The following is a 113,540-nucleotide window of genomic DNA, read 5'->3' on the forward strand; positions in this document are numbered from 1 at the left end:
TGCGGCGCGCGCGCGCTGGCGCGATCGCTCACGCCTCGTTGGGCATCAGCAGCCACAGCAGCAGATAGACCAGGATGCCCGGGAACGCCGCGGACGCCAGCGAGACGATGACGAACACCACGCGTACCAGCGTGGCGTTCCAGCCGAAGCGCCGGGCGATGCCGCCCATGACGCCGGCGATCATGCGGTCGTCCAGCGAGCGGGCCAGCGGACGGGGAGCGGTGGGCGTGTTCATGGCGGCACTTCGCGGACAGCGGTGGTGGTGGTGGGGAGTCTAGCGTTGTGGGGGGAAGGAGGGGGTGGGATTCGGGATTCGGGATTCGGGATTCGGGATTCGGGATTCGGGATTCGGGATTGGGGATTGGGGATTGGGGATTGGGGATGAGGATGGGCGCGGTGCGGGCTTGGGATGCTTCAACCGCGATGGTCTGCCCCCCTCCCTTGCGCGCAGCGCGCGGGAGGGTTGGGGGTTATCTGTTGCCCTTCGCTGCGGCTGTCAGCGCTTGCCGTTGCGGCTGGCTTTTCGACTCTTTTCGCTGGCCACGAGAGGCCCCTCCCCTGCGCGCAAGGGAGGAGGCAGATCATGGGGCGCCCGCGATCTCGGCGGGACGGGGGGGGGCGCCTGGTCAGCGTTGCCGGACAGCCGGTCCCGCGATCCTTCAGCGCGCCGCCAGCCAGCCCGCGATGGCGCTGGGGACCTCGCGCTGGGCGCGGCTGGAGACGTAGATGCCGATGTGGCCGCCGCGGAAGCTCAGTTCGGAATAGTCCTGGCTGCCGACCAGCCCGCGCAGCGCCTTGGAAGCATCTGGAGGCACCAGGTGATCCTGCTCGGCGTAGATGTTGAGGATCGGCATCCGCAGGCGCGACAGGTCTACCGCCTCGCCATCCAGCGCGATGCCGCCTTCGACGAAGCCGTTGGCCTGGTAGAACTGCTTGGCGAACTGGCGGAAGGCTTCGCCCACCTGGTCGGGCGAGTCGAAAATCCACTTCTCCATGCGCAGGAAGTCCTGCACCGCGCGGCGGTCGTCGAGGATGTCGAGCAGGCCGACATACTTCTGCACGTTCAGCCGGAACGGCTTGAGCATCAGGTAGCTCAGGTTCATCAGGTCCGCCGGCACGTTGCCCAGCGTATCCACCAGCAGGTCGACATCGACCATCCGCACCCAGTTGGACAGCATGTTGTCCGGGGTGTGGAAATCCACCGGCGTGACCATGGTGATCAGGTTGCGCAGCTTCTCCGGATGCAGCGCGGCATGGCACAGCGACAGCGCGCCGCCCTGGCAGATGCCGAGCACGTTGATCGCGTCCTCGCCGCTGGCCTGGCGCAGGTGATCGATGGCGCCGTCGATGTAGCGGTTGACGTAGTCGTCCAGCAGCGCGAACCGGTCCGAACGATCGGGATAACCCCAATCGATCAGGTAGACGTCCTGGCCCTGCGCCAGCAGGCCCCGGACCAGCGACCGGTCCTCCTGCAGGTCGACCATGTAGGGCCGGTTGACCAGCGCATAGGTGATGAGCAGCGGCACCCTGGCCGTGGGCGCGGCGTCGCCGACGAAGCGGTACAGCACCACCTTGCCGTCGCGCCAGACCTCCTCGCGCGGGGTCACGCCGTAATGCACGTCGCCGACCTCGGGCAGCGTGCGCAGGCCGGCACCGAGCTTCTCCTGCAGGGCGATCGCCTCGGCGGCCAGCGCGTCGGCGGTGGCGCGGAACGGACTGCTCATGCGGTGGCCTTGCCGCGCTTGGCGCGTTTGGCGGAGGACTTCGCGGTGGACTTGCCGGGCGCTGTGGTGCGTCCGGCTTGCTTGGCCGCGTTCTGTTTCGCCGCCGCCGTGCCGGGATTCTTCTTCGCTGCGGCCCTGGCCGCCTTCTTGGCCGGCGCCTTAGACGCCGCGGAAGGCTTCGCAGCGGAGGACCTCTTGGCCGCCTTCGCCGGACGCGCGGGCGCCGGGCCCTGGGGCTGCGCCTCAGGCGCGGGCGAAGGGCCCGGCGCGGGTCGTTCCGCCGCCTGACCGCGCTGCATGCGCCGCAGGATGCGCTCGAGCTCGGCGATCTTGCGATGCGCGGCATCCACCTCGGTGCGCGTGGGCAGGCCGAGCAGGCTGCCGAGCTGCTCAACCTCGCGCTGCACGCCGGCGCGCATGCGCATCTGCGCATTGGCCAGCGCGCCGTAGACCTCGCTGAATTCCTCGGACAGCGCCATGCGCGCGTAGGCGTCCTCGGCCGCGTCGATCCACTCGTCGAACAGGGCCCGCGCGCTGTCCAGCGCGCTGCCCTCGCCCGCGCGCAGGTTCAACTTCTCCTCGAACAGCGCATAGGCCTGGCGCGAGGCGTCCTCCAGCAAGGTGCGATAGGCCTCGGCCGCCTCGCGCAGCGCATGCTGGGCCTGCAGCAGGCCCTTCCAGCGCTGCTGGTGTTCACGCGCCGGGCCGAAGGCCGGCGTCCTGGACCATTCCTCCAGCGGCCCGCGCAGCGATTCCAGCCACGGCAGCCACTGCTCGCCCAGATCGTCCAGCCCGGTGGCCTGGCCGAACAGGCTGCCGAACAGGTCCGGATACGGCTTGGCCTCGGTCGCGCCCAGCGCCTGGCGCCAGGCGGCGACGATGTCGGCCGGGGTGTTGTCGCGGTCGGCGAACTGGGCGGCCACGTGCTGCATGCGCCCGAACCAATGGCGGGCCAGCCCGTCGAAGCGCTCCATCACATCGCCCGGCGCGCCGCCCTTGGGCGGCGTCCAGCCCGGCCAGCCGCCGGGAACCTGCTGCCAGGCCGGCGCGGCGGTCTCCAGCGGCACCGAGGCGAACTTGCGCAGCGCCTCGCCCCAGGTCTCCCAGACCTGGCGCGCCATCGCGTCCGCCCCTTCGCCCCAACCGCCCTGTGCACCTGCCATCGCGCCCTCCCGACCTGCCTGGATGATAGCAATCCCCCGGCGATCACCCGCGCGCGCGCTCACGCCATCGCCATGGGCCTCAGGGCTTGGGGATGCGCAGGGTCTTGCTGATCATCAGCGAGCCGGACAGCGCGAACAGCAGCACCAGCGGATGCAGCTGCCACGGCCCCAGCTGCCACTGGCCCCACCACACCTGCGCGCCGAGGCGGCCCTGCACCGCCGCCACCGCCAGCAGCACCACCAGCGCCAGGCTGGTGGGGATGGGCGTGCCCTCGAAGTAGGTCACCTTGCCCTCATCGCCCGAGAGCGCCTCGGCGGTGACGTTGTAGCGCGCCAGCCGGCTGACGCCGCAGCACACGAAGTAGCTCAGGATCAGCCAGTCCCAGCCGCCCTGCAGGCCGCAGGCGTAGGCCAGCGCCGCCGGCGCCACGCCGAAGGAGATCACATCGGCCAGCGAATCCAGTTCGCGTCCCAGGGTGGAGGCCGACTTGCGCCAGCGCGCCACCCGGCCATCGAGCGCATCGAAGATGAAGGCCAGCGGGATCAGCGCCATGCCGGCCAGCAGCACCCCCACCCGGCCCTGCTGCATGTAGTGCAGCGCGGCGAACACGGCACCGCTGCCGCAGAAGGCGTTGCCCAGCGTGAACCAGTCGGCCAGCTGGAAATCGCGCAGCATCGAGAAATGGCGGGGTCGTGACATGGCGCGCGTGCTCGCGACGGAAGACGGGCCGCCAGCCTGCCAAGGGCGGCGTCGCGCGGCGATCAAGACCGCTCGACGGCGCGCACGGCCGCTGGGGATGCGCGCATGGCCCGCCACGCATCACGCTGCGGTTTCCACGCGGATACGCCGCGGCTTTCCCCGGTCCTTCCCCGCTCGCAGGCGCCAGCGGGGGCGTACCGCCAGCTGAAGGGCCGCCGACGCGGTGGTTGGACGAAAGGCACCTGGAAGATTGGGCGTCTAGCGTGAGGGGTGGATGCAGCGGCCAAGGCCGCAGCGTGCGCTCCACCGACGGCGGGAGCCGTGTGGTGGCCTTCCCTTCCGCGGAGCACTGCCATGACGCCGTCCATCGAATCGCAGATTCACAGCATTGTCGCCAAGGGGGCCGGGATCGACCCGGCGCGCCTGACCCCGGACACCAGACTGCAGGACCTGGGCGTGGATTCGCTCGAGGCCATCGAAATCCTGTTCGACATCGAGGAGCACTTCGACATCACCTTCCCCCAGGGCGATCGGGGCGTGGACGACGGCGCGCTCGGCAAGCTGGTGCAGGCGGTCGAAGAGGCCCTGGCGGCCAAGGCGACGGCCACGGCCCAGCCGGCGCATTGAGGGGCGCATGGACGCCTCTGCGCAGGCACGGCGCGTGGTGGTCACCGGCATGGGCGCGGTCAGCGCGCTGGGCCTGGGCGCGCCGGCGCTGTGGCGCGCGATGCGCGAGGGCCGCAGTGGCATCGCCGCCCTGCCCTCGCCCGATCCGCACAGCCGCCTGAAGATGCGGGTCGCCGCGACCCTGCCGGGCTTCGCCCCGAAGGCGGCGCAGCTGGGCGGTATCGCCCCCGGCCAGCTCGACCGCATGACCCAGATGGCCCTGGTCGCCGCCCAGGAAGCGGTGACCCAGGCCGGCCTTGGGCCCGATACCGCGCGCCGCGCGCGTTGCGCGGTGGTGGTCGGCACCGGCGTCGGTGCCGAGCTCAGCCGCGACGAGCAGTCGCGCCGGCTCTATCGCGAACAGGCCGAACGCCTGCATCCGCTGACCATCGTGCGCAGCATGAACAACGCCGCGGCCAGCCAGATCAGCATCGCCTTCGGCCTGCGCGGTCCGGCCTTCGCCGTGTCCAGCGCCTGCGCCTCGGCCAACCATGCTCTGGCCCAGGCCGCGCTGCTGGTCCGCCACGGCCTGGCTGACGTGGCCATCGCCGGCGGCAGCGAGGCCTGCCTGAGCCTGGCCCTGATCCGCGCCTGGGAGGCGATGCGCGTGGTCAGCGACGACACCTGCCGGCCGTTCTGCGCGCAGCGCAGCGGCCTGGTGCTGGGCGAAGGCGCCGGCATGTTCGTGCTGGAAAGCGCGGCCCACGCCGCGGCACGCGGCGCGCGGCCGCTGGCCGGGCTGGCGGGATTCGGCATGAGCGCCGATGCCGGCGACATCGTCGCGCCCAGCGTCGACGGCATGGCGGCGGCCATGCGCCTGGCGCTGGAGGATGCCGGCCTGGCGCCGGACCGGATCGACTACGTCAACGCCCACGGCACCGGCACCCAGGCCAACGACCGCTGCGAGACCCGCGCGCTGCGGCAGGTGTTCGGCGCGCACGCGCAGGCGCTGGCGGTCAGCTCGACCAAGGCGGTGCACGGCCACGCGCTCGGCGCCGCCGGCGCGCTGGAGCTGGTGGCGGCGATCGGCGCGCTGCGCGAACAGGTGGTGCCGCCCACCGCCAACTTCCTCGATGCCGACCCGGATTGCGACCTGGACTACGTGCCCAACCGGGCGCGCGCCCGCCCGGTGCGCGCGGTGCTGAGCAATTCCTTCGCCTTTGGCGGGCTCAACGCGGTGATCGCGCTGCGCGCGGTGGACTGAAGCGCTCGCCGCCGCGGTCGCCGGCGAGCGGACGGTGCGAACCGCGCAGCCTCGCTCGGCAGGCGGGCATCGGCCGCAAGGTTCCACGGCGCTGCGCGACGACGTGCGATCCGCCTGGTCATTTTTGTGCCAATCCGCTTGACACGCCTGCCCTGCAAGGCGCTCCTGCGCTTATCCACATGTTTGTCCGGAGACCATCCACAGCCCCTGTGGATGAACCGTCGCGCGCTGGTCATTTTTTCGCCATGTCCGGCGGGGGCCGCGCCGCGTCTGGGCGTGCGCGGGTTATCCACACGCTTGCCCCAGCACTCATCCACACCGGCTGTGGAGAAGCACACGGGGCCGCATCAACGCGTCGAAAGCCGGTTCCACGGCCTTGCGGGCGGCGGAGCGCATCAGGGCGAGCCGCCGCCGCGGACGCTGTCCATGAATCGCGCGCTGATGCACTGCGGAGACCCGCGCCCGCATCGCCGTCCGGAATCACGACGCCGCCAGGACGCGCAGCGGAGGCATCCACCATCCCGGCGCGGCATGGAAGCGCGACCGCCGCGCCATCGGACGGCAGTCGGCCCGTTGCCTTGCCACGCGCGGATCAGAAGCGGCTGAAGCTCCAGGACACCATGCGTCCGTTGCGATACGGCATCACGCCATGGAACGGGCGCGGGTCGCCATCGAACACCAGCGGCAGGAAGTGACGATCGCCTTCCCACATGGGCAGCTCGCCGAGGCGCTCGATCGGCGCCCACTCCAGCGTGCCCTCCGGGTTGGAGGTCAGCGGCGTGCCGGTCCAGGCGGTGATGAGGAAGATGAAGCACAGCCAGTCCTCGCCGTTGCGGCCGAAGCCGGGCCAGCTGATGGTGCCGCGCAGCTCCATCGCGGTGCATGCGATACCGGCCTCCTCGGCGATCTCGCGCACCATGCCGGCGGCGATGTCCTCGTCGTTCTCCAGCTTGCCGCCCAGCCCGTTGTACTTGCCCAGGTGTTCGTCCTCGGGGCGCGCGTTGCGGTGGATCATCAGCACCTGCGTGCCGTCGGGCGAGAGCACGTAGCCGAGCGTGCCGGTGATCGGGGTGTAGGGCATGGCGGAAGCGAGGCGGTCAAACGCGCATTGTAGTCGCGCCCGCGCCGGCATCATGCGCAGCGCGCGCGGCCGTGGCCGAGCGCTTCTTCGCCGCCACGCGAGCCGCGAGGCGGTGTTCGTTGGCGATCCCCGCGCATGCCCTCACCGGTTGGGCGACGCCGGGGCCTGGCGTTCGGCCTCGGATCGACGACGCACGACGCCGTCGGCCAGCTCCCAGCCCGCCGCCAGCGCCAGCGTCCATCCGGCGCCCTGGTAACGGCCGTCCACGGCGCTGGCAGGCCCGGCGACCGTCGCGGTCTTCCAGTCGCCCGCGAGCAGCACGCCGCGCTCGACCGTCAGCGTGCCCCAGTCGTCGCGGATGATCGCGTGCGGGTAGACCGTGCCGTGCGGCGGCAGCGGAAACACGGTGCGCGGGTCGAACTCGATGGTCATGTGCACCAGCGCCAGCCGCAGCAGCGGGCCGTCCACCAGCTGCGCGCGCCACTGCGCGGCCTGCTGGTCGTGCGCCTCGCGGATCGTGGTTTCCTCGCGGCGGATCGCCTCCTCGCCGTAGCGCTGGCCGGCCACGGCGGGATCGGGCAGCGGCGGGTCGCCGGCGGCGTGCCGCAGCAGCGTCCCCAGATCGCTGTCCGGCCGCAGGCCGCGGCGCCAGCCCGGCGCCAGCGCGTCCAGCAGCAGGCCATAGGCCGGCCCGGACGCATAGGCGAAGCTGCGCACATAGCCGCGCCTGTGGTCGTAGTCCTCCAGCGTGGCGATGGCCGACACGGCGGGATCGCCCGCGTCGCCGAGGCGCCGGCCGGTGTATTCGGCCAGCCCCTCGTTGATCTCCAGCGCGTTCTCGCGCACGGCCGCGTCCTCGAAGCGCTGCCGCCGCCAGGCGCGGAACGCCAGCGCATCGGCGATGGCCGCCTGGCGCTGCGCGCCGCTGCTGCGCAGCGCCTGCGCGAGCGCCCGCCATTCCAGCCGCAACCCGACACGCCCGTCGAACTGGTCCAGGTGCTCGGGCAGCGGCGCGACGGGCGCTGGCAGGCGCTCCGGCTGGATGCGGTGGAAGGCCTCGTGCATCAGCAGCTCGGCACGCGCCTGCCGCTCCCGCGGCAACGGCAGCTGCAGCATCGTCCAGCGCAGCCCGGCCCACTCGGTGGCGGTGTTGGCGATGCCGATGTCCGCAGGCAGCTGGCCCACGAACACGCCGTGTCGCCGCTGCAGGCCCTGCCCGGGCACATCGCGGTCCACGAACAGCGCGCGCGTGTCGCGCTCGACCAGCAGGATCGGGCCGCACAGACTCTGGCCCCACAGCCGCGCATGGTCGCGCTCGCACAGCACCCGGTACTCGGCGATGGCCGCCGCGGCAATCGATGCCGCGTCGTCCTGGCCGTCCGCCGTCATCGATAGCGCTTGCGCAGGGAGGACGGCAGCACCGCCGCCAAGTCCGAGCCAGCAAAGGGAACGGAACATCGCACGCAGGCGCATGGGTGACTCCAGGAAGTGGACGAGGCCGCCATTCCAGCGCCGCACCGTATCGCCTCGATGCCCGGCCTGTATCGCCACCGGCGATGGCGACACAATCCCGATACGTCTCCGTTCTATCAAAGGCCCATGGCAGGCAAGGACAACCGGATCGTCGTGGTCGAGGACGACGAGAGCGTGCGCGAGGCCATCGTGGCCTACCTGCGCCGGCACGGCTTCGACGTGCGCGCCACCGCGGACGCCGCGGGCCTGGATACGCTGTTGCTGCAGCAGCCGGCCGACCTGGTCATCCTCGACATCATGCTGCCGGGCGAGGACGGGCTGTCGATCTGCCGGCGCCTGAGCCAGGACGGCCCGCCGGTCCTGCTGCTCAGCGCGCTGGTGGAAGTGACCGACCGCGTGGTCGGCCTGGAGGTCGGCGCGTTCGACTACCTGGGCAAGCCGTTCGACCCGCGCGAACTGCTGGCCCGGGTGCGCGCCATCCTGCGCCGGCAGGCGCCGCGCGTACCGGCGCAGACGCGGCCCTACCTGTTCTCGGGCTGGGTGTTCGACGCGGACGCCCATCGCCTGACCGCGCCCGATGGCGCGACGGTTCCGCTCACCGCCGGGGAGGCTCGGATGCTGCTCGCCTTCGTCCGCCACCCCGCCCGCGTGCTCAGCCGCGAGCGGCTGCTGGACCTGACCCATGAGGCGGCGGAAGGGCCGTTCGACCGCGCGATCGACCTGGCGGTCAGCCGCCTGCGCCGGCGCCTGGCCGCGGCGGGGGACGCTGCGCTGATCGAGACCGTGCGCAGCCTCGGCTACCGCTTCCAGGCGTCGGTGACGCGCGGATGAGGCCGCCGCCCATCCTGGTCCAGGTGGCGGCGCTGGCGCTGGTCACCCTGGTGCTCGCCTTCGCCCTGTGCTTCAGCATCGTGCTGGCCACGCCCACGCCCGCGCCCATCCGCATGAGCGTGCGCGAGGCCGTGGCGGCGCTCGCCGGGCAGCACGGCGGCCGCTTCAGGATCGAGCCGCGCGCCGCCCCGCCCGGCTGTCCCGGCGTCGCCCCGGTGGAGGCCACGCTGGCGCAGGCCACACACACCCCGCCGGGGCGCGTACGGGCGTGCTGGCTGGACGCGGCGGGCACGGGCAAGGCCAGCGGCAACGGGCAGAGTGTGGTCCTGGTCGGCGACCGCACCCTGCTGGTGGACAGCGACGCGCGCGGCTTCCAGATGCGCTACGACGCCGATGCGCGGGTCGGCATGGACACCTCGCTGCCCGCCTTCACCGCGGCGCTCCAGGGCAGCGACGGACGCTGGCGCACGCTGACGCCGATCGACCAGCGACTGGCGGGCTGGCGGCTGCGGATGACGGCGGCGTTCGGCGTGGCGATGGTCCTGCTGGCGCTGCCGGTATGGTTCGCCGCCAGGCGGCTGTCCCGGCCGATCCAGCGCCTGGCGCGGGCGGCGGCGGCAAGCGACCTGGACAGCGGCGCCGGCTTCCCGCTCGACGGCCCCCCGGAACTGCGCGCGGTCGGCGAGGCGATGAACGCCATGCACGCCCGCCTGGCCCGGCATGCCGGCGAACGCCTGCAGGCCTTCGCCGCCATCGCCCACGACCTGCGCACGCCGCTGACCGGCCTGCGCATCCGCGCCGAGCTCGTCCCCGGCGAGGACCGCCAGCGCATGATCGGCGACCTCGACCGCATGGCCGCCATGATCGAGCAGATGCTCGCCTACGCGCGCGCGCAGGCGCAGCCGGCGCGGCCGGAACCGGTCGACCTCGAGGCGCTGGTCGCCGCGATCGCGACGGACCGGCAGTCGCTGGGCCAGGACGTGGCCTTCCTGCCAGCAGGTTCGGACGCGCGCGTCCAGGCCGATGCCACCGCGCTGCACCGCGCGATCGACAACCTGCTCGACAACGCGCTGCGCTTCGCCGGCAGCGCGCGCCTGGGCATCGAAGCGCACGCGGACCGGATCGACCTGCACGTCGACGACGAGGGTCCCGGCATCCCGGAGGACCAGCTCGCCGGCATTACCACGCCGTTCAAGCGCCTGGAAACCTCACGCAGCCGCGCGACCGGCGGCGCCGGCCTGGGCCTGGCCATCGCCGAGCGCATCGCCGAAGCGCACGGCGGCCGGCTGCTCCTGGCCAACCGCACGCCACAGGGATTGCGGGCGACGATCCGCCTGCCCGTGCGCTGACACGACGCGGCCACCGCCCGTCGCGGGTCCAGCGCCAAGACAGCAAGCCGAGCGCCCGAATCAGGGCAGGATGCCCTGATTGAGGGAAAAGCGGCCCCAGTTCACCGGAGCGCTGCCCCTCCGAAGCCCACGATCGCCCGCGCGCCGCGATCCCTCGATCAAGCGGGAAAAATCTCAAAAGAAGAAGGCGGGCCAAAGCCCGCCTTCTTCTACTCAAGCGCTGGCCAACCGATTACTCGGTCACGCCCTCGCCTTCTTCCACGGCCTTCATGGACAGGCGGATGCGGCCCTGCTTGTCCACTTCCAGCACCTTGACCTTGACCACGTCGCCTTCCTTGAGCTTGTCGGAGACCTTCTCCACGCGCTCGGAGGAAATCTGCGACACGTGCACCAGACCGTCCTTGCCCGGGGCGATGGTCACGAACGCGCCGAAGTCCATCAGCTTGGCGACCTTGCCCTCGTAGATGCGGCCCGGCTCGATGTCCGAGGTGATCTGCTCGATGCGCGACTTGGCGGCCTGGCCGGCAGCGCCGTTGACCGAGGCGATGGTGATCGTGCCGTCGTCCTGGATGTCGATCTGGGTGCCGGTCTCCTTGGTGATCGCCTGGATGACCGAGCCGCCCTTGCCGATCACTTCGCGGATCTTGTCGGGGTGGATCTTGATGGTGATCAGGCGCGGCGCGTAGTCGGACAGCTCGGCGCGCGGGCTGGTCAGCGCCTTGGACATCTCGCCGAGGATGTGCAGACGGCCGGCCTTGGCCTGCTCCAGCGCCTGCTTCATGATCTCTTCGGTGATGCCTTCGATCTTGATGTCCATCTGCAGCGCGGACACGCCCTCGGAGGTACCGGCGACCTTGAAGTCCATGTCGCCCAGGTGATCCTCGTCACCCAGGATGTCGGACAGCACCACGAAGCGGTCGTCCTCCTTCACCAGGCCCATCGCGATACCCGCCACCGGCGCCTTGACCGGCACGCCGGCGTCCATCAGCGCCAGCGACGAACCGCACACCGAGGCCATCGACGAGGAGCCGTTGGACTCGGTGATCTCCGAGACCACGCGGATGGTGTACGGGAACTCTTCCAGGGTCGGCATCACGGCCAGCACGCCGCGCTTGGCCAGACGGCCGTGGCCGATCTCGCGACGCTTCGGCGCGCCGAAGCGGCCGCACTCGCCCACCGAGTACGGCGGGAAGTTGTAGTGGAACAGGAAGTTGTCCTTGTACTCGCCGCTGACCGCGTCGATCACCTGGCCATCGCGGGCGGTGCCCAGCGTGGTGACCACGATCGCCTGGGTCTCGCCGCGGGTGAACAGCGCCGAGCCGTGGGTGCGCGGCAGCACGCCGGCCTGCACGGAGATCGGGCGCACGGTGTCCAGCGCACGGCCGTCGATGCGGATCTTGGTGTCCAGCACCGAGTCGCGCATGGTGCGGTATTCCAGTTCACCGAACTCCTTGGACAGCTCGGCCTTGTCCCAGCCCTCGGCTTCCAGGCGGCCGGCCAGGGCCTCGGTGACGTCCTTCTTGATCGCGGCGATGGCGTCGCGGCGCTGCAGCTTGTCGCGCACCTGGAAGGCCTCGGCCAGCTTGCCGCCGACGGCTTCCTTCAGCGCCGAGATCAGCGCCTCGTTCTTGGCCGGGGCGACCCAGCTGGAGGGCTTGGTGCCGGCTTCGACGGTCAGCTCGTTGATCGCGTTGATGACCTTCTGCATCTCGCGATGGCCAAAAGTCACCGCGCCCAGCATCACTTCCTCGGACAGCAGCGCGGCTTCGGACTCGACCATCAGCACCGCATTGGCGGTACCGGCCACGACCAGCTCCAGCTGCGAGTCCTTCAGCTCCGACACGGTCGGGTTGAGGATGTATTCGCCGTTCTTGTAGCCGACCTTGGCGGCGCCGATCGGGCCCTTGAACGGGGTGCCGGCCAGCGACAGGGCGGCCGAGGCGCCGATCAGGGCGGCGATGTCGCCGTCGATCTCCGGGTTCAGCGACATCACCGTGGCGATGATCTGGACTTCGTTCTTGTAGTCCTCGGGGAACAGCGGACGGATCGGACGGTCGATCAGGCGCGAGATCAGCGTCTCCTTCTCCGTGGCGCGGCCTTCGCGCTTGAAGAAGCCACCGGGGATGCGGCCGCCGGCGTAGAACTTCTCCTGGTAGTCCACCGTCAGCGGGAAGAAGTCCTGGCCCTCGCGCGCGCTCTTGGCGGCGACGGCGCTGACCAGCAGTACGGTGTCGTCCATCTTGACGATGACGGCACCGCTGGCCTGACGGGCGATCTCGCCGGTCTCGAGGGTGACGGTGTGTTTGCCGTACTGGAAGGTCTTGGTGATTTTTGCCACGTGGGTTTCCTAAGGGTCTCGAATCTGGTTGTCCCGGCCGACGGCCCCTGCCGTGCCCGGGCGGCCACCGTATGCGGCCACTTTGTTGCAGTGCGTCTTTTCCTGGCGCCGGAAAAAACGAACCGCGGCGCATCACTGCGCCGCGGTCGGTCATCTGGTTTTAGCGACGCAGGCCCAGCTTCTCGATCAGGGCCTTGTAACGCGGGGCATCCTTGCGGTGCAGGTAGTCGAGCAGGCTGCGGCGGCGGTTGACCAGCTGCAGCAGGCCGCGACGGCTGTGGTGATCCTTCTTGTGGGTCTTGAAGTGCTCGGTCAGCATCTCGATGCGGGCGGTCAGCAGGGCGACCTGGACTTCCGGCGAGCCGGTGTCGTTGGCGCCGCGCTTGTTGTCTTCAATGACTTTCTGGGTGTCGATGGACATGTCGATTTCTCTTGGTTGATGCGCGACCTGCAGGAACGCGGGCTGTCCTCCGCGCGCACCGCCTGGTCCGCCGCTTGCGATGATGGTGAAGGCCGTGATCGGCCCGGGGCCTGAAAAGGCCGCAGCATTGTAGGGGCCAGCACCCGGTGGCACAAGGTTTCAGGGCGATGACGCCGCGCCGTCGGTCGGCCAGTTGAACAGCCGCTGGGGCGAAAGCAGCCCATCCCTGGACAGCTGTCCCAGTCCCAGGACCTGGCCGGACCCGGCGAACACGGCCACGGTCCCGGCCGGCCCGGGCACGCCGGACAGGCGCTGGCCCTGCTGCAGGCGCGCGGCGGCCTCGTCGGTCAGGTCGATGCGCGGCAGGCCGACCATCCCGGCCTCGACCGGCAGCAGGCAGGCGCGCAGGCTGCGCGGGTCGCGCTCGGCCAGGGCCTCGAGCTGCTCCAGGGTCCACATGCGCGGCTCGCGAAACGGGTCGACCCACAGCCGGCGCAGCTGCGCCACGTGCGCGCCGCAGCCCAGCGCCTCGCCCAGGTCGCGCACCAGGCTGCGCACGTAGGTGCCCGAGCCGCATTCGACATGCAGGCGCAGCAGCGGCTCGCCCCCGTCGAGCAGGTCGGCGGCCGACTGCAGCTCGAAGGCGCGCACGTAGACGGGGCGGGATTCGACCTCCACCACCTCGCCGCGCCGGGCCTTGGCGTACAGCGGCTCGCCGCCGCGCTTGAGCGCCGAATAGATCGGCGGGCGCTGCTGCAGATGCCCGGTCAGCGCGCGCAGGGCCGCATCCAGCCGGTCGATCGGATAGGCCTGGACCGGCCGCTCGCGCAGCACCTGGCCCTCGGCATCGTCGGTGTCGGTGACCTGGCCCAGCCGGGCCACGGTGTCGTAGGCCTTGGCAGAGCCCAGCAGGCTGCCAGCGATCTTGGTCGCCTCGCCGAAGCACAGCGGCAGCAGGCCGGTGGCCAGCGGGTCGAGCGCGCCGGTGTGGCCGCCCTTCTCCGCGCCGAACAGATGCCGGGCCCGCTGCAGGGCCTGGTTGGAGCTCATCCCGCCAGGCTTGTCCAGCAGCAGGATGCCGTCGACGCGTCTGAACTTGGTGCGCGGGCGCTGCGGACGCTTGCCGCGCGGCTGGTCGGCGCGCGCCGAACCGCCGCGTCCGGCACCGTCGGCGTCCGGCATCGCGGCGGCGTCGGTGGCGGTCATCAGTCCTGGTCGGACCCGGAATCGGACGGCAGCGGATTCTCGCGCAGCAGCGTCTCGATGCGCTCGCCGCGGTCGACCGAATCGTCGTAGTGGAAATGCAGTTCAGGCACGTGGCGCATCTTCACCGCACGCGCCAGGGCGTAACGGATCTGCGGCGCCAGTTCCTTCAGGCCCTTGACCGCTTCGGTGGAGCGCTCGGCCATCAGGGCGGTGACGAACACCTTGGCGTGGGCCAGGTCGCGGGTGACTTCGACGTCGGACACGCTGACCGACGGCAGGCCGTGCTCGCGCACGGCTTCGTGCACCAGCGTGCCCAGCTCACGACGGAGCTGGGCGGCGACACGGTCGGTGCGATGGAAGGATTTGGTCGGCATGGCAATGGGGCGATGCGGCGATCACGGCGCCTGCGCCGGCGGCGATTCCCTCGGGGAACCGCCGCGGCGCGGGCGGGCGCGATCACAGCGTGCGCTGCACCTCGATGCGCTCGAAGCACTCGATCTGGTCGCCGGCCTTGACGTCGTTGTAGGCCTTCACGCCGATGCCGCACTCGGTGCCGTTGCGAACTTCGTCCACGTTCTCCTTGAAGCGGCGCAGCGATTCCAGCTCGCCCTCGAAGATGACCGTGTTGTCGCGCAGCACGCGGATCGGCTTGGAGCGCTTGACCACGCCCTCGATGACCATGCAGCCGGCCACCGCGCCGAACTTGGAGCTGCGGAACACGTCGCGCACCTGGGCGATACCGATGATCTCCTCGCGGATCTCCACGCCCAGCAGACCAGACGCCACCTGCTTCACCTGGTCGATCACGTCGTAGATGATCGAGAAGTAGCGCATGTCCACGCCATTGGCTTCGACGATGCGGCGGGCCGAGGCGTCGGCACGCACGTTGAAGCCGATGATCGTGGCCTTGGAGGCGACCGCCGAGTTGGCGTCCGACTCGGTGATGCCGCCCACGCCGGAGCTGATGATGTTGATGCGGATGTCCTCGTTGGACAGCGCCACCAGCGAATGGCGCAGCGCTTCCACCGAGCCCTGCACGTCGGCCTTGACGATCAGGTTGAGGCTCAGCTGGCCCTCGCCCTTGCCCAGCTGGGCCATGATGTCTTCCATGCGGCTGCCGGCCGAGGCCACCAGGCGCGACTCGCGGCGCTTGGCGTCGCGCTGCTGGGCCACTTCCTTGGCCAGGCGCTCGTCGTCGACGACCACGAAGTCGTCGCCCGCGTCGGGCACGCCGGACAGGCCCAGGACCTGGACCGGGATCGACGGACCGGCCGAGGCCGGCTGGCCGCCGGTCTCGTCGAACAGCGCGCGCACGCGGCCGTACTGGATGCCGCAGACCAGGTAGTCGCCCTTCTTGAGCAGGCCCTGCTGGACCAGCACGGTGGCGACCGGGCCACGGCCCTTGTCCAGCGAGGACTCGATGACCGTGCCGGTGGCACGGCCCTCGGGCACGGCGCGCAGTTCCAGCACCTCGGCCTGCAGGCTGATCGCGTCCAGCAGCGCATCCACGCCCTGGCCGGTCTTGGCCGACAGCTCGATGAACTGGGTGTCGCCGCCGAACTCCTCGGCGACCACGTCGTGGGCCAGCAACTCGTTCTTCACGCGCAGCGGGTCGGCGTCGGACTTGTCCATCTTGTTGATCGCCACGATCAGAGGCACGCCGGCCGCCTTGGCCTGCTGCACCGACTCGATCGTCTGCGGCATGACGCCGTCGTCGGCGGCCACCACCAGGACCACGATGTCGGTCAGCTTGGCGCCGCGCGCACGCATGGCGGTGAACGCCGCGTGGCCCGGGGTGTCCAGGAAGCTGATGACGCCGTTGGCGGTTTCCACGTGGTAAGCGCCGATGTGCTGGGTGATGCCGCCGGCCTCGCCGGTGGCGACCTTGGTGCGGCGGATGTAGTCCAGCAGCGAGGTCTTGCCGTGGTCGACGTGGCCCATGATGGTGACCACCGGCGGACGCGGGGCCTGATCGCCCTGCACTTCCTCGGCGTGGGCCAGCAGCGCGTCCTCGGCCGAATCGGTATTGGCCTTGACCACCTTGTGGCCCAGCTCCTCGGTGACCAGCGCGGCGGTGTCGTGGTCGATGGTCTGGGTGATGGTGGCCATCACGCCCATCTTGAACAGCGCCTTGACCACGTCGCCGCCCTTGAGCGCGAGCTTCTGCGCCAGGTCGCCGACGGTGATCGCATCGCCGATGGCCACTTCGCGCACGACCGGGGCGGTCGGACGCTCGAACTGGTGGCTGCCCGAACCGCCGCGGCTCTGCTCGAGCTGGCGGCGGGGCTTGGGCTTGCCGCGCGCGGCGCCGCGACGGGCGCGGTCGGCGGCCGACAGGTGCAGCTGACCGGCGAAGCGCTGGGTGCTGTCGTCGTCCTCGACGCCGGCGACCATCGCGTGCGAGCCGCGGGTCTTGTGCTTGGCCGCGGCCGCGCCGGCGCCACGCTCGGGCTCCTTGCGGGCCGGGGCCGGCGTGCTGCGCGGAGCGGTGGGCTTGGCCGGGACGCGGATGGAGGACATGCCGGCGATCGGGCCGTTGCGCTCGTCGATGGGCGTGCGCGCCGGCGGGGCCGACGGCGCCGCCGGCTCCTCGGCGACCGCCTCGTCGTCCACGGACTGCGCTTCGGCACGGGCCTCGGCCTCGGCGGCGGCGCGCGCGGCGAGCTCTTCCTGGCGCTTGCGCTCGAGTTCCTCGGCGCGCGCACGGTCGACCTCAGCCAGGCGCTGCTGTTCGGCCAGGTTGCGCTGGCGCGACTCTTCCAGCTTGCGCAGGATCTCGGCGCGCTCGTCGCCGCCGTTGGCGGCCGCGGCGCTGCCGGCGCGGCGCGCCTCGCTGGCCTGGGCCTCGGTCGGCTTGACGTAGGTGCGCTTCTGGCGCACTTCCACCGCCACGGTGGAATTGCTGCGGCCGGACTTGACGGTCACTTCCTGCACCTTGCGACGGGCCAGGGTGATCTTCCGCGAGGCGGCGGCCTCCTCGGTCTCACCGTCGGCCTTGCCGTGGGTGCGACGCAGGAAGCCGAGCAGCTTCATCTTTTCGGTGCTGGACACTTCCTGGTCGGGGCCACTGAACTTCATGCCGGCCTCGGCCAGCTGTTCGATCAGTTTGTCGACCGGCGTGTTGACCAGTTCGGCGAGCTTGCGGATGGTGGTTTGCTGCGACATTCGGATCCTATGATCTGGTTGGCGCCCCCTCGCCCAGAGCAAGGGAAACGCGAATTCTAAACCCTGAAGGATTCAGGGCGATGTTCATGGCCGGCTCATTCGCCACGCTCCAGGCGGGCGATCTCCTCGGCGCGGGCGGCCAGGATCAGGGCGGCGGCGTGGGCCTCGTCCATGCCCTCGATGCCGAACTCCATCACCTCGTCGGCCGCCAGGTCCGACAGGTCCTCGCTGGTACGCACCCCGTGCGAGGCCAGGGCGTAGGCGGTGGCCTCGTCCATGCCGTCCAGGGCCAGCAGGTCCTCGGCCGGGCCGTCGCCACCGGCGCTCTCCTCGGCGGCCAGCGCCTCGTTGAGCAGCGCGTCGCGTGCGCGGGCGCGCAGTTCCTCGACGATGTCCTCGTCGAAGCCCTCCACCGCCAGCAGCTCGCCGACCGGAACGTAGGCGATTTCCTCGACCGTGCTGAAGCCTTCGGCGACCAGGATCTGCGCGATCTCCTCGTCCACTTCCAGCTTGTCCATGAACAGCTGGCGGGCCACGCCCTGCTCGGCCTCGGACTTGGCCGCGACCTGGTCCTGGGTCATCACGTTGAGCTGCCAGCCGGTCAGGCGGCTGGCCAGGCGCACGTTCTGGCCGCCCTTGCCGATGGCCTGGGCCAGGCGGTCCTCGGCCACGGCCAGGTCCATCGAATGGCGGTCCTCGTCGACGATGATCGACTGCACCTCGGCCGGCGCCATCGCGTTGATGACGAAGTTGGCCGGGTTGTCGTTCCACAGCACGATGTCCACGCGCTCGCCGTTGAGCTCGTTGCTCACCGCCTGCACGCGCGAACCGCGCATGCCGATGCAGGCGCCGATCGGATCGGTGCGGGTGTCGTGGGCCAGCACGGCGATCTTGGCGCGGTCGCCCGGATCGCGCGCGCAGGCCTTGATCTCGACCAGGCCCTGGCCCACTTCCGGCACTTCCAGCTTGAACAGCTCCATCATGAATTCCGGCGCGGCGCGGCTGATGAACAGCTGCGGGCCACGCGGCTCGGAACGCACGTCGAACAGGTAGCCGCGCACGCGGTCGCCGGCGCGCAGCACGTCGCGCGGGATGCCCTTGTCCTTGGCGATGAAGGCCTCGGCGTTGCCGCCCAGGTCCACGTAGATGTTGCCGCGCTCGGCGCGCTTGACGATGCCGGTGACCAGCTCGCCGACGCGATCCTTCCACGCATCGACCACCTGCGCGCGCTCGGCCTCGCGCACGCGCTGCACGATGACCTGCTTGGCGGCCTGGGCGGCGATGCGGCCGAAGTCGGGGTTCTCGATCTGCTCCTCGATGTAGTCGCCCACCTCGACGCCTTCGGCCTCGTCGACCGCGTCCATCAGGCGGATCTGGCGATCGGGCGACTCCATGACCACGTCGTCGGCCACCACTTCCCAGCGGCGGAAGGTCTCGTAGGTGCCGTCCTTCTGGTCGATGGACACGCGCGCCAGCACGTCCTGGTCGGGGTAGCGCTTCTTGGCGGCGGATGCCAGCGCGGCCTCGATGGCCTCGAAGATCACCTCGCGCGGCACGCCCTTCTCGTTGGCGACCGCATCCACCACCAGCAACAATTCCTTACTCATCTTTCACTCCGAGCGCGACCGCGTGGGTCGTCGTTGGGTTGGGTTGGTATCAATGCGCTTGCTTGGGCGCGGCAGGCTTCTTCTTGGCCTTGCCGGCACCCACGTCTTTCTTCTTCGGCTGCGGCGCCAGGCCCAGCGCGACCCAGTCGGGCATCAGCCGCGCCTTGTCCAGGTTGTCGCCGGCGATGGTCAGCTGCTGGTTGTCGAAGGCCAGCGTGATCGCCTCGCCCTCGATCGACACGATGCGGCCCTGCAGCCGACGGCGTCCGTCCTGCGGCAGCTTCAGCACGACCTTGGCGTCCTCGCCGATGAAGCGCGCGAACTGCGCCGCGGTGAACAGCGGGCGATCCACGCCGGGTGAGGACACTTCCAGCGTGTAGTTGCCGCTGATCGGGTCCTCCACGTCCAGCTGGGCCGAGACCTCGCGGCTGACGGCCTCGCAGTCGTCGATGTTGATCACGCGCGCCTCGCGCTCGGCCTCGACGACGTCGATGTAGAGGCGCAGCGTGGCGTTGCCGGCGGCCGGCAGGTATTCCACGCCCAGCAGTTCAAGGCCCAAGGCCTCGACGGTGGGCTGCAGCAGCTGTGCGATCTCGGTGGCCTTGTCGCTCACGTGGCGGAAGTCTCGTCGTAATGCGTTTTTCAGAAACGGAAAAGGGCCCAATGGGCCCTTTTCCGATGACGCTGGATGTAGAAACGGGAACAAGCGTTTCTACGAGCCCAGGCTCCTGGCGATCGAAGCGGACTTCGATGCCGGAAACTTGGTAGCGGGGGCAGGATTTGAACCTGCGACCTTCGGGTTATGAGCCCGACGAGCTGCCAGACTGCTCCACCCCGCAGCAGAAGCGGAATTATGAAGAATCAGCGGGATTTATGCAAGCCCTGAAACTTCTTTTGTATCAAATGCCGAAGGCGGCCTTGCACCAGGTCAGCACCGGATTCCAGGCGATGCCCAGGACCAGCAGGCCCAGTGCATTGACACCAAACACCACGGGCACCAGTTTACCTGAACGCGGGGCCGGAAGGGAACCCACCGGCTCGTCGAAGTACATCACCTTGATCACCCGCAGGTAGTAGAACGCGCCGATCACCGCGCACACCACGCCCACCAGCGCCAGCCACATCAGGTTGCCGTTGACCGCCGCGCGCAGCACCACCAGCTTGGCCCAGAAGCCCAGGAACGGCGGCACGCCGGCCAGCGAGGCCATCACGCACAGCACCATGCCCGCCATCCACGGACTGCGCGCGCTCAGGCCCTTGAAGTCGTCGATCGTGTCGGCCTCGAAACCCGCGCGCGAGAGCACCAGGATCGCCCCGAACGAGGCCGCCGACATCAGCGCATAGGCGATGCCGTAGAACAGCGCCGCCGCGTAGCCTTCCGCGCCGCCGCCGGCCAGGCCCAGGATCAGGAAGCCCACGTGCGACACGGTCGAATACGCCAGCATGCGCTTGAGGTTGGTCTGGGCAATGGCGACCACGTTGCCGATCACCAGCGACAGCGTCGCCAGGGCGGCCATCAGCAGATGCCACTGCGGCTGGGTGGGACCGACGCCCTGCTCCAGCACGCGGTAGGCCATCGCGAAGGCCGCCAGCTTGGGACCGGAGCTGATGAACAGCGTGATCGGAGTCGGCGCGCCCTGGTAGACGTCCGGCAGCCACATGTGGAACGGCGCGGCACCCAGCTTGAAGGCGATGCCGCAGACCATGAACACCATGCCGGTCAGCAGCATCGGGCGATCGGTGATGCCGGCGATCGCGCCGTTGATCTGGGCCAGGTCCAGCGAACCGGTGGCGCCGTACACCAGCGACATGCCGTACAGCAGCAGACCCGAGGCGATCGAGCCAAGAACGATGTACTTCATCGCCGCTTCGGTGGACAGGCCGTTGTCGCGGTTCATGCCGACCATCGCGTACGAGCACAGCGACAGCAGCTCCAGGCCCAGGTAGACCATCACCAGGCTGCCGGCCGAGACCAGCATCATCATGCCGGCCGTGGCGAACAGCACCAGCACCGGCAGCTCGCCCGGATAGAGATTGCGCTCGCGCAGGTAAGGCCAGCCGTAGATCAGCGACAGGCCCGAGACCAGCACGATCGCGGCCTTGGTCACATCGGCCAGGGCATCGCGCACGAACATGCCGTGGAAGACGTGGGCGGGACCCTGAGAAAGGTCCACGCCGGCGTGGCTGACCAGCAGCACGAAGGTCACCGCCAGCACCAGCAGGGTCAGGCCATGGGTGATGGCGCGGCGGCGCGCGTCCAGGAACACGTCCAGGATCAGCAGCGCGAAGGCGCCGGCGACGACGACCAGTTCCGGAATGATCGGCAACAGGTCGGTGACGGGGGCGGAGGGAAGCATTGGAGCGGCCATGGCGTGAAGTCCTTACAGCTTGCTGGTGGCGAGCTGCATCGCCAGTTGCGCGATCGAGGGTTCCAGCAGGTCGGTCAGCGGCTTGGGATAGACACCCAGCGCCAGCGTGCCGGCCGCGAACACCCCCAGCACCAGCGCCTCGCGCCAGTTGATGTCGGTCAGCTCGGCCACGTGGCTGTTGGCGACCTCGCCGTACAGCACGCGCTTGACCAGCCACAGCGTGTAACCGGCGCCGATGATCAGGGTCAGCGCGGCGATGAAGGCGATGTAGGGATGCTTCTGGAAGCTGGCCAGGATGACCATGAACTCGCCGACGAAGCCGCTGGTGCCCGGCAGGCCGGAGTTGGCCATGCCGAAGAACACGAAGAACACCGCGAACCACGGCATCACGTTGGCCACGCCGCCGTAGTCCTTGATCATGCGCGTGTGCATGCGGTCATAGACCACGCCCACGCAGGAGAACATCGCGCCGGAGACGAAGCCGTGCGAGATCATCTGCACCATCGCGCCCTGCAGGCCCAGGCGCGCCGCGTCGACGTTGTCGTAGTCGCGCAGCAGGCCCGAGGCGATGAAGGTGCCCAGGGTCACGAAGCCCATGTGCGAGACCGACGAATAGGCGATCAGCTTCTTCATGTCCTCCTGGACCAGCGCCACCAGGCCGACGTAGACCACGCCGATCAGCGACAGCACGATGACCAGCGTGCCCCACTCGTGCGCGGCGTCAGGCGTGATGGGCAGCGAGAAGCGCAGGAAGCCGTAGCCACCGATCTTCAGCATGATCGCCGCCAGGATCACCGAGCCGGCGGTCGGCGCCTCCACGTGCGCGTCCGGCAGCCAGGTGTGCACCGGGAACATCGGCACCTTGACCGCGAAGGCGATCAGGAAGGCGAAGAACAGCCAGGTCTGCTCCTTGGCGGTCAGCGGCAGCACGTACAGGTCGGCGAACTGGAAGCTGGCATGACCCAGCTGGCCACCCTTGATGTACAGGTAGACCAGGCCGACCAGCATCAGCACCGAGCCGAGGAAGGTGTACAGGAAGAACTTGACCGAGGCGTAGATGCGGCGCGGACCGCCCCAGACACCGATGATCAGGAACATCGGGATCAGCATCGCCTCGAAGAACACGTAGAACAGCATCGCGTCGGTGGCGCAGAACACGCCGACCATCATGCCCTCGAGCATCAGGAAGGCGGCCACGTACTGGTTGACGCGCTTGTCCACCGCCGTCCAGGCGCCGATCAGCGCCAGCACCGTGGTCAGCGTGGTCAGCACGATCAGCGAGACCGAGATGCCGTCGGCGCCCAGCGCGTACCAGATGTCGAAGGCCGGCACCCAGGCGTGCTTCTCGACGAACTGCATGTCCGCACTGCCCCACTGGAAGTGGATCAGCAGCGGCAGGCTCGCCAGGAAGGTCAGCAGGGCCACGACCAGCGCCAGCCAGCGGGCGGCCTGGGCGCGGCCGGTGCCCATCGCCAGTGCCAGGGCACCGCCGAGGATCGGCAGCCAGATCAGAATGCTCAGCAAGTTCGACACGTGTTCGTATCCGTACAGATCAGCGCCAGGCCCAAGACACGACGGCCAGCAGTGCAACCAGGCCGATGATCATGGCGAACGCGTAGTGGTAGAGGAAACCGGATTGGGTGCGGCGCAGCAGCTGCGAGGCCAGCTCGACCACGCGAGCGCTGCCGTTGACGAAGACGCCATCGATGATGCGGGTGTCGATCCAGCGCGAGATCCTGCCCAGCTGCAGACCGCCGCCGGCGAAGCCGTCGATCCACAGGATGTCGAAGCCGTACTTGGCCTCCAGGATCCTGACCAGACCGGAGAAGCGCTGGCGCAGCCTGGCCGGCCATTCCGGCGAGAGCACCAGGTACAGCACGGCGGCCAAGGCGAAGCCGGCCAGGGTCAGCCAGAACGGCGCGGCCAGGAAGCCGTGCAGCGCGAAGGCCACCGGGCCGTGGAACTCTTCGGCCAGCGCGCCAACCGTGTCGCGCGCGGGATCGTAGAAATCGATGATGCCGGTGAAGAACTTCAGCGTCTGGCCCGGCACGCCGCCCTCTGCGTGGTGGCCGGCCCAGTCGGTCCCGAACAGCATCGGACCGATCGTGAAGAAGCCGATCAGCACCGAGGGGATGGCCAGCAGGATTAGCGGCAGGGTCACCACCCAGGGCGACTCGTGCGGGATGTGCGGACCGTGGTGGCCGTGATCGCCGTGACCGTGGACCTGGGCCTCGGCATCGGTGTGCTCGGCATCGCCGTGCGCGTCGTGATGCGCGTGGTCATGGCCATGGCCGTGATCGTCGTGCGCCACATCGCGGAAGCGCTCGGCGCCGTGGAAGGTCAGGAACAGCAGGCGGAAGCTGTAGAAGCTGGTGATCAGCACGCCGCCCAGCACCGCCCAGTAACCGTAGGTGGCGATCCAGCTGTGCGAGACGTGCGCGTGGTGCGCGGCGGCCTCGATGATGCTGTCCTTGGAATAGAAGCCGGAGAAGAACGGCGTCCCGACCAGGGCCAGCGTGCCGATGATCATGGTCACGTAGGTGATCGGCATGTACTTGCGCAGGCCGCCCATCTTGCGCATGTCCTGCTCGTGGTGCATGCCGATGATCACCGAGCCGGCGCCCAGGAACAGCAGCGCCTTGAAGAAGGCATGGGTCATCAGATGGAACACGCCGGCGCTGTAGGCCGACACGCCCAGGGCCACGGTCATGTAGCCCAGCTGGGACAGCGTGGAGTACGCGACCACGCGCTTGATGTCGTTCTGCACGATGCCGATCAGGCCGGTGAAGAAGGCCGTGGTCGCACCGATGAACAGGATGAAGTTCAGCGCGGTCTGCGACAGCTCGAACAGCGGCGACATGCGCGCCACCATGAAGATGCCCGCGGTGACCATCGTCGCGGCGTGGATCAGCGCCGAGATCGGGGTCGGGCCTTCCATCGAGTCGGGCAGCCACACGTGCAGCGGCACCTGGGCCGACTTGCCCATCGCGCCGATGAACAGCCCGATGCAGATCACCGTCATCAGCGACCAGCCGCCGATCCACTCGAACGCCTGCTGCAGGCCTTCGACCTGCGGCCAGACCTGCGCCAGCTTGGCGTTGGCGGCCAGCGGCGCGTAGGAGAACACGGTCGCGTAGTCCAGCGTGCGGAAGGCCATCAGTACCGCGGCGATGCCGAGCAGGAAGCCGAAGTCGCCCACGCGGTTGACCAGGAAGGCCTTGAGGTTGGCGAACACGGCCGTCGGGCGCTTGAACCAGAAGCCGATCAGCAGGTAGGACACCAGGCCCACCGCTTCCCAGCCGAAGAACAGCTGCAGGAAGTTGTTGCTCATCACGAGCATCAACATCGAGAAGGTGAACAGCGAGATGTAGCTGAAGAAGCGCTGGTAGCCCGGGTCGTCGGCCATGTAGCCGATGGTGTAGACGTGCACCAGCAGCGAGACGAAGGTCACCACCACCATCATCATCGCGGTCAGGCGGTCGACCATGAAGCCGACATGGCCCTGGAAGCTGCCGACGTCGAAGAAGGTGTACAGGTTCTCGTTGAACGGCGATGCCCCGCCCCACACCAGCTGGTACAGCGTCCAGCACGACAGCGCGCAGCTGACGGCCACGCCCAGGATGGTGACGGTATGCGCGCCGGCACGGCCGACCTGCCGCCCGAACAGGCCGGCGATGATGCTGCCCAGCAATGGCGCGAGCACCACGGCCAGCAGCACGGACTTGGAAAGGAGAAGTTGGCCCGTCATCAGTACATCAGCCCTTGAGGGAGTCGACTTCGGCCACGTTGATCGTGCGCCGGCTGCGGAACAGCGCGACCAGGATCGCCAGGCCGATCGCGGCCTCGGCCGCGGCCACGGTGAGGATGAAGAACACGAACAGCTGGCCGGCCGTGTCGCCCAGCTGGCGCGAGAAGGCCACGAAGTTGATGTTGACCGACAGCAGCATCAGCTCGATCGACATCAGCAGCACGATCACGTTCTTGCGATTGAGGAAGATGCCGGCCAGCGAGATGCAGAACAGCACCGCGCCGAGCGCGAGCAGGTGTCCGAGGGTGATCACGACTTGGCCTCCTGGGCGCCGTCTTGGGCCGGGGGTTCGACGACCGGCGCCACCGGGCGCACGGCTTCCATGCGCACCATGCGGAAGCGGTCGCGCGCCTTGACCCGGGTCTGTTCGGACGGGTCCTGCGTCTTGACGCCCTCGCGCTTGCGCAGGGTCAGCATCACCGCGGCGATCACCGCCACGGTCAGGATCACCGCGGCGAACTCGAACGGCAGCAGGAACTCGGTGAACAGCGAACGCGCCAGCCAGGTGATGTTGGAGGTCTCGGCGGCCGCGGCGGCGGCGTTGTCCGGCAGCGCGGCGCCGGCCTTGGCCTTGACCCCGATCAGCACCAGCATCTGCACCAGCATGACCACGGCCACCAGCAGGCCGACCGGCAGGAACCTGACCCAGCCCTGGCGCAGCTGGGCTACGTCGATGTCCAGCATCATCACCACGAACAGGAACAGCACCATCACCGCGCCGACGTACACCAGGATCAGGGCCACGCCGAGGAACTCGGCGCCGACCAGCAGCCAGACGCAGGCGACGCTGAAGAAGGTCAGGATGAGAAACAGGACCGCGTGCACGGGGTTGCGCACGCTGATCACCGCGGCGCCCGAGACAGCGGCGACGGCGGCGAAGATCCAGAAGCTGATGTTGATCCAGTCCATCTCGTCCTCAGCGGAAAGCGGCGTCGGCGGCGCGGCGTTCGGCGATTTCCGACTCGAGTCGGTCGCCGATGGCCAGCAGCTGCGGCTTGGTGACGACGTTCTCGCCACGGTTCTCGAAGTGGTACTCCAGCACGTGGGTTTCCACGATGGAGTCCACCGGGCAGCTTTCCTCGCAGAAGCCGCAGTAGATGCACTTGAACAGGTCGATGTCGTAGCGCGTGGTGCGGCGGGTGCCGTCCTCGCGCTTGGTCGAATCGATGGTGATGGCCAGCGCCGGGCAGACCGCCTCGCACAGCTTGCAGGCGATGCAGCGTTCCTCCCCGTTGGGATAGCGGCGCAGCGCGTGCAGCCCGCGGAACCGCGGCGACTGCGGGAACTTCTCCATCGGGTACATCATCGTGTACTTGGGCTTGAACGTGTACTTGAACGTCAGCCACAGGCCCTGCAGCAGTTCGAGCAGCAGCAGGCTCTTGAAGTAATGGGTGATCTTGTTCATGTCGGTCAGGCGCCTCGCTGGATGACGCCGTAGAACACCATCAGCGCGGTCACGGCGATCCACACGATGGTCAGGGGGATGAAGATCTTCCAGCCCAGCCGCATGATCTGGTCATAGCGGTAGCGCGGGAAGCTGGCGCGGAACCAGATGTAGGCGCTCATGAAGAACACGACCTTGGCGAACAGCCACGGCCAGCCGCCCTTCCACACCCAGTCGATCCACGGCGAGACATCGGCGGTGACCCAGCCCTGGATCGGGCTCAGCCAGCCGCCCATGAAGAAGATCGAGACCAGGAAGCTGACCAGGATCATGTTGGCGTATTCGGCCAGGAAGAACAGCGCGAACGCCGAGCCGGAGTACTCCACCATGTGGCCGGCGACGATTTCCGATTCGCCTTCCACCACGTCGAACGGCGCGCGGTTGGTCTCGGCCACGCCGGACACCCAGTACACGATGAACAGCGGGAACAGCGGCAGCCAGTACCACTCCAGGAAGCCGGCGTTGCCGCGCTGGGCCTCGACGATGCTGGACAGGTTGAGGCTGCCGGCGGCGATCATCACGCCGACCAGGGCGAAGCCCATCGCGATCTCGTAGCTGACCACCTGCGCGGCCGAGCGCAGCGCGCCCAGGAAGGCGTACTTGGAGTTGGACGCCCAGCCGGCCAGGATGATGCCGTACACGCCCAGCGAGGTCATGGCCAGCAGGTACAGCAGGCCGGCGTTGGCGTTGGACAGCACCAGCTGCGCGTCGAAGGGGATCACCGCCCAGGCCGCGAAGGCCGGCGCCAGCGTGATCAGCGGCGCCAGGACGTAGATCGTCTTCTGCGCGCTGGCCGGCTGGATGATCTCCTTGAACAGCAGCTTGAACACGTCGGCGAAGGCCTGGAGGATGCCCATGCCCACGTACATCGGCCCGTGGCGCACGTGCATCCAGCCGATCAGCTTGCGCTCCCAGACCACGTAGAAGGCCACCGTGATGATCACCGGCAGGGTGATCACTAGGATCTTCAGCACGATCCACACGATCAGGCCGCCCGCGCCCAGGCTGAGCAGCCAGTCGCGCAGGGGGCTGACGCCATTGATCAACAGCTCGTTCATGCAGCCACCACCTTCACCCGGCCGGCGCCGATCGGCGCGGTGGCGCCGTGGCCCGACTCGATCCACGCCGACCCCGGCGCGACACGGTCATTGATCGCCACCGGCAAGGTGGCCGTTCCATCGGCGGCCTGCACCTTGGCCACCTGCCCTTCGCCCAGGCCCAGCGCCTGCGCGTCCTGCGGATGCAGGCTGATGCCGGGCGCGGTGTTGAGCGGATGGGCCTGCAGCGCTTGCGCGCGACGCACGAAGCCATCGGTGCGGTAGATGCCGCAGGTGGCGACCACTTCCAGCCCCTCACCGGCCAGCGACGGCGCGGCCGAGGCCTTGGGCGTCACCGCGGCCGGGTTGGCCAGGCTGGCGCGCGCGCCGGCCAGGTCGGTGAAGTCGAAGCCCGGCAGGCCCAGCACGCCACCCAGGGCGCGCAGCACCTTCCAGCCCTCGCGCGCCTCGCCCGGCAGCTTGCCGCCGGCCTGCGTGCGCTGCTCGATGCCATCGAGATTGGTCAGCGTGGCCTCGATTTCCGGCAGCGCGCCGATGGGGAGGATCACATCGGCCATGCGCCGCGTGGAGGCGCAGGCGAAGTGACTGAACGCCACGACCTTGGCCGCGGTGAGCGCCTTCTGCGTGGCGAAGCCGTGGGCGAAGTCCAGGCCCGGCTCGATCCCGTAGATCACATAGGCGGCGCGCGGCTGGGCGACCATGTCGGCCGCGTCGCGCGCGCTCGGCAGCACGCCGGCGCGGGCCAGGCCCACGGCGTTGGCGCCCTGCGGGATGCGGCACAGCGCCGCGCCGGTCGCCGCGGCGAAGTCGGCGGCGGCCTTGCGCAGCGCGGCGGCCTGCGGATGGTTCTCGGCCAGCGCACCGACGATCACCACCGCCGAGCTGGCGCCCTGCACCGCCTCGCGCAGCGCCGAAGCGCCCAGCGCGTCGGCCAGCTGCGACGGCGGCACGATGGTCTTGCTGGCCGCGCTGAAGGTGAAGTCGAAGTCCACCGGATTGACCAGGTGGACCTTGGCGCCGTTGCGCACCGCCTTGCGGATGCGCTGGTGCAGCAGCGGCAGCTCGTGGCGCACATTGCTGCCGAACACCACGATCGCCCCGGCCTTCTCGATCTGCGCCAGCGGCAGCCCGAACGGCTGTGCGACGGCGGCGTCGGACAGGTCGTTGGCCAAGATGCGATGGTCGAGGTTGCCGCTGCCCAGGCCGGCGGCCAGGCGCGCCACCAGGCCACCCTCCTCGTTCGAGGTGGCCGGGTGGACCAGCACGCCGAGCTCGTCGCCGGCGTGGGCCTTGAGGATCTCGGCGGCGGCGGCCAGGCCCTCGGCCCAGCTCACTTCCTTCCACTCGCCATCGACCTTCTGCAGCGGCTTGACCGCGCGGTCGGCCGCATACAGGCCCTGGTGCGAATAGCGGTCGCGGTCGGACAGCCAGCACTCGTTGACCGCCTCGTTGTCGCGCGGCACGGTGCGCAGCACTTCGCCGCGACGCACGTGCACGTACAGGTTGGACCCCATCGCGTCGTGGAAGCCCAGCGACTCGCGCGCCTGCAGTTCCCACGGACGGGCGCGGAACTGGAACACCTTGTTGGTCAGCGCGCCGACCGGGCACACGTCGACCACATTGCCCGACAGCTCGGTGGTCAGCGGCTTGCCGTCGTAGGTGCCGATCTGCAGGTTCTCGCCGCGGTACATGCCGCCCAGTTCGTAGGTGCCGGCCACTTCCGCGGTGAAGCGCACGCAGCGCGTGCACTGGATGCAGCGGGTCATCTCGGTGGCGACCAGCGGACCGATGTCCTCGTCGGGCACCACGCGCTTGCGCTCGTTGAAGCGGCTGACCGAGCGGCCATAGCCCAGCGAGACGTCCTGCAGTTCGCACTCGCCGCCCTGATCGCAGATCGGGCAGTCCAGCGGATGGTTGATCAGCAGGAACTCCATCACGCTGCGCTGGTACTTGAGCGCCTTCTCGTTGCGCGTGAACACCTTGAGCCCGTCGCCGACCGGCGTGGCGCAGGCCGGGGACGGCTTGGGCGCGGCGCGACCGCCGACTTCGGTATCGACCAGGCACATGCGGCAGTTGGCCGCGATGGACAGCTTGTCGTGGTAGCAGAAGCGCGGGATCGGGATGCCGGCCTTGTCGGCGGCCTGGATGATCATCGAGCCCTTGGGCGCGTACAGGACGCGGCCATCGATCTCGATGGTGACGTGATCGGGCGGAACGTTGGGATCGACCGGTTGGGCGCTCATGCGGCGGCCTCCAGCTGAGCGTCGACGATCGAGCGACCGTTGACGATGTAGTACTCGAACTCGTCCCAGAACTGGCGCAGGAAGCCCTGGATGGGCCACGCCGCCGCCTCGCCGAACGCGCAGATGGTGTGGCCTTCGATCTGGCCGGCCACGGCCTTGAGCTGGTGCAGGTCTTCCATCGTGCCCTTGCCGGCGACGATGCGCTCCAGCACGCGGTGCATCCAGCCGGTGCCTTCGCGGCACGGCGTGCACTGGCCGCAGGATTCCTTGTGGAAGAACTGGCTGATGCGGCAGGCGAAGCGCACGCAGCAGACGCTGTCGTCCAGCACCACGATGGCGCCCGAGCCCAGGCCGGTGCCCAGCGCGCGCAGCGTGTCGTAGTCCATCTGCAGGCCCTTGAGCTGGTCGGCCTTCAGCACCGGCATCGACACACCGCCGGGGACGGCGGCCTTGAGCTTGCGGCCCGGCTTGAGGCCGCCAGCCATTTCCAGCAGCTCGTCGAAGGTGGTGCCCAGCGGCACCTCGAAGTTGCCGCCCTTGGCCACGCAGCCGGACACCGAGAAGATCTTCGGGCCGCCGTTCTTGGTCTTGGACAGGCCCAGGAACCACTCCGGACCGTTGCGGATGATCGCCGGTACCGAGGCGTAGGTCTCGGTGTTGTTGATCGTCGAGGGCTTGCCGTACAGGCCGAAATTGGCCGGGAACGGCGGCTTGTAGCGCGGCTGTCCCTTCTTGCCTTCCAGCGACTCCATCAGCGCGGTTTCCTCACCGCAGATGTAGGCGCCGGCGCCCAGCGCGGCGTAGATGTCGATGTCCACGCCCGAGCCGAGCACGTTCTTTCCCAGCCAGCCGTGCTTGTAGGCATCGGCCAGGGCCTGCTCGAAATGCTCGAAGGGCTCGTGATGGAACTCGCCGCGCAGATAGTTGTAGCCCACGGTCGAACCGGTGGCGTAGCAGGCGATGGCCATGCCCTCCACCACCGAGTGCGGGTTGTAGCGCAGGATGTCGCGGTCCTTGCAGGTGCCCGGCTCGGACTCGTCCGAGTTGCAGAGGATGTACTTCTGCATGTCGCCCTTGGGCATGAAGGACCACTTCAGGCCGGTCGGGAAGCCGGCGCCACCGCGGCCGCGCAGGTTGGAGGCCTTGACCATCTCGACCACGTCGGCCGGGCTGATCTTCTCTTCGAGGATCTTGCGCAGCGCGGCGTAGCCGCCGGTCTTGAGGTAGTTCTCGTACGACCACGGGGTGTCGTAGTGCAGCGTGGTCAGGCACACCTGATGCGGCTGCGGAGCGGGACCGACCGGGCCGGTGGAAGCTGGGTGGGAATGTGCCATGCGCTTACTCCAGGCCGTCCAGCAGCTCATCGACCTTTTCGGGCGTGAGGTGCTCGTGGTAGTGGCCGTTGATCACCATCATCGGCGCGGCCGAACATGCGGCCAGGCACTCCTCCTCGCGCTTGAGGAAGATGCGGCCGTCGACGGTGGACTGGCCGCGCTTGCAGCCGAGCTTCTTCTCGGCGTACTGCGCCAGTTCCTCGCCGCCGTTGAGCCAGCAGCTGATGTTGGTGCAGAAGGCGACGTTGTGGCGGCCGACCTTCTCCAGCTCGAACATCGAATAGAAGCTGGCGACCTCGTAGGCCCACACCGGCGGCAGTTCCAGGTACTTGGCCACGCCGGCGATCAGCTCGTCGGTCAGCCAGCCGCCGTTCTGCTCCTGCGCGGCGTGCAGGCCCTGCAGCACGGCCGAGCGCTTGCGATCCGGCGGGAACTTGGTCAACCAGTGGTCGATATGGGCGCGCGTGGCGTCGCTCAGCACGACCATCGGGTCGACGTGGCGCGCGTTCTCGAAATTACCCGTGGCCCTCATCGGTCCACCTCACCAAAGACAAGATCATAGGTACCGATCATCGCCACCACGTCGGGCAGCATGTGCCCGACCACGATCGCGTCCATCGAAGAAAGGTGCACGAAGCCCGGCGCGCGCAGGTGCACGCGGAAGGGCTTGTTGGCGCCGTCGGAGACCAGGTAACAGCCGAATTCGCCCTTGGGCGCTTCCACCGCGCTGTAGGTCTCGCCGGCGGGCACGCAATAGCCTTCGGAGAACAGCTTGAAGTGGTGGATCAGCGCTTCCATGTCGTCCTTCATGGACTCGCGGCTGGGCGGGGCGACCTTGAAGTTCTCGATCATCACCGGGCCCGGGTTGGCCTTCAGCCACTTCACGCACTGGGCGATGATGCGGTTGGACTCGCGCATCTCGGCGATGCGCACCAGGTAGCGGTCGTAGCAGTCGCCGTTGAGGCCGATCGGGATATCGAAATCCACCGCGTCGTACTTGGCGTAGGGCTGCTTCTTGCGCAGGTCCCACTCGATGCCCGAGCCGCGCAGCATCACGCCGGTCATGCCCCAGGCGCGCGCCTGTTCGGGCGAGATCACGCCGATGCCGACGGTGCGCTGCTTCCAGATGCGGTTGTCGGTCAGCAGGGTCTCGTACTCGTCCACGCGCGACGGGAAGGTCTTGGTGAACTCCTCCAGGAAGTCCAGCAGCGAACCCTCGCGCGCGGCGTTGAGGTGCTTGAGCGCCTGGCCCTTGTGCCAGGGCGACTCCTTGTACTTGGGCATCTGCCCCGGCAGGTCGCGGTAGACGCCGCCCGGACGGTAGTAGGTCGCGTGCATGCGCGCGCCGGAGACCGCCTCGTAGCAGTCCATCAGCTCCTCGCGCTCGCGGAAGGCGTACAGCATCACCGCCATCGCGCCCAGGTCCAGCGCGTTGGAACCGACCCACATCAGGTGGTTCAGGATGCGCGTGATCTCGTCGAACATCGTGCGGATGTACTGCGCACGCACCGGCGCCTCGATGCCCATCAGGGTCTCGATGGCGCGCACGTAGGCGTGCTCGTTGCACATCATCGACACGTAGTCCAGGCGATCCATGTAGCCGATCGACTGGTTGAACGGCTTGGACTCGGCCAGCTTCTCGGTGCCCCGGTGCAGCAGGCCGATGTGCGGATCGGCGCGCACCACCGTCTCGCCGTCCATTTCCAGGATCAGGCGCAGCACGCCGTGGGCCGCAGGATGCTGCGGGCCGAAGTTCATCGTGTAGTTGCGGATCTCCTGCCGGGCCTCGGCGGGATTGCTCGCGAACGGCGCATGCGCCTGGTTGACGTGCGATGGCTGGATCTGTGCGCTCATGACTTCGACTCCCGCGCCGCGGCTTCGCCGGCGGCGGTCTGGTAGCGCGCGTCCTCGCGGATCACGCGCGGCACGCCCACGCGCGGCTCGACCGAGGTCACCGGCTCGTAGACCACGCGCTTGCGCTCTTCGTCGTAGCGCACTTCGACATTGCCGATCAGCGGGAAATCCTTGCGGAACGGATGGCCCACGAAGCCATAGTCGGTGAGGATGCGGCGCAGGTCCGGATGACCGGAGAAGACGATGCCGAACAGGTCGAAGGCCTCGCGCTCGAACCAGTTGGCGCCCGGCCAGATGTCGGTGACCGAGGCCACCACCGGCACGTCGTCGTTGGGCGCGTAGCAGCGCAGGCGCACGCGGCGGTTGTGCTGGTAGGAGATCAGGTGCGCCACCGCGGCGAAGCGGTTGGTCGGCACCGGGACCTCGCCGATGCCGCCGGCGTTGCCGTTCTCGCGGGTGGGGAACTCGCCCCAGGCGAAGCGGCCGACGGCCTTGCCTTCCACGCCGCGCGAGAAGCCCTGCGAGGAGACGTCCGAGGTATCCCACTCATCGCTGCCGTAGCCGAGGTAGTCCACGCCGCACAGGTCGGTGAGCTGCTCGAAGCCGAAGTCGTCGCGCAGCGCCAGGCACAGCTCGTGCCACAGCGCGTGCGGGACCTCGATGGTGGTCTCGCCCGAAGGCGAAACGGTCACGGCCGCGTCCGGGAAACGGGCGCGCAGCGTGTCGGTATAAAGGGCTTGCTCTGCCATGGGGGCTTTGCGTGCTCTGAAAGGAGTGGATCAGCGGGCGATGGTCTGGGTGCGCCAGATCTTCTTCTGCAGCTGCAGGATGCCGTAGACCAGCGCCTCGGCCGTGGGCGGGCAGCCCGGCACGTAGACGTCGACCGGCACGATGCGATCGCAGCCGCGCACCACCGAGTAGGAGTAGTGGTAGTAGCCGCCGCCGTTGGCGCAGCTGCCCATCGAGATGACCCACTTCGGGTCCGGCATCTGGTCGTAGACCTTGCGCAGCGCCGGGGCCATCTTGTTGACCAGGGTGCCGGCCACGATCATCACGTCGGACTGGCGCGGGCTGGGACGGAACACGACCCCGTAGCGGTCCAGGTCCAGGCGCGCGGCGCCGGCGTGCATCATCTCCACCGCGCAGCAGGCCAGGCCGAAGGTCATCGGCCACATCGAGCCGGTGCGGGCCCAGTTCATCAGCGCATCGACGCTGGTGGTGACATAGCCTTTTTCCAGCAGCGGGTTGTCGCCTTCCGGCCGCAGGATGTCGTCCACCCGCCCTTCCGGGATCGGGTTGGTCATCAGCTTGTCGATGGTTTGGATCACTCCCATTCGAGCGCTCCCTTCTTCCAGACGTAAATGAAGCCCAGGAACAGCATGCCCACGAACAGGCCCATGGTGACCAGGGAGCGCGCACCGATATCCATGAACACCTGGGTCCACGGCACGATGAAGATGATTTCCAGGTCGAAGACGATGAACTGGATGGCGATCAGGTAGTAGCGCACATCGAACTTCATGCGCGCGTCCTCGAATGCCTCGAAGCCGCATTCGTAGGGGGAGAGTTTCTCGGCGTCGGGGCGACGCGGGCCGATGAGGCGACCGATGATCATCAGCGCGATGCCGATGCCGGTGGCGACGATCAGGAAAAGCAGGTTCGGCAGGTAATTGGCCAGCACTCGCAGTTCTCTCTTTTAATTCCCGCGACCGGGGCACAGTCTACTGCCGCAGTGCGGCACAAGCGTGCAGAGGTCGCTGACGGGTCCAGCCTTGCGGATCCACCGTGTTGACGGGCCAGGCGCGGGACGTCGGCAGTGCCCTGCCGTCCCGATCCGGTCCGGCATGGCCGGGCGCTTCGCCGCGTGTCCTTCCGCTTCTCGTACCGGACATCGCTGCGAACCTGACAATTGTAGCGGTCACTGAACTGCCGAGTAAACGATTTCGAGGTTTCGGATCGTGCCGCGAATTCGCCATCCTTGCCGGCGCCGCGACAGGCCCGCCGCGCCGATCGCACCACCCGCAGCGGTAGGAACAACGCGACGTTTGGCGGAAGTGCGGGCACAGGAGCGGCGCATGGAGGACGTTGAGCGTCGATACGCGCACTTCGTCGCCCAGCCTCGACCGGGCTGGGCGGCTCCGCGGCTCGGCCCGCCCTCGCCGCAGATTCGCCGCCGCGGCCCCATCCAGGCCCACTCGCCGCGCGCCGGGCCGCCCTTCCGAAGCCGCAACGCGCGACTGCCGCGCGATCCGGGATCGCGAAAAACCTGGCCTTGGTGCTCCGAGCGAACGTCCCTGGGTTCCCGCGTTCGCGGGAACGACGATAGACACATAGGCGGGGTCGATGATCCGACCGAGGGAGCGCGGACATCGCCCGCCGGCCCGCCGCCTTCCCGAAGCGGCAACACGCGCAGGCCGGGCCCCTGGATCGGAGGAAACCAACGAAAAAGGGCCCGACAAGGCCCTTTTCGTTTACCGCGTTGTGTGGTGCCCAAGAGGGGACTCGAACCCCTACGACTTTCGCCGCTACCACCTCAAGGTAGTGCGTCTACCAATTCCGCCACCTGGGCAAAGCTTGCCTGCCGGCCCGCATCGCGCGGGCCGGCATTGTACGTGTCACTGCGCCGGAGTGGGAGCCGGCTTGGCGGCGTCGGGCTGGGCTGGCGCCGAAGGCGCGGGCTGCGCGGCCGGCGCGGAGGCGGCCGGAGCGGCAACCTCGCCCGGCGCCGGGGCGACCGGCTGCTGCGACATGATGCCCAGATCCTGCTGCGCGCTGCCGGTGTGCGCCGTGCGCGAGGCGCTCCAGGCCATGAACAGGCTGATGGCGAAGAACGCCACGGCCAGCCACTTGGTGCTCTTGGACAAGAAGTTGGACGCGCCGCGCGCACCGAACACGGTGCCCGAAGCGCCCGCACCGAAGCCGGAGCCGGCCTGGGCGCCGGTCCCGCGCTGCATCAGCACCAGGCCGATGATGGCCACCGCCACCAGCACGTAGACCACATTGAGAATCAGCATCAACATCGACATGGATCGTGTTTCTCGTTGAAAGGCCCCGCCGCTTGGCAGCGACGGCGCCATGAAGTCTGTGTCTACCCGGCCGCCGCGCGGGCGATGGCCAGGAAGTCGGCGGCCACCAGCGAGGCGCCTCCGACCAGCCCGCCGTCGACATCCGGCTGGGCGAACAGCTCGGCGGCGTTGTCGGGCTTGACGCTGCCGCCGTACAGCAGGGGCAACGAATCGGCGATTCTAGCATCCACGCGCGCCACGACGCCACGGATGAAGGCGTGAACGTCCTGCGCCTGCTGCGGGGTGGCGGTACGGCCGGTGCCGATCGCCCAGACCGGCTCGTAGGCCACCACCGCGCCGTCGAAGCCGGCGCTGCCGGCCAGCGCCAGCACGGGCTCGAGCTGGCCGGCGATGACCTGCTCGGTCTGGCCGGCCTCGCGCTGCTCCAGGGTCTCGCCCACGCACAGCACCGGCACCAGGCCGGCGTTGCGCGCGGCCATGAACTTGCGCGCGACCAGCGGGCTGCTCTCGTGGTGGTACTGGCGGCGCTCGGAGTGCCCGACCAGGCCGTAGGTGGCGCCGACGTCGACCAGCATCGCGGCGGAGACCTCGCCGGTGTAGGCGCCCTTCTCGTTGGCGCTGACGTCCTGGGCGCCGAAGGCGATCGGCCGGCCCTCGAAATCCTCGATCAGGTCGCCCAGGTAGGGCAGCGGCGGCAGCACCACCACCTCGACGCCCGGTACGGGCAGGGCCTCCGCCAGTTCTCCCACCAGAGCGGTGGCGAAATCGCGGCTGCCGTGCAGCTTCCAGTTTCCGGCGACGATCCTGCGGCGCATGACAACTCCTATCGACTTCAGGCGGGGCAGGATACCTCCTCGTCCGTGGGCGCTCGCTGACGACTCCGGCCCGCGCGCGCCGGCGCGGCGCGCCCTGCCCTGCCATGCCCGGTTCGATGCGCGTGGATGCCGGCGCGTGCACACTGGCGCCCTCGTCCCGTCCCGCACCCGCCATGTCTTCGACCGCCACGCCCGCGCAGGTTCCCGGCCATGCCCTGATCACCGGCGCCTCCGCCGGCATCGGGGCCGAATTCGCGCGCCAGTACGCGGCGCGCGGGGTGCCGCTGATCCTGACCGCGCGCCGCGCCGAGCGGCTGCAGGCGCTGGCCGCCGAGCTGGGCGCGCTGGTGGACGTGCAGGTGATCGCGGCGGACCTGGAGGATCCGGCGGCGCCGGCCGCCATCGCCGAGGAGGTCGCGCGGCGCGGGTTGCGGGTCCGGGTGCTGGTCAACAACGCGGGCTACGGGGTGCCGGGCCGTTACCTCACGCGCGACTGGGACGTGCATGCGCGCTTCATCCAGCTGATGGTGACCGCGCTGTGCGAGCTGACCTGGCGCCTGTTGCCGCAGATCGCCGCCAGTGGGTCGGGGCGGATCATCAATGTGGCGTCATTCGCCGCGCTGGTGCCCGGGGCCGACGGGCAGACGCTGTATGCACCGGCCAAGGCGTGGCTGGTGGCGATGAGTCAGTCGCTGTCGCTGGAGTATGCCGACCACGGCGTGCGGGTGTGCGCGCTGTGCCCGGGCTTCACCTGGTCGGAATTCCACGATGTCACGGGCACGCGCGAGCAGATGTCGCGCCTGCCCGGGTGGATCTGGCTGAGCGCCGAGGAGGTGGTGCGCGAGGGCATCGAGGGGGTGGAGCGCGGCCAGGTGCTGGTGATCCCGGGCTGGCGCTGGCGGCTGCTGTACCACGTGGTGCGCCACCTGCCGCAATCCTGGCTGCTGGCGCTGATGGCGCGCAGCTCGCGCAAGGTGCGTGCACAGGTTTGACCCTCTTCGCGCGCGGTGCGGCCCGCCTTGGGATTCTCGCTCATCGAGAGATGTAGACCCGCGGGCGTCCGGGCTTCGGAAGGGCAGCGCAGGAGAGCTCGAAATCGCGGCTAGCGATTGAGGGGGCGGCCGGGGCTTGACCGGCCAAGCCGCCGAAGCAAGAGCAAAGCACCCGCCCCCCCCCCCTTCGCCTGCGGCGAAAGGAAGGGGCAAAGGGCTGCTCGTGCCTTCGCGTCGAAAGGCGTCCTGTTCCATTCGCCATAGCGCCTCGACCCGGTCGGGCGCGTGGAGAGCGGGCCTTGGGATGGCCCGCGGCGGCGAGTCCGCCCTGGATGGCGGACCGAGCCGGGGAGCCGCCGCCCGACCGAGTCGAGGCTGGTGGACGAAGTGGCGCTCGCCGCCCCCGCCCGCATCTCGTCAACAGCCGCTGGCGCCGGCGAAAACCGCGCGCGACGGCGAAGCGGCTTACTTCAGCTTGATCTCGCGCAGGCGCTCGTCCAGGTAGTCCTGGGCGGTGATGGCCTCGGGATAGCGCTTGGGGTTGTCCGGGGTGATGGTCGAAGGCAGCACGTCGATCAGGAAGTCCGGATTGGGATGCAGGAAGAACGGTACCGAATAGCGCGGCTTGCGCGCCTCCTCGCCCGGCGGGTTGGTGACCCGGTGCGTGGTCGAGGGATACACGTGGTTGGTCAGGCGCTGCAGCATGTCGCCGATGTTGACCACGATGGTGTCCGCGTCGCTGGTGAAGGGCACCCACTGGCCCTCGCGCGACTTCACTTCCAGGCCGGCGGCGCTGGCGCCGACCAGCAGCGTGATCAGGTTGATGTCCTCGTGGGCGCCGGCGCGCACGTTGGGGATGTCGTCGCTGGTGATCGGCGGATAGTGGATCGGGCGCAGGATCGAGTTGCCGGAATCGGTCTTGTCGGCGAAGTAGTCCTCCGGCAGGCCGATGTGCAGCGCCAGCGCGGCCAGCACGTGGCTGCCCAGCGCATCGAGCTGCCGGTACAGGCCGTAGGCGTGCTCCCGGAAATTGGGCACCTCGTCCGGCCACAGGTTGGCGGGCATGACGCCGGCGTACCTGGAGTCGGCCGGGAGTTCGCGACCGACGTGCCAGAACTCCTTCAGGTCGAAGTGCTTGGAATCCTTGGCCGTCTCCACGCCGAAGGCGGTGTAGCCGCGCGCGCCGCCGATGCCGGGCACGCGGTACTTCAGCTTGGCCTCGTCCGGCAGGGCGAAGAAGTTCTTGAAGACCTCGTAGGCCGCGTCGATGTCAGCCTGCGGGATGCCATGGTTGCGGATGCCGGCGAAGCCCCACTCGCGGTAGGCGGCGCCCAGTTCGGCCACGAACGCCTCGCGGTCGGCGGCGCTGGCGGGCGAGATGAAGCGGGCGATGTCGAGGGTGGGGATGACGCTGCTCATGGGCAAACCGGAAGGCGAACCTGGCCTTCCAGTTTATCGCCTCGGCCCTAACGCAGCAGCAGGTACAGGGCCCAGAGCGTGAGCGCCTTGACGACGGCCACGCCCAGGGCGATCAGCACTTTCTCATGCCGCGGCACGCACCGCCCCTGCCAGGGTGTCGAGCGTGGCCTGCATCAGCGCGTCGTCGTCGGCCTCCACCGTCACGCGCACCACCGGCTCGGTGCCGGACGGGCGCAGGAAGGCGCGCCCGCGCCCGGCCACGGCGGCCTGGGCCTGCTGGAGCGCGGCCTGGACGGCCGGCGCCTCGACCACGGCCCTGGCGGCCACGCCATCCAGCCGCACGTTGGTGGTGCGCTGCGGCAGCATGGTCAGGCCGGACAGGGCCTGGTCCAGGCGGCGGCCGGTGCGGTGCAGGACTTCCAGCACCTGCAGCGCGCTGACGATGCCGTCGCCGGTGTTGGCCCGGTCCAGGCACAGGATGTGGCCGGAGGCCTCGCCGCCGAGCACGCCGCCGCCCTCGACCAGGACCTGGTGCACGTAGCGGTCGCCGACCTTGGCACGGGTGAAGGCGATGCCCTGCTCGCCCAGCGCCTGCTCCAGCCCGTAATTGGTCATCAGCGTGCCGACCACCGCGCCGTGCAGGCGCCCGGACCGCTTCCAGTCGCTGGCCAGCACGTAGAGCAGGCCGTCGCCGTCGATCACGCGGCCATGGCCATCGACGAACAGCACGCGGTCGCCGTCGCCGTCGAAGGCGATGCCCAGGTCCGCGCCGGACAGCACCACGCGCCGGGCCAGGCCCTCGGGATGGGTCGAGCCGACGCCATCGTTGATGTTCAGGCCGTTGGGCGCATCGCCGATGACCTCCACGCGGGCGCCGAGTTCGCGCAGCACGATCGGCGCGACCTGGTAGGTGGCGCCGTTGGCGCAGTCGACCACGATCTTCATGCCGGTCAGGTCGAACTCGCGCGGGACCGAGTTCTTGCAGCTTTCCACGTAGCGGCCGACCGCGTCGCGGGTGCGCACGGCCTTGCCCAGCGCCTCGGAGGCGACGGTGCGGAACGGCTGGTCAAGCGCGGCTTCGATCGCCAGCTCGGTGGCGTCGTCGAGCTTCTCGCCTTCCGCGGAGAAGAACTTGATGCCGTTGTCGTAATGCGGGTTGTGCGAGGCGGAGATGACGATGCCGCCGGAGGCGCGCAGCGCGCGCGTCAGGTGCGAGACGGCCGGCGTGGGCATCGGCCCCATCAGCTGCACGTCCACGCCGGCGGCGACCAGCCCCGCCTCGAGCGCGGCCTCGAACATATAGTTGGAGATGCGCGTGTCCTTGCCGATGATCACCACCGGCTTGCCCGCGCCGGCGCGGCGAACGCGCGCGGCCAGGGCGTGACCGTAGGCATTGCCCAGACGCAGCATGAAGTCGGCCGAGATCGGTCCCTGCCCCACGCGCCCGCGGATCCCGTCGGTGCCGAAGTACTTCCGGCTGGCGACCATCAGGCGACCTCGGGTTCGACCGGCCGCGTCTGCTTCATCATCAGCGCGCACAGATCGGCGAGGCGGTCGCGCAGTTCACGCCGGTCGCAGATCTGGTCGATCGCGCCGTGGTCGAGCAGGAACTCCGAGCGCTGGAAGCCCTCGGGCAGCGTCTCGCGCACGGTCTGCTCGATCACGCGCGGTCCGGCGAAGCCGATCAGCGCCTTGGGCTCGGCGATGTTGATGTCGCCCAGCATGGCGAAGCTGGCCGACACGCCGCCGGTGGTCGGATGGGTCAGCACCGAGATGTACGGCAGCCCGGCCGCGCGCAGGCGACCCAGCGCCGCCGAGGTCTTGGCCATCTGCAGCAGCGAGAACAGGCTCTCCTGCATGCGCGCGCCGCCCGAGGCCGAGAAGCACACGAACGGGCAGCCCAGCTCCAGGGCCTTCTCCGCGCCCAGGGTGAAGCGCTCGCCCACCACCGAGCCCATCGAACCGCCCATGTAGGCGAAATCGAAGGCGCTGGCGACCAGCGCGCGGCCCTTGACCTGGCCCTGCAGGGTGATCAGCGCGTCGCGCTCGCCGGTGGCCTTCTGCGCGGCCTTGATCCGGTCGGAATACTTCTTCTGGTCGCGGAACTTGAGCACGTCGGTCGGGCCCAGCGCCGCGCCCAGCTCGGTGGTGCTGCCGGCGTCGAACAGGGCCGCCAGCCGCGCGCGGGCGCGGATGGCCATGTGGTGGCCGCACTTGGGGCAGACCTCGAGGTTCTCCTCGAGCTCGGGCCGGTACAGCACCGCGCCGCAGTTGTCGCACTTCTCCCACAGCCCTTCCGGGACGCTGCGCTTGGGTTTCCGGGTCGCCGCGTCGGTGCGGATGCCCGAGGGCATCAGTTTGCTCAGCCAGCTCATCTTGTTCAGCTTGTCGGCGCCAGGAGGGCGCGAAGCGGCGAAGTGTAGCGCAGCGACCGTACGGCAAGCTTCGCGCCGGTATGTTCGGCCCACCCGCCGTGCCCAGGCGGGGCTTGTCTTTGGCCTGGGCATCCTGCCTGGCTTCAGCCGCTGGTGTACGGCCCTCGCCCGGGCAGCACCTTCAGCAAGGCGCGGGTCATGACGGTCGGATAGACCGTGAAATGGTCCTCTCCGTCGATCACCGTGGTCTCCACCCGCAGCCCGGGATAGCCACGCGCCTTCAGCGTCGCGGCAAAGCGCGCGTTGTCGCCGACCATGTCGTTGCGCTTGAAGTAGCGCGGCTGCGGCCCCTGCGTCTCGTACTGGCCGGTCGACAGCAGCACGCTGGCCGGCAAGTCGCGGTGGCCGGCCGCGTAATCGGCCTCGATGCGGTCCATGACGTGCGCGTCGTACCACAGCGAGGGACTGGACAGGATGTAGGCGCCGAACATCTCCGGCCGGGTCAACAGCACATAGGCCCCGAACAGCCCGCCGAGCGAATGCCCGGCATAGATCCGGCGCCCACTGTCGATGCGATAGCGCGATTCGACCTGCGGGAACACCTGGTCGGCGAGGAAATCCCGGTAGTGCGCCGCCTCGCCATAGACCTCGGCCGAGTAGTCGCCCGGATCGCGGCGGACCGGCATGGTCGGCGTGTAGTCGCGCGAGCGGCTCTGCTTGGAGGTCAGCCCGGTCTGCGGCGGCAGGCCGACCAGGATGAAGTCCTCGATGTTGACGCCCTGCTGGCCAACGAGATTGCGGATGCTGCGCACCAGCGGAAAGCTGTAGAGCGCGTCGGTGACGTACAGCACCGGGTAACGCCGCTGCGGCTCCTTGGCATAGCTGGCCGGCAGGCCGATCCAGACCGGGTAATCGCGTCCGGCCTGTGCATCGCGGATGCTCAGGGCATGGGTGTCGGCAAGCGCGACGGGCGGCGGTGTCTGCGCGACGGGGGCCGGATCGGATGGCGGAACCCGCTCGACGGGCGGCTCTTTGCCCTGCGGCCCACAGGCGCACAGCGCCACAAGCAGGACCATGCCAAGCGTCCTGGGTCCAGATGTCCTGCTCAAGTCGATGCCCGGATCTTCAAGGGCACACAGGATACTTGCACCGGCGTCGGAGACCCGGACTCGGCCGGCGCAAGAGGGCGACGGCAGCACCAGCCTCCCTGGCCGCTAACGGCGTCCCGTACACGCCAGCGCAATGACACGGCCGGCCGGCGGACGGCGCCGACGCGACGGGCGCCGGCGAAGCCAAGGCCCGCCATCGCCCGCCGGCATGGGCGCGACTTCAGCCGTCCAGCGCCTCACGCAGCGGGCGCAGGAAGGTTCCGGCCAGCTCGGCGGCCTGCGCCGGGCTCTGCGCCGCCGCGATGGCGTCCACCAGCGCGCTGCCCACCACCACACCGTCGGCGGCCGGAGCCATGGCCGCCGCGCTGGCCGCGTCCTTGATGCCGAACCCCACCACCACCGGCACGCCGGCGGCGGCGCGCAGCGTGCGCAGGCGCTCGCCGGCGGCCTGGGTGTCCAGCCGGTCCGAGGCGCCGGTCACGCCGGCGAAGCTGACGTAGTACAGATAGCCCTGCCCCTGCCGGCACAGCAGCGCCATGCGCTCGGGGCTGGTGGTCGGCGCCGCCAGCGCGATCAGCTGCAGGCCGTGGGCGTTGAACACCGCGCGGGTCTGGTCGGCCTCTTCCGGCGGCAGGTCGACCAGCAGCGCGCCGTCCACCCCGGCCTCGGTCGCTTCGCGGGCGAAGCGCTCGGCGCCGTGGATCTCCACCGGGTTGAGATAGCCCATCAGCACCACCGGCGTGGTCGCGTCGGTCTGGCGGAAGGCGCGCACCGCTTCGAGCACGAAGCGCAGGCCGGCGCCGCGGCCCAGCGCGCGCTCGGAACTGCGCTGGATGGTCGGGCCATCGGCCATCGGGTCGGAGAACGGCACGCCCAGCTCGATCACGTCGGCGCCGGCGGCGACCAGCGCGTGCATGACCGGCACGGTCGCCTCCAGCGAGGGATCGCCGGCGGTGATGAAGGGGACCAGCGCCTTGCGTCCCTCGGCCTTGCGCGCGGCCAGCGCGGTGTCCAGGCGGCTCATTCGGGCTGGCTGTCGCGCGAAGCCTGCTCGGCCTGCTGGGCGGCCGCGTAGGCGGCGGCCAGTTCGGAGGCGCCCACGTCCACGCCGCGCTCGGCGCCGAGGATGTCCAGGTGCTCGTTGAGCATGCGCCGGTACAGGCCGGTCATGTAGTCCAGAAAGCCCTGGCGCGAGTCGGCCGGGCTCGGCTCCACGGTCAGGTAGACGTGGGCGTTGTAGCGGGCCACGCCGTACAGCGCGGCGAAGCTGGTGCGCTTGCTGCCGTGGATGCCGCCCTGGCGGTTGGCCAGCTGCACGAACTTGTTGACCACATCGAAGAACTGCGGGTCCAGCGGAGCGTCGATGCTCGGCGGCGCCTGGGTGTCGTCGGCCATGAGGATTCCTTAGCGATTGCGTAGAGGGAAAGCGCGGCGCGCAGGCGCCGTCAGATCTGGATGTTCTCGCGCGCGGCGATGGTGTGCACGTCCTTGTCGCCGCGGCCGGACAGGTTGCACAGCACCAGCTGGTCGGACGGCAGCTCGCGCGCCAGCTTGATCGCCTGGGCCACGGCGTGGCTGGACTCCAGCGCAGCCAGGATGCCCTCGGTGCGCGCCAGGGTATGGAACGCCGCCAGGGCCTCCTCGTCGGTGATGCCCAGGTAGGTGGCGCGGCCGGAATCTGCCAGGAAGGCGTGTTCGGGGCCCACGCCCGGATAGTCCAGGCCGGCGGAGATCGAATGGGTCTCGATGATCTGGCCGTCGTCGTCGCACAGCACATAGGTGCGGTTGCCGTGCAGCACGCCCACCCGGCCGCCGGCGATGGAGGCGGCGTGGCGGCCGGTCTCCAGGCCGTCGCCCGCCGGCTCGGCGCCGTAGAGCCGCACCTGCGCATCGTTGAGGAAGGCGTGGAAGATGCCGATGGCGTTGCTGCCGCCGCCGACGCAGGCGGTGATCGCATCGGGCAGGCGGCCGAACTGCTCGAGCATCTGCGCGCGCGCCTCGCGGCCGACGATGGCGTTGAAGTCGCGCACCATGCGCGGATACGGGTCGGGGCCGGCGACGGTGCCGATGATGTAGAAGGTGTCGGCCACGTTGGTCACCCAGTCGCGCATGGCCTCGTTGAGCGCGTCCTTGAGCGTGGCCGAGCCGCTGGTGACGGGCACCACCGTGGCGCCGAGCAGGCGCATGCGATAGACGTTGGCCTTCTGCCGCTCGATGTCGGTGGACCCCATGTAGACCACGCATTCCAGCCCCAGGCGCGCGGCCACGGTGGCGCTGGCCACGCCATGCTGGCCGGCGCCGGTCTCGGCGATGATCCGGGTCTTGCCCATGCGGCTGGCCAACAGGGCCTGGCCGATGGCGTTGTTGATCTTGTGCGCGCCGGTGTGGTTGAGGTCCTCGCGCTTGAGCAGGATCTGCGCGCCGCCCACCTCGCGGCTCAGGCGACGGGCGTGGTAGATCGGGCTGGGGCGGCCGACGTAGTGCTTGAGGTCGTCATAGAACGCATCGGTGAAGGCCGGATCGGCGCGGGCCGTGTCGTAGGCGGCGGCCAGCTCCTGCAGCGGCCCGATCAGGGTCTCGGCGACGAAGCGCCCGCCGTGGCGGCCGAAGTGACCGGCGGCGTCGGGATAGGCGTGGAAGTCACGGATGGCGGGGGCGGACATGGCGGCACCGAAGCTGAGCGAAGGCCGCCATCCTAGCCCAGCGACGCCAGGCGCAATAGCGATAAGATCGCCACGACCTGTTAGGAAATCTCACACATGGCCGCCACTCCCCTGCCCCCGCTGGGCGCGCTGCGCGCCTTCGAGGCCGCGGCCCGGCTGGAAAGCGTCAGCCGCGCCGCGGAGGAGCTGCATGTGACCCACGGTGCGGTCAGCCGGCAGATCCGGACGCTGGAGGACGCGCTGGGCCAGGCACTGTTCGACCGCGTCGGCCGCGGTCTGGCGCTGACCGCCGCCGGCCGCCGGCTGCGCGACGCCTGCGGCCAGGCCTTCACCCAGCTGGGCCAGGCCTGGCGCGAACTGCAGCGTGGGCCGGCCGGCGACACGCTGGTGCTGGGCTGCTCGGCCAGCGTGCTGGCGCGCTGGGTGATCCCGCGCCTGGAGCGCATGCAGCAGGCGCTGCCCGGCGTGTCGCTGCACTTCTCCGCGCAGGAATCGCCGGATCGCGCCCTGGGCGAGGTCGATGCCCTGCTGCTGCTCGGCCAGCCGCCGTGGCCGGCCGGCTGGCAGGTGGCCGAACTGGCCGGCGAGACGATCGGGCCGGTCGTCGGCGCACGCTATCCCGGCCTGCCGGCGCTGCAGGCCCAGCCGCCCGCCGCCCTGCTGGGCGAGCGCCTGCTGCATACCGCCTCGCGTCCGCAGGCCTGGCCGCAGTGGGCCGCCGCGCATGGGCTGGATCCGCAGGCGCTGCAGTACGGCGAAGGCTTCCCGCACCTGTACTACCTGCTCGAGGCGGCCGCCTCGGGCCTGGGCGTGGCGATCGCGCCGCGGCCGCTGGTGGACGCGGACCTGGCCAGCGGCCGGCTGCTGGCGCCCTGGGGGTTCGCACCCACGCCGGGGCGCTGGGCGCTGTGCTCGGCGGCCGGCCGCAGCGATCCGCGCCTCGCGCGGCTGGCAGGCTGGCTGCGCGCGGAACTCGGCGCTGACGCGCCTGCCTGAGCCGCCGGCATTACTCGGCCACCGCCACCACGTCCTCTTCGGCATCGGCCACGAACTGCCCGCCCGCCTCCAGCTGGGCGAACAGCCCGCCCTGGGCGACCAGCGCATCGAAGCGGCCCTGCTCGACGATCTCCCCGTCCTTCATCACCAGGATCAGGTCGGCATTGCGCACCGTGCTCAGGCGGTGGGCGATGACGAAGGTGGTGCGATCGCGGGTGAGGCGGTTGAGGGCGCGCTGGATGCGCGCCTCGGTGGCGTTGTCCAGCGCGCTGGTGGCCTCGTCCAGGATCAGGATCGGCGCGTTCTTCAGCATCGCCCGGGCGATGGACAGGCGCTGGCGTTCGCCGCCGGACAGCGACACGCCGCGCTCGGCCACCAGGGTCGAGTAGCCCTCCGGCTTGACCACCACGAAGTTGTGCGCCTCGGCCGCGCGCGCGGCGTCCTCCATCTCCAGCTCGCTGGCGTCGGGCTTGCCCACGCGCAGGTTGTCGGCCACCGAGCGGTACAGCAGGCCCGGGTCCTGGAACACCACGGCGATGTGCTCGCGCAGCGAGGTCAGCTTGACCGTGCGGATGTCGATGCCGTCGATGGTGATGCGGCCGCGGTCCGGGTCGTAGGCGCGATAGAGCAGGCTCAGCGCGGTCGACTTGCCCGCGCCGGTCGGCCCGACCAGGGCCACGGTGCTGCCGGCGGCGGCGGTGAAGTCCAGCGTGCGCAGCGCCGGGTGCGAGGCGTCGTAGCCGAAGGACACGCCCTCGAAGCGCACCTCGCCGCGCACCTTGTCCGGCAGCGGTGGCGCCTTGGGATCCTCCTTGACCGTGGCATCGGTATCGAGCACGGCGAAGAAGTCGCTCAGCGAGGGGGTCTGGAAGAACAGGTTGGAGATGAAGCCGGCGAACGCCTCCAGCCGCCCGATCTGCAGCAGCGCGAAGTTGACGAAGGTGACGATGCCGCCGACGGTGACCTCGCCCTTGGCGTTGAGCTGCGCGCCCAGGGCGAAGATCGCCACGATGGTCAGCGTGGAGGCGGCGCGGTTGGCCACCGACAGCCAGGCCCAGCCGCGCAGCACCGGATACTGCGCATCGAGCACGCGCCGGGCCATCTCGCGGATGGCCTCCACCTCGGCCTGCAGGCGCGTGTAGACCTGCACCACCGGCACGTTGCCCAGGACGTCGCCGGCGCGCTCGGAGATGGCGCTGTGCAGCTGCTCGACCTGGCCCTGCGCACGATGCGTGCGGCGCATGGCGATGGCGTTGAAGGTGGCGAAGGTCACCATCAGCCCGACCATCAGCAGGCCCAGCTTCCAGTTGACGTACAGCGACCAGGGGATCATCAGCAGGATCGACAGCAGCGTGGTCAGGTGGTCGCGGAAGAACCCCAGCCACAGCCCGAACAGGTTGTTGCTGCCGGTGTGCATGATGCGCAGCAGCCGGCCGGTGTGATGCTGGCCGTGATAGGACAGCGGCAGCGCGATGGCATGTTCGAAGTACTGGGCGATCACCGCCAGCCGGCGCCGGTGCGCCAGGCGGTCGGCGAACAGCGAGACGAACACGCCGGCCGCGATGCCGCCGAAGCCCACGCCGGCCCACATGGCGATGTAGTGCCAGGCGCTGCGCTCGGTGCCCTGCGCGGCCAGCGCGTCGATGACCTTGCCGAACAGCACCGGCTCCAGGAAGGCCACGCAGGAAAGCGCGAGATTGGCCAGGACCAGGGTCACGGCGAGCCGTTTCTCGGGCGCGAGCAGCTGCAGCACGCGCAGGTAGACACGCCACAGCGACATGCGCAGTTCTCCTGTCGGTCTCACGGCCAGTGTAGGGGCGGCCCGCGTGCAGGGTCCATCAATGCCATCGCGATCGCACGCTCAAGGCGCGCGACGCGAACGGCTTGGGGCGCGCGCTACGCCGCGGCGCTGGCGCCGCGCACCTGCGCGACGAAACGCCGCATCGCCTCGGCATCCTTGATGCCCGGCGCCGACTCGATCCCGCTGGCGACATCGACCCCCCAAGGCCGCACGCGACGCACCGCCTCGGCGACGTTGTCGGCGTTGAGTCCGCCGGCCAGCAGACACGGCGTGCCCACCTCGCCCGGCCACAGTGTCCAGTCGAAGGACTTGCCGGTGCCGCCGCCCTGCCCCGGCGCATGGCTGTCGAGCACGAAGCCCGCCGCGGACGGCCAGGCCCGCAGCGCCGCGCGCGCCTGCCCGGGGTCGGTCACGCCGGTCATCGCCACGGCCTTCAGGAACGGCAGCCCGAAGGACGCGCAGAAGGCATCGTCCTCACCGCCATGGAACTGCAGCACGTCTGGCGCCACCGCGTCGACAATTGCCTCGACCTGCACACGCGGCGCGGCGCGCACCAGGACCACCGCGGCCACCTCCGCCGGCACCAGCGCACGCAGCCCAGCGCCCTGTTCGAGCGTCAGCTGGCGCGGACCCCCGCCATAGATAAGGCCGATGTAGTCCACGCCCAGCTCCACCGCCAGGCGCACGTCCTGGGGGCGGGTCATGCCGCAGAGCTTGATGCGGGTACGCATGGGCGGGGGACGAGTCGGGAGGAACGAGGAACAAGCCGAAGCAGAGGATACGGCACGGCCGCGACGCGGTGCCGACGAGGGTTGGTCCTGGGCGGGAAACGGGTGAGCGCAGGACGCGGCACGACCGGGAAACGAGGACTCCCAGTTCCTCGTTCTTCTTTAGTCGTTCCTCTCCCCGCGCAACGTCACCTCCCCCGGCAGCCCCCACGCCGCCGGATACAGCGGGCCGACGAACACCAGGCCCTGCGGCGGTGCGGTCGGCCCGGCGAGGGCGCGGTCGCGTCCGGCCAGCAGCTCGGCGATCCAGCCCTCGGGCTGTTCGCCACGGCCGACCAGCAGCAGGGAGCCGACGATGTTGCGCACCATGTGATGCAGGAAGGCATTGGCCTGCACCTCCACGATCACCTGCTCGCCCTGGCGCGTGACCGCGATGGACTGCAGCTCGCGCATGGGATGGCGGGCCTGGCAGTGCACGGTGCGGAAGGCGGAGAAGTCGTTCTCGCCCAGCAGCGCCTGCGCGGCGCGGTGCATGGCGGCGGCGTCCAGCGGCAGGCGCTCCCAGGACAGCAGCTGACGGCCCAGCGCCGGGCGCACGGCGCGGTTCAGCAGGACATAGCGGTAGCGGCGCGCGCGCGCCGAGAAGCGCGCGTGGAAATCGTCGGCGACCGGCACGCACCAGCGCACGCAGATCGACGGCGGCAGGTTGGCCGTGGCGCCCAGCGTCCAGCCGCGCGGCGCGCGCACCACCTCGGTGTCGAAGTGCACCACCTGGCACTGGCCGTGCACGCCGGCATCGGTGCGGCCGGCACAGACCGTGTCGATGGGGGCATTGGCCACGGCCGCCAGCGCCGCCTCCAGGGTGGACTGCACGCTGGGCGTATGCACGGGCGCGCCGGGCTTCTCCAGCCGCTGCCAGCCCTGGAAGTCGCCGCCGTCGTATTCGACGCCAAGCGCGTAGCGCATCACCTGCGGCCCTGCCCTGACGCCGGTCAGCCCAGCGCGCGCAGCAGGCGGCCGGCTTCCTCGCGGGCGTGCGGATCGTCGCTGGCGCTGACCTGCTGCAGCAGCGCGCGCGCCGCCTCGGTGTCGCCCAGATCGAGGTAGGCGATGGCCAGCTCCAGGCGTTCGCGTCCGCTGGCGGCCGGCGGGGCGATCGGCACCACCGGATCGGCCTGACGCGCGGCCGGCGCGGGCACGGGCGTGACCGCCGGCGACGGCCGGGGCACCGGGCGCGACTGTGCGGTGGCCGTGGCGATCGGCACCACGGTCGGCGAGATGCGCGGTTCGATCGGATGCGGGCCGTCGACCGTGTGCCAGGTCGGCTTGGCGGTGGGGCTCATCCAGGCCGGCGTGCCGGGCGCGGGCGTGGGCGATTCGACCGGGCCGGGACGGGACTCGCCGCCGGCGTAGGACGGGGTGTAGCGCGGCGCGGCGGGTTCGGACGCAGGCGCGGCGGCCGGAGCCGGCGCTTGGGCGGGCGACGCTTCCGGCTCCGCGGCCGCCGCGGCCACCGGCTCGACCGGGACGGGATCCGGCGCGGGCGCCTCGAGCGGGCCGCGGTAGACCGGCGTCGGACTCGGCCCGCGGCGACCGCGCAGGCCGACCCAGGCCAGCAGGCCGCCGACGACCAGCGCCAGTCCGATCCACCACCACGCCGGTGCGCCGGCGGCGGCCGCGCCCTGGCTGTCGGCCAGGTGCTTCTGCGCCGCGGCCAGGTCGCTGTCCTTCATCGCGATCAGCTTGGACTGCTGGTCCTTGAGCTTTTCCAGCTCCGCCACGCGGGTCTTGAGTTCGGCCACCTCGGCGCTGCGCGCGGCCAGGTCCTCGCGGCTCTGCCGAAGCTGTTGTTCTGCCAGCATGTCTCCCTCGCCTCCGGCCTGGGTGCCGGATGTGGTGCCTGCGCGCTGCGTGGCGTTGGCCACGGGCGGGGCGATTTCAAGTCGTGCGTCGGCCGCGCGCGCGGGCTTGGCGGCGCCGGCCACCGGCGGCGCGGCGGGCGTATTGCCGGCCGGCTGCGGCACCGGCGCGCGCACCTGGCGCCAGTCGGAAATCTGCCGGCGCACCATCGCCGAGGCCTCCGCGGAGGCCAGCGCTTCGGTCTCCTCGGCGGTGGGCATGCGCAGCGTGGCGCCGGCGCGCAGACGGTTGATGTTGTTGCCGATGAAGGCCTGCGGATTGGCCTGCAGCAGCGCGATCATGGTCTGGTCCAGCGTGCCGGACTGCTGCACGCTGCGGGCGATCTGCGACAGCGTCTGGCCGCGGGCGACCGTCAGGCTGCCGCTGCTGGACGCGGTCGGCGCGGCGATCGTCGGCGCGGGCCGCGGTGTCGGTGTCGGCGGCGGCTCCAATGCGGGCGGCGGGCTGGGCGGCGTGGCGGCGATCGCCGGTGTCGGCGCGTTCTCCGCCGGCGGTTCGGCCGGCGCGGGCGGCGGTGCCTCGGCCACCGGCGGCGGCAGCGGCTGCGCGCGCGGGGGGACCGCTTCGATGCGGTTGGAGGGCGCCGGCGTCGGCGCCTGGATCTGCGGCTGGCCGGCGGCGGCGACCGCGCCCGGCGCGCCCACCAGCGCGGAGTACTCGCGCACCAGGCGTCCCTGGCCCCAGTCCACCTCGATCAGGAAGTTCACCGCCGGCATGTCCACCGGCGCGGCGCTGGTCACGCGGATGACCGGCTTGCCATCGCTGGACAGGGCCACGGCGAAGTCGAGCTGGCTGACCAGCCCGCTCGGCCGCGCCAGGCCGACGCGCTCGAAGATGACCGGCGAGGCCAGCCGCGCGCGCAGCTGCTCCAGCTCGCCCGGCTCGCTGGAAATGACCGGGATCTCGGCCAGCAGCGGCTGGCCGGGCTGCGACATGACCCGGATCTCACCCAGGCCCAGGGCGCATGCCGCATGGCTGGCCGCCAGCAGCGCCAGCGCCAGCGCACCGCGTGCGGCGGGTTTGAAGAACGCCTGTTTCAAGGACATCCCCTGTGGAACACCGCCGCGACTATAGAGCGTTTGGCCTGCGCTTGCCCCTGCCCGGGTCGGCCAAGCGCACGGAGCAAGCGGGAACCGGGAGCGGGACAGCCCGCGACGGACCATCCCGCTCCTCCCCGATGCAGGCCTCTCAGCCGCCGGCCGCCACCAGCTCGGCCAGCTGCACGGCGTTCAGCGCCGCGCCCTTGCGGATGTTGTCGGCCACCACCCACAGGTTGAGGCCGCGCGGATGCGAGAAGTCCTCGCGGATGCGGCCGACGAACACCGGGTCCTTGCCCGAGGCGTGGGTCACCGGGGTCGGATAGCCGCCGGCCTCCTGCCTGTCGACCACTTCCACGCCCGGCGCGCTGGCCAGCAGTGCGCGCGCGGCTTCCGGGGTGATCTTCTTCCTGGTCTCGATGTTGACCGCCTCGGAATGGCCGTAGAACACCGGTACGCGCACCGCGGTCGGGTTCACCTGGATGGTCTTGTCGCCCAGGATCTTCTGCGTCTCCCAGACCAGCTTCATCTCTTCCTTGGTGTAGCCGTTGGGCTGGAAGTCGTCGATGTGCGGGATCAGGTTGAAGGCGATCTGCACCGGGAAGCGCTGCGGATCGATCTCCTGGAACGCCAGCAGCTGCGCGGTCTGCTTGCCCAGTTCCTCCAGCGCCGAGCGGCCGCCGCCGGACACCGACTGGTAGGTGGCGATGTTGACGCGCTCGATGCCGTATTCCTTGTGGATCGGCGCCAGCACCGGCATCAGCTGCATGGTCGAGCAGTTGGGGTTGGCGATGATGCCGCGCGGGCGGTCCTTCGCGGCTTCCGGGTTCACCTCGGACACCACCAGCGGCACGTCGTCGTCGTAGCGGAAGGCCGAGGAGTTGTCGATCACCACCGCGCCGGCGGCGGCGAACTTGGGCGCGTATTCCTTGGAGATGCCGCCGCCGGCCGAGAACAGCGCGATGTCCACGCCGGTCGGGTCGAAGGTGGCCAGGTCCTGCACGGTGACCTTGCCGCCGCGATAGTCGATCTGGCCGCCGGCCGAGCGCTCGGAGGCCAGCGCGATCAGCTTGCCGACCGGGAAGTCGCGCTCGGCCAGGATGGACAGCATGGTCTCGCCGACGGCGCCGGTGGCGCCCACGACGGCGACGGTGAAGCTGCGGGTTGCATTGCTCATGGGGATGTCTTCTTGAAGGGGGTCGATAGGGAGAACAGACGCGACAGACGAAGGGAACCTTGGGTTCGGGGAACCTGCCCGGCATGCGTTGCGCGGAAGGTTCCCTATCGTTTGGCCGCGGTGGTTTTGGTCGCGCCCACGATCGCGCCGCCGGTCTGGGCGGCTTTGAGCGCGTCGGCGTTGACGAGGCTGGGCGGGTTGCCGGCGTCCGGCCCGAAGCCCAGCGCGGCGATCAGGTTGTCCACCGCCAGCTGCACCATCGCCCGGCGCGTGGCCAGGCTGGCGCTGCCGATGTGCGGGGTCAGCACGACGTTCTTCAGCGCCAGCAGCTCCGGGCGCACGGTCGGCTCGCCTTCGAACACGTCCAGCCCGGCGCCGGCCAGGCGGCCATGGGCCAGCGCGTCGGCCAGCGCGAGCTCGTCGACGATGCCGCCGCGGGCGATGTTCACCAGGGTGGCGGTGGGCTTCATCTTCGCCAGCGCGGCGGCATCGATCAGATGGTGCGAGGCTGGCGTATACGGCAGCACCAGCACCAGGTGATCGCTGCTGCGCAGCAGGTCGTCGAACGGCACGTAGGACGCGCCGACCTCGGTCTCGACCTCGGCCGCCAGCCGCGAGCGGTTGTGGTACAGCACGCGCATGCCGAAGCCGCGCGCGCGCCGGGCGATGGCCTGGCCGATGCGGCCCATGCCGAGGATGCCCAGCGTGCTGCCGTGCAGGTCCGCGCCGAGCAGCGTGGTGAAGGACCACTTGCCCCACTGCCCGCTGCGCAGGAAGGCCTCGGCCTCGGTGATGCGGCGCGCGGTGGCCATCAGCAGGGCGAAGCCCAGGTCGGCGGTGGTCTCGGTCAGCACGTCGGGCGTGTTGGTGACCGCGACGCCGGCGGTGCCGAGCGCGGCGATGTCCAGATTGTTGTAGCCGACCGCGACGTTGGCCAGCGCGCGCAGCTTCGGCGCATCGGCGATCTCCGCGGCACCGATGCGCTCGTTGAGCGTGATCAGCGCGCCGTCCAGCGGCGCCAGCCTTCGCGCCAGCTGCTCGGAGGTATGGGTCGTGACGACCTGGGTGGTCTCCACGTCGCAATGCGCCCGCAGCTGGTCGACGATGTCGTCGAACAGCGGCTGGCTCACCCAGACGCGGGGCCGCGACTCAGCCATCGACCTGCCCGGGCACGCGCGGCGCGACTTCGCCGACATCGCCGCATTGCGCGCGATGCCGCAGGGCCTGGTCCATCAGCACCAGGGCCATCATCGCCTCGGCGATCGGCGTGGCGCGGATGCCGACGCAGGGATCGTGGCGGCCAGTGGTGATGACCTCGACCGCCTCGCCGTGCACGTCCACCGTCTGGCCGGGCAGGCGCAGGCTGGAGGTCGGCTTCAGCACGATCGAGGCGGTCACCGGCTGGCCGGTGGAGATGCCGCCGAGGATGCCGCCGGCGTGGTTGCTCAGGAAGCCCTGCGGGGTGATCAGGTCGCGGTGCTGCGTGCCCTTCTGCGCGGCCGCGGCGAAGCCGTCGCCGATCTCCACGCCCTTGACCGCGTTGATGCTCATCAGCGCGGCGGCCAGGTCGCCGTCGAGCTTGCCGTAGATCGGCTCGCCCCAGCCCGGCGGCACGCCGTCGGCCACCACGTCCACGCGCGCGCCCACCGAGTCGCCGGACTTGCGCAGCGCGTCCATGTAGGCCTCCAGTTCGGCGACCTGCGGCGCATGCGGCCAGAAGAACGGGTTGTCCTCCACCGCGCTCCAGTCGAAGCCCGCCGGCCTGATCTCGCCCAGCTGCGAAAGGAAGCCGCGCACGGTCACGCCGTAACGCTGCCTGAGCCATTTCTTGGCGATCACGCCGGCGGCCACGCGCATGGTCGTCTCGCGCGCCGACGAGCGCCCGCCGCCGCGCGGGTCGCGGATGCCGTACTTCTGCCAGTAGCTGTAGTCGGCATGGCCCGGGCGGAACTGCGCGGCGATGTTCGCGTAGTCCTTGCTGCGCTGGTCGGTGTTGCGGATCAGCAGCCCGATCGGCGTGCCGGTGGTGCGCCCCTCGTACACGCCGGAGAGGATCTCGACCTGGTCGGCCTCGTGCCGCGCCGAGGTGTGCCGGCTCCTGCCGGTGGCGCGGCGCTGCAGGTCGTGGGCGAACTCCTCGGCACCGAGCTCCAGCCCCGGCGGGCAGCCATCGACCACGCAGCCGATCGCCGGCCCGTGCGATTCGCCGAAGGTGGTGACGGTCAGCAGCTTGCCGAAACTGTTGGCGCTCATGGGCGGCTGGCTGCAAGCTCGGTGATGCGGGCGCTGTGCGCGATCAGTTCGCGGCACTCGACCGCGAAGATGCCCATCTGCCCGACCTTGAACTCGATCCAGGCGAAGTCGACTTCCGGCAGCAGCCGCACCAGATGCTGTTCGGATTCGCCGACCTCGCAGATCAGCAGGCCGTCCTCGGACAGGTGGATCGGCGCGTCGCGCAGGATCTTCAGCACCAGGTCCAGGCCGTCGTCGCCCGCGCGCAGCCCCAGCTCGGGCTCGTAGCCGTACTCGCGCGGCAGCGCGTCGGTCTCGGCGTTGGTGACGTAGGGCGGATTGGTGACGATCAGGTCGTAGTGGCGCCCGGACAGGCCCGTGAACAGGTCGGACTTGAGCAGGGTCACGTTGTCGGCGAGCAGGCGCGCCTTGTTCTCGGCGGCCAGCGCCAGCGCATCGTCGCTGATGTCCACGCCGTCGACCTGCCAGTCCGGGTTGTAGTGGGCCATGGCGATGGCGATGCAGCCCGAGCCGGTGCACAGGTCCAGCGCGCGATATACCTCGCGACCGGCCAGCCAGGGCTCGAAGCCCGACTCGATCAGCTCGGCGATCGGCGAACGCGGCACCAGCGCGCGCGCATCGGTCTTGAAGCTCAGGCCCGCGAACCAGGCCTCGCCGGTCAGGTAGGCCACCGGCACGCGCTCGACCACGCGGCGCTCGATCAGCGCCAGGATGGCCTGCTTCTCCTCCGGCAGCAGCCGCGCCTGGCCATAGGCCGGACCCAGATCCGGCGGCAGGTGCAGGGTATGCAGGACCAGCGCGGTGGCTTCGTCCAGCGCGTTGTCGTGGCTGTGCCCGAAGGTCAACCCGGCCGCGTTGAACCGGCTGGCGCCGTAGCGGATCAGGTCGATGATGGTGTGCAGGGCGTCGGCTGCGCTGGCAGTCATGGACAACAACGGCTGAAGGCGGTCGCCGATTATAAGGGGCCCGGCCCGGTATCATGCCCCTTCGTTGCACGGGAAAACGTCTCAATGATGTCCAAACGCAGCTTCGGCGTCCTGGTGTTGATCGTGGTGGCCGGCGTGCTGGGCGTGCTGGCGGCCAACAAGCTGCTGGGACCCTCCGGCGCACCCCACGCGCCGTGGCCGGCCACGCAGGCGGTGACCCTGCTGCCCACGCCGCGGCCGCTGCCGGAGTTCTCGCTGCGCCAGTCCGATGGCACCCAGCTGACCCAGGGCGAGCTGCGCGGCCACTGGACGCTGGTGTTCCTGGGGTTCACCTTCTGCCCCGACGTGTGCCCGACCACGCTGGCCCAGCTGGCGCAGGCGCAGAAGCAGTGGGCCGGCCTGCCGGAGAGCACGCGGCCGCGCGTGCTGTTCGTGTCGGTCGATCCCGAGCGCGACACGCCGATCAAGACCGGCGAGTATGCCCACGCCTTCCACAAGGACACCCTGGCCGCGACCGCCGACGTGCCCGCGCTGGAAGCCTTCGCCAAGTCGCTGAGCCTGCTGTTCGTGAAGGTGCCGGGCGAACACTTCAAGGACAACCCGCAGGACTATTCGATGGACCATTCCGCACAGATCGTCGTGCTCGACCCGCAGGCCCGCATGGCCGGCATCATCCAGCCGCCGTTCGCCCCCGCGCCGATCGCCGCGGACCTGCTCAAGCTGACCCGGGCCACGACTCCGTGAGCCTGGTCACCACCCTCACCTACGCGCTGCCGCACCGGCTGCTGTCCTCGCTGGCGCGCAGGCTGGCGTACTCGGACAACCCGGCGATCAAGCAGCGGATCATCGACACGGTGGTGGCCCGGTTCGACGTGAACCTGGCCGAGGCCGCGCAGCCCGACCCGACCGCCTACCCCACCTTCAATGCCTTCTTCACCCGCGCCCTGAAGCCGGGCGCGCGCACGCCCGATCCGGACCCGCGCAGCCTGCTGATGCCGGCCGATGGCCACATCAGCCAGTGCGGACCGATCGAATCGGGCCGCATCTTCCAGGCCAAGGGCCGGCACTTCACCGCCGCCGCGCTGCTCGGCAGCGAGGCCGATGCGGCGCCGTTCGAGCACGGCCGCTACGCCACCGTCTACCTGTCCCCGCGCGACTACCACCGTGTGCACATGCCGTGGACCGGCACGCTGCGCGAGACCGTGCACGTGCCCGGCCGGCTGTTCAGCGTGGGCACCGACGCGGTGGCCCGGGTGCAGGGCCTGTTCGCGCGCAACGAGCGGCTGGTGTGCCACTTCGACACCGACTTCGGCCCGATGGCCTGCGTGATGGTCGGCGCGATGCTGGTCTCGGGCGTGGAAACGGTCTGGAGCGGCGTGGAGATCCCCGAGTACGCCACCTCGATCACGCGCAAGGACTGGCGCGGCCGCGGCATCGTGCTGGAGCGCTTCGGCGAGATGGCGCGCTTCAACTACGGTTCGACCGTGATCGTGCTGTTGCCGCCCGGCGTGGCCGAGCTGGCCCCGAACCTGCGCGCCGAGGCGCCGGTACGCCTGGGGCAGGCGCTCGCCAGGCGAACAGTTCCCTGAGGCGCGGCTCCCTGAGGCGCGGCGGCGCGCCAACCCGACAGGCGCCCTGCTGCCTGCGTGGCGCGGCGCGCTGCAACTACGGCTCCACGCTCATCGCGCGCTCGCCGCCGGGCGTGGCCGAACTGGCGCCGGGCCGGCCTAGCCGGCCGGTTCGGCCCGGCGCGACGCCGATGCCGCGGGCGCGAAGGCCCACCGCGGCTTGCCGCCGATCCAGAGCTCGTATGCGAAGCTCTGCACCATGCGTCCATAGGCCGCCCCCGGCTTTCCGTAGTTGGCGCCGACGCTGATGGTGTGGCGCCCCTTGGGCAGCGGCGGCAGCAACAGCCAATAGCCATCGCTGGCCGCCAGGGTACGCACCTGCCCAGGCTGGGACGCTGTTTCGGGATGCAGGTCGAAACAGCCGCTGGCAACGCGGTACTGCCTGATACCGGGCAGCCGCGCGCCATCGACGAGGACCTCGGCGCTTTGCAGGTGATCGTTGTTGAGGGCGGCCCGCTCGCGCACGTCCGTGCAGGCCTTCATGGGAAGGACCTGGCCGTTCTCGACGTAGCGGCTGGCGTGGTACATGTTGATGATCGGTAGCAACAGGTACTTGCCTTCGGGCACCTCGCAGCGGCGATTGACCGGTGCTCCACCGGCCGTGCCCGCCAGGAACCAGACCGATCCTCGTTGCCCTTCGCCGCAGAAGCGCCCGTCGGGATCCAGATAGGGCTGCACCGGCACCGTGAGTGCCCATTGCCACCAGGCGGCCGTCAGCTGCGCATAGCGCAGTCCATCGACCTGGGCGTCGGCAGGCAGCGGCGCCGGCGTACCGGCAAGGGCTGGCGCAAGAGCAAGCAGTCCCAGCCACAGCCCGCACCAGCGCCGGAACGTCGTCATTCCCTGACCATCCTGTTTCCGTGAGTATCGAGCCAACCTTACCGCGTCACGCATGCGGTCGTCTGGCGGAGGCGAGATTGCCCGCCTCTGCCGCCGGCGCGATCAGCCCGCCTGCTGCGCCAGGCGCTGACGCCGGCGCGCCAGCTTCTTCTCGCGGCGGCGCGCGCGCCAGCTGCGCCAGTGCTGCTGCAGGCAGGAGAAGATCACGTACAGCGCCGGCGTGCTCAGCAGGGTCAGGCTCTGCGAGAACAGCAGGCCGCCGATCATCGCGATGCCCAGCGGCCGGCGCAGTTCGGAGCCCTCGCCCAGGCCGACGGCGATCGGCACCGCGGCCAGCAGCGCGACCATGGTGGTCATCATGATCGGGCGGAAGCGCACGATCGAAGCCTCGCGCGCGGCCTGCAGCGGGGTCAGGCCATGCTCGCGCTGGGCCACCAGCGCGAAGTCGATCATCATGATCGCGTTCTTCTTGACGATACCGATCAGCAGCACCAGCGCGATCATCGAGATCACCGACAGCTCGGTGTTGGTCAGCACCAGCGCCAGCAGCGCGCCCACGCCGGCGGCCGGCAGCGTGGACAGGATGGTCACCGGGTGGACCAGGTTCTCGTACAGCATGCCCAGCACGATGTAGACCGTCAGGATGGCGGCGAACACCAGCAGCAGCATCGAATTGGGCTGCATGGCCATCTGCCAACCGCTGTCCTCGGCGATCTTGATGTCGCCGGGCATGCGCATGCCCTCCACCACTGACTTGAAGATGGCGTCGGCCTCACCGCTGCTCACGCCCGGGGCGAGGTTGTAGCTGAGGTCCATCACCGTGTACTGGTTCAGATGGGTGATCTGCGCCGGGGCCAGGCCGTCGACCTGCGTGGCCACCGCGCTCAGCGGCACCATCTCGCCGTTGCGGGCCTTGAGCTTGACCGTGTCCAGCTGGGCCGGGGTGTCGGTCTGGTTGGGCAGCGCGTTGACCACCACCGAGTACTGGTTGAGCTCGGAATAGATGGTCGAGACCGAGCGCTGGCCGAAGGCGCCATACAACGCGCCGTCGATGGCGCCGATGCTGATGCCCAGGCGCGCGGCCTTGGCGCGGTCGATCACGATGTTCTGGCGCAGCCCGCCCTCGTCCACGTCGCTGGAGACGTCGCGGAACTTGGGGTTCTTCTTCAGCTCGGCCACCACCCTGGGCAGCCACAGCGCCAGCTCGGCCTGGTCGTTGCCCTGCAGCGACTTCTGGTATTGCGCGCCCTGGTTGCCGGTGCCGCCACCGTCGCTGGGCAGGTCCTGCACCGCGCGCAGGCGCAGGTCCAGGTCGGGGTACTTGTCGGCCTTCAGGCTCAGGCGCGCGAGCACCTGGGCCGTGGTGTCGCGGCGGCCTTCGGCGCGGGTCTTGAGCTCGATGTTGAACGTGGCGCGCTGGCCCGACCAGCCGCTACCCAGGCGCACGCCGACGATCTTCACCGCCGGGTCGTCCATCAGCATGTCGGTGATGCGCGCCTGGCGTTCCTGCATGTCGGCGAAGGAGACCGTGGCGCTGGAACTGGCGCGGCCCCAGATCAGGCCCGTGTCCTGCGGCGGGAAGCTGCCGGACTTGACCTTGCCGAACAGGAAGATCGTCAGGGCGATCAGGATCAACGGCGTCAGCGCCAGCAGCAGCGCATGGCGCAGGCTGAAATCCAGGCACTTGACGTAGATGCGCAGCATCAGCGCATGCCCGGCCTCGATGGTGCGGCCCAGCCGCGAGGGCTTCTCCTCCACCGGATGGGCCGACAGGAAGCGGCTGCACAGGGTCGGGGTCAGGGTCAGCGAGACGATCGCCGACACGGCGATGGCCGCCACCAGGGTGACGGTGAACTCGCGGAAGAACGCGCCCATCATCCCCGGGGCGAACATCACCGGGATGAACACCGCGATCAGCGAGGCGGTGATCGACACGATGGTGAAGCCGATCTCGCGCGCGCCGGCGACCGCCGCCTCCATGCGCGACATGCCGGCGTCGAGGTGGCGCATGATGTTCTCGATCACCACGATCGCATCGTCGACGACGAAGCCGATGGCGATCACCAGGGCCAGCAGGCTGAGGTTGTTGAGCGTATAGCCCAGCACGTACATCACCACCGCCGCGCCGGCCAGCGACAGCGGCACGGTGATGGTGGCAATCAGCGTCGGCGCCAGGCGGCGCATGAACAGCGCCATGACCAGCACCACCATCGCCAGGCTGATCAGCAGGGTGATCTCCACCTCGTGCAGCGAGGAACGGATGGTCGGCGTGCGATCGTAGTACGGGGTCAGCGTGGTACCGGGCGGCAGGTACTCGCGCAGCAGCGGGATCTGCGCGCGGATCCGGTCCACGGTCTCGACCGTGTTGGCGCCGCTGCGGATCTGCGCATACATCACCACCGCCGGCTGCTTGTTGAACCAGGCCGCCTGGTAGGCGTCCTGCTGGCCGTCGTAGACGCGCGCCACGTCCTTGAGCCGCACGATCACGCCGTTCTGGTTGGCGATGGCCAGGTTGGCGAAGTCGGCGGCCTTGCGCACCGAATCGTTGACGATGATCGCCACGGTCTGCCTGCCGTCCGACAGAAAGCCGGTCGGCGAGACCACATTGGCCGCGCGCATCGCATTGCGCAGGCTGTCCGGGGTCAGCCCCAGCGCGTTGAGCGCGCGCAGGTTGACGTCCACGCGCACCGCCGGCGTGGACGCGCCGGCGATGTCCACCGAGGCCACGCCGGTGATCTGGCGCAGGCGCTGGGCCAGCAGCGAATCGGCCAGGTTGTACAGCTCGGCCGTGGACTGGGTCTTGGACACCAGCGCGATGGCGATCAGCGGATCGTTGTTGGGATTGGCCTTCTGGTAGCCGGGCGTGCCCATGCCAGAGGGCAGGTCCGCGCTGGCCGCGCTGAGCGCGGCGGCCACGTCCTGCGCCGCCGAATCGACGTCGCGGCTGGCGTTGAAGCTCAGGAAGATGTTCGAGCGCCCTTCCGAGCTGTTCGAACGCATCGTGTCCACCCCGGGCACCTGGCCCAGGCGCCGCTCCAGCGGCGCGGTCACGGTGGAGGCCATCGTGCTGGCGTCGGCGCCGGACTGGCTGGCGCCGACGAACACCACCGGGATGCTCAGGGACGGCAGCGCCGCCACGCCCAGCCGCAGGTAGCACATCAGGCCGATGACGAACACGCCCGCCGCCAGCAGCGAGGTGCCGATCGGGCGGCGGATGAAGATGGAGGAGAGGCTGACGCGACGGGCCATGGGCGCGTTACTCGACGGACGATCGCCTGGCGGCGAGCGTCAGCCGGCCTCCGGCGCCGGGGCGCCATGGCGCGCGGCGCGCGCATCGCGCCAGCGCTGGACGCGCTCGGAGGCGCGTTCCATGTACAGGTAGATCACCGGCGTGGTGTACAGCGTCACCAGCTGCGACAGCAGCAGGCCGCCGACGATCGACACGCCCAGCGGCTTGCGCAGCTCAGAGCCGATGCCATCGCCCAGCGCCAGCGGCAGCGCGCCCAGCAGCGCGCAGGCGGTGGTCATCATGATCGGGCGGAAGCGCAGCAGGCAGGCGCGGCGGATCGCATCGTGCGCGCTCATGCCCGTGCGCCGGGCCTCGATCGCGAAGTCGATCATCATGATCGCGTTCTTCTTGACGATGCCGATCAGCAGCACGATGCCGACGATGCCGTCCACCGACAGGCTGAAGCCGCACAGCCACAGCGCCAGCAGCGCGCCGACGCCGGCCGGCGGCAGCGTGGAGATGATGGTCAGCGGGTGGATGTAGCTCTCGTAGAGCACGCCCAGCACGATGTAGATCACCACCACCGCGGCGATCAGCAGCCACACCACGTCGGACTGGCTGGAGGAGTACTCGGCCGCCTTGCCGATGAACTCGGTGCGGATGGTCTGCGGCAGGTCCAGCTCATCGCGCACCTCGTTGATCGCCGCCACCGCCTGCGACAGCGAGTAGCCGGGGCTGACGTTGAAGGAGATCGTGGTCGCCGGCAGCTGCTGCTGATGGCTGATCACCAGCGGCGTGGTGCCGACCTTGGCGGTGGCCAGCGCCGAGAGCGGGATCGCGCCGCCGCTGCCGACGGTGATGCCGGTATTGGCGTTGCCGATGCCGGTGGCGGTGGCCGAGTTGGAGGAGGTCACCTGGCCCAGCACGGTCGCGTTGGTGCCGGTCAGCGCGCCGCTGCCGTTGCTGGCGATGGCCAGCTTGTTCATCAGCGCGTCCTGGGTGCGGAACTCCGGCGCCACTTCCAGCACCACGCGGTACTGGTTGAGCGAGGTGAAGATGGTGGAGATCTGGCGCTGGCCGTAGGCGTCGTACAGGGTGTCATCGATGCTCTGCATCGGCACGCCCAGGGCGCTGGCGGTGTCGCGGTTGACCTCGACCATCAGCGCGCGGCCGGCGTTGGCCGCGTTGTTGCCCACGTCCGACAGCTCGGGCCGCTGGCGCAATGCGGCGGTCATGCGGTCGGCCTGGGTCTGCAGCTCGGCCGTGTCCACGTCGGACAGCGAGAACTGGTACTCGGTGGCGGCCACGCGCGTATCCAGCGTCACGTCCTGCACCGGCTTGAGGTACAGCGCCACGCCGGGAATGCCGGCCACCGCCTTCTGCAGGCGCGGCACGATGGTCTCCAGGGATTCGCGCTGGCCGCGCTCCTTGAGCACGATGCTGACCTGGCCCTGGTTGAGGGTTGGGTTCATGGTGCCGGTGCCGATGAAGGCGGCCACGCCGGTCACCGCCGGATCGCGCCGCAGCGCCGCGGCGACGGCCTGGGTGCGCGCCTGCATCTGTTCGAAGGCCACGGTCTGGTCGGCCTCGACCACGCCGGTGATCAGGCCGGTGTCCTGCTCGGGCAGCAGGCCCTTGGGAATCGCGATGTACAGCAGCACGGTTACCACCACCGTGGCCAGGGCCACGATCAGGGTGAGCTTCTGCCGCGCCAGCACCCAGTCCAGGGTGCGCTCGTACAGGGCGACCGTGCGCGTCCACAGGTTGCGCTTGCCGGCGGCGGCCGCGCGCTCGTGCGCGTCGTCGCCCTCGGGCAGCGCATCGGGCTTGAGCAGGTAGGCGCACATCATCGGCGTCAGCGTCAGCGACACCAGCATCGAGATGACCACCGCGATGGACAGCACCCAGGCGAACTCGTGGAACAGCCGCCCGGTCACGCCCGGCATCAGCAGCAGCGGCAGGAACACGGCCACCAGCGAGATGGTCAGCGACAGCACGGTGAAGCCGATCTCGCGCGCGCCCTCCTCGGCCGCCTCGGGCCCGCTGCGGCCCTGCTCGATGTAGCGCACGATGTTCTCGATCATCACGATCGCGTCGTCCACCACGAAGCCGGTGGCCACCACCAGCGCCATCAGCGACAGGTTGTCCAGCGACATCCCGGCGAAGGCCATCACGCCGAAGGTGCCCACCAGCGACAGCGGCACGGCGACCGAGGGGATCACCGTGGCCCAAAGCCGGCGCAGGAACACGAAGATCACCGCCACCACCAGGCCGATGGTCAGCACCAGGGTGAACTGCACCTCGTGCACCGAGGCGCGGATGGTCTCGGTGCGGTCGGAGAACACGTCCAGCTTCACTTCCGAGGGCAGCACCGTGCGCAGCTGCGGCAGCAGCGCGCGGATGGCGGCCACGGTCTGGACGATGTTGGCGCCGGGCTGGCGGCGGATTTCCAGCAGCACCGCCTGCTTGCCGTCGGCCCAGGCCGAAAGCTGGTCGTTCTCGACCCCGTCCACCACCTTGGCCACGTCGCCCAGGCGCACCGGGGCGCCGTTCTTGTAGCTGATGATGGTGTCGTTGTAGCCCTGCGCGTCCTCGAGCTGGTCGTTGGTGCCGATGCTGTAGGTCTGGGTGGCGCCGTTGAGCGAGCCCTTGGGCGCGTTGACGTTGGCCTGGGTCAGCGCGCTGCGCAGCGTCTCCAGGGTCATGCCCATGTTGGACAGCTGCGCCGGGTTGACCTGGATGCGCACGGCCGGACGCACGTTGCCGGCGATGGACACCAGGCCCACGCCCGGCACCTGCGACAGGCGCTGGGCCAGGATGGAGTCGGCGTAGCGGTTGACCTCGCGCAGCGGCAGCGTGTCGGAGGTCAGCTTGAGGGTGACGATGGCCGCGTCGGCCGGGTTCACCCGGTTATACGTGGGCTGGTACGGCAGGCCGCTGGGCAGCGTGGCCTGGCGGATGGCCGACTGCACGTCCTGCGAGGCCACGTCGATGTCGCGGTCCATCGCGAACTGCAGCACGATCGTGGACAGGCCGGCCGAGGAGTCGGAGGTCATCATGTCCAGGCCGGAGATCTGGCCCAGCTGGCGCTCCAGCGGCGTGGTCACCAGCGCGGCCATGGTCGCCGCGCTGGCGCCGGGGTACTGCGTGGTCACCACCAGGCTGGGCGAATCGATCTCGGGCAGCGCCGACACCGGCAGGCTGCGATAGCCCATGATGCCCAGCAGCATCACGCCGATCATCAGCAGCGTGGTGGCGATGGGGCGGCGGATGAAGATGCTGGAGAAGCCCAAGGGAAGTCCGTCCTGTCAAAGCGTCTTGCGGCGGCCCGCGCGTGACGCGGCGCGGGCCGTGATCGGTTGCCTTCAGCGACCGGGCGGTCCGCGGCGGCCGCCGCGCTGCTGGCCCTGCGCGGCCTGCTGCAGTTCCTCGGCGGTGGGCTCGGGCGGCGCCTGGCCGGGCTTGAGCGGATTGACCTTGGCGTTGGGCTTGAGCCGGAACTGGCCCTCGGTCACCACGCGCTGCCCGGCGGTCAGGCCCTTGGTCACCACGATGTGGGTCGAGCCAACCTCCACCCCGGTGGTCACCGGCGTCATCTTGACCGTGTCCTCGCCGACCAGCGCATAGACGTAGTCGCCGTCCGGGCCGCGCTGCACGGCCTCGGTCGGCACCACCAGGCCCTGCTTGAGCGTGTCCACCTGCAGGCGCACGTTGACGAACTGCCCCGGCCACAGCACGTGGTCGGCGTTGGGGAAGCGCGCACGCAGGCGGAAGGTGTTGCTGTCGGCACTGACCTGGTTGTCGACCACGTCCAGCACGCCGTCGGCGGCGATCACGTGCTGGTCGGTGCTGTCCAGCGCGGCCACCTGCGCGTTGCCGCGCGCCTGGGCGGCGCGCACCACGTCCAGGTCCTGCGCCGGCAGGCTGAAGGAGGCGTAGATCGGCTCGACCTGGGTGATGGTCACGATCGTCGAACCGGTGGTCACCACGTTGCCCACGTCCACGCCGCGGATGCCGGCGATGCCGTCGATCGGCGAGACGATGCGGGTATAGCCCAGCTGCACCGCGGCGGCCTGCATCTGCGCCTCGGCCGCGGCCACGCCGGCGGTGTACTGGGCGACCAGGTTCCGCTGCGTGTCCAGGTCGGTGCGCGCCACGTATTGGCTGTACTTGGGATCGTTCAGGCGCGCATTGGTATCGCGCGCGGTCTGCAGCTGGGCCAGGTTCTGCTTCCGGGAGGCGGCCGCCTGGTCATAGCTGGCCTGCAGTTCGCGCGGGTCGATCTGCGCCAGCAGCTGGCCCTTCTTGACCGGCTGGCCTTCGGTGAAGTCCAGGCTCATCAGGCGCCCGCCGGTCTGCGGGTTGATCGTCACGGTATTGAGCGCGGTGACGGTGCCCGTCGTGCTGCGGTAGACCGGCACGTCCTGGGTGGTGACCGCCTCGACCGTGACCGGGACCGGCTTGTTGCTGTCCTGGCCGCCCTGGCGCGCTTCCGCATCGCCATGGTCCCGCTTGCCGCAGGCGCGCAGGCCCAACACCACCACGACCACCACCACGACCGTCCACAGGACGATCTTCCATTTACGCGACATGCAACGATTCTCCGGGATGGGGGACGGCGTGTTCCCCGCCTACGACATGCAAGGTTAGCGGTTGGTAACGCGCGTGCCTGCATGACTGATGACAGGGGCATCAGGCCTGTGGGCGGCTTCGTTCAGCCGCCAGCAGGCTGGAGGTCATCGATTGGTCATGCGTCCATGTCCTGGCCGCGGTGGCGCCGCCACCGCGCGCGAGGCCCGATCAGCGGTCGCAGCCGACCAGCTGGATGGTCTGTCCCGGCTTGAGCGCGTACGCCGGCGCGCGCAGCTTGTTGGCCTTGGCCAGATCGCCCAGGTCGCACTGGAACTTGCCTGCCACCTTGCCCAGCGTGTCGCCGCGGGCCACCTTGTAGCTGCGCACCTGCCTGGCTTTCGGCTTGGCCGGCTTGGGGCTGCCGGTGGCCACTGTGGTCGGCACGCCGGCCGGCGCCTGCACCGGCACGCCGCTGACATCGCCGACCGCCACGCGCGTGCTGCGCGGACCGTCGTACTTGATCGCCGAATCGACCGTGGCGGTGACCAGCGTATGCGCCAGCTCGGCGGTCGGGCCCTTGACGCACTGGCGGTTGTACAGGCTCACCATGTGCTGGTTGGCGTTGATCACGGTGCCGGCCGGGATCCAGGTCTCGGCCTGGTAGCGCGGATTGAGGTTGCGCAGAGCGCGCATGAAGCCCTCGCGCGTGCGGCCGGTGCCCAGGCAGATGGTCAGCTCGTAGATCGAGGCGGTGCGCTGCAGCTTCAGCGGTGCAGGGGTCGCATCGACCTTGGGGAACTGCAGGCCGTACTGCTTGGGATGCAGGAACAGCCAGGCCGCCGCGATCACCATCGGCACGTAGTCCTGGGTCTCGGCCGGGAACTGGTTGTAGGCCGCCGCATTCCAGAAGCTGCCCGGGTGCTCGCGGTAGATGCGCACCGCGCGCCCTTCCCCGCCGTTGTAGGCGGCCAGCGCGAACTCGATGTTGCGGCCCAGCTCGCCCATGCGCTCGTTCATGTACGCGGCGGCCGCCTCGGTGGCCGAATACGGGTCGAAGCGCGTATCGAAGCCCGAGCCGTCCATGCCCAGCCCGAAGCGGCTGCCGGTGGCCGGCATGAACTGCAGCAGCCCGGCCGCGCCGGCGCGCGAGGACACGTGCACCCGGCCGTAGGACTCCTTGGCCATGATCCCGAACAGCAGCGCCTCGGGCAGGCCGGTGGCCTGCCAGGCCGGCAGCATCTGCGGGCGCAGGTTCATGTAGTTCTCGTAGCTGTCGATCAGCGGGCCGCGCATGTCGGTCAGCCAGCGGCGGATGCCCGCCTGCACGGCCGGGTTGTACTCAACCATGCTGTCGAAGGGATGGCGCTCGTCGTCGAGCAGGCGCGCGGTGCGGGCCGAATCGGGCACATCGGCGCTGGCCGGCGCGCTGTGGTCGGTGCCGTCGTCGAGCGGATCGTTGCTGCCGGCCTCGCCGACCAGGTCGTCGCCGTCGCCCTCGCCCTGGGCGTCCACCTGGGCCTTGAGCAGGCGCTTGTAGGTGGCCAGCAGCGTGTGCATCTGGCAGCCCTTCTGCTTGGTGCAGGCGTCCAGCACGTCCTCCATGTCCTCCAGCGCCGCATCGCCCTGGGCCTGGCCCTTGGGATCGGCGTTGGCGGTCAGCACCAGCGCATCGGTGTAGCGCTTCTCGGCGGCGGCCATGCGCTGGGTCAGCGCGTCGGCGGCGGCCTGGTCGCGGGCCGACACGCGCGCCTGCGCGGGCGCGGCCAGCAGCGGCAGCAACAGGAACGACAGCGGCAGCACGCGGGACAGGAGGGGCATCAGGCACACGAACGGGCGAAAAGCGGCCCGGCAGGGTAGCCGCGCGCGCGCCGCAGCGGCAAGGTCGCGCGCGGCACCGCGTTGGCCGCCATGCATGCAGGCGCGCGCGCCCGTTCGCGAGCCGGGCTTGGCTTGTGCCTAAAATCAGCGGGACCTGATGCGAGAACCTCCATGGATCCGATCCTGCTGGGCAAGGGCCTGACCGACGACATCCCCGTCCACCTGCTGCCGAAGTTCGGCAACCGCCATGGCCTGGTCGCCGGCGCCACCGGCACCGGCAAGACCGTGACCCTGATGACCCTGGCCGAGGGCTTCTCGCGCCTGGGCGTGCCGGTGTTCATGGCCGACGTGAAGGGCGACGTAGCCGGGCTGGCCGTGGCCGGCGACGGCAACGAGAAGGTCACCGCCCGCGCCGCGCAGATCGGCGTGCCCGGCTACGCGCCGGCGGCCTCGCCGACCATCTTCTGGGACCTGTACGGCAAGCTTGGGCATCCGGTGCGCACCACGGTGAGCGAGATGGGCCCGACCCTGCTCGGCCGCATCCTGGAGCTCAACGACACCCAGTCCGGCGTGCTGGACATCGTGTTCAAGCTGGCCGACGACCGCGGCCTGCTGCTGCTCGACCTGCCGGACCTGCGCGCCCTGCTCAACCTGGTGGTCGAGGAGCGCAGCGCGGTCTCCACCCAGTACGGCCTGGTCAGCGCGACCTCGGTTGCGGCGATCCAGCGCGCCCTGCTGCGCCTGGAACAGGACGGCGGCGCCGGCTTCTTCGGCGAGCCGGCGCTGGAACTGTCCGACCTGATGCGCGTGAGCCCCGATGGCCGCGGCGTGATCGGCATCCTGGCCGCGGACCAGCTGGTGCTCAAGCCGCGGCTGTACTCGTCCTTCCTGCTGTGGCTGCTGAGCGAACTGTTCGAGACCCTGCCCGAGGTGGGCGACCTGGACAAGCCGAAACTGGTGTTCGTGTTCGACGAAGCGCACCTTTTGTTCGACGATGCCCCGCCGGCGCTGCAGCAGCGCATCGAACAGGTGGTCCGGCTGATCCGCTCCAAGGGCGTGGGGGTGTACTTCTGCTCGCAGTTCCCCGACGACGTGCCCGACAACATCCTGGGCCAGCTGGGCAACCGCGTGCAGCACGCGCTGCGCGCCTTCACCCCGCGCGACCAGAAGGCGGTCAAGACCGCGGCCGAGACCTTCGTGCCCAATCCGAAGCTGGACGTGGCGCGCACCCTGTCTTCGCTGGGGACCGGCGAGGCCCTGGTGTCCACGCTGCAGGACAAGGGCGTGCCGATGCCCGTCCAGCAGACGATGATCGCCCCACCGCGCTGCCGCATGGGCGCCATCACCGACGCCGAGCGCGGCCAGGTGCGCGCCGGCAGCCCGGTCGGCATCAAGTACGACACCGCGGTGAACCGCGAGTCCGCCGCCGAGCTGCTGCTCAAGCGCGCGCAGACCGCGGCCGAACAGGCCCAGGCGCCGCCGGTGGGCAAGGCCGGCGCCAAGGACGAGGACGGCGGCGGCTTCGGCCAGATGGCCAAGGACATCCTGTTCGGCACCGGCCGGCGCCAGGGCGTGGTCGAGGCCATGGCCAAGCAGACCGCGCGCACGGTGGGCAACCAGGTCGGCCGGCAGATCCTGCGCGGCGTGCTGGGCGGCCTGTTCGGCGGCCGCAGGCGCTGAACGCGCCCGGTCGCGCGCTTCAACTCGCCGGCGCTTTTTGCCAAGCTCGCCTCCGCGCGGGCCCCGCCCGTCCCATCCGATTCCAGGAACTGCCATGACCCGATCGCGCCTGCTGTGCTGTGCCCTCCTCGCCGTGGGGCTCGCCGCCTGCAAGCCCGCGCAGACGCCGCCGGCCACCACGCCCGCGCCGGAGGCCACGCCGCCGGCGCAGACAACGGCACCGGCCACCAGCGACGCGGCCGAGATCAGCGACAGGCAGGGCGTGGTGATCGATGCCCATGCGCTGGCCGGCGAGTTCGAGGGCAACGCCTCGACGCTGTCGATCGAAGCCAATGGCGACTACCGGCAGACGCTCAAGGCGGGCGGCACCGAGCTCACCAGCAGCGGCACCTGGTCGGCGGCCGGCACCGGCGTGATGCTGCTGACCCCGACCGACAAGGCGGCCCAGGCGGTGCGCTTCGATGTGATCAGCGCCGACGAACTGCGCAGCCAGGACGGCGCCTATGTGTTCAAGCGCGCGCACTGAAGGCATGAGCGGCGCGCAGGCGCCGCGCCGCACGATGACCGTACCGTCCGCATGAGCCGCTGGCGCCCGCCCGCCGAGAAGAGCACCGCCCTGATCACGCCCGAAGGCCATGCGCGCCTGAAGGCCGAGCTGGACGAGCTGTGGCGCGTGCGCCGGCCCGAGGTGGTCAAGGCGCTGGCCGCGGCCGCCGCCGAGGGCGACCGCTCGGAGAATGCCGAGTACACCTATCGCAAGAAGCAGCTGGGCGAGATCGACCGGCGCGTGCGCTATCTGAGCAAGCGGCTGGAAGCGCTGCGCGTGGTCGACACCCGGCCCAGCGATCCGCAGGCGGTGTTCTTCGGCGCGCGCATCGAGGTCGAGCATGTGCTCACCGGCGAAACCGCGCGCTACCGCATCGTCGGCCCGGACGAGACCGATGCGGCGCTGGGCCATATCAGCATCGATTCGCCGCTGGCGCGCGCGATGCTCAAGAAGCGCCTGGAAGACGAGTTCGAGGCGCAGCTGCCCGGCGGCATGCAGCGCTATGTGATCGTGGATGTGGATTACGGCGCAGGCTGAAGCTTTGCCGCCGATCAGGACAGGACCGGCAGCTCGCGACGCAGCACTTCGGCGAACAGGTCGTGCTCGTCGCTGTCCACGATGGTCACATCGACGAACTGGCCGGGCTTGAGGCCGGCCTGCTTGCCATCCTGGATATGCACCAGGCCGTCGATCTCCGGCGCGTCGGCGGCCGAGCGCGCCACCGCGATGCCGTCCTCGATCAGGTCGACCAGGCAGCGCTGCACGCTGCCGATCTTGGCCTCCAGCTTCTCGGCCGAGATCTCCGCCTGGACGTCCATGAAGCGGGCCAGGCGCTCCTGCTTGACCTCTTCGGGTACCGGATCGGGCAGCGCATTGGCACCGGCACCGTCCACCGGCGAATAGGCGAACGCGCCGACGCGGTCCAGCCGCACCTCGCGCAGGAAGTCCAGCAGGTCCTCGAACTCGGCCTGCGTCTCGCCGGGGAAGCCGACGATGAAGGTGCTGCGCAGAGTGATGTCCGGGCACAGCTCGCGCCAGCGGGCGATGCGCTCGCGGGTCTTGTCGATCGCGCCGGGGCGCTTCATCAGCTTGAGGATGCGCGGGCTGGCGTGCTGCAGCGGGATGTCCAGGTACGGCAGCACCTTGCCCTGCGCCATCAGCGGGATGATCTCGTCCACGTGCGGATACGGATAGACGTAGTGCAGGCGGCTCCAGGCGTCCAGCTCGCCCAAGCCCTCGCACAGGGCCTTCATCCGGGTCTGGTACTCGCGGCCCTGCCAGGTGCGCGCGGCGTATTTCAGGTCCACGCCGTAGGCGCTGGTGTCCTGCGAGACCACCAGCAGTTCCTTGACCCCGCCCTTGACCAGCTTTTCGGCCTCGCGCAGCACCTCGTCCACCGGACGCGACACCAGATCGCCGCGCATCGAGGGAATGATGCAGAAGCTGCAGCGGTGGTTGCAGCCCTCGGAGATCTTCAGGTAGGCGTAGTGCTTGGGCGTGAGCTTGACCCCGGCGGCGAAGTCCTCGCCGGTCAGGCGCGGGGCCGGGATCAGGTCGAGATAAGGATTGTGCTGCGGCGGCACGGCGGTGTGCACCGCCGACATCACGCTGCCGTAGTCGGCCGGGCCGCTGATCGACAGCACGCCGGGGTGCGCCTCGCGGATCATGTCCGCGCGCTTGCCCAGGCAGCCGGTGACGATGACCTTGCCGTTCTCGGCCATGGCCTCGCCGATGGCCTCCAGCGACTCGGTCACGGCCGCGTCGATGAAGCCGCAGGTGTTGACCACCACCACGTCGGCATCGTCGTAGCTGCCGGACAGCTGGTAGCCCTCCACGCGCAGCTGGGTGAGGATGCGTTCGGAATCGACGAGGGCTTTCGGGCAGCCGAGGCTGACGAAGCCGACCTTGGGGGCGGCAGCTGGCATGGGCGACACAGGGATGAGCGGCCGGCGATTATACGCCGCGCGCCGCTCCGAACCGCCGGGCCGTCGTAACCCCAACCGGGCAACGGTGCGGACCGGCCGGCTTGCGAGTCCTGAACGCGCCAGCGCCTAGACTGGACGCCCCACATCGCAAGACAGGAGTTCCCGCCATGGGCCAATGGATCACGCTTTCCACCTCCAAGGGGCCGGTCGCGGCCTGGCAGGCCGAGCCCACCGGCAGCGCGCGCGGCAGCGTGATCGTGATCCAGGAAATCTTCGGCGTGAACGAGCACATCCGCGGCGTGGCCGAGCAGTACGCCGCGCAGGGCTACCTGGCGATCGCGCCGGCGTTCTTCGACCTGGTCGAGCCCGGCCTGGAGCTGCCCTACGGCCCGGAGGGCGCCAAGCGCGGCCTGGAGCTGGTCGGCGCCATCGGCCTGGATGCGGCCGTGGACGTGGTGGAGATCGCCGCCCAGGCCGCGCGGACCGCCGCCGCCCACGAGAAGGTCGCCACGGTCGGCTACTGCTGGGGCGGCACCGTCGCCCTGCTCTCCGCCCAGCGCCTCGGCCTGCCGAGCGTGAGCTACTACGGCGGGCGCAACGCGCAGTTCCTGGACCAGCCGCTCAAGGCGCCGGTGCAGTTCCACTTCGGCGAGCGCGACAAGCACATCACCGCCGACGCCGTCGAAGCCCAGCGCCAGGCCTGGCCGGACATGGACGTGTTCACCTACCCGGCCGACCACGGCTTCAACCGCGAGGCCAGCCCGGCGGTCTACGATGAGGCCAGCGCCAAGCTGGCCTTCGGCCGCGCCGTAGCCTTCCTGCAGGAAAACATCGGTTGAGCGCGGCACCGGACTTCCAGCTCGATCCGCGCCTGGAGGCCGACAGCGCCTTCATCGCCGACGGCCCGCTCTCGCAGGTGCGGCTCATGGACGACACGCGCTTTGCCTGGCTGCTGCTGGTGCCGCGCGTCCCGCAGGCCGGCGAGTGGATCGAGCTGGACGGCGGCCAGCAGCGCCTGCTGCTGGCCGAGGTCAACCGCGTCGGCGCCCGCGTGCGCGCCGAACCGGGCGTGACCAAGCTCAACATCGGCGCACTGGGCAACATCGTGCGCCAGCTGCACGTGCACCTGGTCGGCCGCCACGAAGGCGATGCCGCCTGGCCCGGCCCGGTCTGGGGCAGCGGCCCGGCGCAGCGCCATGCACCCGACGCCCTGCAGGCCCGCATCGCATACTGGCGCACGCTGCTGGGCTGATGGCCCGTGCCACGCGTGCACCGCATGCCTTCCGGCACTGCGGAAGTTGACTTGTGGCACCTGATCCGGCGCGGCCACGGGCGCACGATGGCCTCACCCACCGAATGGATGCCTGCCATGCGCCACCTGATCCCCGCCCTGGTCCTGATCGTGCTGGGCACGCTGTTCCTGCTGGACAACCTGGGCTTCTCACACTTCGACGTCGGCCAGCTCATCGCCACCTGGTGGCCGCTGCTGCTGATCCTGGGCGGCATCAACCTGCTGCTGCGCCGCGCCAGCGGCCAGCAGGCGCGCTGCCGCGACGCTTCCTGACGCCACTTCGCCGGAGCGCCTGGGCGTGACGCGCGAGGCAGTCCGACGGCCAGCGCCAGGGCAGGACGCCCTGATCGAGGGAAAAGCGGACGCCGCCCACCGGACCGCTCCCCTGCCGAAGCCGGAGCGTGGGCGCAGCCCCCCCTTGGCGGCGAGAAGATCCAAAAAAAGCCGCACCCGGGTGCGGCTTCTCGTCGTGCCCTGATGACGGCCGGACAATGCCGGCCCACCGGCCTCAGGTGCGCGGCAGGGTCACACCGGTCTGCCCCTGGTACTTGCCGCCGCGGTCGCGATACGAGGTCTCGCACACATCGTCCGCATCGGCCTGGAAGAACAGCATCTGCGCCACGCCCTCATTGGCGTAGATGCGCGCCGGCAGCGGCGTGGTGTTGGAGAACTCCAGCGTCACGTGGCCTTCCCACTCCGGCTCCAGCGGGGTCACGTTGACGATGATGCCGCAGCGCGCATACGTGCTCTTGCCCAGGCACACCACCAGCGTGTCGCGCGGGATGCGGAAGTACTCGACCGTGCGCGCCAGCGCGAAGCTGTTGGGCGGGATGATGCACACGTCCGATTCGATGTCCACGAAGCTGCCGCTGTCGAAGTGCTTCGGGTCGACGATGGTCGAGTTGATGTTGGTGAACACCTTGAACTCGCGCGAACAGCGCACGTCGTAGCCATAGCTGGAGGTGCCGTAGCTGACGATGCGATGGCCGCCGGCATCCTGCTTGACCTGGCCCGGCTCGAACGGCTCGATCATGCCGTGCTGCTCGGCCATGCGCTTGATCCAGCGGTCGGACTTGATGCTCATGCGGGGCGTGTTCCTGGAAGGCGGCGTGCGGGAGGCCGCATTGTAGGCCAGCGGCAGGACGCTTTCAGACCAGCGAGGAGGCGATGGACATGCTGGCGCGCGGACGCTGGTCCAGGGCCGCCACCAGCGCCTCGGCCACCTGACGGTAGGCCTGGGCCACCGGCGAATCCGGCGCCGCCGCCACCACCGGCGTGCCGGCGTCGCCCTGCTCGCGGATGCGCACGTCCAGCGGCAGCGAGCCCAGCAGCGGCACGTCGTAATGCGCCGCCATCGCCGCGCCGCCGCCCTGGCCGAACAGGTGCTCGACATGGCCGCACTGGCTGCACACGTGCTGGGCCATGTTCTCCACGATCCCGAGCACGGCGATCTCGACCTTCTCGAACATCTTCAAGGCCTTGCGCGCATCGAGCGTGGCGATGTCCTGCGGCGTGGTCACGATCACCGCGCCGGCGACCGGGATCTTCTGCGACAGCGTGAGCTGGATGTCGCCCGTGCCCGGCGGCAGGTCGACCAGCAGGTAATCCAGGTCGCCCCACAGCGTGTCGTTGAACAGCTGGGTCAGCGCCCCGGTGGCCATCGGCCCGCGCCAGACCATCGGCGTGTCGGCATCGATCAGCAGGCCGATGGACATCGCCTCCAGCCCGAACGCGCGCATCGGCTCGATCGACTTGTTGTCCGGGCTCTCCGGCCGCCCCGACAGGCCCAGCATCGCCGGCACGCTCGGCCCATAGATGTCCGCGTCCAGCACGCCCACCTTCGCCCCGCCCGCCGCGAGGGCCAGCGCCAGGTTCACCGCCGTGGTCGACTTGCCCACCCCGCCCTTGCCGGATGCCACGGCGATGACGTTGCGGACGCGGGGATGGGGCTGCAGGCCGCCCTGGGGCCGATGTGCGGGAATGGTCATGCCGTCATTGTCGCCGAGAGCGTGACGCGGTCGAAAGCCAGGACGCCGATGGCGAAATATCGTCTCGATACCCGGCCAAATCCGCGAAACCTGATGGTTTCGTCATCCCCCTCCCCGCGCCTGCAAGGTTAAGTTCCCGTTGAAAGGACCATCTTGCGCATGCACGACAAGGAACGTCGCGACCAACACCTGACTTACTGGGGAATTCTCACCATGACTTGCAAGCCACTCTCGCGCAGTCGCCTGACTGCCGCCGTCTTCTCCGCTTTGCTGATGCCAACCGCCGTTGCGTTCGCACAGGACGGCCAGAGCGCCACCAATCTGGACAAGGTGACTGTCACGGGCTCATTGATCCCGCAGTCACAGATCGAGACCGCCACGCAGGTCATCACCATCAGTGCCGAGGACATCCACGCGCGCGGCTTCAACAGCGTGGTCGACATCCTGCGTTCGAGCAGCTTCGCCAGCGGCGGCGTGCAGGGCGGCGAGACCTCGGGCAGCTTCACCCAGGGCGCCGAAACGGTGAGCATGTTCGGCCTCAAGCCGTCCTACACCAAGTTCCTGATCAACGGCCGGCCGATGGGCAACTACCCGGCCCTGTACAACGGCACCGATGCCTTCAACAGCGTCAGCGGCATCCCGATCGACGCGATCGAGCGCGTGGAGATCCTGCCGGGCGGCGCCTCCTCGCTTTACGGCTCGGACGCCCTGGCCGGCGTAATCAACTTCATCCTCAAGAAGGACTACGAAGGCACCACGCTGAACGTGCGCGGTGGCACCTATACCGAAGGCGGCGGCAACTCGGTCCGCTTCAGCCTGACCAACGGCTTCAACGCGTTCGATGGCCGGCTGCATTCGGTGACATCGCTCCAGTACGAGACCTCCGATCCGATCTGGGGATACCAGCGCGATCTCACCGACTCGACCAACACCAAGGGCTACAGCGCCTCGCCGGCCTCGCGCGACTACCTGGTCTACGGCTACCGCCAGATCAGCCAGAACGGCTTCGGCAGCAACGGCTATCTGTTCCCCGACGGCGTGGACTGCTCGGCCGTCGCCTCGCAGTTCGCGGGCACCGAAGGCTTCCAGACGCGCGCGGGCTACGGCAGCTACTGCGGCTCCAACTACGCCCCGGGCTATCGCACCATCAAGAACGGCAAGGACTCGCTGCAGCTCTACAACCGCACCACGTTCAACGTCAACGACCACTTCGATCTCTATGGCGAAGTGCTCTACAGCCATGACGCGGCCGAGTACGCCTCCGGCAGCAACTACACCTGGTGGGGCACGGGCGTGAAGTACGGGTACTACTACGACCCGGACTACGACAGCCTGCTGAACCTGCAGCGCGCGTTCTCGCCGGAGGATGTCGGCGGCAGCTACAAGAACATCATGAACAAGGACACCACCAAGAGCTACACCATCACGCTGGGTGGCAACGGCTCCTTCGGCGAGGCCTGGGACTACGATGTGGGCTTCACCCGCAACGAGACCCGGCTGGACTCGCGCACCTTCGTGCGCTGGGCCGACAAGATCAACGCCTACTTCGAGGACAAGATCCTGGGTCCGCAGCTCGGCGTGGATCCCTACTTCGGCGCCTATCCGATCTTCCGTCCGGACTATGCGGCGTTCTATACCGTCATGCCGTCGCAGGACTTTGCCAGCTTCACCGGCTACGGCACCGCGCGCGCCAAGACCTGGGACGACACCTTCCGCGCCCAGTTGACCAATACCGACCTGTTCGCGTTGCCGGGCGGTTCGGCCGGCCTGGCCGTCGCGGTGGAAGCCGGCAACGAAGGCTGGGACTACGAGCCGATCCCGGGCATCATGGACGGCGCGGTCTGGGGCCTGACCGACGTGGCCGGCGCGGGTCACCGCACCAAGTACGCGGCCATGGCCGAGCTGCGCCTGCCGATCGTGGACATGCTGACCGCCTCGCTGTCCGGTCGCTACGACGCCTACGACGCGTACGGCAAGAAGATCGACAAGGCCACCTGGAGCGGCAGCCTGGAGTTCCGCCCGGTCGAAAGCCTGCTGGTCCGCGGCAAGTACGGCACCGCGTTCAAGTCGCCGACCCTGCCCGACCAGTTCCAGGGGCTGAGCGGTTCGTACGCCTTCGCGACGGACTACTACAACTGCGGGCTGGAAGGCTACACGCCGGATGACACCGAGGGTTGCTCCTCGCGCTACTCCAATGCCCAGTACTTCGGGACCAAGGAGGGCAACAGGGACCTGGAGCCGATCACCGCCGACACCTGGAGCGTCGGCGCGGTGTGGGCACCGACCGCGCGCTTCTCGCTGGGCGTGGACTACTACAGCTGGGACATCAAGAACGAAGTCGCACAGCTGGACAGCGACCAGATCCTCCTGCAGGAGTACTACTGCCGCAACAACCAGGCCGGTGCCGGAATCGTGTCCTGCGACCAGGCCTATGCCTGGGTGACGCGCGGCCAGGACGGCACGCTGCAGGAGGTCTACACGCCGCGCATCAACGTGTCGCGGCAGAAGCTGGAGCTGTTCACCGTCAACAGCAGGTACCTGCAGGACATCGGCCGTTTCGGCGAGCTGATGTTCGCCGCCAACTACACCAACAAGCGCAAGCACGAGCTGCAGTCCGACCAGACCCAGCCCTACCTCGACCTGATCAGCGACCCGACCGCCAACTGGACCTACGACGCGGGCCCGAAGTGGAAGGCCGACGCGTCCGTGGGCTGGGCGATCTCCAAGTGGACCACGACGCTGTACGCCAACATGCTGGGCGCGACGCCCAACTACCTGGCCTACTCCTCGGGCAGCATGGACTACACCAACTCGGCCGGGGCCAAGGCGGGCAAGTGGGGCACCTACACCACGTTCAACCTGGGCGTGGACTACCAGGTGGAGGACAATCTGCGCCTGTCGCTGCAGGTCAACAACATCGGCAACAAGCTGCCCGATGGGCAGGCCTACAACTACCCGGGCACGTCCACCACGCCGTACAACAACTATCTGTACAGCGTGTACGGCCGCGCGGTGTATGCACAGCTGCGCTACGATTTCGGCAAGTAAGCCGCGTCCAAGGCATGCTGTCTGGAGGCCCCCGCAAGGGGGCTTCCTTTTTCGCTGCAGGAGAGGCGATGGAGAAGATCCGACATCAATACGCGTCGGCGGTAGAGGCCCTGAACAGGCGAGCCTGGGCACAGGCCAGGCAGCTTGCCGAGCCCCTGCTGCGACACTGGCCGGAACATGCCGGCCTGCACTTCGTCATCGGCGTGGCCGCACTGGAGCAGGCCGCCTGGAAGGACGCGTTCCGTCATCTGCTGATGGCGAGCCGGCTCAACCCGGAGCGGCCGGACTACGCGGCCCAGTTCGCGCGGCTCCTGCTGGAATGCCAGCAACCCGACGACGCGCTGGCGCAGGCCGAGCGCGCCATGGCGCTGCAACCGTCCGACCCGGTGACGCTCAACACGCTGGCGGTGGTCTTCACCCGCTGCGCCGAGCATGCGCGCGCCGCAGGCGCGTTCGAGGCCGCGGTCGAGCAAGCCCCGGACGAGCCCAGCCTGCGCTTCAACCTGGCCACCGCGCTGACGGCGACCGGCGACATCGCCGGTGCCATCGCGGCATGCGAAGCCTGCATCCGCCTGCAGCCGACGTACTGGCGCGCGCATCTGACCCTGGCCCAGCTTTCCCGGCAGACCCCGGAGCGCAATCATGTCGAACGGCTCCAGGCCCTGCTCGAGCGCCATCCCGATCCGTCGGCGCAGCTTCACCTGAATCTGGCGCTGGAGAAGGAGTTCGACGACCTGGGCGAGCCGCAGCGCGCGATGTCCCACCTGATCGCAGGCAAGGCGGCCTGGCGACCGCAGCTGAATCGGTCCGGGCCGAGCGATGCGTCCATGTTCGAAGCCATCGAACAGGCGAGCCAGGTCCTGACTTCGGCCGGCGCCGGCTACCGCGGCGCGCCACCGACGCCCATCTTCATCGTCGGGATGCCCAGGAGCGGCACGACCCTGGTCGAGCGCATCCTGTCCTCCCACTCGCAGGTCCATTCGGCCGGCGAACTCCAGCATTTCCCGGTGGCGTTCAAGAAGGCGGCGGGGGTTTCCTCGCCCTGGATCCTGGACCCGGCGACCCTCGCCGCGGCGCACCGCATCGACTGGCGCGCCCTCGGGCGCGATTACCTGCAGCTGGCGCACTCCGCCGCGGGAAGCAAGGCCTGCTTCGTCGACAAGCTTCCGCAGAATTTTCTCTACCTGGGCTGGATCGCCCAGGCCTTGCCGGAGGCCAGGATCATCTGCCTGCGACGCGATCCGATGGACACCTGCATCGCCAACTTCCGTCAGCTGTTCGCCCCGACGCCGCAATACAACTACTCGTTCGATCTGCTCGATGTGGGCCGCTACTACATCGGCTTCGACCGGCTCATGGCGCACTGGAACCGCCTGCTGCCGGATCGCATCCTGGAAATCGACTACGAGGACATCGTCGAGCACCAGGCCGCCAGCACACGCAAGCTGCTCGCATTCTGTGGCCTCGACTGGGAGGACGCCTGCCTGTCCTTCGAGCGCAACGCCGCGCCCGTGGCCACCGCCAGCGCGGTGCAGGTCCGCTCACCGATCTATCGCAGTTCGCTGGGACGCTGGAAGCGCTACGGCGAAAGTGTGGAACCCCTGCGCCAGCTTCTGGCGCAGGCCGGCCTGGTGGACAGCGCGGATCCACGCGTCGAACGCGGCTGAACGCGCCGCGGGGAAGCAACGATCACGCTCGCGCGAACGGGAACAACGATGACCTCACCGACGCGGCACTGAGGGCACCAGCGGCCTTCGGGTCCGCGATGCAGGTCCAGATCGCTCCTGCCCCAAGGCGCGCTGACGCACGCCGCAGCGCAGGGCGCGGCGTCCGCCCTTCAAGGACACGGTGCACGCAACGCAAAAGGGGCCGATCCTTCCGGATCGGCCCCCGTGTTACACGCACTCGATGGAACTGATCAGTAGTCGTAGCGGACCGTGAAGCGGAGCGAACGCGGTGTCTGATAGTTCTGGTCGTTCAGGTAGTTGGCGCTGATGACATCACGCGAAGCTTCCTTGAACTCGTTGTACTCAGTGACCTTGTCGTTATTGAACAGGTTGAAGACATCGAGCTTGAACTTCAGCTTGTTGTCGGCCCACGTGGGGACGTACGCGGCCGAGAGGTCGAACGTCCACAACCAGGGCGTGCGCCCCTGGTCGCCGCGATTACCGAGCTGGCGCTCGCCGGCGTCGTTCAGGCAGTAGAAGCTCGATCCACTGTAAGGCGTGAGCGTGCCCTGATCGGGCTGCGGAATGTCATCCAGCGGGATGTAGCCCTGACAGTTCACAGGACGACCGGACTGCACCACCAGGTTTCCGCCCAGCTGCCATTCCGGGCTGATCGAATAGACACCGAACAGCTTCAAGGTGTGCTTGCGATCGTTCGGCAACGGACCATAGCTGCCGTCCATGAACAGGCGGTGGTCGAAGTCCTGCGTCAGGCCGGGATCGCCCTGCTCCAGGGTCGAGTTGACGTAGCCCTCGATGTTGCCGCGGCTCTTGGCGTAGGTGTACGAGCCCTGCAGGTTGAATTTCTCGCCCGTGCGCTCCCAGAAGATGTCCAGGCCGGTGTAGGTGCGCTTGTACTTGGGCAGGCCGAGATAGGACGCCGGCAACGTGGCCAGCTCAACCTCGCCATCGCCGTTCAGGTCCACGTTGATCGTGACATCGTTGCCCGGATTGATGAAGTAGCACGAGGGCACCGAGCTGGGATCGAAATCGTCATAGCCGTTGTCCGCAGCCCAATCGATCCACGGATTGGTCGTGCAGGTGTCGTCCATGCCGTTCTTCACTTCGCGACGCGTGACCCGCGCGCCAACCATCCAGTCCTCGGTGAGCTGCACCTGGGCACCGAAGATGTACTCGTCCTGGTACATCGGCGAAAGATCGGTCGATGCCACCGACGCGGGATTCGGCGCCTCCAGGGAGCCGTTGACCTGCGTCGCACCGATCTGCGCGCCCTGCCCGACCGGCGTGCCGTCGGCTTCGTTCCAGCCGTCGACGTAGTACCAGTTCGAGACCGTCGATTCCGCACCCGTCGCGCGAATACTGGAGTTGGTGGCCACCGGAATGTAGTAACGACCCGCCGTACCGAACAGCTTGAAGCTGGCGTCGCCCACGACGTCCCACGTGAAGCCCAGGCGCGGCGCGATCTTGTAGTCGGACTCGACCCAGGCGATGCCGTCACCGTTCTTGTTCTCGAACTTCTCTCCGCGCACGCCCAGCTGAAGCAACAGGTTGTCGGTGATCTGCCAGTTGTCTTCCAGGTAGATCGCGCTGTTCAGATTTTCGTAGCTGGAGCTGCTGGTCTGGTAGACGCGCGAGCGCGCATACATCTCGCCCGGGGCGACCAGCTGACCATTCACCGTGCGACCCGGGCGACCGGCGTACGCGCCCGTGGCCACCGACGTGGTCGGGATGGTGTAGTAGGCCCAGTTGATGCCGCCAGCATAGGTCTGGCCGCGATGGCTGGACGTGTACTTCTCCTCGTCCACGCCGAAACGCAGGCGATGATCGCCCAGCACCCACTCCGCATCGATGCGGTACGCCTTGCGGATGTCCTCATCGGGTTCCGCGTTCAGGTCGGCAATCGTCGAGACCGTGCCAGGGTTGCAACCGATATAGCGATCGACCGTGCTCGTCGTCAGCCCGAAGCTGTAGGCCCACGGGCACTCGCCACCCACCGGATTGGCGGGCAAGCGCGAGTTGATGGTGTTACTCAGGTAGCCGTACTGCGCCGACACCGTGAAGTTGTCGGTCACGTAGTTGGTGTACTTCAGGATGCCCACCTTGCCGCCATTCTCGATCTCGTACTGATCGATCGGCAGCTCATGGCGTCCTACGTTGTAACGGTTCTCACCATCCGCCGTCACGTCGTACTCGTACGTGTGGTACTTGGTCTTGGTCCGGTTGTAGAGGCCGGTGAATTCCAGCAGCTGGTTATCGGTGATGTACCAATCCAGCTTCAGCAACGCCTGAGGATCCGTGTTCTTGGTCTTCTGGCTGGTCAGCGACCCGAACGTGTCGGTGCTGTCGTCCCGACCCTCGGCGATCGCGAAGAAGAACAGGCGATCCTTGATGATAGGACCGCTCGCATAGGCCGAGTACACCAGGCTGTCCGACTCGTTGTCGCTGCGATAGATGTACAGCGGATCGGCGGCATCCGGCTCACGGTCGCGCACATCCTTCGCCGAGGCACGACCCCAGTTCGGCGCCCACTCGGCGCTGCCGCCGAAATGCCATTCGTTGGAGCCGGACTTGGTCACGATGCTGATGATGCCGCCCAGCGAACGGCCGTACTCGGCGCTGTAGCCGCCGGTCTTGACCTGCAGCTGGCCCACGCCCTGGAACGGAACATCGGCGAACGACAACATGTTGCGCATGTTGGTGATGTCGAAGCCGTTCAGGTAGTAGCCGTTCTCGGCGACCGAGGAACCCGCGAACGACGCCAGATTACCGTCACCGAAGCCGGTGTCGCCCCTGACCGCGCCAGGCGAGAGCAGCGCCACCGAGGTCACGTCGCTTGCGACAGGAAGCGCCGCGATCTGATCGGCCGTGAAGACGGACGTGGACTCGACGGAGGAAACGTCGATGGGATTGAGGGCACGCGCGCCGACGACGGTGACGCCATCGAGCGTCTTCGCCGAGGCCTCGCCGAAGACCACCTGCGAGCCGCTGCCGACCTTGACCAGCACTTCGCGGGTCTGCCCGTCGGCGACGATCGAGTAGTTGCCCGGGGGCAGCTGGCTGAAAGTGAAGCGACCATCGCTGCCGGCCACGATGGAACGGGTCAGGCCCGTCTGCGGGCTCTGGATGGTGATGGTGCTGCCCGGCTGGCTGCTGCCGAAGATCGAGCCCACGGCGCTCTGCGCCTGCACACCACCCACCACGCACATCCCCAGCGCAACACTCAGCGCGCTGCGCTTGATGTTCCGCAACACCCGATTACGAACTCCACGAGTCCCCATAGCTCTCTCTCTGTCAAATTAGTGCGAATCAGGCCGGACCTGCGCCGGCCTTCGAGTAGTCCCTTTCATCCGTCCACGCAATGGCATGCCTGACTCGGCATACGCGGCCACATTTGCCAATCCCCGGCATAACGAAAGGTTGACCGGAGCTTAACCCGGCACTCACGTGTGGCGGATTTCAGAAAATTACAATTTCGAAATGTTCTCTTTTATTGTTTTAAAACAGTAACTTGCCAGCTCACATAGAAATTTTCATTTCTGTAATTGTCTGATCCGCCGCCCGAAACGCCGAATGGACACATCAAGACAAGCGCTGTGATGCCCCGTCCGATCGGAGGCAACATGCGTACGGACGGACCTTCTCACCGGGATCTTCCGCTCATGCATGAGCGGGTTTCATGTCCAGACTCAATCTGCGGGATCGGGAACTCGCCGCCAACCGGCGCATCGGCGCGCACCACACGCACGGGTACGGTATAAGGGCCGCAGACACCAACCCTGGGAGGGAACTGATGCGCAAGACGATCCTGATGTTGTCCCTGTCCGTGCTGGCCGGCGCCGCGTCCAGCGCGATGGCCGCCGATGGCGCGGTCGGGCGCTGGAAGACCATCGACGACAAGACCGGCGAGGTGAAATCCATCGTGGAGATCAGCCAGGCGGCCAATGGCAGCCTGACCGGCAAGGTCGTGGAGATCCTCAAGTCGGACAAGGGTCCCAACCCGGTCTGCGACGGCTGCTCGGGCGAGCGCAAGAACAAGCCGATCAAGGGCATGACCATCCTGTGGGACCTCAAGCCCGACGGCGCCAACGAGTGGGCCGGCGGCACCATCCTCGACCCGGCCAATGGCAAGACCTACAAGTCCAAGATGGAACTCCAGCCGGGCGGCAAGAAGCTGGACGTCTCCGGCTGCATCGCCTTCATCTGCCGCGCGCAGACCTGGCTGCGCGAGTAGCGCAAGTCGCGTCTTCGCGAACACCCGACCAGCCCGGCCTCACAGCCGGGCTTTTTTCGTGGCGCTCTCCAGCATGCGGAGACCGATCCGTCTATGACATGCGTGCGGGATCGATGAGCGAACGTCGTTCCCTCGCCTTGACCCGGCTGGCCTCGGCTTCGCGGGTACATCAGCCATCCATCACTGGCTTGTCGCCACGGGTACTGTTACGCCGCTCTGGGCACCGAGCTGGCCTGGACACCGCGACAGGTTGCTCAGGACCTTCTTCGACCCGGAGCCGATTCGCTCAATGCGCGCGGCAGCGTTCCGGCGGGCGGTGGCCGCGACGAGCGAGGCAGGACGCCTAGCGCCCGAATCAGGGCAGGATGCCCTGACTGAGGGACAAGCGGACACCGCCCGCCGGAACGCTGCCCTCCCGAAGCCACCACCCCCAAAACCGCCCGCGGTCCCTGGATCGGGGAACGGGAGCGAAAGCAGCCCCTCTTCCGCGGTCCAAAGCCCAACCGAACGGCCATGCGATAATCGCCGACCCCACTGGTCCGCCATCGCCATGACCCGCACCGCGCTCGTCTCCAATGCCCTGCCCTACGCCAACGGCCCGCTGCACCTGGGCCACCTGGTGGGCTACATCCAGGCCGATATCTGGGTGCGGGCGCGGCGCATGCGCGGCGACAACGTCTTCTACGTCTGCGCCGACGACACCCACGGCACGCCGATCATGCTGGCGGCCGAGAAGGCCGGGGTCACGCCCGAGGCCTTCATCGCCAACATCCAGGCCAGCCACGAGCGAGACTTCGCCGCCTTCGGCGTGGCCTTCGACCACTACGACTCGACCAACAGCGATGCCAACCGCGCGTTGACCGAAAGCTTCTACGCGGCACTGGAACAGGCCGGCCACATCAGCCGGCGCAACGTCGCCCAGTTCTATGACCCGGCCAAGGGCATGTTCCTGCCGGACCGCTACATCAAGGGTATCTGCCCCAACTGCGGCAGTCCGGATCAGTACGGCGACAACTGCGAGGTCTGCGGCGCCACCTATTCGCCGACCGACCTGAAGGACCCCAGGTCCGTGATCTCCGGCGCCACGCCGGAGCTGCGCGACTCGGAGCACTTCTTCTTCGAGGTCGGCCACTTCGACGGCTTCCTGCGCGAGTGGCTGGCCGGCGATGTCGCCCTGCCCGGGGTCAAGGCCAAGCTGCGCGAGTGGCTGGATGCCGAAGGCGGCCTGCGCGCGTGGGACATCTCGCGCGATGCGCCCTACTTCGGCTTCCAGATTCCCGGCCGGCCGGGCAAGTACTTCTACGTCTGGCTGGACGCGCCGATCGGCTACCTGTCCAGCTTCCAGAACCTGTGCGCACGCCTGGGCGAAGACTTCGCCCCGCACCTGGCTGCCGGCACCCAGACCGAGCTGCACCACTTCATCGGCAAGGACATCGTCAACTTCCACGGCCTGTTCTGGCCGGCGGTGCTGCACGGCACCGGCCATCGCGCGCCCACGCGCCTGCACGTCAACGGCTACCTGACCGTCGATGGCGCCAAGATGTCCAAGTCGCGCGGCACCTTCATCATGGCGCGCACCTACCTGGACGTGGGCCTGGAGCCGGAGGCGCTGCGCTACTACTTCGCGGCCAAGTCCTCCGGTGGCGTGGACGACCTGGACCTCAACCTGGGCGACTTCGTCTCGCGGGTCAACGCGGACCTGGTCGGCAAGTTCGTCAACCTGGCCAGCCGCTGCGCCGGCTTCATCGACAAGCGCTTCGAGGGCCGGCTGGCCGACGCGCTGCCGGACGCGGCGCAGTACCAGCGCTTCGTCGAGGCGCTGGGCCCGGTGCGCGAGGCCTACGAGCGCAACGACCCGGCCGCGGCGATCCGTCTGGTGATGGCGCTGGCCGACGAGGCCAACAAGTACATCGACGAGACCAAGCCCTGGGTCATCGCGAAGCAGGCAGGCGCCGACGCCCAGCTGCAGTCGGTGTGCACGCAGGGGCTGAACCTGTTCCGCGTGCTGGCCGCCGGCCTCAAGCCGGTGCTGCCGCGCACCGCGGCCGAGGCCGAGGCCTTCCTGTCCGCGCCGGTGCTGGGCTGGGAGGAACTGGCCCAGCCGCTGACCGCGCACGTCATCCAGCCCTACACCCCGCTGTTCACACGGATCGACCCCAAGCGCATCGACGCCATGACCGACGCCTCCAAGGACACCCTGGCCGCCGCACCCGCCGCGACCAAGCCCGCGCCCGCCAAAACCGAAACGAAGGCGCCCACGACTCCCGAATCCCCAATCCCCAATCCCGGCCTCATCAGCATCGACGACTTCGCCAAGCTCGACCTGCGCATCGGCAAGGTGACCGCCTGCGAATTCGTCGAAGGCTCGGACAAGCTGCTGCGCTTCGAACTCGATGCCGGCGAACTGGGGACGCGGCAGATCTTCTCCGGCATCCGCGCCAGCTATGGCGAGCCGGACAAGCTGGTCGGCCGCAGCGTGGTGTTCATCGCCAACCTGGCGCCGCGCAAGATGCGCTTCGGCGTGAGCGAGGGGATGATCCTGTCGGCCGGCTTCGACGGCGGCGCGCTGGCGCTGCTGGACGCCGACACCGGCGCGCAGCCCGGCATGCCGGTGCGCTGACCGCCACACAGCGGCAAGTCCCTTCACACCTCGGCCGGACGCAGACCGCTTACAGTCGGCCGAGCACATCGCGCCCCGCGTCCATGTCCCCAGCGCCTTCGACTCCCGACGCCAGTCCGCGATCCCGCCGCGCCCTGACCGGACTGAACTTCTTCGTGGCCGATGTGCAGGACGGGCTCGGCCCGTTCCTGGGCGTGCAGCTGCAGGCACTGGGCTGGCAGGCCGGCGCCATCGGCCTGGTGATGACCGCCGGCGGCATGGCCGGCCTGCTCGGCACCGTGCCGGCCGGCGCGTTGGTGGACGCCACGCGACGCAAGCGTGCGGTCGTGGCGCTGGCCTGCCTGCTGACGGTGGCGAGCAGCTGCCTGGTGCTGGCCTCGCATGCCTTCCCGGTGGTGCTCGCCTCGCAGGTCGCCAGCGGCCTGTGCGGGGCGCTGATCGGCCCGGCGCTGACGGGCCTCACGCTGGGCCTGGTGCGACAGGCGGGATTCGAACGGCAGATGGCGCGCAACCAGGTGGCGAACCATGCCGGTAACGTCGTGGCCGCCGCGGCGGCCGGCTATCTGGGCTGGAAGTTCGGGCTGGTGGCGGTGTTCGCGCTGCTGGGCGGCTTCGCGCTGCTGGCCACCGCCAGCCTGTGGCGGATCGACCCGCGCCAGATCGACCACCAGGCCGCGCGCGGCAGCGAACCGGACGGCGAGACGGCGCAGTCCGCGCAGGCGGTGCGCTGGCGCGATCTGCTGCGGCAGCGCCCGCTGCTGTTGCTGGGCATGGCGCTGCTGTTCTTCCACCTGGGCAATGCCGCGATGCTGCCGCTGTACGGCCAGGCGGCGGTGGCCACGCATGCGGCCAACCCGGCGGTGTTCACCGCCGCCACGGTGATCATCGCGCAGTTGGTGATGGTGCTGGCCGCGCTGGCGGCGATGCGGCTGCTGCCGCGCTATGGCCATTGGTGGGTGCTGCTGATGACCTTCGTCGCGCTGCCGCTGCGCGGAGTGGTCGCGGCCGGGACGCTGGGCTCGCTTTGGGGCGTGCTGCCGGTGCAGGCGCTGGACGGCATCGGCGCCGGCCTGCAGAGCGTCGCGGTGCCGGCCACGGTCGCCAGCCTGATGCGCGGCACCGGGCGCACCAACGCCGCGCAGGGCCTGGTGATGACCCTGCAGGGCGTGGGTGCCGCGCTCAGCCCGGCCGTCGGCGGCTGGATCGCGCAGCACTGGAGCTATCGCGCGGCCTTCCTGGCGCTGGGCAGCGTGGCCGTGCTCTCCCTGATTCCCTGGCTCCTGCACGGCAGGAAGACCGCCGCAGGAGAAGCGATCGCATGACGCACTGGCTGGTTTGGATCGCCACCGCGGCCACGGTGGCCTGCGTGGTGACGCGCCCGGGGCGCCTGCCCGAGTGGGCCTACGCCGTGGCCGGGGCGCTGGTCGTGGCGCTGTCCGGCGCCCTGCCCTGGGCAGGCGTCGGCCACGCGGTCGGCGAAGGGCTGGATGTCTACCTGTTCCTGGCCGGCATGCTGCTGCTGTCCGAACTGGCGCGCCGCGAAGGCCTGTTCGACTGGGTCGCGCAGCTGGCCGCGCAACATGCGCGCGGCTCGGGGCGGCGCCTGTTCGCGCTGGTGTTCGCCACTGGCGTGGTGGTGACGACCTTCCTGTCCAACGATGCCACCGCCGTGGTGCTGACACCGGCAGTGATCGCGGTGGCGCGCAAGGCGCGCGCGCCGATGCTGCCGCTGCTGTTCGCCTGCGCCTTCGTCGCCAATGCGGCCAGCTTCGTGCTGCCGATCTCCAACCCGGCCAACCTGGTGATGTTCGGCGAACACATGCCGCCGCTGCCGCAGTGGCTGGCGCGGTTCGGGCTGCCCTCGCTGGTGGCCATCGCGCTGACCTACGCGGTGCTGGCCTGGAGCCAGCGGCGCGAGCTGGCCAGCCCGGTCTCCACGGACGTTCCGCTGACGCCGATCAACGCCCACGCGCGGCTGACGCTGTACGCCCTGGCCGCGACCGCGCTGGTGCTGATGCTGGCCTCGTGGCAGGACTGGTCGCTGGGCTGGCCGACCGCGGTGATGGCGGCGCTGGCCGTGCTGACCGTCTCGCTGCGCGGACGCAGCGCACCGTGGCCGGTGCTGGCAGGCGTGAACTGGGGTGTGCTGCCGCTGGTGGCCGGGCTGTTCGTGCTGGTCGAGGCGCTGCGACAGACCGGCCTGGTCGCGACCCTGGCCGGCCTGCTGCGCGACCAGCTGCAGGCCGGCACGGCCCCGGCCACCTGGGTGGTCGCCGCCGCCACGACCGTGGCGGGCAACCTCGCCAACAACCTGCCGGTGGGGCTGCTGACCAGCGCCACGCTGGCCCAGGCCGCGCCCCCGGAAGTGGTCCGTGATGCCGCGCTGATCGCCGTGGACCTGGGGCCCAACATCGCCGTCAGCGGTTCGCTGGCGACGCTGCTGTGGCTGTCGATCCTGCGTCGCGAGGGCGAGCATGTCGGCTTCTTCCAGTTCCTGCGCCTGGGCCTGGTGGTGACCCTGCCCGCGCTGGCCGCGGCGGTCGCGCTGCGGCTGGCGCTGGGCTGAAGGCGGCGACCGGACCATCCGATGCAGCTGGCGCTGTTCGACTTCGACCACACGCTGACCACGCGCGACACCTATGCCGGCTTCCTGCGCCGCATCGCCACGCCCGAGCAGCTGGCGCGGGCGCGCTGGAACGTGGCGCCGTGGCTGCTGGCCTATCGAGCACGGCTGGTGTCGGCCGCCGCGCTGCGCGCGCGCGTGACCCGGATCGCGTTCGAAGGACGCGCGTACGACGAGGTGCTGGCGGCAGGCGAACATTACGCGCGCGACGTCCTGCCCGGCGTGCTGCGGCCGGACATGCGCCAGCGCTTCGATCAGCACCTGGCGCGCGGGCACACCGTGGTCGTGGTGTCCGGCTCGCTCGATGCCTACCTGCGACCGTGGTGCCAGGCGCAGGGCGCGGCGCTGATCTGCAATGCGCTCGAGCACGTCGACGGCCGCTGCACCGGCCGCTACGCCGGGCGCGATGTGGGCGGGCACAAGGTGGCGCGCATCAGGGCCGAGTACGATATGGACAGCTTCGAACGCATCCATGCCTACGGCGACAGCGGCGAAGACAAGCCGATGCTCGCCCTGGCCCACGCACGCTGGTACCGCGGCCGCCCCTGCTCCTGACCGATCCGCAAACCGCGCAGCCCGACCGCCACGCATGACCGATCTTTCCCCCTCCCTCGTCGAACGCCTCGACCGCCTGCTGCCGCAGACCCAATGCGGACAGTGCGGGTTCGACGGCTGTCGCCCCTACGCGCAGGCGATGGCGCGCGGCGAGGCCGGGGTCGAACGCTGTCCACCCGGCGGCGATGAAGGTGCGCGGGCGCTGGCGCAGGTGCTGGGCGTGCCGGCGCAGCCGTTCGACCGCAGCCGCGGCGCGCATCTGCCGGCGCGCGTCGCGCTGATCGTCGAGGCCGACTGCATCGGCTGCACCAAATGCATCCAGGCCTGCCCGGTCGATGCCATCGTCGGCGGACCCAAGTTCATGCACACCGTGCTGGAGGACCTGTGCACCGGCTGCGCGCTGTGCGTGCCGCCGTGTCCGGTGGACTGCATCGTGATGGAGCCGGCGGCCTGAGGCCGCACGCGGAACTTCAGTTCCGCATCAATGCGCGGCGCACGCGCTGCAGATGCGCTCCACGGCATAGCCCCGGGCGCGCAGCTTCTCGACCACGCCGTCGGGCCCGAGCAGGTGCAGGGCACCGACCACCACCAGCGTGTCGTCCTCGCCTGGCCCCTGCAGACGCGCCTCGAGCTTGGGCAGCCAGGCATCGTTGCGCGCCACGTTGATGCGCTGGTACAGCGCGGGGTATTCGCGCTTCATGTCCGCGGCCAGGCCGTCGCGCAGCGTCTGCACGTCGCCGGCGCGCCAGGCCGCATGCAGGCGCCGGGCTTCGCGCTCGCCGGTGGCGCCGGCATCGTCCAGGGTCTCGGCCAGGTACTGGCGCTGCTCCTCGGCGCTCATGCCGTCGAGCATGGCGACCTGATCCTGACCGCGCTCCAGCCCGCTGACCGGCTTGCCGGCCTGCCGGGCCAGTTGGATGAAGTGCAGGTCCAGGCCCAGCTGCGGGTCCAGTCCCTGCGCGGTCATCTCCTGCACGCTGATGGTGGTCGCCACCAGCCAAGGCTCCAGGTGCGCGAACAGGTCGATCGGCAGGTTATGCGCCTGCGCGTACGCCTGCAGGCTCGCCCAGGTTTTGGCATCGATGCGCTGCTGCAAAGTCTGCCCGGCGGGAAGCTGGGCGGCGGCCAGCATCGCCTGGCCCAGCGCCGGCGACTGCAGCTCGTCGCCGGACAGTTCCAGCACCACCTGTTCTGCATCGGCGAACGCCGCGTCCACGTCCGGCGAGAGCGGATAGTCCTGCGCGGTGAGCAGGTGGAACGAACCCAGCAGGTAGAGCGTGTGCCGGCCCTTGCTGACCTTCCACAGCAGCGGCACCGGCGGCGTGGCCCAGGCCGGTGCGGCCACGGCCAGCAGCAGTGCGGCCAGCAGGAGGCGGCGCAGCGCCGACATCAGTGCGCGCCGCCGCCGACCGGCCCGGTGTACATCTTCTCGCCGGCATCGACCAGCAGATCCAGGCGGTTCTCCGCCGGCGGCAACGGGCAGGTCGCGTACACGGTGAACACGCAGGGCGGGTTGTAGGCGCGGTTGAAGTCCACCACCACGCGGCCCTGCGCGTCGGGCGCGTCGGTGTCGATGAAGCGCCCGGCCGGATACGAGCCATGCCCACTGGTGCGGTCGGCCAGCACCAGGAACAGTCCGCCGTTCTCGCCCTCCATCGCGGTGAGCGCATAGCGCTTGCCGTCGCGTTCGAACTCCACCTTGCCCGGGCTGGGCGCGGCGATGGTGTTGCCGACCATGTCGGCATAGGTCAGCGTGGCGCCGGCCGGGCCGCGCACGAACCTGCCTTCGATGCGCCAGGCCGGATCGGGCGTCCAGTACTCCAGTTCGGTGAAGCCCACGCGCGCCGGCGCGTCGGCGCTCTTGATGCGCAGCCCGTAGCGCGCGCCGCGATGGATCAGGCTCATCCGGCCGGCGCCGTCGTCGAAGCCGATCACCGTCGCCGGCCCCGACTGGTCGTCGACCAGGCGGATGCGCCCCTTCAACGGCTGGCCGTCGGCGGTCACCGCCACGCCACGCTCGGGGGTGAAGAACACCTTGTCGCCGTCCACCTGGACCAGGCCCAGCTTGGGCGGACCGACTTCCAGCTTGATGCCGCTGGCATCGCTGCGGCCGATGTAATGCGCCTTGAGCGTGAGCCAGTGCAGGCCGACCAGGCTGGTCCAGCCATCGGGCGCCAGCAGCGCCTGGCGGCGCTCGGTGCGCCAGATCGCGTTATCGGCCAGGAAGGTGGTGTCCGAGGTCATCGCCGGACCGGCCTGCGGTGGCGCCGCGCGATCGCTGCAGGCCGCCAGCAAAGACGCCAGCGCCAGACACCCGAAGACCGCTCGGGTCTTGCCCATCGACTGCCTCAACGCCCGCGCAGGAACCATTTGTCGATCTCGGCCAGGTTGAAGTGCGCCCAGGTCGGGCGTCCGTGGTTGCACTGCCCGGAGCGCTCGGTGATCTCCATGTCGCGCAGCAGGGCATTCATTTCCGGGATCGTGAGCCGGCGGTTGGCGCGGACCGCGCCGTGGCAGGCCATGGTCGACAGCAGCTCGTCGCGCGCGGCGGCCACGCGCCGGCTCTGGCCGTGTTCGCGCAGGTCGGCCAGCACGTCGCGCAGCAGCGCGCCGGGTTCGGCATTGGCCAGCAGGGCCGGCACGCTGCGCACGCTCAGGCTCTGCGGGCCGCTGCGGGTCACATCGAATCCCAGTTCGGTCAGCGTGGCGGCCTCGCGCTCGGCCACGTCGGCTTCGCGTTCGGCCACCGCCAGCGTCATCGGCACCAGCAGTGGCTGTGCGGTCAGGCCGATGCCGTCGTGCGCGGTCTTCAGGCGTTCGTAGCCGATGCGCTCGTGTGCGGCGTGCATGTCCACCACGATCAGCCCGTCGGCGTTCTCGGCCAGGATGTAGATGCCGTGCAGCTGGGCGATGGCATAGCCCAGCGGAGGAATGGCGTCCTGCGCGTCGTTGGCGGGCAGCGGCATCGCCGAGCTCGGCTGCGGACTGCGGATCGAAGGGCTGCTGTACAGCGCCGCATAGGCCCCCGGCGCCTCGGCCACGCGCAGCCCCAGCGGCGACTGCTGCGCGCCGGTCCACTGCAGATGCTGCGGCACCTGCCCCGCCGCCGGCGCGGGGGCACCGTAGGCGGCCTGCGCCATCGGCATCGGCGCGGCGGCCATCTCGCCGGCACCGTCGGCGGCCACGCCGGCGCGCGTGCCGGCCAGCGCCTCCTGCAGCGTGCGGAAGACAAAGTCATGGATCATCCGCGATTCGCGGAAGCGCACCTCGTGCTTGGCCGGATGCACGTTGACGTCCACGCGTGCCGGATCCAGCTCCAGGAACAGCACGTAGGCTGGCTGGCGGCCGTGATACATCACGTCCTGGTAGGCCAACTTCACCGCATGGGCGATGTTGCGGTCGCGCACCGCGCGGCCGTTGACGTAGAGGTACTGCTGGTCGGCGCTGGCGCGCGAATACGCCGGCTGCGCGACCCAGCCGTGCAGGCGCAGGCCGGCGCCGCTGTGATCGATGCGCAGCGCGTGCCGGGCGAATTCCTCGCCCAGGGTCTCGTGCAGGCGCAGGCTGGGCTCCAGCTGGCCGCCGCCCTTGTAGCGGCGCGACGGCCGGCCATTGTGCGACACGCGCAGTTCCACGTCCGGGCGCGCCAGCGCCAGCGAGCGCAGCCATTCCTCGATGTGGCCCAGCTCGGTGCGCTCGGCGCGCAGGAACTTGCGCCGCGCCGGCACGTTGTAGAACAGCTCGCGCACCTCGACCGTGGTGCCCTGCCCGTGCTGGCGCGGCATCACCTCGCCCACGCGCCCGCCGTCCACCTGCAGCGCCGCGCCATGGGCGTCCTGCGCGCGTCGCGAGCTGAGGCTGAAACGGCTGACCGAGGCGATCGAGGGCAGCGCCTCACCGCGGAAGCCGAGCGTGGCCACCGTCTCCAGATCGTCCAGCGAGGCGATCTTGCTGGTGGCATGGCGCGAGACCGCCAGCGGCAGTTCCTCCGGCGCGATGCCGCCGCCGTCGTCGCGGATGCGGATCAAGCGGATGCCACCTTCCTCCAGGTCGATGTCCACCCGCTGCGCGCCGGCGTCCAGCGCGTTCTCCACCAGCTCCTTGACGACCGAGGCGGGCCGTTCGACCACCTCGCCAGCGGCGATCTGGTTGATCAGGGTGTCGGGAAGCTGGCGAATGGACACGGGCGAGGAAGGGGCGCGAAGGAAGTGAGGGGTGCGGAAAGGCAGAAGCGAATCCGCGGTCAGTCTAAATCACCGGGCCGCGCTTGCTTTGCCCACGCCTCACGGCGCCCCACTCACGCCCGGCTCAAGGCGCCCCACCGCCCGAGCTACCGCCTGCAGCGGCCTGCGCGCGCGCGGCGAACAGCGTCCCCGGCGGCGGTTCGCGGCTGAAGTAGGTCTCCACGCCCCGCAGGATCGCGCCGGCGATCTGGGCCTGGAAGGCCGGATCGGTCAGCTGCTTCTCTTCGGTGTAGTTGGAGATGAAGGCGGTCTCCACCAGCATCGCCGGCATGTCCGAGGTGCGCAGCACGGCGAAGTTGGCCTTTTCCAGCGTGGCCTTGTGGGCGTTGCCCACGTCCTTGAGCCCGGCCAGCACGTGGCCGGCGGCGTTCTCGGAAGCCTTCATGTGGCCGCTCTGGGCCAGGTCGATCAGCACCGAGCCGAGGGTGCTGTCCACGGTCTGCAGCTTGACGCCGCCGATCAGGTCCGAGGCGTTTTCCTTGTCGGCCAGCCAGCGCGCGCGCTGCGAGGTCGCGCCCTTGAGCGAGAGCACATAGACCGACGAGCCGCTGGCGCTGCGGTTCTCGGCGGCGTCGGCGTGGATGGAAATGAACATGTCCGCGTGCGCCGCGCGCGCCTTGACCGCGCGCTGGTTGAGCGGGATGAAGTAGTCGCCGTCGCGGGTCAGGTAGGACTTCAGGCCCGGCGTGGCATCGATCTGCCGGGCCAGCTGGCGGGCGATCGCCAGGGTGACGTTCTTCTCGTACTTGCCGGTCGGGCCGATGGCGCCGGAATCCTGGCCACCGTGGCCGGCGTCGATGGCGATCACCAGCGGGCGCATGCCGGCGCGCATGGCCAGCTTGGGCTGCGGCAGCACCGGGGCCGGGGCGTCGGCGACGACGGACTTGGGTTCGACCGGCGCGGGGCGGCCGGTGGCGATGGTCACGCCGGGTGCGACCGTCTCCGGCACGTTCGTCGCGGCCGGCGTGGGCACGACGACGCCGGGCACGGGCTGGCCGGCCAGGATCGCCGCCGGCGACAGTGTGCTGGACACCGGCGTGGCGGGCGCCTGCTGCTGCGGCGAAGGCGTCGACGGCGCGGGCGCGGCCACGGGCGCCTGGACGACCGGCGCCGGCGTGGCGGGCATCGGGCGCGTGGCCTGGGCGACCAGCGCGGAGGTTGCCTGCGCGGCGGCGACGCTGGCCGGCACGGCGGCCGACGCCGCGCCGGGTGTGGGCGCGGGCGCGCTGGCGGTGGTCGCCGGGCCGTCGCCGGGCCACTCGATCACCAGCCGCGACAGCGCGCCGGCGCCTTCCATATGCGGATTGACTGCCGTGATCGGCCCGGCCAGATCGAACACCACGCGGAACGTCCCCGGCACCGGCTGCCCGGTGCGCACGGCGGTGACGACACCACTGGGCGCCGGCAGCTTGAGGGACTTCAGCGCGGTGGAGGCCGGCAGGTCGACGACCAGGCGGTTGGGATTGGCCAGCGAGATGGTCTTGTAGGCCCCCGCCCCCTGCAGCTGGATCTCGGCGCGGGTCCCGGTGGGACCATTGATGAGGTCGATCGCGCGCACTTCGCCGGCAAGGGCGCTCGGCACGACGCTGGCCAGCAGCGCGGCGCTCCCCCATGCGATCGCAAGTGCGGTCATCCCCTTCGGCATGCGGGGATTCAAGCACCGCGCCCTGGTAAAGGCAAGCCCTTTTCCCTTAATAATCCGTGACCTGCCGATACTTCCTCGACCGAGCCGGCACGAATGACCCCTAACTGGCCGTTTCCGTCAGGCGGGCGAGCCAGGATTGGCCCGTTTCGCTGCGCGCGCGCAGGTGCGCCTCGCGCCCCTGGCCGGAGATCGCCAGGTGGATCTCCAGATCCGGCGCCGGCAGGCCGCCGCGGCCCTTTTCCGGCCATTCGATCAGCCACAGCGTGGCCACGGCCTCGTCCAGGCCGAGAAAATCCAGCTCGCTGGCATCGCCCAGGCGATACAGATCCAGGTGCCAGGCCTCGCCACCGTCGATGGGGTAACGCTCGATCAGCGTGTAGGTGGGGCTGCGCACCGAGCCGGTCACGCCCAGCCCGCGCAGCAGCGCGCGCGCCAGGGTGGACTTGCCGGCGCCCAGGTCGCCATGCAGATGCACGGCCGCCTGCGGCGGGCGGGTGGACGCCAGCGCGTTCCCCAGCCGCGCGGTGTCCTCGACCTGCGCCAGGTGCAGCCGCATCAGCCGGCCGCCTGCGGATTGGCCAGGGTCGGCAGGCAGTCGAACAGATCGCTGGCCAGCAGCCCGCGCTGGCCGCGCCGCGCGGCCGCCGCGTCGCCGGCCAGCCCGTGCAGCAGTGCGCCGGCGCTGGCCGCGGCGAACGCCTCCAGCCGCTGCCCGCGCAGGCCGGCGATCACGCCGGTCAGTACATCGCCCATGCCGCCGGTGGCCATGCCGGGGTTGCCGGTGGTCATCACCCGCGGCAGCTGTCCGTCCTGCGCGACCAGGGTGCCGGCGCCCTTGAGCACGACCGTGGCCTGCCAGCGCGCCGCCAGCTCGGCGGCCGCGCCGAATCGGTCGGCCTGGACCTCGGCGGTGGAACGCCCGAGCAGGCGCCCGGCTTCGCCCGGATGCGGGGTCAGGATGGCATCGCCCAGCGCGCGCGGTTGCCGTGCGATCAGGTTGAGCGCGTCGGCATCGAGCACCAGCGGCTTGCCGGCCTCCAGCGCCAGACGCAGCAGCGCGCGGCCCCAGTCGCCCTGGCCCAGCCCGGGGCCGATGGCGATCACGTCGGCCGCGTCGAGCAGCGGCTGCAGGTCGCTGCCGGATTCCACCGCATGCACCATCGCCTCCGGACGCCGCGTCAGCAGCGCGCCGACATGCGCCTGGCGCGTGGCCACCGAGACCAGGCCCGCGCCGCTGCGCAGTGCGGCCTCGGTGGTCATCATGATCGAGCCGCCGTGGCCCAGATCGCCGCCGATGCACAGCACGCGGCCGTTCTCGCCCTTGTGCGTGTCCAGCCGGCGCGGCTTGAGCCAGGTCGCCAGATGCTCGGCCTGCAGCAGGTGCGCCTTGGGCGCGGTCATGCGCATCAGTTCGTCCGGAACCTGGAGCGGATCGAGCAGCAGTTCGCCGGCATGCTCCAACCCGGCGCCGGTATGCAGGCCGTGGTGACGCACGATGAACTGCAGCGTGCGCCGCGCGCGCACTGCCACGCCGGGCGCCGCGCCCTGGCCTGCATCGACGCCGCTGGGCACGTCGAGCGCGAACACCGGCGCCGGCTGCGCATTGATCGCCTCGATCAGCGCCTGCGCCTGGCCTTCCGGCGCGCGCGCCAGGCCGATGCCGAACAATGCATCGACCACCACGTCGGCCGGTGGGAACTGCTGGGGGAACAGCGCCACCTGTCCGCCGGCGGCGATGTAGTCGGTGCACGCGCGCTGGGCCAGCTCGGTGCGCGGCGTGTGCTCCTCCAGATGCACCACCACCACCTGCCGGCGTGCCCGCAGCGCGCACAGCGCCAGCACATAGCCATCGCCGCCGTTGTTGCCGGGCCCGCAGACCACGGTGAGGCGCTCGGCCTGGGGCCATTCGCGTTCCAGCACCTGCCACGCGCCCTGCCCCGCCTGCTGCATCAGCGCGAAGGCGCCGCCCGCCAGGCGCGCACTGGCCTGCTGGTCCAGGGCGCGTGCCGCGGCGGTGCCGAACAAGGGGAGAAGGGCCGTCATGGCGCGCGATTCTATACTTGCGTCCATGACTGCTTCGTCTGCGACATCGCCCGATCCGCACGCGCTGGCCGCGCGGATCCGTGAACTGGCGCGCGCGGCCGGCTTCCAGCGCTGCGGCATCGCCGGCATCGAGCTGGGCCAGGACGAAGACCACCTGCGCAGCTGGCTGGCCGAAGGCCTGTACGGCTCGATGGACTGGATGGCGCGCCATGGCGAGCTGCGGGCGCGACCCGCCGAGCTGATGCCGGGCACCCTGCGCGTGATCTCGGTCGGCCTGGACTACGGGCGCAACGACAGCGACGACGCCTGGACCACGCTGGGCGACGGCACCCGCGCCTATGTGGCGCGCTACGCGCTGGGCCGCGATTACCACAAGCTCATGCGCAACCGCCTGCAGAAGCTGGCGCTCAAGCTGCAGGAAGAAGTGGGCGCGTTCGGCCACCGCGTGTTCGTCGATTCGGCGCCGGTGCTCGAACGCGCGCTGGCGCGCAACGCGGGGCTGGGCTGGATCGGCAAGCACACCTGCCTGATCGACAGGCAGGGCGGCTCGTGGTTCTTCCTCGGCGAGATCTACGTCGACATCCCGCTGCCGATCGACGCGCCGGCCAGCGCGCACTGCGGCACCTGCGTGCGCTGCATCGAGGTCTGCCCCACACAGGCCATCGTCGCCCCGCACCGGCTCGATGCGCGGCGCTGCATCGCCTACCTGACCATCGAGCACGACGGCGCGATTCCGCTCGAGCTGCGCAAGCCGATCGGCAACCGCATCTTCGGCTGCGACGACTGTCAGCTGGTGTGCCCCTGGAACAAGTTCGCCAAGCGCACCGACGAGCCGGACTTCCGCGCGCGCAACGACCTGGATACCGCCACGCTGCCGCAGCTGTTCGCCTGGGAAGAGGACGAGTTCCTGCGTCGCACCGAGGGCTCGGCGATCCGCCGCAGCGGGCATGAGCGCTGGCTGCGCAATATCGCCGTGGCGCTGGGCAATGCGCCGACCACGCCGGAGATCCTCGCCGCCCTGGCTTCTCGTCGCCAGGACGCCTCGGCGCTGGTGCGCGAGCACGTCGGCTGGGCGCTGGCGCAGCACGCGACGTGACCGGGTCGCGCTCAGTCCGTTCCGAGCAGACCCTGCAACACCGCCACCAGGTCCAACTCCCCGCGCAGGCGCGGCTCGTCCTCGAACCTGATCCAGCCCTGGTTGAAGCCATCCAGCATGCGCATGCGGGGCTCGGGATGCCGCATTCCCTGGGCACGGAACTGGGCGTCCCAGTCGGCGCGCGGCACCGTCTCCACGCGCACCGGGCGGCCCAGCACGGCGGAAAATGCCGCAGCCGCATCCAGGGGGGAAACCGGCCGCGGCCCCTCCAGGGCGACCCGGCGCACGCCATCGTGGGGCTGCAGGATCAGCTCCGCCGCCACGCGCCCGACATCGGCCGAGGCCACCATGGGGATCGCCCGCTCAGGGGGTTGAAGAAAGCTGTGCAACACGCCGGACTGGCGCACCGTCTCCAGATCCCATGCGAAGTTGTCCAGGTACCAGGCCGGGCGCAGAAAGGTGATCGGCAGCGCCAGCATGGCCAGGGTGCGCTCCATCAGGCCCAGCTGGCTGAGCAGGTTTTCCTCGGCCGCCTGGGCCCCGACCGTCGACAGGCATACCACGCGCGCCGGGCGCGTGTTCCGTAGCGCCTGCGCCAATGCCTCGGCGCATGCCCGCGTTTCGGGGAAGCCCGGGGCCGGGTCGTAGACCGGAGGCGGCAGCACGAACACGCCTTCGGCACCCGCGAACGCGGCCGTCAGAGCATCGGCATCGTGCATCTCGGCCATCGCCACCTCGCAGCCCTGCGCGCTCCAGACCTGGGCACTGGCTGGATTGCGCGCCACCGCGCGAACGCGCTCGCCCGCGGCGAGAAGATGGCGGGCGAGCGCGCCGCCGACTTTTCCGGTGATGCCCGTGATGGCGTACATGCAGATCTCCTGGATCAAGGGGGAAGACCGCGCTACCGCGGCGTGGCGCCACTTTCCGCCTCGGTAATTGATGCTTCAATATCGCCTTTGTCACTTCATTGATGACTTGGAGTCACCATTTCGCATGCGCAACCAAGGCCCCCTCGTTTCCGGCGCTTCGGTGCTGATCGCCGTCGTCCAGGCCGGCACGCTGGCGCGCGCCGCCGAAGCGCTGGGCATGTCGCCCTCGGGCGTCAGCCGCGCGCTGGCGCGGCTGGAGCAGCAGATCGGCGCGCGCCTGCTGGCGCGGACCACGCGCACGCTGTCGCTGACCGACGAAGGGCGGCGTTTCTACGAACGGGTCGCACCGCATCTGGCGGAGATCGAGGACGCCGCGCTCGAAGCCGGCGGATCGGCCGACGTCGTGCGCGGCCGCCTGCGGGTCAATGTGGATCCCTACTTCTCGCGCGTGCTGCTGTCCCGGCACATCGCCGGCTTCATGGCGCGCCATCCGCAGCTTTCGCTGGAACTGATCATGCGCGATGCGGTGGGCGACCTGGTGGCCGACGGATTCGACCTGGCCATCCGCTTCGATGCGCCGCCGGAAGGCGCGTTCGTCGCGCGCAAGCTGGGCCATACGCGGGTGCTGACCGTGGCCGCGCCGTCCTATCTGGCCGCGTCCGGCAGGCCGGCACGGCCCGAGGACATCGAAACGCGCGAGTGCATCGACTTCCTCAACCCGACCACCGGCCGGGCCTATGCGTGGGAAGTCAGACGCGGCGACGAGGTGCTGCCGCTGAAGGTCAAGGGACGCTTGATGACGTCCGACTCGGGGACGTTGCTGGGCGCCTGCCTGTCAGGCTTCGGCATCGCCCAGGTGCTCGCGCTGGGCTGCGAGGACCTGCTGCGCGACGGCCACCTGGTCAACCTGTTCCCCGACTGGTGCGATGAGCGCTTCCCGCTGTACGCGATCTCGCCCACGCGCCAGCATCGGCCCGCCAAAGTGCGGGCCTTCATCGCGTTCATCGCCGAGATCGTCGAGCCGGCGTTCGCCGAACCGCCGCGGACCCGCGCCCCGCGCCGCGGCCGCGCACGCTGAGCACGCGACCTGACGTCGAGCCAGACGCGCCGGGCGTCAACGCGTGCGGATCTGCTCCAGCAGCGCCCGGGTCACCGGATCGTCCGCCTGCGCCTGGCCCTTGAGCGCCGGCAGCAGGCCGTTGGCCAGCTGCTTGCCCAGTTCCACGCCGAACTGGTCGAAGGCGTTGATGCCCCAGGCCAGGGACTGCGCGTACACGCTGTGCTCGTACATGGCGATCAGCGCGCCCAGCGACTGCGGGGTGAGCGCGTCGAGCAGGATCATCGTGCTCGGCCGGCCGCCGGCGTAGCTGCGATGCGGATCGTCGCTGGACTGGCCGTTGGCCAGCGCCTCGGACTGCGCCAGCAGATTGGACAGCAGGGCGATGTGGTTCTCGGCGTAGGGATCGTCGTTGTTGATGGTGCCGACGAAATCCAGCGGCACGATCTGCGTGCCCTGGTGCAGCGCCTGGAAGAAGCTGTGCTGCACATCGGTGCCGGCACCGCCCCACCATACCGGCACGGTCTCGCAGTCCACCGGCGTGCCGTCGATGCGCACCGACTTGCCCAGGCTCTCCATCACCAGCTGCTGCAGGTAGTTGGGCAGCAGCGCCAGGCGCTGGTCGTAGGTCATCACGCCATGCGCGGCGTGGCCGAGCACGTTGCGGTTCCAGATGGCGGTCAACGCGTGGCGGATGGCCAGGTTGGACTCGGCCGGGGTCTCCAGCACGTGCCTGTCCATCAGCGCGGCGCCGTCGAGCAGCGCGTGGAAGTTGTCGAAGCCGATCGCCAGCGCGATCGGGAAGCCCACCGCCGACCACAGCGAATAACGCCCGCCCACCCAGTCCCACATCGGCAGCACGCGCGCATCGGGGATGTCGAAGGTCTTGGCGGCGCGCTCGGGATTGGCGCTGACGGCGTACAGGCGCTCGCTGCCGCCCAGCCAGTCGGCCAGGATCCTGCCGTTGAGCAGCGTCTCCTGCGTGCCGAAGGTCTTGGAAATCAGGATCGCCGCGGTCTTGGCCGGATTCAGGCCGGCCAGCACGCGCTGCGCGGCGGCGCCATCGACGTTGGACAGGAAGTGCACGCGCAGCCTGGGCTGCAGCGGGCGCAGCGCATCGGACACGTGGCGCGGCCCCAGGTCCGAGCCGCCGATGCCGACGCTGACGATGTCGGTGACCTCGCTGGCCTCCAGCTCGGCCACCAGCTTGCCCATGCGCTCGCGCACGCCGGCCGCCTCGGCATAGGCGTCCCGCGCGACCTGAGCGTCGGTCAGGTTGCTGCGCAGCGCGGTGTGCAGGGCCGAGCGACCCTCGGTCGGGTTGACGATCTCGCCACGGAACAGGCGCTGGTAGGCCGCCTTGAGATCGAGGTCCGAGGCCAGCGCGTGCAGCGCCTCCAGCGCCTGCCGATCGTAGCCCTGGCGGGCGAAGCTGGCGTACACCGGCCCCACCCGCAGCGCCAGCTCCGACGCGCGCGCAGGGTCCTGTTCCAGCAAGGCCGGCGCGCGGGTGCCGCGCAGGCGGTTGGCGTGGGACTGCAACGCGTCGAAGTTCGTCATCAGGCGGCCTGCTTGGGAATCGAATGGTTGGTGTGGGTGATGACGTTCTGTCCGTCCACGTAGATCAGCGTGGGCTGGAACGCATCGGCCTCGGCCTCGGACATGCTCGCAAAGGCGGCGATGATGATGATGTCGCCCACCTGCACATGGCGCGCGGCGCCGCCATTGAGCGAGATGATGCCGCTGCCTTCGTCGGCGCGCAGGGCGTAGGTGCTGAAGCGCGCACCGTTGGTGACGTCCCAGATGTGCACCTGCTCGAATTCGCGGATGCCGCTGGCGTCGAGCAGCATGCCGTCGATGGCGATCGAGCCTTCGTAGTTCAGCTCGGAGTGGGTGACGGTAGCGCGGTGGATCTTGGTCTTGAGCAGGCTCAGGTGCATCGGCGTAGGGCAGCGGCAGGAAAGCAGGCCGGCGAGTCTAGCAGCGCGCGGCAGGCGGCACCGTGCAACGCGCGCGGCTTTCAGAATTCCAGGTTGTCGATCAGCCGGGTGCTGCCCAGGCGGGCGGCGATCAGCGCCACTTTCGCGCCCGGCTCGCCGTCGGCCGGCTCGGACAGGTCAGGCCGGCGCACCACGGTGTAATCCACCACATAGCCGACCTGCGCCAGGCGCGCGGCGGCGGCCTGTTCGACCTGGGCGCGCGGGGTGCCGGCGATCAGGTCATCGCGCATCTGCAGCAGGGTGCGGCGGATCTCGGCGGCGACGGGGCGCTGCTCGCCGGACAGGTACTGGTTGCGTGAGCTCATCGCCAGGCCGTCGGCCTCGCGCACGATGCTGCCGCCCAGGATCTCCACCGGGAACGCCAGATCGGTGACCATCTGCCGGATCACCGCCAGCTGCTGGTAGTCCTTCTTGCCGAAGGCCGCCACGTCCGGGGTGACCTGGTTGAACAGGCGGCTGACGACCGTGCACACGCCATCGAAATGGCCCGGACGGCACTCACCTTCCAGCACGCCGCTGACGCCGGGCACGTGGACCTTGGCGGCCAGTTCGACCCCGAACGGGTACATCGACTCGACCGTCGGCAGCCACAGCACGTCGCAGCCGGCGCCTTCCAGCCCGGTGGTGTCCGCGTCCGGCGTGCGCGGATAGCGCGTGTAGTCCTCGTTGGGGCCGAACTGGGTCGGGTTGACGAACACGCTGGACACCACGCGGTCGGCGTACTGGCGCGCCAGCATCACCAGCGAGTAGTGCCCCGCGTGCAGGTTGCCCATGGTCGGCACGAAGCCCACCCGCAGGCCCTGGCGCTTCCAGCCGGCCACGCGCGCGCGCAGCGCGTCGAGTTCAGTGATGGTTTCGATCATGTGCGCCCTACCCGCGCGTCGGAGTCGATGGGGTCGGACGTGCGTCAGTACGCATGGGCGGCATCGGGAAACTGGCCTGCGCGCACGGCATCGGCATAGGCGCGCACCGCGCCGGCGATCGAGCCGCCCTGCTCCAGGAAATCCTTGACGAACTTCGGCCGGCGGTGGCCCATCTCCAGGCCCAGCAGGTCGTGCAGCACCAGCACCTGGCCGTCGCACTGCGCGCCGGCGCCGATGCCGATGGTCGGGATGTCCACCGCCGCGGTGATGCGCGCGGCCAGCGTGGAGGGCACGCATTCGAGCACCAGCAGGCTGGCGCCGGCCTCGGCCACCGCGATGGCGTCGGCCAGCAGCTTCTCGGCCGCCGCGTCCTCGCGCCCCTGCACCTTGTAGCCGCCGAAGGACAGCACCGACTGCGGCGTCAGCCCCAGGTGCGAGCACACCGGGATGTCACGCTCGCTCAGGAAGCGGATGACCTCCAGCTTGTGGCCGGCCCCCTCCAGCTTGACCATCTCCGCGCCGGCCTGCAGCAGGCGCGTGGCCGCCTCCAGCGCGCGCTCGGGCGTGGCATCGGACTGGAAGGACAGGTCGGACACCAGCAGCGCGCGCTGCAGCCCGCGGGCGACGATGCGCGTGTGGTAGACCATGTCCTCCACGGTCACCGGCAGGGTCGAGTCATGGCCCTGCACCACCATGCCCAGCGAATCGCCGATCAGCACCAGGTCCACGCCCGCGGCGTCGAGCGTGCGGGCGAAGCCGTAGTCGTAGCAGGTCAGCATCACCAGCTTCTGCCCGGCCTGCTTGGCCTGGCGCAGGGCGGGAACGGTCCAGGGCTTGCTGTCGGCATGCGTGCTCATAGCCGATCATTATCCACTCATAACGCGGCGATGGCGCCACGGTCGATGCGGAAAGCTGCTTCCCGCACGCTGCCGTGGCCGGCGATGCGCAGCTCCGGCGCGACATCGGCCAGCGGGACCAGGGCGAAGGCGCGCTCGTGCAGGCGCGGGTGCGGCACCTGCAGGCCAGGCAGGTCGATCACCGCCTCGCCGTACAGCAGCAGGTCCAGGTCGAGCGTGCGCGGACCCCAGCGCTGCTCGCGACTGCGGTCGCGGCCGAAGCGGCGCTCGATGTCCAGCAGCGCCGCCAGCAGCGCCGGCGCCGGCAGCGTGGTGGTCACCCGCGCGGCGGCGTTGACGAAGTCCGGCTGGTCCTCCACGCCCCAGGCCGGCGTCACGTACAGCGGCGAGGCCGCTACCAGCGCGGTGTCGGGCAGCGCGCCGATGGCCGCGAAGGCCGCGCGCAGCGTGCCCGCCGCATCGCCCAGGTTGGCACCCAGGCCGATGCAGGCGGTGACCGGGGCCGTCATTCCCCGCTGGCGCCGGCCGCGCCGCTGCGGCGGCGGCGACGGCGACGGCGCTTGGACGGGGGCGCGTCCTCGTCGGTATAGCTGTCGATCGCCGGCTCCAGGCCCAGGCTGGCCGACAGTTCCTCGTTGGACTGGGTCTGGGCCTGGGTCCAGAAGGCGACATCGGCGGCGTGCTCGGGCGAGGCCGACTGGCGCAGCACCAGGAAGTCGAACGCCGCGCGGAAGCGCGGATGGCTCAGCAGGCGCACCACGCGCTTGCGCTGGCGCTGGGAGAAGCGCGACTGCAGCAGCCAGATCTCCTGCATCGGCAGCGAGAACCGGCGCGGCAGCGCGATGGTGGTCAGCTGGTGCAGGGTCACGCGGTCGGCGGCGCGGCGCGCGGCCTCTTCCGGATGGGTGCCCTGCGCCTGCAGGCCGATCAGCGCGCGGCAGTAGGCCGGCCACAGCAGCAGCGCGAACAGGAAGGCCGGCGAGACCGGCTCGTCGGCCGCCACGCGGGCATCGGTGCCGGCCAGGCCTTCGAGCACCATCGCGCGCAGCGCGCCGCTGCGGTTGGACTTCAGCGCCGCCGCGCTCTCGGGCAGCAGCACGGTCAGCAGGCCCGTGCGCTCCAGGCCCTCGAAGCTGGCCACGGCATGGCCGGACAGGAACAGCTTGAGCACCTCCTCGAACAGCCGCGCCGGCGCGGCCTCGGCCAGCAGCGGCGCAAGTTCGGGGATCGGCGCGGCGGTCGGCCCGTCGATGGTGAAGCCCAGCTTGGCCGCCAGGCGCACCGCGCGCAGCATGCGCACAGGGTCCTCGCGATAGCGCTGCTCGGGATCGCCGATCAGCTTCAGCCGCCGGGCCTGCACGTCCTCGAAGCCGCCGCAGTAGTCGCGCACCGAGAAGTCCTCGATGGCGTAATACAGCGCGTTGGCGGTGAAGTCGCGGCGGACCGCGTCGTCCTCGATCGTGCCGTAGACGTTGTCGCGCAGCAGGCGGCCGTCCTCGTGCAGCTCGCGGTCGCCGCTGCCGTCGTCGCTGTTGGCGCGGAAGGTGGCGACCTCGATGATCTCGCGGCCGAAGACCACGTGCGCCAGCCGGAAGCGGCGGCCGATCAGGCGGCAGTTGCGGAACTGCTGCTTGACCTGCTCGGGCGTGGCGTCGGTGGCCACGTCGAAGTCCTTCGGATGCTGGCCGACCAGCAGGTCGCGCACGGCGCCGCCGACCAGATAGGCCGAGAAACCCGCGTCACGCAGGCGGTAAAGCACGCGCAGGGCGTTGGGGCTGATGTCCCGGCGCGAGATGGTGTGGGCCTCGCGCGGGATGACGGTGGGCTGAAGTTCGGAGGTGATGATCGCGGCTTCCGTTAGAAATTGGCGGCTGACCCGATTGCCGGGAGCTCAAGCTGCGAATATACTAACCAGCTACGCCGTCACGGCCAAAACGCTCCCTTCGTCTAGTGGTTAGGACGTGGCCCTCTCAAGGCTAAAACAGGGGTTCGAGTCCCCTAGGGAGCGCCACCGTGGCAATGCGAGACCCGATCAGACCCGGCCGATGCCGGGTCTTTTCGTTTGCGCCGCCGCCTCGCGCGGGCGGGTGGGCAAGCGCGTTCCTATAGAATGCGCAGCCCCTCGCACGTCATCCGGAAACGCCCATGCCCTTCGTCGTCACCGAGAACTGCATCAAGTGCAAGTACACCGACTGCGTCGAGGTGTGCCCGGTGGACTGTTTCCACGAAGGCCCCAATTTCCTGGTGATCGACCCGGACGAGTGCATCGACTGCACGCTGTGCGAGCCGGAGTGCCCGATCAACGCCATCTACCCCGAGGACGACGTGCCGGCCGGGCAGGAAGGCTTCGTGGCGCTCAACGCCGAGCTGGCCAAGGCCTGGCCGGTGATCACCGTGCGCAAGGAACCGCTGCCCGACGCCAGCGACTGGGAAGGCAAGCCGGACAAGCTGCCGCTGCTGCAGCGCTGACGCCGGGGCGCGGCCTTCCAGGCCCGACCCGAGGCAACAAAAAAGGCGCCGCAAGGCGCCTTTTTCGTGGATCGTGCCGCCCCGGGTCAGGTGCCGCCCAGCTTGTTCTTCAGCTCGGCCATCAGGCGCGTGGCCTCCGGGCCGTTGGCCGGCAGGCCGCGCGGATCCACCGCCGAGACGTACACGCCCGAGCTGGTCTCCGCCACGCGCACCAGGAAGCTGGCGCCCTGATAGGTCACATCGAAGCTGCCCAGCAGCTGCGCGCGGCTGGCGATGGTCAGGCCATCGACCGTGCCCAGCGCGTCGCCGACCTTGCCGAACACCTCGTCGCGCTTGCCGGCGACGTTGAAGCCGGAGGTGTTGCTGGACGCCGGCGCGGCGGCCTCCTGGCCACGGCCGGCGGCGCTGCCGCTGGCCACGGTCGGCACCTGCATGGCGCCGGCGGTATTGGGCAGGTTGAGATCCGGCGGGACTTCCAGCGGGCGCTCCTGCTCGCTCAGCGCATAGTCGCCCTTGGGCCCCTTGTGGAACCACTTGCAGCCGGACAGGCCGACGATCGAGATCGCCAGCACCACCGGCACGACCACACGCGAAAGACGGGAAACACGCATTGAATGACTCTCCGTTGTTGGTTCAGGCCGCGAGCGGTTCGCGGCTGGATTGTTCTTCGAGCACCGCCCGCCGTGCGGCCAGGCGATCGGCCAACCCAGCGTGGGCGGCCGACAGCGGCAGCAGCGGCAGGCGCAGGCCCTGGCCGATCCCGGCGCGCTGCAGCAGCGCCTTGACCGGGATCGGATTGGACTCGATGCCGAAGAAGGCATGGAATTCTGCCAGCTGCGCGTCCCAGGCGGCGGTCCCGGCGGCGTCGCCGGCCCGGGCCAGGTCGCACAGGCGGCGGTAGGCGCCGGGCAGTGCGTTGGCGCCGACCGAGATCAGGCCGTTGGCACCGGCCAGCAGCGCGCGGCCGGCGGTGCCGTCATCGCCGCTCAGGATGGCGAAGCCCGCGCTGCGCAGCGCCAGCAGCGCCTGCATGCGGGCCGGGTCGGCCACGGCTTCCTTGATGCCGACGATGCCCGGATGCCCGGCCAGCTCGGCCACGGTTTCGGGCGACAGATCGCAACCGGTGCGGCCGGGGACGTTGTAGAGCACCACCGGCAGGCCACCCTGCTCGGCCACGGCGCGGTAGTGCGCGACCAGGCCAGCCTGGGTCGGACGTACATACGGCGGGGTCACCACCAGCGCGCCGTGCGCGCCGGCCGCGGCCGCCAGCCGCGTCTGGGCGATGGTCTTGGCGGTGCCGGACTGGCCGGTGCCGGCCAGGACCGGAACCCGGCCGCCGATCTGCTCGACCGCCGCGCGGATCAGCTGGGCGTATTCATCTTCCGACAGCGTGGCGGCCTCGCCGGTCGAGCCCGCCACCACCACGCCCTGCACGCCGCCGCGCAGCTGCTGGGAAAGCAGTGCGCGCCAGGCATCCAGATCGAGGTCGCCGGCGCCGGAAAACGGCGTGGCCAGGGCGGTGATGCAACCGGAAAGGAACAAGCGCTTCGCCTGTAAGGAGTGATACGCACGGAACGCCGCGCACGGGCAGCGATGTTACTTGCGGCGCGAAAGGACGGGCAAGTATGCTGGCCGCGCTTCACCGGCCCCCTCCCGGGCGCCATTCAGACTCGTTGCAATGCCGGAAGCCCCTTTGACTGACACCACGCCCCGGCCCTCGCCGAACGAAAACCACCTCCTGATCAACGCCTACACGACGCATCCGGAGTCGCCCCTGCTGGGCGTGACGCGTCGGATCGCCGATTCGGGCTGCAACCTGGTCGATGCGCGGTTGTCCACGGTCGGCCGCGACGTGTCGGTCACGGCGCTGGCCACCGGTTCCTGGGACGCGGTGGCCAAGCTGGAGGCCATGCTGACCCGCCTCGAGCGCGAGGAAGGCCTCAAGCTGATCTGGTACCGCACCGCCGCCAAGGTCGTGCAGTCCAACCTGCTGCCCTACATCGTCGAGGTGGTGGCCGCCGACAAGCCGGGCATCCTGTTCCAGCTGGCCGATTTCTTCGATCGCCAGGGCATCACCATCGAGAACCTGCAGTCCACGCGCTACCGCGCGATGCAGACCGGGGCGGAGATGTTCTCGGCGCAGGTCACCATCGGCGTGCCGGCCAACATGCACATCGCCGCGCTGCGCGACGATTTCCTCGAATTCTGCGACCATCTGAACCTGGACGCGATCATGGACCCGATGAAATTCTGACGATGGCACCTGCCGCCCAGGCCCTGTCCAAGTCCACCCTGAAACTGCCGCTCGCCCTGTCCGGCGGCACCTCCACCACGCTCGCCGATTTCGCCGGCCACTGGCTGGTGCTGTACTTCTATCCGAAGGACAGCACGCCGGGCTGCACCACCGAAGGGCTGGAGTTCAACGCGCTGCTGCCGCAGTTCCGGCAGCTGGACGCCACGGTGCTGGGCGTCTCGCGCGACTCGGTCAAATCGCACGACAACTTCTGCGCCAAGCAGGGGTTCGACTTCCCGCTGGTCAGCGATGCCGACGAGGCGCTGTGCAAGGCCTTCGACGTGATCCGCGAGAAGAACATGTACGGCCGCCAGGTGCTGGGGATCGAACGCAGCACCTTCCTGATCTCGCCCGATGCGCGCATCGCGCAGGCGTGGCGCAAGGTCAAGGTCGCCGGCCACGCCCAGGCCGTGCTCGACGCGCTCAAGGCCGCCCGATCCCAGTGACCCCCACTGTCTGCCTTTACCCCCACCACCCCGCCCCGCGGGCCGTGGTGGCCTGCTGCTGTCCGTCCAACAGGAACCGCCGATGACCCGAAGCAAGCGCATCTACGTGCTGGACACCAACGTCTTGATGCACGACCCGACCGCGCTGTTCAAGTTCGAGGAACACGATGTGTTCCTGCCCATGCAGGTGATCGAGGAACTGGACAACGCCAAGAAGGGCATGTCCGAAGTCAGTCGCAACGCGCGCCAGGTCAGCCGTTTCCTCAACGAACTCATCGTCGGCGCCGACGCCCAGCAGATCCAGCTGGGCATCACGCTGGTCCATCCGCAGGGCCTGAGCCTGCGCCAGCCTTCGCAGATCGGCCAACTCCACTTCCAGCTCAAGCCGGTCGATCCGGGTCGCACCTTCGGCACCATCGCGCCGGACAACAAGATACTGGCCGCGGTCCTGCAGCTGCGCGAGGAGCACCCGGGCACGCCGGTGATCTTGGTGTCCAAGGACATCAACCTGCGCATCAAGGCCTCGATCAGCGGCCTGGTCGCCGAGGACTACGAGAACGACCGCGCGCTGGACGACTTCAGCCTGCTCTACACCGGCGCCACGCAGCTGCCGGAGGATTTCTGGCATCGCCACCAGGGCGACCTGAAGTCCTGGAGCGACAAGGGCGGACGCACCAGCTACGAGGTGACCATGGCCGACGAGGAGGACTGGTTCCCCAACCAGTACCTCTACCTGCCGGGCGAGGACGAAGTCGAGCTGCGCGTGGTCAAGGTCAACCCGGACGGCAAGGCCACGCTGACGCTGGTCGACGATTTCCGCGGCGGCCAGCATGCGGTGTGGGGCATCAGCGCGCGCAACCGCGAGCAGAACTTCGCGCTCAACGCGCTGATGGACCCGGAGATCGACTTCGTCAGCCTGCTCGGCACCGCCGGCACCGGCAAGACGCTGCTGGCGCTGGCCGCGGGCCTGGCCCAGACCATGGACCAGCAGCGCTACCGCGAGATCATCATGACCCGCGCCACGGTCAGCGTGGGCGAGGACATCGGCTTCCTGCCGGGCACCGAGGAGGAAAAGATGACGCCGTGGATGGGCGCGCTGACCGACAACCTGGAGGTGCTCACGCATAACCAGGAAGGCGGCGCCTGGGGCCGGCAGGCGACCAACGACCTGCTCGCCAGCCGCATCAAGATCCGCTCGATGAACTTCATGCGCGGCCGCACCTTCCTCAGCCGCTACCTGATCATCGACGAGGCGCAGAACCTCACGCCCAAGCAGATGAAGACGCTGATCACCCGCGCGGGGCCGGGCACCAAGATCGTCTGCCTGGGCAACGTCGAGCAGATCGACACCCCGTACCTGACCGAGACCACCTCGGGCCTGACCTACGCGGTGGACCGCTTCAAGGGCTGGGCGCACAGCGCGCACATCACCCTGCGTCGCGGCGAGCGCTCGCGCCTGGCCGACTTCGCCTCGGAAGTGCTGTGACGCCAGCGGGCGGCGCACGCCGGCCCGGGCCACGGCACATGCGGGGCGAGGCGCGCGGCCATGGCTGAGGCGCACGAAGGCCTGTCGCTGCAGGCCAGCGACGGCCACCGCTGGACGCTGCTGCGCCGCATCCCGGCCCAGCCGCGGGCCAGCCTGCTGTGGCTGCCGGCGCTGGGCGTGGCGGCGCGCCACTATGTGCCGCTGGCCGAGGCCCTGGCCGAACGCGGCATCGCGGTGTTCCTGCACGAGGCGCGCGGCCATGGCAGCAGCAGCTGGCGCCCCTCGCGCGAGGTGGACTGGGGCTATCGCCAGCTGCTGACGCTGGATCTTCCCGTCAGCGCGCAGGCGGTGCGCGAGGCCCTGCCCGGCCTGCCGAGCGTGATCGGCGGCCACAGCCTGGGCGGGCAACTGGCCAGCTGCCACGCCGCGCTGACCGACGCGCCTTTCGACGCGCTGTGGCTGGTCGCCAGCGGCACGCCGTACTGGCGCACCTTCCCGCTGCCGCGCGGACCGCTGCTGCCACTGGCGTTCCGCTTCCTGCCCTGGCTGGCGCGCCGTCGCGGCGCCCTGCCCGGCCATCGCATCGGCTTCGGGGGCAACGAGGCGCGCGGCGTGATCGAGGACTGGAGCCGCGTCGGCCTGTGCGGGCGCTACGCCGCCCAGGGCATGGAGGTGGACATCGAGCAGGCCATGGCGGCGTGCGCGATCCCGATGACCGGCCTGCTGTTCGCGCACGACTGGATGGCGCCGCAGGCCTCGCTGCACGGGCTGATGGCGAAGTTCGCGCCGGGCCGTCCGCACAGCCTGACCGTGCTGGACCGGCAGCTCCTCGGAACCAGGGCTGATCACTTCGCCTGGATGCGCAAGCCGGCCGCTGTCGCGCAGCGGCTGGCGGCGTCGCTCGACTGAGCCTGTGGCGTCCGTCGCGCCGATGCCGGCGCGGTGCGATGCTATGCGCCGGATTCCAGCAACGACCCGCGCATGTCCCACACGCTTTCCCCGGCACCGAAGATCGCCATCATCGGCCTGGGCTATGTCGGCCTGCCGCTGGCGGTCGCCTTCGGCCGACAGACCGACACGGTCGGTTACGACCTCGATGCCACGCGCGTGGCCGAGCTGCAGGCGGGCCACGACCGCACGCTGGAGACCTCGAGCGAGGCGCTGCGCGCGGCCACCGGCCTGCGCTGCAGCGACGATGCGGCCGACCTGGCCGGCTGCGAGGTCTTCATCGTCACCGTGCCCACGCCGGTCGATGCCTACAAGCGCCCGGACCTGAGTGCGTTGGAGTCGGCCAGCCGCTCGGTGGGACGCGCGATCCGTCCCGGTGGCCTGGCGATCTTCGAATCCACCGTCTATCCCGGCGCGACCGAGGAGATCTGCGTGCCGATCATCGAGGCCGAGTCGGGCCTGGTGTTCAACCGCGACTTCCACGCCGGCTACAGCCCCGAGCGCATCAACCCGGGCGACCGCGCGCATCGGCTGGAAACCATCGTCAAGGTGACCTCCGGCTCGACCCCCGAGGCGGCCGCGCGCGTGGACGCGCTGTACCGCGCGATCGTGCCGGCCGGCACGCATTGCGCGCCGAGCATCCGCGTGGCCGAGGCGGCCAAGGTG

At 69.7% G+C, this 113,540-nt stretch carries 97 protein-coding genes, 3 tRNA genes and 2 pseudogenes (2 of these 102 cut by a window edge); 31 read left to right on the plus strand and 71 right to left on the minus strand.

Annotated elements, in window-relative coordinates; translation table 11 throughout:
- The 5 genes from LAJ50_RS12430 to pssA all read right to left on the minus strand — a co-directional run.
- Nucleotides 1-32: the start of a hypothetical protein gene (locus LAJ50_RS12430; RefSeq protein ID WP_138654618.1), read on the minus strand. It extends 442 nt beyond the left edge of the window; only the first 32 of its 474 coding nucleotides appear in the window; its start codon is at nt 30-32; the stop codon falls past the left edge of the window.
- Nucleotides 29-235 (minus strand): PspC domain-containing protein, encoded by a 207-nt coding sequence (locus LAJ50_RS12435; RefSeq protein WP_130519479.1) that lies wholly within the window; start codon nt 233-235, stop codon nt 29-31. Before LAJ50_RS12435 ends, LAJ50_RS12430 begins: the two co-directional genes overlap by 4 nt.
- Nucleotides 236-659: 424 nt before the next feature.
- A complete protein-coding gene (locus LAJ50_RS12440; RefSeq protein ID WP_138654620.1) occupies nt 660-1,724 on the minus strand; it encodes a class III poly(R)-hydroxyalkanoic acid synthase subunit PhaC in 1,065 nt (354 codons plus the stop codon).
- Nucleotides 1,721-2,887 (minus strand): poly(R)-hydroxyalkanoic acid synthase subunit PhaE, encoded by a 1,167-nt coding sequence (locus LAJ50_RS12445; protein WP_138654622.1) that lies wholly within the window; start codon nt 2,885-2,887, stop codon nt 1,721-1,723. The genes LAJ50_RS12440 and LAJ50_RS12445 overlap by 4 nt, the downstream gene beginning before the upstream one ends.
- Nucleotides 2,888-2,966: 79 nt before the next feature.
- Nucleotides 2,967-3,587, minus strand: coding sequence for a CDP-diacylglycerol--serine O-phosphatidyltransferase (pssA, locus tag LAJ50_RS12450; RefSeq protein ID WP_130522313.1), 621 nt, complete (start codon nt 3,585-3,587; stop codon nt 2,967-2,969).
- Between the two features lie 354 nt (nt 3,588-3,941).
- Here pssA and LAJ50_RS12455 point away from each other — a divergent pair, with 354 nt between their 5' ends.
- The gene (locus LAJ50_RS12455; RefSeq protein ID WP_138654624.1) at nt 3,942-4,214 is read left to right on the plus strand and encodes an acyl carrier protein; all 273 of its coding nucleotides are present in this window, start codon (nt 3,942-3,944) and stop codon (nt 4,212-4,214) included.
- A gap of 7 nt (nt 4,215-4,221) precedes the next feature.
- Nucleotides 4,222-5,457, plus strand: coding sequence for a beta-ketoacyl-[acyl-carrier-protein] synthase family protein (locus LAJ50_RS12460; protein WP_138654626.1), 1,236 nt, complete (start codon nt 4,222-4,224; stop codon nt 5,455-5,457).
- Nucleotides 5,458-6,049: 592 nt separating this feature from the next.
- Here LAJ50_RS12460 and LAJ50_RS12465 read toward each other — a convergent pair.
- Nucleotides 6,050-6,538, minus strand: a complete 489-nt coding sequence (locus LAJ50_RS12465) for an 8-oxo-dGTP diphosphatase (RefSeq protein ID WP_130553134.1) — start codon at nt 6,536-6,538, stop codon at nt 6,050-6,052.
- Nucleotides 6,539-6,679: 141 nt separating this feature from the next.
- Nucleotides 6,680-7,927: a hypothetical protein gene (locus LAJ50_RS12470; protein ID WP_138654628.1), complete on the minus strand. Its 1,248-nt coding sequence runs from the start codon at nt 7,925-7,927 to the stop codon at nt 6,680-6,682.
- 210 nt (nt 7,928-8,137) lie between these two features.
- Here LAJ50_RS12470 and LAJ50_RS12475 point away from each other — a divergent pair, with 210 nt between their 5' ends.
- Complete coding sequence (locus LAJ50_RS12475) at nt 8,138-8,842, plus strand: response regulator transcription factor (RefSeq protein WP_138654630.1); 705 nt, start codon at nt 8,138-8,140, stop codon at nt 8,840-8,842.
- The gene (locus tag LAJ50_RS12480; RefSeq protein ID WP_138654632.1) at nt 8,839-10,191 is read left to right on the plus strand and encodes a HAMP domain-containing sensor histidine kinase; all 1,353 of its coding nucleotides are present in this window, start codon (nt 8,839-8,841) and stop codon (nt 10,189-10,191) included. The genes LAJ50_RS12475 and LAJ50_RS12480 overlap by 4 nt, the downstream gene beginning before the upstream one ends.
- A 232-nt stretch (nt 10,192-10,423) precedes the next feature.
- On the opposite strand, the gene pnp is transcribed toward LAJ50_RS12480, so the two are convergent.
- The 25 genes and pseudogenes from pnp to tpiA form a co-directional block, all read right to left on the minus strand.
- Nucleotides 10,424-12,529: a polyribonucleotide nucleotidyltransferase gene (gene pnp, locus LAJ50_RS12485; protein ID WP_138654634.1), complete on the minus strand. Its 2,106-nt coding sequence runs from the start codon at nt 12,527-12,529 to the stop codon at nt 10,424-10,426.
- Nucleotides 12,530-12,689: 160 nt separating this feature from the next.
- Nucleotides 12,690-12,950 (minus strand): 30S ribosomal protein S15, encoded by a 261-nt coding sequence (gene rpsO / locus LAJ50_RS12490; protein WP_130519451.1) that lies wholly within the window; start codon nt 12,948-12,950, stop codon nt 12,690-12,692.
- A 159-nt stretch (nt 12,951-13,109) separates the two neighbouring features.
- Nucleotides 13,110-14,156, minus strand: coding sequence for a tRNA pseudouridine(55) synthase TruB (gene truB, locus LAJ50_RS12495; RefSeq protein ID WP_130553139.1), 1,047 nt, complete (start codon nt 14,154-14,156; stop codon nt 13,110-13,112).
- A complete protein-coding gene (gene rbfA, locus LAJ50_RS12500) occupies nt 14,156-14,530 on the minus strand; it encodes a 30S ribosome-binding factor RbfA (protein ID WP_165424225.1) in 375 nt (124 codons plus the stop codon). The genes truB and rbfA overlap by 1 nt, the downstream gene beginning before the upstream one ends.
- A gap of 82 nt (nt 14,531-14,612) precedes the next feature.
- Nucleotides 14,613-17,321, minus strand: a complete 2,709-nt coding sequence (gene infB / locus LAJ50_RS12505; RefSeq protein ID WP_171044660.1) for a translation initiation factor IF-2 — start codon at nt 17,319-17,321, stop codon at nt 14,613-14,615.
- A 95-nt stretch (nt 17,322-17,416) separates the two neighbouring features.
- Complete coding sequence (gene nusA / locus LAJ50_RS12510) at nt 17,417-18,928, minus strand: transcription termination factor NusA (protein ID WP_130553142.1); 1,512 nt, start codon at nt 18,926-18,928, stop codon at nt 17,417-17,419.
- Between the two features lie 118 nt (nt 18,929-19,046).
- Nucleotides 19,047-19,541, minus strand: a pseudogene (rimP, locus tag LAJ50_RS12515) (ribosome maturation factor RimP); the annotation flags it as partial.
- Between the two features lie 149 nt (nt 19,542-19,690).
- A tRNA-Met gene (locus LAJ50_RS12520) sits at nt 19,691-19,767 on the minus strand.
- Between the two features lie 60 nt (nt 19,768-19,827).
- Nucleotides 19,828-21,297, minus strand: a complete 1,470-nt coding sequence (nuoN, locus tag LAJ50_RS12525; protein WP_138654640.1) for an NADH-quinone oxidoreductase subunit NuoN — start codon at nt 21,295-21,297, stop codon at nt 19,828-19,830.
- Between the two features lie 12 nt (nt 21,298-21,309).
- Complete coding sequence (locus LAJ50_RS12530; RefSeq protein ID WP_130521775.1) at nt 21,310-22,830, minus strand: NADH-quinone oxidoreductase subunit M; 1,521 nt, start codon at nt 22,828-22,830, stop codon at nt 21,310-21,312.
- Nucleotides 22,831-22,849: 19 nt separating this feature from the next.
- On the minus strand, nt 22,850-25,045 hold the full coding sequence (gene nuoL, locus LAJ50_RS12535; RefSeq protein WP_138654642.1) for an NADH-quinone oxidoreductase subunit L: 2,196 nt from the start codon (nt 25,043-25,045) through the stop codon (nt 22,850-22,852).
- Between the two features lie 7 nt (nt 25,046-25,052).
- Nucleotides 25,053-25,358, minus strand: a complete 306-nt coding sequence (gene nuoK, locus LAJ50_RS12540; RefSeq protein WP_130521777.1) for an NADH-quinone oxidoreductase subunit NuoK — start codon at nt 25,356-25,358, stop codon at nt 25,053-25,055.
- Nucleotides 25,355-26,014 (minus strand): NADH-quinone oxidoreductase subunit J, encoded by a 660-nt coding sequence (locus LAJ50_RS12545; protein ID WP_138654644.1) that lies wholly within the window; start codon nt 26,012-26,014, stop codon nt 25,355-25,357. Before LAJ50_RS12545 ends, nuoK begins: the two co-directional genes overlap by 4 nt.
- Nucleotides 26,015-26,021: 7 nt before the next feature.
- On the minus strand, nt 26,022-26,510 hold the full coding sequence (gene nuoI, locus LAJ50_RS12550; RefSeq protein WP_130521779.1) for an NADH-quinone oxidoreductase subunit NuoI: 489 nt from the start codon (nt 26,508-26,510) through the stop codon (nt 26,022-26,024).
- Nucleotides 26,511-26,515: 5 nt separating this feature from the next.
- Complete coding sequence (gene nuoH / locus LAJ50_RS12555) at nt 26,516-27,607, minus strand: NADH-quinone oxidoreductase subunit NuoH (protein ID WP_130553148.1); 1,092 nt, start codon at nt 27,605-27,607, stop codon at nt 26,516-26,518.
- Nucleotides 27,604-29,850, minus strand: coding sequence for an NADH-quinone oxidoreductase subunit NuoG (gene nuoG / locus LAJ50_RS12560; protein WP_224096315.1), 2,247 nt, complete (start codon nt 29,848-29,850; stop codon nt 27,604-27,606). Before nuoG ends, nuoH begins: the two co-directional genes overlap by 4 nt.
- Complete coding sequence (nuoF, locus tag LAJ50_RS12565) at nt 29,847-31,184, minus strand: NADH-quinone oxidoreductase subunit NuoF (protein ID WP_130553150.1); 1,338 nt, start codon at nt 31,182-31,184, stop codon at nt 29,847-29,849. The genes nuoG and nuoF overlap by 4 nt, the downstream gene beginning before the upstream one ends.
- 4 nt (nt 31,185-31,188) lie before the next feature.
- Entirely contained in the window at nt 31,189-31,716 is a 528-nt protein-coding gene (gene nuoE, locus LAJ50_RS12570; RefSeq protein ID WP_130553151.1) for an NADH-quinone oxidoreductase subunit NuoE, read from the minus strand.
- Nucleotides 31,713-33,038, minus strand: a complete 1,326-nt coding sequence (locus LAJ50_RS12575) for an NADH-quinone oxidoreductase subunit D (protein WP_130529639.1) — start codon at nt 33,036-33,038, stop codon at nt 31,713-31,715. The genes nuoE and LAJ50_RS12575 overlap by 4 nt, the downstream gene beginning before the upstream one ends.
- Nucleotides 33,035-33,787: an NADH-quinone oxidoreductase subunit C gene (locus tag LAJ50_RS12580; protein ID WP_130553152.1), complete on the minus strand. Its 753-nt coding sequence runs from the start codon at nt 33,785-33,787 to the stop codon at nt 33,035-33,037. Before LAJ50_RS12580 ends, LAJ50_RS12575 begins: the two co-directional genes overlap by 4 nt.
- Nucleotides 33,788-33,817: 30 nt before the next feature.
- Nucleotides 33,818-34,372, minus strand: coding sequence for an NADH-quinone oxidoreductase subunit B (locus LAJ50_RS12585; RefSeq protein WP_130521786.1), 555 nt, complete (start codon nt 34,370-34,372; stop codon nt 33,818-33,820).
- A complete protein-coding gene (locus LAJ50_RS12590) occupies nt 34,363-34,719 on the minus strand; it encodes an NADH-quinone oxidoreductase subunit A (protein WP_130521787.1) in 357 nt (118 codons plus the stop codon). Before LAJ50_RS12590 ends, LAJ50_RS12585 begins: the two co-directional genes overlap by 10 nt.
- A gap of 803 nt (nt 34,720-35,522) precedes the next feature.
- Nucleotides 35,523-35,607: transfer RNA gene (locus LAJ50_RS12595), tRNA-Leu, on the minus strand.
- Nucleotides 35,608-35,653: 46 nt separating this feature from the next.
- Complete coding sequence (gene secG, locus LAJ50_RS12600; protein WP_130552991.1) at nt 35,654-36,058, minus strand: preprotein translocase subunit SecG; 405 nt, start codon at nt 36,056-36,058, stop codon at nt 35,654-35,656.
- 68 nt (nt 36,059-36,126) lie between these two features.
- Entirely contained in the window at nt 36,127-36,879 is a 753-nt protein-coding gene (gene tpiA, locus LAJ50_RS12605) for a triose-phosphate isomerase (RefSeq protein WP_130552915.1), read from the minus strand.
- A gap of 173 nt (nt 36,880-37,052) precedes the next feature.
- On the opposite strand from tpiA, the gene LAJ50_RS12610 reads away from it, so the two are divergent.
- Entirely contained in the window at nt 37,053-37,871 is an 819-nt protein-coding gene (locus LAJ50_RS12610; RefSeq protein ID WP_138654938.1) for an SDR family oxidoreductase, read from the plus strand.
- Nucleotides 37,872-38,336: 465 nt separating this feature from the next.
- On the opposite strand, the gene LAJ50_RS12615 is transcribed toward LAJ50_RS12610, so the two are convergent.
- The 7 genes from LAJ50_RS12615 to trpB all read right to left on the minus strand — a co-directional run bounded on the left by LAJ50_RS12615 (nt 38,337) and on the right by trpB (nt 45,437).
- Nucleotides 38,337-39,290, minus strand: coding sequence for a 2-oxoglutarate and iron-dependent oxygenase domain-containing protein (locus LAJ50_RS12615; RefSeq protein WP_130552917.1), 954 nt, complete (start codon nt 39,288-39,290; stop codon nt 38,337-38,339).
- Nucleotides 39,291-39,413: 123 nt separating this feature from the next.
- Nucleotides 39,414-40,778 carry a phosphoglucosamine mutase gene (glmM, locus tag LAJ50_RS12620; RefSeq protein WP_130552918.1) on the minus strand — a complete coding sequence of 455 codons (1,365 nt, stop codon included), beginning with the start codon at nt 40,776-40,778 and terminating at the stop codon, nt 39,414-39,416.
- Nucleotides 40,778-41,665, minus strand: a complete 888-nt coding sequence (gene accD, locus LAJ50_RS12625; protein WP_130518839.1) for an acetyl-CoA carboxylase, carboxyltransferase subunit beta — start codon at nt 41,663-41,665, stop codon at nt 40,778-40,780. Before accD ends, glmM begins: the two co-directional genes overlap by 1 nt.
- A gap of 143 nt (nt 41,666-41,808) precedes the next feature.
- Nucleotides 41,809-42,741 (minus strand): alpha/beta hydrolase-fold protein, encoded by a 933-nt coding sequence (locus tag LAJ50_RS12630; RefSeq protein ID WP_138654940.1) that lies wholly within the window; start codon nt 42,739-42,741, stop codon nt 41,809-41,811.
- A gap of 253 nt (nt 42,742-42,994) precedes the next feature.
- Nucleotides 42,995-43,798, minus strand: a complete 804-nt coding sequence (gene trpA / locus LAJ50_RS12635) for a tryptophan synthase subunit alpha (RefSeq protein WP_138654942.1) — start codon at nt 43,796-43,798, stop codon at nt 42,995-42,997.
- Nucleotides 43,795-44,169: a DUF3144 domain-containing protein gene (locus tag LAJ50_RS12640; RefSeq protein ID WP_130552922.1), complete on the minus strand. Its 375-nt coding sequence runs from the start codon at nt 44,167-44,169 to the stop codon at nt 43,795-43,797. Before LAJ50_RS12640 ends, trpA begins: the two co-directional genes overlap by 4 nt.
- A 50-nt stretch (nt 44,170-44,219) precedes the next feature.
- A complete protein-coding gene (gene trpB, locus LAJ50_RS12645; protein ID WP_130552923.1) occupies nt 44,220-45,437 on the minus strand; it encodes a tryptophan synthase subunit beta in 1,218 nt (405 codons plus the stop codon).
- A gap of 96 nt (nt 45,438-45,533) precedes the next feature.
- On the opposite strand from trpB, the gene LAJ50_RS12650 reads away from it, so the two are divergent.
- Complete coding sequence (locus tag LAJ50_RS12650) at nt 45,534-46,433, plus strand: LysR family transcriptional regulator (protein ID WP_138654944.1); 900 nt, start codon at nt 45,534-45,536, stop codon at nt 46,431-46,433.
- 10 nt (nt 46,434-46,443) lie between these two features.
- On the opposite strand, the gene LAJ50_RS12655 is transcribed toward LAJ50_RS12650, so the two are convergent.
- The 8 genes from LAJ50_RS12655 to prmB all read right to left on the minus strand — a co-directional run bounded on the left by LAJ50_RS12655 (nt 46,444) and on the right by prmB (nt 56,275).
- Nucleotides 46,444-48,213 carry a glucan ABC transporter ATP-binding protein/ permease gene (locus tag LAJ50_RS12655; protein ID WP_138654946.1) on the minus strand — a complete coding sequence of 590 codons (1,770 nt, stop codon included), beginning with the start codon at nt 48,211-48,213 and terminating at the stop codon, nt 46,444-46,446.
- A 116-nt stretch (nt 48,214-48,329) separates the two neighbouring features.
- Nucleotides 48,330-48,965, minus strand: a complete 636-nt coding sequence (locus LAJ50_RS12660) for a phosphoribosylanthranilate isomerase (protein WP_138654948.1) — start codon at nt 48,963-48,965, stop codon at nt 48,330-48,332.
- 159 nt (nt 48,966-49,124) lie between these two features.
- Complete coding sequence (gene truA, locus LAJ50_RS12665) at nt 49,125-49,928, minus strand: tRNA pseudouridine(38-40) synthase TruA (protein ID WP_138654950.1); 804 nt, start codon at nt 49,926-49,928, stop codon at nt 49,125-49,127.
- 26 nt (nt 49,929-49,954) lie between these two features.
- Nucleotides 49,955-51,922, minus strand: coding sequence for a FimV/HubP family polar landmark protein (locus LAJ50_RS12670; protein WP_343227843.1), 1,968 nt, complete (start codon nt 51,920-51,922; stop codon nt 49,955-49,957).
- Between the two features lie 148 nt (nt 51,923-52,070).
- Nucleotides 52,071-53,096, minus strand: coding sequence for an aspartate-semialdehyde dehydrogenase (locus LAJ50_RS12675; protein WP_130552928.1), 1,026 nt, complete (start codon nt 53,094-53,096; stop codon nt 52,071-52,073).
- Nucleotides 53,097-53,200: 104 nt separating this feature from the next.
- A complete protein-coding gene (locus tag LAJ50_RS12680) occupies nt 53,201-54,253 on the minus strand; it encodes a D-glycerate dehydrogenase (protein WP_138654457.1) in 1,053 nt (350 codons plus the stop codon).
- Nucleotides 54,246-55,349 (minus strand): chorismate synthase, encoded by a 1,104-nt coding sequence (gene aroC / locus LAJ50_RS12685; RefSeq protein WP_130552930.1) that lies wholly within the window; start codon nt 55,347-55,349, stop codon nt 54,246-54,248. The genes LAJ50_RS12680 and aroC overlap by 8 nt, the downstream gene beginning before the upstream one ends.
- Entirely contained in the window at nt 55,346-56,275 is a 930-nt protein-coding gene (gene prmB / locus LAJ50_RS12690; RefSeq protein ID WP_138654459.1) for a 50S ribosomal protein L3 N(5)-glutamine methyltransferase, read from the minus strand. The genes aroC and prmB overlap by 4 nt, the downstream gene beginning before the upstream one ends.
- Nucleotides 56,276-56,362: 87 nt before the next feature.
- On the opposite strand from prmB, the gene LAJ50_RS12695 reads away from it, so the two are divergent.
- Complete coding sequence (locus LAJ50_RS12695) at nt 56,363-57,019, plus strand: SCO family protein (protein ID WP_138654461.1); 657 nt, start codon at nt 56,363-56,365, stop codon at nt 57,017-57,019.
- A complete protein-coding gene (gene asd / locus LAJ50_RS12700; protein WP_138654463.1) occupies nt 57,016-57,864 on the plus strand; it encodes an archaetidylserine decarboxylase in 849 nt (282 codons plus the stop codon). The genes LAJ50_RS12695 and asd overlap by 4 nt, the downstream gene beginning before the upstream one ends.
- A gap of 138 nt (nt 57,865-58,002) precedes the next feature.
- Here the strand turns inward: asd and LAJ50_RS12705 are convergent, their stop codons facing one another.
- From LAJ50_RS12705 to LAJ50_RS12725, 5 genes are all read right to left on the minus strand, one after another.
- On the minus strand, nt 58,003-58,743 hold the full coding sequence (locus LAJ50_RS12705; RefSeq protein ID WP_138654465.1) for a hypothetical protein: 741 nt from the start codon (nt 58,741-58,743) through the stop codon (nt 58,003-58,005).
- 102 nt (nt 58,744-58,845) lie between these two features.
- On the minus strand, nt 58,846-61,992 hold the full coding sequence (locus LAJ50_RS12710) for an efflux RND transporter permease subunit (RefSeq protein ID WP_138654467.1): 3,147 nt from the start codon (nt 61,990-61,992) through the stop codon (nt 58,846-58,848).
- A 39-nt stretch (nt 61,993-62,031) separates the two neighbouring features.
- Nucleotides 62,032-65,265 carry an efflux RND transporter permease subunit gene (locus tag LAJ50_RS12715; protein ID WP_138654469.1) on the minus strand — a complete coding sequence of 1,078 codons (3,234 nt, stop codon included), beginning with the start codon at nt 65,263-65,265 and terminating at the stop codon, nt 62,032-62,034.
- Between the two features lie 72 nt (nt 65,266-65,337).
- The gene (locus LAJ50_RS12720) at nt 65,338-66,564 is read right to left on the minus strand and encodes an efflux RND transporter periplasmic adaptor subunit (RefSeq protein ID WP_130552937.1); all 1,227 of its coding nucleotides are present in this window, start codon (nt 66,562-66,564) and stop codon (nt 65,338-65,340) included.
- Between the two features lie 208 nt (nt 66,565-66,772).
- Nucleotides 66,773-68,362 carry a transglycosylase SLT domain-containing protein gene (locus LAJ50_RS12725; protein ID WP_130552938.1) on the minus strand — a complete coding sequence of 530 codons (1,590 nt, stop codon included), beginning with the start codon at nt 68,360-68,362 and terminating at the stop codon, nt 66,773-66,775.
- A gap of 171 nt (nt 68,363-68,533) precedes the next feature.
- On the opposite strand from LAJ50_RS12725, the gene LAJ50_RS12730 reads away from it, so the two are divergent.
- The 3 genes from LAJ50_RS12730 (at nt 68,534) to greB (ending at nt 71,126) form a co-directional block, all read left to right on the plus strand.
- Nucleotides 68,534-70,042 carry a helicase HerA-like domain-containing protein gene (locus LAJ50_RS12730; protein WP_138654471.1) on the plus strand — a complete coding sequence of 503 codons (1,509 nt, stop codon included), beginning with the start codon at nt 68,534-68,536 and terminating at the stop codon, nt 70,040-70,042.
- A 94-nt stretch (nt 70,043-70,136) separates the two neighbouring features.
- On the plus strand, nt 70,137-70,568 hold the full coding sequence (locus tag LAJ50_RS12735) for a hypothetical protein (protein WP_138654473.1): 432 nt from the start codon (nt 70,137-70,139) through the stop codon (nt 70,566-70,568).
- A 51-nt stretch (nt 70,569-70,619) separates the two neighbouring features.
- Nucleotides 70,620-71,126 carry a transcription elongation factor GreB gene (gene greB / locus LAJ50_RS12740; RefSeq protein ID WP_138654475.1) on the plus strand — a complete coding sequence of 169 codons (507 nt, stop codon included), beginning with the start codon at nt 70,620-70,622 and terminating at the stop codon, nt 71,124-71,126.
- Between the two features lie 14 nt (nt 71,127-71,140).
- Here greB and rimO read toward each other — a convergent pair whose 3' ends face one another.
- Entirely contained in the window at nt 71,141-72,514 is a 1,374-nt protein-coding gene (rimO, locus tag LAJ50_RS12745; protein WP_138654477.1) for a 30S ribosomal protein S12 methylthiotransferase RimO, read from the minus strand.
- 167 nt (nt 72,515-72,681) lie between these two features.
- Between rimO and LAJ50_RS12750 the strand changes: the two genes are divergently transcribed.
- The 3 genes from LAJ50_RS12750 (at nt 72,682) to LAJ50_RS12760 (ending at nt 74,078) form a co-directional block, all read left to right on the plus strand.
- Nucleotides 72,682-73,353, plus strand: coding sequence for a dienelactone hydrolase family protein (locus LAJ50_RS12750; RefSeq protein ID WP_130552943.1), 672 nt, complete (start codon nt 72,682-72,684; stop codon nt 73,351-73,353).
- On the plus strand, nt 73,350-73,766 hold the full coding sequence (locus LAJ50_RS12755) for an HIT family protein (protein ID WP_138654479.1): 417 nt from the start codon (nt 73,350-73,352) through the stop codon (nt 73,764-73,766). Before LAJ50_RS12750 ends, LAJ50_RS12755 begins: the two co-directional genes overlap by 4 nt.
- Before the next feature lie 117 nt (nt 73,767-73,883).
- Nucleotides 73,884-74,078 carry a DUF5668 domain-containing protein gene (locus LAJ50_RS12760; protein WP_130552945.1) on the plus strand — a complete coding sequence of 65 codons (195 nt, stop codon included), beginning with the start codon at nt 73,884-73,886 and terminating at the stop codon, nt 74,076-74,078.
- Nucleotides 74,079-74,313: 235 nt separating this feature from the next.
- Here the strand turns inward: LAJ50_RS12760 and dcd are convergent, their stop codons facing one another.
- Both dcd and apbC read right to left on the minus strand, forming a co-directional pair.
- The gene (gene dcd / locus LAJ50_RS12765; RefSeq protein WP_130518903.1) at nt 74,314-74,889 is read right to left on the minus strand and encodes a dCTP deaminase; all 576 of its coding nucleotides are present in this window, start codon (nt 74,887-74,889) and stop codon (nt 74,314-74,316) included.
- Nucleotides 74,890-74,953: 64 nt separating this feature from the next.
- Nucleotides 74,954-75,793, minus strand: a complete 840-nt coding sequence (gene apbC, locus LAJ50_RS12770) for an iron-sulfur cluster carrier protein ApbC (protein WP_138654481.1) — start codon at nt 75,791-75,793, stop codon at nt 74,954-74,956.
- 273 nt (nt 75,794-76,066) lie between these two features.
- On the opposite strand from apbC, the gene LAJ50_RS12775 reads away from it, so the two are divergent.
- Together LAJ50_RS12775 and LAJ50_RS12780 are read left to right on the plus strand one after the other, a co-directional pair.
- Nucleotides 76,067-78,841 (plus strand): TonB-dependent receptor, encoded by a 2,775-nt coding sequence (locus tag LAJ50_RS12775; RefSeq protein WP_224096316.1) that lies wholly within the window; start codon nt 76,067-76,069, stop codon nt 78,839-78,841.
- A 68-nt stretch (nt 78,842-78,909) separates the two neighbouring features.
- Nucleotides 78,910-80,508, plus strand: a complete 1,599-nt coding sequence (locus LAJ50_RS12780; RefSeq protein ID WP_138654485.1) for a sulfotransferase — start codon at nt 78,910-78,912, stop codon at nt 80,506-80,508.
- A 251-nt stretch (nt 80,509-80,759) separates the two neighbouring features.
- Here the strand turns inward: LAJ50_RS12780 and LAJ50_RS12785 are convergent, their stop codons facing one another.
- Nucleotides 80,760-83,780 (minus strand): TonB-dependent receptor, encoded by a 3,021-nt coding sequence (locus tag LAJ50_RS12785; protein ID WP_224096317.1) that lies wholly within the window; start codon nt 83,778-83,780, stop codon nt 80,760-80,762.
- Between the two features lie 539 nt (nt 83,781-84,319).
- Here LAJ50_RS12785 and LAJ50_RS12790 point away from each other — a divergent pair.
- From LAJ50_RS12790 to rnfB, 6 genes are all read left to right on the plus strand, one after another.
- The gene (locus tag LAJ50_RS12790) at nt 84,320-84,760 is read left to right on the plus strand and encodes a DUF2147 domain-containing protein (RefSeq protein WP_138654487.1); all 441 of its coding nucleotides are present in this window, start codon (nt 84,320-84,322) and stop codon (nt 84,758-84,760) included.
- Nucleotides 84,761-85,310: 550 nt separating this feature from the next.
- On the plus strand, nt 85,311-87,380 hold the full coding sequence (gene metG, locus LAJ50_RS12795) for a methionine--tRNA ligase (RefSeq protein ID WP_138654489.1): 2,070 nt from the start codon (nt 85,311-85,313) through the stop codon (nt 87,378-87,380).
- Nucleotides 87,381-87,463: 83 nt separating this feature from the next.
- Nucleotides 87,464-88,702: an MFS transporter gene (locus LAJ50_RS12800; RefSeq protein WP_138654492.1), complete on the plus strand. Its 1,239-nt coding sequence runs from the start codon at nt 87,464-87,466 to the stop codon at nt 88,700-88,702.
- Nucleotides 88,699-89,946 carry an arsenic transporter gene (locus tag LAJ50_RS12805; protein ID WP_138654494.1) on the plus strand — a complete coding sequence of 416 codons (1,248 nt, stop codon included), beginning with the start codon at nt 88,699-88,701 and terminating at the stop codon, nt 89,944-89,946. The genes LAJ50_RS12800 and LAJ50_RS12805 overlap by 4 nt, the downstream gene beginning before the upstream one ends.
- Nucleotides 89,947-89,967: 21 nt before the next feature.
- Entirely contained in the window at nt 89,968-90,558 is a 591-nt protein-coding gene (locus tag LAJ50_RS12810) for an HAD-IB family hydrolase (protein WP_130552954.1), read from the plus strand.
- A gap of 34 nt (nt 90,559-90,592) precedes the next feature.
- On the plus strand, nt 90,593-91,012 hold the full coding sequence (gene rnfB / locus LAJ50_RS12815; RefSeq protein ID WP_130552955.1) for an Rnf electron transport complex subunit RnfB: 420 nt from the start codon (nt 90,593-90,595) through the stop codon (nt 91,010-91,012).
- A gap of 27 nt (nt 91,013-91,039) precedes the next feature.
- On the opposite strand, the gene LAJ50_RS12820 is transcribed toward rnfB, so the two are convergent.
- From LAJ50_RS12820 to LAJ50_RS12845, 6 genes are all read right to left on the minus strand, one after another.
- The gene (locus LAJ50_RS12820; RefSeq protein ID WP_130552956.1) at nt 91,040-91,948 is read right to left on the minus strand and encodes a TraB/GumN family protein; all 909 of its coding nucleotides are present in this window, start codon (nt 91,946-91,948) and stop codon (nt 91,040-91,042) included.
- On the minus strand, nt 91,948-92,898 hold the full coding sequence (locus tag LAJ50_RS12825; protein ID WP_171044649.1) for a DUF1684 domain-containing protein: 951 nt from the start codon (nt 92,896-92,898) through the stop codon (nt 91,948-91,950). Before LAJ50_RS12825 ends, LAJ50_RS12820 begins: the two co-directional genes overlap by 1 nt.
- 8 nt (nt 92,899-92,906) lie before the next feature.
- Nucleotides 92,907-94,742, minus strand: a complete 1,836-nt coding sequence (gene mutL, locus LAJ50_RS12830) for a DNA mismatch repair endonuclease MutL (RefSeq protein WP_138654496.1) — start codon at nt 94,740-94,742, stop codon at nt 92,907-92,909.
- A 124-nt stretch (nt 94,743-94,866) separates the two neighbouring features.
- Nucleotides 94,867-96,435 carry an N-acetylmuramoyl-L-alanine amidase gene (locus tag LAJ50_RS12835; RefSeq protein WP_224096318.1) on the minus strand — a complete coding sequence of 523 codons (1,569 nt, stop codon included), beginning with the start codon at nt 96,433-96,435 and terminating at the stop codon, nt 94,867-94,869.
- Nucleotides 96,436-96,547: 112 nt separating this feature from the next.
- On the minus strand, nt 96,548-97,006 hold the full coding sequence (gene tsaE / locus LAJ50_RS12840; protein ID WP_171044552.1) for a tRNA (adenosine(37)-N6)-threonylcarbamoyltransferase complex ATPase subunit type 1 TsaE: 459 nt from the start codon (nt 97,004-97,006) through the stop codon (nt 96,548-96,550).
- Complete coding sequence (locus LAJ50_RS12845; RefSeq protein ID WP_138651965.1) at nt 97,003-98,490, minus strand: NAD(P)H-hydrate dehydratase; 1,488 nt, start codon at nt 98,488-98,490, stop codon at nt 97,003-97,005. Before LAJ50_RS12845 ends, tsaE begins: the two co-directional genes overlap by 4 nt.
- A 25-nt stretch (nt 98,491-98,515) precedes the next feature.
- Between LAJ50_RS12845 and queG the strand changes: the two genes are divergently transcribed.
- Nucleotides 98,516-99,586, plus strand: coding sequence for a tRNA epoxyqueuosine(34) reductase QueG (gene queG / locus LAJ50_RS12850; RefSeq protein WP_138651963.1), 1,071 nt, complete (start codon nt 98,516-98,518; stop codon nt 99,584-99,586).
- Between the two features lie 11 nt (nt 99,587-99,597).
- On the opposite strand, the gene LAJ50_RS12855 is transcribed toward queG, so the two are convergent.
- The gene (locus LAJ50_RS12855; protein ID WP_138651961.1) at nt 99,598-100,455 is read right to left on the minus strand and encodes an NAD(P)H-binding protein; all 858 of its coding nucleotides are present in this window, start codon (nt 100,453-100,455) and stop codon (nt 99,598-99,600) included.
- A 124-nt stretch (nt 100,456-100,579) separates the two neighbouring features.
- Here LAJ50_RS12855 and LAJ50_RS12860 point away from each other — a divergent pair, with 124 nt between their 5' ends.
- Complete coding sequence (locus LAJ50_RS12860) at nt 100,580-101,533, plus strand: LysR family transcriptional regulator (RefSeq protein ID WP_138651959.1); 954 nt, start codon at nt 100,580-100,582, stop codon at nt 101,531-101,533.
- Between the two features lie 36 nt (nt 101,534-101,569).
- Here LAJ50_RS12860 and pgi read toward each other — a convergent pair whose 3' ends face one another.
- From pgi to pcnB, 6 genes and pseudogenes are all read right to left on the minus strand, one after another.
- Nucleotides 101,570-103,072, minus strand: a complete 1,503-nt coding sequence (pgi, locus tag LAJ50_RS12865; protein ID WP_138651957.1) for a glucose-6-phosphate isomerase — start codon at nt 103,070-103,072, stop codon at nt 101,570-101,572.
- A complete protein-coding gene (panD, locus tag LAJ50_RS12870) occupies nt 103,072-103,452 on the minus strand; it encodes an aspartate 1-decarboxylase (RefSeq protein WP_138651955.1) in 381 nt (126 codons plus the stop codon). The genes pgi and panD overlap by 1 nt, the downstream gene beginning before the upstream one ends.
- Before the next feature lie 80 nt (nt 103,453-103,532).
- Nucleotides 103,533-104,375, minus strand: a complete 843-nt coding sequence (panC, locus tag LAJ50_RS12875) for a pantoate--beta-alanine ligase (protein ID WP_138651953.1) — start codon at nt 104,373-104,375, stop codon at nt 103,533-103,535.
- Between the two features lie 44 nt (nt 104,376-104,419).
- A complete protein-coding gene (gene panB / locus LAJ50_RS12880; protein WP_130522182.1) occupies nt 104,420-105,232 on the minus strand; it encodes a 3-methyl-2-oxobutanoate hydroxymethyltransferase in 813 nt (270 codons plus the stop codon).
- Nucleotides 105,233-105,249: 17 nt separating this feature from the next.
- Nucleotides 105,250-105,741, minus strand: coding sequence for a 2-amino-4-hydroxy-6-hydroxymethyldihydropteridine diphosphokinase (gene folK / locus LAJ50_RS12885; RefSeq protein ID WP_138651951.1), 492 nt, complete (start codon nt 105,739-105,741; stop codon nt 105,250-105,252).
- Nucleotides 105,738-107,051, minus strand: a pseudogene (pcnB, locus tag LAJ50_RS12890) (polynucleotide adenylyltransferase PcnB); the annotation flags it as partial. The gene folK and the pseudogene pcnB, both read right to left, overlap by 4 nt.
- 117 nt (nt 107,052-107,168) lie before the next feature.
- Between pcnB and LAJ50_RS12895 the strand changes: the two are divergent.
- A tRNA-Glu gene (locus LAJ50_RS12895) sits at nt 107,169-107,243 on the plus strand.
- A 134-nt stretch (nt 107,244-107,377) separates the two neighbouring features.
- A complete protein-coding gene (gene fdxA, locus LAJ50_RS12900; RefSeq protein ID WP_138651949.1) occupies nt 107,378-107,701 on the plus strand; it encodes a ferredoxin FdxA in 324 nt (107 codons plus the stop codon).
- A gap of 86 nt (nt 107,702-107,787) precedes the next feature.
- On the opposite strand, the gene LAJ50_RS12905 is transcribed toward fdxA, so the two are convergent.
- Both LAJ50_RS12905 and dapA read right to left on the minus strand, forming a co-directional pair.
- Nucleotides 107,788-108,312 (minus strand): hypothetical protein, encoded by a 525-nt coding sequence (locus LAJ50_RS12905; RefSeq protein WP_130552969.1) that lies wholly within the window; start codon nt 108,310-108,312, stop codon nt 107,788-107,790.
- Between the two features lie 22 nt (nt 108,313-108,334).
- Nucleotides 108,335-109,243: a 4-hydroxy-tetrahydrodipicolinate synthase gene (gene dapA, locus LAJ50_RS12910; protein ID WP_138651947.1), complete on the minus strand. Its 909-nt coding sequence runs from the start codon at nt 109,241-109,243 to the stop codon at nt 108,335-108,337.
- Nucleotides 109,244-109,379: 136 nt separating this feature from the next.
- Between dapA and LAJ50_RS12915 the strand changes: the two genes are divergently transcribed.
- From LAJ50_RS12915 to LAJ50_RS12935, 5 genes are all read left to right on the plus strand, one after another.
- Complete coding sequence (locus LAJ50_RS12915; protein ID WP_130518955.1) at nt 109,380-109,955, plus strand: glycine cleavage system protein R; 576 nt, start codon at nt 109,380-109,382, stop codon at nt 109,953-109,955.
- 2 nt (nt 109,956-109,957) lie between these two features.
- Complete coding sequence (locus tag LAJ50_RS12920; protein ID WP_130552971.1) at nt 109,958-110,440, plus strand: peroxiredoxin; 483 nt, start codon at nt 109,958-109,960, stop codon at nt 110,438-110,440.
- An 82-nt stretch (nt 110,441-110,522) separates the two neighbouring features.
- Complete coding sequence (locus LAJ50_RS12925) at nt 110,523-111,926, plus strand: PhoH family protein (RefSeq protein ID WP_130518959.1); 1,404 nt, start codon at nt 110,523-110,525, stop codon at nt 111,924-111,926.
- Between the two features lie 60 nt (nt 111,927-111,986).
- Nucleotides 111,987-112,835 carry an alpha/beta fold hydrolase gene (locus LAJ50_RS12930; protein WP_138651945.1) on the plus strand — a complete coding sequence of 283 codons (849 nt, stop codon included), beginning with the start codon at nt 111,987-111,989 and terminating at the stop codon, nt 112,833-112,835.
- Between the two features lie 72 nt (nt 112,836-112,907).
- A protein-coding gene (locus LAJ50_RS12935; RefSeq protein WP_138651943.1) for a nucleotide sugar dehydrogenase crosses the window boundary here: on the plus strand, nt 112,908-113,540 show its start. It continues 651 nt past the right edge of the window; 633 of the gene's 1,284 nt are visible here — the first part of the coding sequence; it begins with the start codon at nt 112,908-112,910; its stop codon lies beyond the right edge, outside the window.

This window comes from Pseudoxanthomonas sp. X-1 (assembly GCF_020042665.1).
GTDB classification, from domain to species: Bacteria; Pseudomonadota; Gammaproteobacteria; order Xanthomonadales; family Xanthomonadaceae; genus Pseudoxanthomonas_A; species Pseudoxanthomonas_A spadix_A.

What these genes read in the sequence shown, in the direction of transcription:
- LAJ50_RS12435 (WP_130519479.1), bottom strand. Translation starts at nt 235, where the DNA reads ATGAACACGCCCACCGCTCCCCGTCCGCTGGCCCGCTCGCTGGACGAC.
- LAJ50_RS12440 (WP_138654620.1), bottom strand. Translation starts at nt 1,724, where the DNA reads ATGAGCAGTCCGTTCCGCGCCACCGCCGACGCGCTGGCCGCCGAGGCG.
- LAJ50_RS12445 (WP_138654622.1), bottom strand. Translation starts at nt 2,887, where the DNA reads ATGGCAGGTGCACAGGGCGGTTGGGGCGAAGGGGCGGACGCGATGGCG.
- pssA (WP_130522313.1), bottom strand. Translation starts at nt 3,587, where the DNA reads ATGTCACGACCCCGCCATTTCTCGATGCTGCGCGATTTCCAGCTGGCC.
- LAJ50_RS12455 (WP_138654624.1), top strand. Translation starts at nt 3,942, where the DNA reads ATGACGCCGTCCATCGAATCGCAGATTCACAGCATTGTCGCCAAGGGG.
- LAJ50_RS12460 (WP_138654626.1), top strand. Translation starts at nt 4,222, where the DNA reads ATGGACGCCTCTGCGCAGGCACGGCGCGTGGTGGTCACCGGCATGGGC.
- LAJ50_RS12465 (WP_130553134.1), bottom strand. Translation starts at nt 6,538, where the DNA reads ATGCCCTACACCCCGATCACCGGCACGCTCGGCTACGTGCTCTCGCCC.
- LAJ50_RS12470 (WP_138654628.1), bottom strand. Translation starts at nt 7,927, where the DNA reads ATGACGGCGGACGGCCAGGACGACGCGGCATCGATTGCCGCGGCGGCC.
- LAJ50_RS12475 (WP_138654630.1), top strand. Translation starts at nt 8,138, where the DNA reads ATGGCAGGCAAGGACAACCGGATCGTCGTGGTCGAGGACGACGAGAGC.
- LAJ50_RS12480 (WP_138654632.1), top strand. Translation starts at nt 8,839, where the DNA reads ATGAGGCCGCCGCCCATCCTGGTCCAGGTGGCGGCGCTGGCGCTGGTC.
- rpsO (WP_130519451.1), bottom strand. Translation starts at nt 12,950, where the DNA reads ATGTCCATCGACACCCAGAAAGTCATTGAAGACAACAAGCGCGGCGCC.
- truB (WP_130553139.1), bottom strand. Translation starts at nt 14,156, where the DNA reads ATGACCGCCACCGACGCCGCCGCGATGCCGGACGCCGACGGTGCCGGA.
- rbfA (WP_165424225.1), bottom strand. Translation starts at nt 14,530, where the DNA reads ATGCCGACCAAATCCTTCCATCGCACCGACCGTGTCGCCGCCCAGCTC.
- infB (WP_171044660.1), bottom strand. Translation starts at nt 17,321, where the DNA reads ATGTCGCAGCAAACCACCATCCGCAAGCTCGCCGAACTGGTCAACACG.
- nusA (WP_130553142.1), bottom strand. Translation starts at nt 18,928, where the DNA reads ATGAGTAAGGAATTGTTGCTGGTGGTGGATGCGGTCGCCAACGAGAAG.
- nuoN (WP_138654640.1), bottom strand. Translation starts at nt 21,297, where the DNA reads ATGGCCGCTCCAATGCTTCCCTCCGCCCCCGTCACCGACCTGTTGCCG.
- nuoL (WP_138654642.1), bottom strand. Translation starts at nt 25,045, where the DNA reads ATGACGGGCCAACTTCTCCTTTCCAAGTCCGTGCTGCTGGCCGTGGTG.
- LAJ50_RS12545 (WP_138654644.1), bottom strand. Translation starts at nt 26,014, where the DNA reads ATGGACTGGATCAACATCAGCTTCTGGATCTTCGCCGCCGTCGCCGCT.
- nuoI (WP_130521779.1), bottom strand. Translation starts at nt 26,510, where the DNA reads ATGAACAAGATCACCCATTACTTCAAGAGCCTGCTGCTGCTCGAACTG.
- nuoH (WP_130553148.1), bottom strand. Translation starts at nt 27,607, where the DNA reads ATGAACGAGCTGTTGATCAATGGCGTCAGCCCCCTGCGCGACTGGCTG.
- nuoG (WP_224096315.1), bottom strand. Translation starts at nt 29,850, where the DNA reads ATGAGCGCCCAACCGGTCGATCCCAACGTTCCGCCCGATCACGTCACC.
- nuoF (WP_130553150.1), bottom strand. Translation starts at nt 31,184, where the DNA reads ATGGCACATTCCCACCCAGCTTCCACCGGCCCGGTCGGTCCCGCTCCG.
- nuoE (WP_130553151.1), bottom strand. Translation starts at nt 31,716, where the DNA reads ATGAGGGCCACGGGTAATTTCGAGAACGCGCGCCACGTCGACCCGATG.
- LAJ50_RS12575 (WP_130529639.1), bottom strand. Translation starts at nt 33,038, where the DNA reads ATGAGCGCACAGATCCAGCCATCGCACGTCAACCAGGCGCATGCGCCG.
- LAJ50_RS12580 (WP_130553152.1), bottom strand. Translation starts at nt 33,787, where the DNA reads ATGGCAGAGCAAGCCCTTTATACCGACACGCTGCGCGCCCGTTTCCCG.
- LAJ50_RS12585 (WP_130521786.1), bottom strand. Translation starts at nt 34,372, where the DNA reads ATGGGAGTGATCCAAACCATCGACAAGCTGATGACCAACCCGATCCCG.
- secG (WP_130552991.1), bottom strand. Translation starts at nt 36,058, where the DNA reads ATGTTGATGCTGATTCTCAATGTGGTCTACGTGCTGGTGGCGGTGGCC.
- tpiA (WP_130552915.1), bottom strand. Translation starts at nt 36,879, where the DNA reads ATGCGCCGCAGGATCGTCGCCGGAAACTGGAAGCTGCACGGCAGCCGC.
- LAJ50_RS12610 (WP_138654938.1), top strand. Translation starts at nt 37,053, where the DNA reads ATGTCTTCGACCGCCACGCCCGCGCAGGTTCCCGGCCATGCCCTGATC.
- LAJ50_RS12615 (WP_130552917.1), bottom strand. Translation starts at nt 39,290, where the DNA reads ATGAGCAGCGTCATCCCCACCCTCGACATCGCCCGCTTCATCTCGCCC.
- glmM (WP_130552918.1), bottom strand. Translation starts at nt 40,778, where the DNA reads ATGGTCGCCAGCCGGAAGTACTTCGGCACCGACGGGATCCGCGGGCGC.
- accD (WP_130518839.1), bottom strand. Translation starts at nt 41,665, where the DNA reads ATGAGCTGGCTGAGCAAACTGATGCCCTCGGGCATCCGCACCGACGCG.
- LAJ50_RS12630 (WP_138654940.1), bottom strand. Translation starts at nt 42,741, where the DNA reads ATGGTCCTGCTTGTGGCGCTGTGCGCCTGTGGGCCGCAGGGCAAAGAG.
- trpA (WP_138654942.1), bottom strand. Translation starts at nt 43,798, where the DNA reads ATGAGCCGCCTGGACACCGCGCTGGCCGCGCGCAAGGCCGAGGGACGC.
- LAJ50_RS12640 (WP_130552922.1), bottom strand. Translation starts at nt 44,169, where the DNA reads ATGGCCGACGACACCCAGGCGCCGCCGAGCATCGACGCTCCGCTGGAC.
- trpB (WP_130552923.1), bottom strand. Translation starts at nt 45,437, where the DNA reads ATGTCCGCCCCCGCCATCCGTGACTTCCACGCCTATCCCGACGCCGCC.
- LAJ50_RS12650 (WP_138654944.1), top strand. Translation starts at nt 45,534, where the DNA reads ATGGCCGCCACTCCCCTGCCCCCGCTGGGCGCGCTGCGCGCCTTCGAG.
- LAJ50_RS12655 (WP_138654946.1), bottom strand. Translation starts at nt 48,213, where the DNA reads ATGTCGCTGTGGCGTGTCTACCTGCGCGTGCTGCAGCTGCTCGCGCCC.
- LAJ50_RS12660 (WP_138654948.1), bottom strand. Translation starts at nt 48,965, where the DNA reads ATGCGTACCCGCATCAAGCTCTGCGGCATGACCCGCCCCCAGGACGTG.
- truA (WP_138654950.1), bottom strand. Translation starts at nt 49,928, where the DNA reads ATGCGCTACGCGCTTGGCGTCGAATACGACGGCGGCGACTTCCAGGGC.
- LAJ50_RS12675 (WP_130552928.1), bottom strand. Translation starts at nt 53,096, where the DNA reads ATGAGCAATGCAACCCGCAGCTTCACCGTCGCCGTCGTGGGCGCCACC.
- LAJ50_RS12680 (WP_138654457.1), bottom strand. Translation starts at nt 54,253, where the DNA reads ATGGCTGAGTCGCGGCCCCGCGTCTGGGTGAGCCAGCCGCTGTTCGAC.
- aroC (WP_130552930.1), bottom strand. Translation starts at nt 55,349, where the DNA reads ATGAGCGCCAACAGTTTCGGCAAGCTGCTGACCGTCACCACCTTCGGC.
- prmB (WP_138654459.1), bottom strand. Translation starts at nt 56,275, where the DNA reads ATGACTGCCAGCGCAGCCGACGCCCTGCACACCATCATCGACCTGATC.
- LAJ50_RS12695 (WP_138654461.1), top strand. Translation starts at nt 56,363, where the DNA reads ATGTCCAAACGCAGCTTCGGCGTCCTGGTGTTGATCGTGGTGGCCGGC.
- LAJ50_RS12705 (WP_138654465.1), bottom strand. Translation starts at nt 58,743, where the DNA reads ATGACGACGTTCCGGCGCTGGTGCGGGCTGTGGCTGGGACTGCTTGCT.
- LAJ50_RS12710 (WP_138654467.1), bottom strand. Translation starts at nt 61,992, where the DNA reads ATGGCCCGTCGCGTCAGCCTCTCCTCCATCTTCATCCGCCGCCCGATC.
- LAJ50_RS12720 (WP_130552937.1), bottom strand. Translation starts at nt 66,564, where the DNA reads ATGTCGCGTAAATGGAAGATCGTCCTGTGGACGGTCGTGGTGGTGGTC.
- LAJ50_RS12725 (WP_130552938.1), bottom strand. Translation starts at nt 68,362, where the DNA reads ATGCCCCTCCTGTCCCGCGTGCTGCCGCTGTCGTTCCTGTTGCTGCCG.
- LAJ50_RS12730 (WP_138654471.1), top strand. Translation starts at nt 68,534, where the DNA reads ATGGATCCGATCCTGCTGGGCAAGGGCCTGACCGACGACATCCCCGTC.
- LAJ50_RS12735 (WP_138654473.1), top strand. Translation starts at nt 70,137, where the DNA reads ATGACCCGATCGCGCCTGCTGTGCTGTGCCCTCCTCGCCGTGGGGCTC.
- greB (WP_138654475.1), top strand. Translation starts at nt 70,620, where the DNA reads ATGAGCCGCTGGCGCCCGCCCGCCGAGAAGAGCACCGCCCTGATCACG.
- rimO (WP_138654477.1), bottom strand. Translation starts at nt 72,514, where the DNA reads ATGCCAGCTGCCGCCCCCAAGGTCGGCTTCGTCAGCCTCGGCTGCCCG.
- LAJ50_RS12750 (WP_130552943.1), top strand. Translation starts at nt 72,682, where the DNA reads ATGGGCCAATGGATCACGCTTTCCACCTCCAAGGGGCCGGTCGCGGCC.
- LAJ50_RS12760 (WP_130552945.1), top strand. Translation starts at nt 73,884, where the DNA reads ATGCGCCACCTGATCCCCGCCCTGGTCCTGATCGTGCTGGGCACGCTG.
- dcd (WP_130518903.1), bottom strand. Translation starts at nt 74,889, where the DNA reads ATGAGCATCAAGTCCGACCGCTGGATCAAGCGCATGGCCGAGCAGCAC.
- apbC (WP_138654481.1), bottom strand. Translation starts at nt 75,793, where the DNA reads ATGACCATTCCCGCACATCGGCCCCAGGGCGGCCTGCAGCCCCATCCC.
- LAJ50_RS12775 (WP_224096316.1), top strand. Translation starts at nt 76,067, where the DNA reads ATGCCAACCGCCGTTGCGTTCGCACAGGACGGCCAGAGCGCCACCAAT.
- LAJ50_RS12780 (WP_138654485.1), top strand. Translation starts at nt 78,910, where the DNA reads ATGGAGAAGATCCGACATCAATACGCGTCGGCGGTAGAGGCCCTGAAC.
- LAJ50_RS12790 (WP_138654487.1), top strand. Translation starts at nt 84,320, where the DNA reads ATGCGCAAGACGATCCTGATGTTGTCCCTGTCCGTGCTGGCCGGCGCC.
- metG (WP_138654489.1), top strand. Translation starts at nt 85,311, where the DNA reads ATGACCCGCACCGCGCTCGTCTCCAATGCCCTGCCCTACGCCAACGGC.
- LAJ50_RS12800 (WP_138654492.1), top strand. Translation starts at nt 87,464, where the DNA reads ATGTCCCCAGCGCCTTCGACTCCCGACGCCAGTCCGCGATCCCGCCGC.
- LAJ50_RS12805 (WP_138654494.1), top strand. Translation starts at nt 88,699, where the DNA reads ATGACGCACTGGCTGGTTTGGATCGCCACCGCGGCCACGGTGGCCTGC.
- LAJ50_RS12810 (WP_130552954.1), top strand. Translation starts at nt 89,968, where the DNA reads ATGCAGCTGGCGCTGTTCGACTTCGACCACACGCTGACCACGCGCGAC.
- rnfB (WP_130552955.1), top strand. Translation starts at nt 90,593, where the DNA reads ATGACCGATCTTTCCCCCTCCCTCGTCGAACGCCTCGACCGCCTGCTG.
- LAJ50_RS12820 (WP_130552956.1), bottom strand. Translation starts at nt 91,948, where the DNA reads ATGTCGGCGCTGCGCCGCCTCCTGCTGGCCGCACTGCTGCTGGCCGTG.
- LAJ50_RS12825 (WP_171044649.1), bottom strand. Translation starts at nt 92,898, where the DNA reads ATGGGCAAGACCCGAGCGGTCTTCGGGTGTCTGGCGCTGGCGTCTTTG.
- LAJ50_RS12835 (WP_224096318.1), bottom strand. Translation starts at nt 96,435, where the DNA reads ATGACCGCACTTGCGATCGCATGGGGGAGCGCCGCGCTGCTGGCCAGC.
- LAJ50_RS12845 (WP_138651965.1), bottom strand. Translation starts at nt 98,490, where the DNA reads ATGACGGCCCTTCTCCCCTTGTTCGGCACCGCCGCGGCACGCGCCCTG.
- queG (WP_138651963.1), top strand. Translation starts at nt 98,516, where the DNA reads ATGACTGCTTCGTCTGCGACATCGCCCGATCCGCACGCGCTGGCCGCG.
- LAJ50_RS12855 (WP_138651961.1), bottom strand. Translation starts at nt 100,455, where the DNA reads ATGTACGCCATCACGGGCATCACCGGAAAAGTCGGCGGCGCGCTCGCC.
- LAJ50_RS12860 (WP_138651959.1), top strand. Translation starts at nt 100,580, where the DNA reads ATGCGCAACCAAGGCCCCCTCGTTTCCGGCGCTTCGGTGCTGATCGCC.
- pgi (WP_138651957.1), bottom strand. Translation starts at nt 103,072, where the DNA reads ATGACGAACTTCGACGCGTTGCAGTCCCACGCCAACCGCCTGCGCGGC.
- panD (WP_138651955.1), bottom strand. Translation starts at nt 103,452, where the DNA reads ATGCACCTGAGCCTGCTCAAGACCAAGATCCACCGCGCTACCGTCACC.
- panC (WP_138651953.1), bottom strand. Translation starts at nt 104,375, where the DNA reads ATGATCGAAACCATCACTGAACTCGACGCGCTGCGCGCGCGCGTGGCC.
- panB (WP_130522182.1), bottom strand. Translation starts at nt 105,232, where the DNA reads ATGAGCACGCATGCCGACAGCAAGCCCTGGACCGTTCCCGCCCTGCGC.
- folK (WP_138651951.1), bottom strand. Translation starts at nt 105,741, where the DNA reads ATGACGGCCCCGGTCACCGCCTGCATCGGCCTGGGTGCCAACCTGGGC.
- fdxA (WP_138651949.1), top strand. Translation starts at nt 107,378, where the DNA reads ATGCCCTTCGTCGTCACCGAGAACTGCATCAAGTGCAAGTACACCGAC.
- LAJ50_RS12905 (WP_130552969.1), bottom strand. Translation starts at nt 108,312, where the DNA reads ATGCGTGTTTCCCGTCTTTCGCGTGTGGTCGTGCCGGTGGTGCTGGCG.
- LAJ50_RS12915 (WP_130518955.1), top strand. Translation starts at nt 109,380, where the DNA reads ATGCCGGAAGCCCCTTTGACTGACACCACGCCCCGGCCCTCGCCGAAC.
- LAJ50_RS12920 (WP_130552971.1), top strand. Translation starts at nt 109,958, where the DNA reads ATGGCACCTGCCGCCCAGGCCCTGTCCAAGTCCACCCTGAAACTGCCG.
- LAJ50_RS12925 (WP_130518959.1), top strand. Translation starts at nt 110,523, where the DNA reads ATGACCCGAAGCAAGCGCATCTACGTGCTGGACACCAACGTCTTGATG.
- LAJ50_RS12930 (WP_138651945.1), top strand. Translation starts at nt 111,987, where the DNA reads ATGGCTGAGGCGCACGAAGGCCTGTCGCTGCAGGCCAGCGACGGCCAC.